We start from the raw sequence: 111643 nt of genomic DNA, 5'->3' as shown, positions 1-111643 counted from the left end.
CGCCGGGACACCCGCGCTCGATGACACCCGCGACACCACCGCCGGACCCCTCGGCGCAATCCGGGCACGCGTGCAGGTGCTCGTCCCCGCCGCCACCCTCACCGGAGAAGACGATGGGCCGTGCGACCTCACCGGCCGGTCCCCGATCGACCCCGCGACGGCCCGCACCCTCGCCGGTGGCACCGGGATGTGGGAGCGCCTCTTCCACGACCCCACCACCGGGGTCACCGTCGCGACCGACTCATACCGTGTCCCGTCGGGGATGCGACGGTTCCTGCAAGCCCGGGACCAGCACTGCCGGTTCCCGGGATGCCGCGTCGCAGCCATCCGCTGCGAAGTCGACCACACCCACGACCACGCCCTCGGCGGCCGCACCGAACTCACCAACTTGGCGCACCTGTGCCAACGGCACCACTCCATGAAGCAGTTCACCGCCTGGAGAGTCCGACAACTCAAGGGTGGCGTCCTCGAATGGACCTCACCCCTCGGCAGGACCTACCGCGAAGACGCCCCCACCCCGGCCGTCGCCTTCACCCCTGCCGCACCACCATCGCCGCCACCCGCACCAGCGGAACCCGCACCCTTCTGACGCCCGCGGCGCGAACAAGCGCGTCCCCGCCGCGCACGCCTCCCGCCAAAGCCCTCAGCCCACGGCCTACTGCCCGCACTCGTCCAATGCCGATGGCCGACTACGTCGCCTCCCTCCGCTCGCGCATCGGCACGGACTTCCTGCTCCTTCCGGGCGTGACCGCCGTCATCCGCGACGGGCAGAACTTACTCCTCGCCCGCCACCGCCACTCCGGACTCTGGAGCCTCATCGGCGGCGTCGAGCCCGGAGAGGAGCCCGCCGAGTCCCTCGCGCGCGAAGTCCTCGAAGCGACGGGCGCCCGTGTCCGCATCCGCGGCATCGTCGGGTCTACGCGGGCGAACCGATGATGGTCACGTACCCCAACGGCGACCAGGTCGGATACGTCACCACCGCTTACGACGGCGAACTCACGAGCGACGCCACACCCGACGGCGACGAACTGCTCGAGATCGCCTGGTTCTCCCGCGACGCGATCCCCACCCTCCCCCGCCGCGACTGCATCGACCGCGTCATCGGCGACGTCCGCGACGATCTGTAGGGTGCCGCCATGACGACCGACATCCGCGACGACCGCACCGTCGTCCTCCTGCACGGCTGGCCGGGACTCCCCTCCGACTACGACGCGGTCATCGCCGACCTGACCGACCTCCGCACCCTCACCCCCGACCTCCTCGGCATGGGGACCGGGTTCGACGGCATCCCGAGCGTCGAGGCATCCACCGCCGAATCGCACGCCGAACGCGTCCTCGGGCAGCTCGACGACGCCGGGATCACGAGCGGCGTCATCATCGCCGGCTACGACATCGGCAGCCGCATCGCCCAAGCCGCCCTCCGCGCAGACCCGAGCCGGTTCCACGGCGCCGTCCTCACCCCGGCCTACCCGGGCGTCGGCGACCGCGCCGCATCCCCCGCCCTCGCCTCCGTGTTCTGGTACCAGCACTTCCACCGCGACCCCGTCGCCACCCAGCTCATCGACGGCGACGAACGCGCCGTCCGCACCTACCTCACCCACACCTGGAACAGTTGGCGAGCGGATGCCGCACCCCCGCCGCACCTCGACGAGATCATCGCCGCCTACGCACGGCCGGGCGCGTTCGCCGCCAGCCTGCAGTGGTACGTCGCCAACCGCGGCTACACCGCCGACACGGCCCCCGTCACCGTTCCGACGACGATGCTGTGGCCCGGCGCCGACCCGCTGTTCTCGACCGACTGGACCGACAGGCTGCCCGACCACTTCACCGACGTCCGCCTCGACGTCATCCCTAGATGCGGGCACTTCATCCCTGTCGAGCGGCCCGACGCCGTCGTCCGCGCCATCCGCTCGCACCTCGACTGACCGCTCAGGTCGCCGCGAGCCGCGCCTTCTCGACCTCGACGTCGAAGTCCGCCGCCGGCCACTGCGGATCGATCCGCTCCAAGACCTCGATCAGCAGCGCCTGCACCGCCAACCGGGCGTACCACTTGTGGTTCGCCGGCACCACCAACCACGGCGCACGATCCGTCGACGTCCGATCGAACACCGCCTGATACGCGTCCATGTACGCCGGCCACAGCTCCCGCTCGTCGACGTCGCCGGGGTTGTACTTCCAGTGCTTGTCCGGCCGCTCGAGCCGCTCCGTCAGACGCGCCTTCTGCTCATCGCCCGAGATGTGCAGCATGACCTTCACGAGGTGCACACCGCGCTCCGCCAGCCGGTCCTCGAAGTCGACGATGGCGCCATACCGTCGCTGGATCTCCTCGGGAGCCGCGAGCTGCCGCACCCGACCGATCAGCACGTCCTCGTAATGCGACCGGTCGAACACCCCGATGTACCCGGGCTCGGGAACCTCCCGCTCGATCCGCCACAGGAAGTCGTGCGCCAGCTCCTCGGGCGTCGGCTTCTTGAACGCCTTCAGATGCACGCCCTGCGGATCCGTCGCCCCGATCACGTGCCGGACGATCCCGCCCTTGCCCGCCGAATCCATCGCCTGCAGCACGAGCAGCACCGACGGCGCATCCGGCTGCGTGCGACTCTGTGCGTACAGCCGCTCCTGCAACTGATCGAACTCGTCCGCCGCGGCGGCGAGATCCGCCTGCCCCGACTTCTTGTCGCCGTCGTACCCGGGCGTCGACGCCGGGTCGACGTCGGCGAGGCGGAACCCCGCCCCCACCCGCAACAGCGTCGACGGTGACCCGGTCCAGTGATCGTCAGCACTCATGCGGCACATCCTGCCCTGCCGGAGACCTGAGCGCGACGGTCTTGCGGATGCCGCGGCTACCGCGTCAGCGGGACCTCGATGATCTGGCGTCCCCCGGCCGGCGACGTCAACGCCTGGTCGAGCGCGCCGCGCGTCGTCACCCGGCGGTACTCCCACCCGTACGCGCGGGCGATCTCTTCGACACGTGCCGTCTGCGGCGTGAACTGCACCCGGTCGAACGCCTCGGCACCGGCGATCCCGGCAACCTCCAGACCGTCGAAGATCGTCCCGCCGCCGTCGTTGCCGACGATGACCTGGATCCGCGGCTCCCCCTCGGTCGGAGGATGCAGCAGCGCCCCCACGTCGTGCAGGAACGCCAGGTCGCCCAGCAGCACCCGCGTGACCCCCGGCGTCGCACCGCGCTGCGAGGCGGCCGCGATCCCGAGCCCTGTCGCGACCGTGCCGTCGATGCCGGCGAGCCCGCGGTTCGCGTGCACCGGCACCTTCTTGCCGCCGAGGATCTCGTCCGCCACCCGGACCAGCCGCGACGACCCGAATAGCAGCCGGTCGTGCGGCCACGTGGCCCGCCACACGGCATCCACCAGAACCGCCCGATCGACGGGCGCGCGGATCGCGCCGAGCTCGGCCGAGATCGCCCCCAACCGCTCGGCCGGCACCGCCGACGACAGCGCATCGGCATCGGGCGCGGCGGGACTGAGGTCGACGATCTGCTCCCGCGACGCCCTCATCCACGCTCCGAGCCACTCCCGGTCCGCGGCCGCCGACGGAGCGGTCACGCCGTCCACGGCGACCGTCGTGCCGTTGAGGTTCAGCTGCTCGCCCGGACCGCGCACCGCGAGCACCTCGACGTCCGCGCGACTCAGCAGCCGGGCGACCTCGCGGCTCAGCGTCGGGTGCCCGAACACGACCGCCCGTTCGACGCGGCCGCCGAGCTCGGGGTCGGACAGCAGCCGCCGGTACCCGTGCACGAGATGCCGACCGAACCGCGCGCCGCTCACGATCTCGGCGATGAGCGGGTACCCGCCCTCGTGCGCCAACTGCTCGGCATCCGTCCCCGCATCGGCGCCCGCGACGACGACCGTCCGCGGCCCCGCCGCGAGCACGACCGGCTCCGCACCGGCGACCTGGAGCGCCGCGCCGACGCCCCCGCCGCCCTGGTAGTGCGCGCCCCACTCCGTTTCGGCGGTCTCGTCGGCGGCGTCCGCAGGGTCGGATGCCGCGACGACACCGGTCGACGACGGCAGCCACTCCGGCAGCGCACCGGCGAGCGGCTCGCGGAACGGGACGTTGAGGTGCACGGGCCCGGCGACGCGGGATCCGGCGCCCACCGCGGCATCCCACCCCTCGTCGGCGGCGGCGCGGAACGGCGCCACCTCGTCGCCGTCGATCGCGTCCGCGAGCGCCTCGGCGACCGGCAGGTCGGATTCGAGTCGGACGAAGCCCGAGAACATCCCCGGCTGGCGCGTGGCCTGGTTCGCGCCGACCCCGCGCAGCTCGGGCGGGCGGTCCGCGGTCAGCAGCAGCAGCGGCACACCGGAGTGGTGCGCTTCGAGCACGGCGGGGAGGAGGTTCGCGACCGCGGTGCCGGACGTGCAGATCACGGCCGCCGGCATCCGGTCCTCGCGTCCGATGCCGAGCGCGGTGAACCCGGCGACGCGCTCATCGATGCGCACGTGCAGCCGGATGAGGCCGCGCGACTCGAGTTCGGCCGCGACCAGCGCGAGGGCCTGCGACCGGGAGCCCGGCGAGAGGACGACGTGGCGCAGCCCGCGATCGATCAACCGGCCGAGCAGCGCCGCCGCAGCGTCGGTCGCGGGCGCGCGGCCGGATCCGTCGCGCGTCATGTCAGGAACGCGACCCGCGCGACTGCTCGTCGGAGTCGTCGTCCGCCGGCGGGTCGACGGGGCGCTCGCGCGGGTCGGGCGCCTCGGAGTCGAGGGCGGCGAGCTCCTCCTCGAGGCGGCGGATGCGCTCGTCCTGATCGCTCGTGGTGTTGAGGCGACCGAGGAAGTCGGGGTCGTCGTCGGGGGCGCGGAAGACCACCCGGTTCGACGACGCGCGCGAGCGACCGATGACGAACCAGAGGATGCCGCCCACGACCGGCAGCAGGATCACGATGAGCAGCCAGATCGGCTTGCTGACCCCGCGGTGACGGGTCGGGGACTGCACGGCGCAATCGACGATGCTGTAGACCCAGAACGCGGCCAGCAGCAGCGCCAGAACGAGGTACACGCGCGCCATTCCTCCATCCTAGGCGCGCGCCCGCGGCCCGAGGCGGCCGGGGCGAACCCCCGGGTGCACGGCCGTAGAATGGCGGTATGCGCGCCCGGTCAGCCTTCGTCTACGCGCTGCTGCGGCTGCTCGCCTTCTTCGTCCCGTTCGGGATCATGATGCTCTTCCCGGTGCTGCGCGAGCAGTACTGGCTCGCGGCGATCTTCGCGGCCCTGATCGGACTGAGCCTCTCGATGCTCTTCCTGCGTCGCCCTCTCGACGAGGTCTCGACCGGCATCGCCGAGACCCGCGCGGCGCGCAAGCGTGCCGCGGACGAATCCGTCGAGGACCCCGCGGACTGACGCTCAGGCGACGTACGCCCAGAGGATGAACGCGCTCCACGCGAGCGACGCGAGCGAGCTGAGCTGCAGCGCGACGATGAGCTCCCGCGGGGTGCGGTACGTCCAGACGATGAGCGTCGCCGACAGCGTCGCGAGCAGCACGATGAGCGACAGCCACGCCACCGGGTAGAAGACCGCCAGCACCGGCACGATGGCGAACGGCACGAGCATGAACACGGTGTAGAGCACCTGCGACGCGCGCTTGCCGATGAGCACGGTCAGCGTGCGCTTGCCGGCGACGCGGTCCTGATCGATGTCGCGCAGGTTGTTCGTCACGAGCACACCGCACGCGAGGGCGCCGACGGCGATCGAGGGCACCCAGGACTCCTGCGGCACGGACCCCGCCTGCACGAACGTCGTCCCGATGACCGCGACGGGGCCGAAGAAGACGAAGACGAACAGCTCGCCGAGGCCGAAGTAGCCGTACGGACGCTTGCCGCCGGTGTAGAACCACGCCGCGACGATGCAGACCGCGCCCACGGCGAGCAGCCACCAGAACTGCGTGCGGATGACGATCGCGAGGCCCGTGACGGCCGCGATCCCGAAGAAGAGGAGAGCCGCGATCAGGACGGCGCGGGGCGCGACGCGTCCCGAGGCGGTGAGGCGGGTCGGGCCGACCCGGTGGTCGTCGGTGCCGCGGACGCCGTCGCTGTAGTCGTTCGCGAAGTTGACCGCGATCTGCAGCGACACGGCCACCACGAGGCAGCTCAGCGCGAGCACCCAGTGGAACCCGGCGCCGACGGCGATCGCCGCACCCGTGCCGACGAGGATCGGGCTGATCGCGAGCGGCAGGGTGCGCAGTCGCGCGGCGCCGATCCAGTCGCGCGCCGTCACCGGGGCGGGCTTCGGCGGGGCGGACGAGACGCGCGCCTTCGCCGGGTTGCCGCGCGAACCGGAGCGCTTCGCGGCGGGCTTACGGGAGGTCTTTCGGGATGCGGCCACGAGCAAGGATCCTATTCGTCCTCCGCCAGCAGCCGTCGGAGCAGCGCCCGGTCGGGCTTGCCGCTCGTCGTCAACGGCACGGCGTCGAGCACGAGCAGCTCGCGCGGTCGCGCCGGCGCACCGATCGCCGCGGCGACGACGCGGCGCGCCTCGTCGAGCACGTCGGGCTCGGTCCGGTCGGCGAGCGCCGCCCGCGAGAGGACGACGACGGATGCCGCGCCCCAGCGCTCGTCCGTCGTCGGCACGATCACGGCGCCCTCGAGCCCCGGCACGGTGCGCACGGCCTGCTCGACCCGGTCGAGCGAAACGTTCACCCCGCCGGAGACGATGACGTTGTCGCGGCGCCCCGTCACCCGCAGCACGCCGTCCTCGACGGACCCGGTGTCGCCCGTGCGGTACCAGCGGGTCCCGTCCGCGTCGCGCACGAACACCTCGGCGGTGAGCTCGGGCTCGCCGAGGTAGCCGTCGGCGAGCGTCGGGCCGCTCAGCTGCACCTCGCCGTCTGCGATCCGCATGCGCACGCCCTCGAGCGGCCGCCCGTCGTAGACGCAGCCGCCGCTCGTCTCGGTCGACCCGTAGGTGCGGACGACCCGGGCGCCGAGGGCCGCGGCCCGTTCGGAGAGCGCGGGCGGTAGGGCCTGCCCGCCGACGAGCACGGCCTCGAACGAGGCGAACGCGCGGGCGACCGCGGCATCCCTCTCCCCCGCCTCGACCAGCGTCTGCACCTGCGCCGGCACGAGTGACGTGTACGTCGGGATGCGGCGCCCGCCCTCGCTCGCGGCCATCGCCGATGCGGCGGCGGTGAAGGTCTGCGCCGTGAACGAGCCTGCGAGGATCGCCGGGTCGCGCCCGGCGACGAGCGCGCGGACCATGACCTGCACGCCGGCGACGTAGGTCGCGGGCAGGGCGAGCAGCCAGGCGCCGCTGCCGATCCGCTCGGCGGTCGCGAGCGCCGACGAGGTCAGCGCCGACCGGCTGAGCGCGACCGACTTGGGGTAGCCCGTCGATCCGCTCGTCGTGACGACCACCGCGGTTCCGGCGGGCACCTCGTCCGGCAGGTCCGACGCGGCACCGAGCGCGACCGCGGGCCCCGCACCGAGCACCGCGGAGCGCAGCGCCCGCAGCACGTCGCGGGGATCGGCGGAGTCGAGCGGGCGCAGCTGCATCGTGGGACTCAGAAGTGGTACGGGTACGGCGACCAGTCCGGGTCGCGCTTCTCGAGGAACGCGTCGCGGCCCTCGACGGCCTCGTCGGTGCCGTAGGCGAGCCGCGTCGCCTCACCGGCGAACACCTGCTGGCCGACCATCCCGTCGTCGATCGCGTTGAACGCGAACTTCAGCATGCGGATCGCCGTGGGCGACTTGCCGAGGATCGTCCGGGCCATCGAGATCGCCTCGCGCTCGAGGTCCGCGTGCGGCACGACGCGGTTGACGGCGCCCATCTCGTACGCGCGCTGCGCCGAGTACTCCTCGGCGAGGAAGAACACCTCGCGCGCGACCTTCTGGCCCACCTGACGCGCCATGTACGCCGAGCCGTAGCCCGCGTCGAACGACCCGACATCCGCATCGGTCTGCTTGAAACGCCCGTGCTCGGCGCTGGCGATCGAGAGGTCGCAGACGATGTGCAGCGAGTGCCCGCCGCCGGCCGCCCAGCCGGGGATGACGGCGATGACGACCTTCGGCATGAACCGGATGAGGCGCTGCACCTCGAGGATGTGCAGGCGTCCCGCCCGCGCGGGGTCGTGGACCGCCCTCTCGTCATCTGAGTACTTGTAGCCGTCGCGACCGCGGATGCGCTGGTCGCCGCCGGAGCAGAACGCCCACCCGCCGTCCTTCGGGCTCGGACCGTTGCCGGTCAGCAGCACGACGCCGATCCTCGGGTCCTGCCGCGCCGTGTCGAGCGCGCGGTACAGCTCGTCGACGGTGTGCGGGCGGAAGGCGTTGCGCACCTCCGGCCGGTCGAACGCGATGCGCGCGATCCGCCCGTCCGTCGAGACGTGCGCGGTGATGTCGGTGTAGGCCTCGGCGCCGGGCGCCGCGGTCCACTCCGCCGGGTCGAAGAGCTCGGAGACGGTCACCCGGCCAGCCTACGCGCGGGGCCGAGCCGAGCGGATGCCGCGCAGCGTCACACGCGCCGTCGCGAGGAGCCCCACACCCCTACCCTGGAGCGGTGATGTCCCGTGCCCTCCCCGCCCTCGCCGCCGCCGTGCTGGCGCTCACCCTGTCCGCCTGCGCGCCCGCCGCGCCGAAGGCCGATCCCGGCTCGCCGTCGCCGACGCCGTCCACCGCGACGTGCACCGCCGACTCCGGGGTGACCGTCATCGTCGATGGCGGGAACCTGCCGGGCGCGGACGAGGTCGCGCTCGACACGTGCGTGCCGGCCGACGAGCCGATCGCCGCGACCGACGCCCTCGCCGCCGCCGGGGTCGAGCTCGAGGGGACGACCGAGTACGGTGACGCCATCGTCTGCCGCGTGAACGGCCTGCCCGCAGCCGACGAGCCCGTCGGATCGACCGAGGACCCCGACTACGTCGAGTCCTGCGAGAGCATGCCCGCCGGCTTCGCGTACTGGGGTCTGTGGGTGCGCCCGTCCGCCGACGCGGAGTGGGGCTTCGCGCAGGAGGGCATCGCGACCCTGCAGCTCTCCCCTGGCGAGAGCCTCGAACTGCTCTTCTCGCTCGACGGCGAACCGGCGGCGCCGACGCCGTGACCGTCCGACCCGGACCGCTGCGGGCCGCGACCGCCGTCGCGGCCGGGTTCGTCGTGGTCCGGGTGCTGTACCGCGTCCTGTTCGGCGGTGCCGACGGCGGCGGGACGCTCCTCCTCGACCTGCCGTCCTGGCGCCTGCCCGCGCCGTTCGCGCATGTCGAGGTGCTCGGCCCGGTGACCGCCGGCGGGATCGCGGAGGCCGCGGCATCCGCTCTGACCATCGCGGTGCCGCTCCTGATCGTCGGCGCGCTCGTCGCGGTGCTCGACGTGCCGCGACTTCTCGCGCGCGGCGCACGTCGCGGCCCGGTGCAGGGCCTCGCCCGCGCCCTCGCGCTCGCGTGGGCGACGCTCCCGGCGCTGGCCGACGCGGTGCGCGCCGCGCGACGGGCCGCGCGCCTTCGCGGCGAGCGCGCCGGCGTGCGGCTGCTCGCCCCGGTGCTCGAGCGCACCCTGCAGCGCGCCGTCGCCCTCGGAACCGCGCTCGAACTGCGCGGGTACGCCGGCTCGGGAGCGGTCGCGCAGGCCGACCCCGTCGTGCGCCTCGACGGCGCCGCGTGGGGCTTCGGCGATCGGACGGTCGCGGCCGTCGACCGGCTCGACCTGACCGCCGGCACGCTCACCCTCGTCGTCGGTCCCACGGGCGCCGGCAAGAGCACCCTCCTGCGCGGACTCGCCGGTCTGCACACGACGACCGACGGCGGATGGAGCGCCGGGATGATCGACGTGGTCGGGATGCCGCGCGCCGCGCGGCTGCCGAGGGACACCGCCCGGTCCGTCGGGGTCGTGCTGCAGGACCCGCGTCAGGGGTTCGCCGCCGAGCGCGTCCGCGACGAGATCGGACTGGCGCTCGACCTGCGCGGCGCGGCGACCCCCGAGATCGATGCGCGGGTCGCCGAGGTCGCGGAGCGCGTCGGGGTGACGGCGCTCCTCGACCGCCGCGTGCGCGAGCTGTCGGCCGGCGAGGTGACCCTCGTCGCGATCGCGGCCGCGGTCGTCGACGCCCCGGCACTGCTGCTCGTCGACGAGCCGCTCGCGGATCTCGACACCGCCGCCCGCGCCCGGGTCGTCGCGCTGCTCACGGATCTCGTTCGCCGGTCGGGCGTGTGCGTCGTCGTCGCCGAGCACCGCGCGGACGAGTTCACCGGCGTCGCGGACGGCGTCGTCGGCGTCGGGCGGCGGGAGGAGGCGCCGCTGCCGCGTCCGGGCGCGCGACAGGTCGGCGCGACCGTCCTCGAGGCGCACGGGGTGACCGTCCGCCACGGCGCGCGGGTCGCGGTCGACGGCGCGGACCTCCGCGTCGCGGCGGGCGAAATCGTCGCCGTGCAGGGACCGAACGGCGCGGGCAAGTCGAGCCTCCTCACGGCGCTCGCCCTCGGCGCGCCGGGAGTCCGGGCGACCGGCCGCGTCGCGCTCGTGCCCGACGCCTCGGACGACCTCTTCGTCCGCGACACGGTCGAGGCCGAGTGCCGTCACGCCGACCGTCGGGCCCGCACGACCGGCACCGCCGCCGTGTTCTTCGACCTGCTCGGGATGCCCGCGGACTCGCCCGCGGCGACGGCGCTGAGCCGGCGGCATCCGCTCGATCTGTCCGCCGGACAGCGACGGTGTCTCGCGATCGCGATCCAGTGCGCCCGGCGACCCGCGGCCCTGCTCGTCGACGAGCCGACGCGCGGCCTCGACCCCGCCGCCCGCACGCTCGTCGCCGCGGCGCTGGTGCGGACAGCCTGTTCGGGCGCCGCGGTCGTGTTCGCGACGCACGACGCGGAACTCGCGGGCGTGCTGGCCGACCGCGCGGTGCGGATCGACGGCGGCGTGCTGCGTCCGGGCGGCCTGCCGTCGGATTCGGAGATCGCCGCGGGATTCGGATCGAACATGCCCCCGGCATCCGCATCCCGCGACGTCGTCCGAATCCGCGAACGATCGGATGCCGCGCCCGCCCGCGCGCGCTCGCGCGGCCTCGTCCTCCTCGCCGCCAACCTGCTCGCGGCCGGTGCGTTCGCGTGGCCGCTCGTGGCCGCCGCGCTGCCGTCGCAGGCGCAGGCCGCGGCGCCCGTCATCGCCCTCGCGCTCGCCCCTCTCGCGGTCGTGCTCGTCGCGACGGCGGTCGACGCGTCGATCCGGTCGGCCCACACGCTCGCGCTGCTGGCGACGCTCGCCGCGATCGGCGGCGCGATCCGGCTCGCGTCGACCGGGGTCGGCGGCGTCGAGGCGCTGTTCGTCCTGCTGATCCTCGCCGGCCGCGCCTACGGCGCACGGTTCGGGATGCTGCTGGGCGCCGCGTCGCTGCTGCTGTCGTCGCTCGTGTGGGGCGGGGTCGGGCCGTGGCTGCCGTTCCAGATGTTCGCGTGCGGATGGGTGGCGGCGGGCGCCGCTCTCCTGCCGGCGCGGGTGCGGGGGCGCGGCGAAGTCGTCATGCTGGCGGGGTACGGGGTGATCGCGTCGTACCTGTTCGGCCTGGTCATGAACCTCTGGTTCTGGCCGTTCGCCGTCGGGGCGGGGACGTCGATCTCCTACATCCCCGGCGCGCCGCTGACCGAGAACCTCGCGAGCTTCCTGCTCTACTCGCTCGTCACCTCGACGGCCGGCTGGGACACCGTGCGGGCCGTCACGACCGTCTTCGGCCTCGCTCTCGTGGGCCGTCCGCTGCTCCGTTCACTGCGGCGGGCCAAGCCGATGTCGCGCCCGGTCGCGCCCTCCCGGGCGCCCGGACCCGTCGCCGTCGTGCGAAGCTTGTAGGGCGGCTCTCACCCCCGACGAGCGCCGCGGAGGGACCCCCGCATGAAGATCACGAGATCCTCCGATTGGCGGGACGCTCTTCCGTTCGAGACGCCCGTCCTCGCCGCCGACGCGGTGCCCGGCGAACCGACCCGCTGCGTGAGCTGCCCCGCCGGCAGCGAGCCGCGCGAGCGCACCGAACTGTGGGTCGTCAAGCACCGGCATCCGAACAATCACGCCGGCTTCGTGCGGTATTACTGCGCCGAGCACGCCCCGAAGACCGCCCCGCCGCCCCCGCCGTCGGTCGCCCGGCCCGGCAAGCCGCGCGGCACCGCCCCGAAGCCGCGCCCCGAGCGCACCGTCGCCCCGAAGCGCCCCGCGGCCTCCCTCGACGTCGTGCGCGCGATGTGCCCGGACTGCTTCGTCGAGGTCTCCGCGACCGGCGTCTGCGGGATGTGCGGCCAGCAGGTCGCCTGAGGCCGGGTCAGGGCTCGTCGGGCGCGGTGTTCGACAGCCACCACTCCTCGAGGTCGTCGACCGCCGCGAGCGACAGCAGACCCTCCTCGCCCTCGGCGGCGACGGAGAGGCTCCGGAACAGCAGGACGTCGGCGCCGTCGACGGTCAGTCGGAGGTGCGGCTCGTCGCCGTCGTACAGCTCCCATCGGCGACGGTCGTCGTCCGTCGATGCGACGACGTCGTCGCACGCGGCGATCAGGCCCACGAACGGTGCGGCAGCGGCATCCGCCGCCGAGGGGAACCGCCAGGTCGACGCAGCATAGGCGAACTCCGCGCCGGTCGCCATGTCGACCCGCACTCGGGCCGAGGTCTGGCGGAGCGCTCCCGCCGCGAACATGTCGTCAAACGGCGCCGACAACGCCGGGGAGTCTCCGATCACGGGCGAGCAGACTGTCGTCGCGCCCTCCGAGGTCCCCTCCGGAGCACACGCTCCCTCGGCTCGCTCGTATCCCGCCAGGTTCCACTCCATCGACGCCACCTCATCGACGCCCGGCAGCCCGTCCGTCGAGTTCGCGACCGGGAGATCGACGCTGCGTTCACGCGTGCACGACGCGGGCTCGGCGGGCGGGCGGTCGACCGTCCGCGTCGGCGTCGGCGACGTCCCGGATTCGAGCTCCGCCGTCGAGACGCACCCGGTGAGAGTGAGGACGGCGACGGCGGCGAGGACGGACAGGCCCCGTATTGGCTGCATGGTCAGCCCCGAGGCTCGCGGCTCAACGCTGCGGCAGCCTGCGCCTGCCACCACTCCTCGGCCGCATTCACGCTCGCTTCGGGGAGCAGCGACGATTCCGTGGCCGTCAGCCCCGCATCCTCGCCCTCCGTGGTGACCGGCCGCGCGCTGCGGACGACGAAGACATCCCGGCCCTCGACCGACGCCACGACCGCGGGTTCGGTCCCCTCGAAGACCCGCACTCGGCCGTCGCCGGCCTGCGACCCTTCGCACGCGGCGAGCGCGTCGAGGATCGGCGCTGCCCGAGCGTCTGCCGGCGTCGCGAACCGCCGCGCCTGCATCCCGAGGACCAAGTGCTCCCCATCGGCCGTGCGCCCTTCGACGTAGCCCGCGATCTGGCGCTCCGCCTCGGCGGCGAACATGTACTCGACGGGAGCGCTGGAGACGGCCCGCGACACGTCGTCGAGGGGGCATCCGGCGCGGTGCAGGTCTCGACGGTGCCGACCGGCTGCGTGGAGACCGGCGCGCAGGCGCCTTCGCCCCTCACGAGGTCGTCGCCGCCCGCGAGCCACCCCGCCATCGGGTCCGCCGGCTCGATCACACCGAGCACCTCGTCGAGGTTGATGAGCATCGTCGTGTCGCCGGCCCATTCCGCGCACCGCGGCGGCTCGGTAACTTCCTTCGCCGCCGCGGCGGGTGTCCGCTCGGCGGTGGGCGTCGGGGTCTGCTCCGACTCGAGGCTCGCCGTCGAGACGCACCCGGTGAGAGCGACCGAGGCGAGCAGCACGAACGCGAGGCGAAGGGGACGCATCCTCGCAGTATGCCGTGTCCGACCCCTCGCCTACCGTCGGCACGGTGACGGAACCGGTGCGGTGGTGGTGGCAGCGCCGCCAATTCTCGCGCGGCGTCGACGTGCCCTACCCGGTCGGCACGTATCGATCGGCGTGGGCCGCCTACCCCGAGCTCGTGCGGCAGTACCACCCCGACCTCAACGAGGGGATCTCGCTGTCGCAGATCCCGCCCGCTGCCGACGTGCTGCTGTGCTGGGAGTGCACGGCCGGCCACCGGTTCGCGGCGACACCCACCGAGCAGCGCGAGCGGCCAGGACGCGTCCGGCGACGGTCGGCCTGGTGCCCGGAGTGCTCGGCCCTCGCGGCGCCGCGACCGGTGAAGGCGGTAGCGAAGCGTGCGACGCCGACCGTCTGCGAGAAGACCCCCGACCTGCCCGTCGGCGAGCCGTTCGTCAGCGCGTGCGCGCCGCGACCCGCATCCGCTGCCGAAGGGCGACTGCGGCTGCAGCTCAGCGAAGCCCTGCTCTTCACCGAGGGGATGACGGCGGTGCGCGTCGGGCGGCCGTTCTTCCGGCACCGCGAGGTGTGGCCCGACATCCTGCTGCCCGAACTGCGAGTCGCGATCGAGTACGACACCCCGGGGCGGCACGGGCTCGAGCACGTGGGGAAGCGGGAGGCATCCGATCGGCGCAAGGATGCGCTGCTGCGCGCCGCAGGCTGGGAGGTCGTGCGGGTCCGCACCGGCGGGCTCGAGCCGCTGGGTCCGAACGATGTCGTCCTGCGGACCGCCGGCGCCACGACGGTGCCCGCGATCCTCGACGCGCTGCGGGGAATCCGCGGCGACCTCGTCGTGGACGCGTACCGGCGGTGAGTCAGATCGGCTCCTCCCAGCCGATCACCCGCGCGTTGCCGAGCGGCACCGCGCCCGGCGCGAGCACGTGCGGGATGCCGTGGAACCACGCCCCGCTCACACCGCGCCGCACCATCTCCTCGAGCCAGGCCCGGTTGCCCGCGGGGATCTCGGTCGCCGTGACGAACGATGGCGGGTGGAACGGCGCCACCTCCGACGCGTCGATCGGATCCCCCGTCGCCGTGACCGTCCGGTCGAGAACGACGGTGCCCGCGGGCAGGTCGTCGACCGGAATCGCCCAGAACTCCGCGCGCGGAGGCTCCTTGCCGCGGATCTCCCGCCACGCCCGCCAGATCGCGTGCGGGTGCACCGGGCTGAGGAAGACGACCTCCGCCCACGTGCGCGCGAGTCCCGGGATCTCCGTCTCCTTCAGCCGCTGTCGCTCCGGCGTGTCCTCGTACTTCGCCATCGCTCGCGCGTAGCCGGCCGGGTCGATCGATGCCAGATCGGATGCCGGGACGAGCGCAGCACCGACGAGGTCGACGCGCTGGTGGAAGACGAGGTTCATGAGGCGGGTCGTACGCCGTCGAAGGGCGACAGAGTGATCCATTGGCCGTGGTCGAAGCTCAGGTACAGGCGAAGAGGCGCGTCCTGGAGCATCGGGTCCCCCTCCGCATAGACCGGCGACGCGCAGTTGTCCGCGGTCGAGGCGACCCGGAGCTCGGACGCGTCGGTGAGGTCGCCCTTGATGACGGTCAGCCCCGACACGAGGTACGCGTTGGCGGGGTATCCGTAGACAGCGCTGGTTCCGTCCGGCCGGATGGACTCGACCTCGACGACAAGGTCAGCGGCTTCGAGCCGGTCCTCGTCGGACGCGTAGGTCCCCCACGACACGCAGGTGACCGACTGTTCAGCGCTCGGCGCGCACCCCACGACGCCAGCCGCGAGTGCAACAAGCCCGACGATCCCCACCGAACGCTTCATCCCGACCCCCTCACCCGAGAGTGTCGCACCTGCGGCATCCGTCTCAGGCGAGCGCGACCGCCGTCCACGACACCGGGGGAAGCGTGATCGTCAACGTGCCGCCGTCGAGGACGGCGGACTCGTTGGCACGCGGCGCGACACGCTCCCGGTCGTCGAGCGTGTTCTTCGCGTAGACGTCGTCGTCCGAGAGCGTGTGCGTCTCGGCGATCGAGGTGGCGCCCAGGCCCGACACGTCGACGGTGACCTCGATCGACTCGGTCGTGCTGCGGTTGACGAGGAAGACCGCGCTCCGGCCCGTCGCGTCGTCGTGCGTGGCGACGGCGTCGACGAGCGGCACCTCGCCGAACACGGCGGTCTCGTACGACGGCGCGTCGACGAGCACGCGCATCGCCTCGCCCTGCGCGAGGCGCGACGTGAGCGAGAAGGGGAAGAACGTCGTCTGGCGCCAGGCCGGTCCGCCGGGCTCGGTCATGATCGGCGCGATGACGTTCACGAGCTGCGCGAGCGACGCGCTCGCGACACGGTCGGCGTGCTTGAGCAGCGAGATCATGAGGCTGCCGAACACCACGGCATCCACCACCGAGTAGACGTCCTCGAGCAGGCGCGGCGCGACCGGCCAGTTGTCGATGCCGTCGATCTTCTCGACGTTCTCCCACCGCGAGAGATACCAGACGTTCCACTCGTCGAACGAGATGTCGATCTTCTTCGACGACCGCTTGACGGCCGCGACGTGGTCGGCGGTCGCGACGACCGTCTCGATGAAGCGGTCCATGTCGACCGCCGAGGCGAGGAAGCTGCCGATGTCGCCGTCCTTCTCCTCGTAGTACGCGTGGCACGAGATCAGGTCGACGTCGTCGTACGTGTGGGTGAGGACGACCCGCTCCCATTCGCCGAACGTCGGCATCGTCGCACCCGACGAGCCGCAGACGACGAGCTGGATCGACGGGTCGAGCTGCCGCATCCCCTTCGCGGTGCGGGACGCGAGCTTGCCGTAGTCCTCCGCCGAGCGGTGACCCAGCTGCCAGGGGCCGTCCATCTCGTTGCCGAGGCACCACATGCGCACGTCGAAAGGCTCGGTCGCGCCGTTCGCGACGCGACGGTCGCTGAGAGCCGTCCCCGAGCGGATGTTGCAGTACTCGAGCAGGTCGATCGCCTCGAGCGTGCCGCGCGTGCCGAGGTTGACCGCCATCATCAGGTCGCTGCCGACCTTGTCGAGCCACGACGAGAATTCGTGCAGGCCGACCTCGTTGGTCTCGGTCGAGTGCCAGGCCAGGTCGAGGCGGCGCGGGCGCTCGGCGACGGGACCGACCGAGTCCTCCCAGCGGAAGCCCGACACGAAGTTGCCGCCCGGGTAGCGGATCGTGTCGACCCCGAGCTCCTTGACGAGGTCGATGACGTCGGTGCGGAACCCCTCGGCATCCGCCGTCTCATGACCCGGCTCGAAGATGCCGTCGTAGATGTGCCGGCCGAGGTGCTCGACGAAGCCGCCGAAAATCTTGCGGCGGACCTCTCCGATGGGGGCTGCGGCGTCGACGATGAGGCGTGCAGAGGTCATGGCGGGCTTCCTTGTCCGAAACGGTAAACGTTGTAATTCATGATGGCGAGAGGGATGCCGGTCGTCAAGGTCTCGGTCGAGCGTCAGCGCGCCGGCGCGGACTCCCGCACGCGCAGCTCGAAGGGTGCCGACACCACGCGCGCCTCGCCCGCGGCATCCCCCACCCGGCCCAGCAGCGTGTCGACCGCGGTCTGCGCGATCCACCGTCGACCCGGGTCGATCGTCGTGAGCGACGGAATCGCGTACGCCGCCTCGTCGAGGTCGTCGAACCCCACGACGGCCACCTCGTCGGGCACGCGTCGCCCCGCCTCCTGCAGCGCGCGGATCGCACCGAGCGCGAGGGTGTCGCTCAGCCCGAACACCGCGTCGAAGTCCACGCCGCGCGCGAGCAGGTCGCGGACGGCGTCGGCGCCGCCCGCCCGGTCCCAGAACCGGGTCTCGACGATCAGGTCCGGATCGTGCGCGACGCCCGCGTCGGCGAGAGCCGCGCGGTGGCCCTGCAGCCGCAGCCCTGCCGCGCCGTCGTCGTCGTGCGCGCCGAGCACGGCGATGCGCTGACGGCCCGCGGTCAGAAGATGCGCCGTCGCCGCCTGCGCCGCCTCGGTATTGCGCATCGTCACGTGGTCGACGGGCGCGTCGTACACCCGCTCGCCGAGCAGCACCGTCGGGTACGTCCGCGGGCGGTCGGCGAGGTCGGATGCCTCCAACCCCAGCGGACTGAGGATGAGGCCGTCGGTCAGCCCGAGCCGGGGACTGCGCAGCAGCTCGCGTTCCCGGTCGCGCTCTCCGCCGGTCTGCTCGACGAGCACGACGACGCCGCGCTCCTCGGCGCGGGCGATGACCATCCCCGCGAGCTCGGCGAAGTAGCTGAACGAGAGATCCGGCACGGCGAGGGCGATGACGCCCGTCCGTCCGCTGCGGAGGCTCCGGGCGGTCAGGTTGGGGGTGTACCCGAGCTCCGCGATCGCCCGCTGCACCTTCTCCCGCGTCGACGCCCGCACATGAGGGTGGCCGTTGATGACGTTCGACACCGTCTTGATCGAGACGCCGGCCAGCCGCGCCACGTCGTGCACCGTCGGTGTCATCCGCCCTCCCGCGCGTCACTGTACAGCGGAGCGCAACCCCTGCGTGGCCGGCGGTCGCGGTCCCTAGGCTGACGCCATGACCTCGACAGCCAAGAGCGCGGCCCACGACGCCAAGAACAGCCGGGCGGTCCACGTCCTCGCCCGGGCGGGCTTCGCCGCGAGCGGGATCGTCCACATCCTCATCGGCGTGATCGCCATCTCGATCGCCCTCGGCGGCGCCGGCGGACAGGAGGCCGACCAGTCGGGCGCCCTCGCGCAGCTCGCCGCAGCCCCCGGCGGCGTCTTCCTGCTGTGGGCCGTGACGATCGGGCTGGCCGCCCTCGGGCTGTGGCATCTGCTGAGCGCCGTCCTCGACCGCAGCGCCGACTCCGGCAAGGACCGCGCCGTGCACATCGTCAAGAACGGCGCGAAGGGGCTCGTCTACCTCGCCCTCGCCGTCACGGCGGGCACGTTCGCCGTCGGCGGGTCGTCGAGCTCGTCGGGCTCGACGACCTCGCTCACCGCGAGCCTGCTCTCGACGCCCGGCGGTGTGTTCCTCGTCGTCGCCATCGGGATCGTGCTGATCGCCATCGCGGGGTACCTCGTGGTCAAGGGCGTCACGCGACGCTTCGAGCGCGACCTGAGCGTGCCGGGCGGGACCGCGGGCCGCGGCGTGCGGATCCTCGGCACCGTCGGCTACATCGCCCGCGGCGTCGCGATGGCGGGTGTCGGCGTCCTGTTCCTCTTCGCCGCGGCGACCAACGACCCCGAGAAGTCCAGTGGACTCGACGGAGCCCTGCGCACGATCGCCGACCTCCCCGCCGGCAAGATCCTGCTCGTCCTCGTGGGCGCCGGCTGGATCGCGTACGGCGTCTACGCCTTCTTCCGCGCCCGCTACACGCGCCTGTGAGGCCCGCTCACCGGGCGCCCGTCAGACCGAGAAGTACTTCGCCTCGGGGTGGTGGAACACGAAGGCATCCGTCGACTGCTCGGGATGCAGCTGCAGTTCCTCGCTGAGCTCGACCCCCATCCGTTCGGGATGCAGCAGCTCGACGACCTTCCGCCGGTCCTCCATGTCGGGGCACGCCGGGTACCCCAGCGAGAAACGCGCGCCGCGGTACTCGAGCTTGAACAGCCCGGCCGTGTCGGCGGGATCCTCGCCGGCGAAGCCGAGCTCGGCACGGATGCGGGCGTGCCAGAACTCGGCGAGCGCCTCGGTCAGCTGCATCACGAGCCCGTTGAGCTCGTAGTAGTCGCGGTACCGGTCCTCGGCGAACAGCTTCGCGGTGACCTGATCGATCCGGGCTCCCGCCGTCACGAGCTGCACGGGCAGCACGTCGACCTGCCCCGACTCGCGGGAGCGCACGAAGTCCGCGAGGCAGAGGTGCCGGTCGCGCCGCTGGCGCGGGAACGAGAACCGCAGCCGCTCAGTGCCGACCTCGCCCCCAGACCCGCCGTCGGGGGCGAGCAACCCCGGCACCCCGAGGCGACCGGCGGCATCCGCGCCGTGGTGCAGCACGACGACGTCGTCGCCCTCGCTGACGACGGGGAAGTAGCCGTAGGCGACCGACGCGTCGAGCATGCCCTCGGCGAGGATGCGGTCGAGCCAGTACCGCAGCCGCGGCCGCCCCTCGGTCTCGACGAGCTGCTCGTACGTGAGGCCGTCGTCGCCGCGCCCGGGCTTCAGCCCCCACTGCCCCATGAACGTCGCGCGTTCGTCGAGGAAGGCGGCGTAGTCGGCGAGCGCGACACCGCGCACGATCCGGGTGCCCCAGAACGGCGGCGCCGGCACGGGGTTGTCGGATGCCACGTCCGACCGCCCGGGCATCGCCTCGGGCTCGGTCAGGGTGAGCTTCGACCCCGCGGAGTGGATGCGCTTCTTCAGCGGCGGGAGGCCGACGGATGCCGGGTCCGCCCCGCGGGCGATCTTCACGAGGGGCTCCATGAGCGCGAGGCCCTCGAAGGCGTCCTTCGCGTAGCGGACCTCGCCCGGGAAGATCCCGGCGAGGTCGTCCTCGACGTAGGCGCGGGTCAGCGCCGCGCCGCCGAGGATCACGGGCCAGCGGCCGGCGAGCCCGCGCGAGGCGAGCTCCTCGAGGTTCTCCTTCATGACGACCGTGGACTTCACGAGCAGGCCGCTCATGCCGATGACGTCGGCGTCGTGCTCCTCGGCGGCGGCGATGATGTCGGCGATGGGCTGCTTGATGCCGAGGTTCACGACGGTGTAGCCGTTGTTGGTCAGGATGATGTCGACGAGGTTCTTGCCGATGTCGTGCACGTCGCCGCGGACGGTCGCGAGCACGATCGTGCCCTTGCCCGACGCGTCGGTGCGCTCCATGTGGGGTTCGAGCAGCGCGACGGCGGTCTTCATCACCTCGGCGGACTGCAGGACGAACGGCAGCTGCATCTGGCCGGCGCCGAACCGCTCGCCGACGACCTTCATTCCCTCGAGCAGGTGGTCGTTGATGATGTCGAGCGGGGCGATGCCGCCCTCGCGCGCGAGGTCGAGGTCGGCCTCGAGGCCCTTCAGCTCTCCGTCGATGATGCGACGCTCGAGCCGCTCCCCCACGGGCAGGGCGGCGAGCTCGGCGGCGCGCTGATCGCGCAGGGCGGCGGTGTCGACCCCGGCGAACATGTCGAGCATGACGGCGAGCGGGTCGTAGGTGACGTTCCCCTCGGCATCCGTCTCGCGCCGGTCCCACACGAGGTCGAGCGCGACCTTCCGCTGCTCCTCGGGGATCGAGGCGAGCGGGACGATCTTGGCCGCATCGACGATCGCCGACGTGAGACCCGCCTGCGTCGCCTCGTGCAGGAAGACCGAGTTGAGCACCGACCGCGCCGCCGGGTTGAGCCCGAACGACACGTTCGAGACGCCGAGGGTCGTGTTGATGCCGGGGTACTTCTCGACGAGTCCGCGGATCGCCTCGATCGTCTCGATCGCGTCGCGCCGCGTCTCCTCCTGACCGGTCGCGATCGGGAACGTGAGGCAGTCCACGACGATGTCCGAGACCCGCATCCCCCACTCGCCGACCAGCTCGTCGACGAGCCGCGACGCGATGCGCAGCTTGTCGACGGCTGTGCGCGCCTGCCCCTGCTCGTCGATCGTGAGGGCGATGACGGCGCTGCCGTGCTCCTTCACGAGCGGCATGATCCGCCCGAACCGGCTGGTGGGCCCGTCGCCGTCCTCGTAGTTCACCGAGTTCACGACCGGACGCCCGCCGATCAGTTCGAGACCCGCCTGCAGGACAGCGGGCTCGGTGGAGTCGATGACGAGCGGAAGAGTGGATGCCGAGGCGAACCGCGACACGATCTCGCGCACGTCCGCGACCCCGTCGCGACCGACGTAGTCGACGCAGACGTCGAGCAGGTGCGCGCCGACGCGGATCTGGTTCCGCGCGATCTCGACGCAGTCGTCCCACCGCCCCTCGAGCATCGCCTCGCGGAAGGCCTTCGACCCGTTCGCGTTCGTGCGCTCCCCGATCGCGAGGTAGGCGGTGTCCTGGTCGAACGGCACGTGCTGGTACAGCGACGCGACCCCCGGCTCGGTCACGGGCGACCGCGGTGCGGGCGCGGCGACCGGGCGCAGGCGCTCGACGACGGCGGCCATGTGCTCGGGGGTCGTGCCGCAGCATCCGCCGACCAGTCCCAGCCCGAACTCGCGGACGAACTGCTCGTGCGCCGTCGCGAGCTCGTCCGGGGTGAGCGGGTAGTGCGCCCCGTCGGCGGTCAGCACCGGGAGTCCGGCGTTCGGCATGCACACGACCGGCACCGTCGCGTGCTTCGACAGGTGCCGCAGGTGCTCGCTCATCTCGGTGGGACCGGTCGCGCAGTTGAGACCGATCGCGTCGACACCGAGGGGCTCGAGCGCCGTGAGCGCCGCACCGATCTCCGACCCCATGAGCATCGTGCCGGTCGTCTCGACCGTCACCTCGACGAGGATCGGCAGACGGATGCCGCGACTCACGATCGCCTGCTTGCAACCGTTGACGGCGGCCTTGGTCTGCAGGAGGTCCTGCGACGTCTCGATCAGCAGCGCGTCGGCGCCCCCGTCGATGAGGCCCTCCGCCTGCAGCGCGAAGGTCTGCTTGAGGTGGTCGTAGGTCGTGTGACCGAGGCTCGGGAGCTTCGTGCCGGGGCCCAGGGATCCGAGCACCCAGCGGAGGCGGCCGTCGCGCGCCTCGGCGGCGTCGACGCGTTCCCGCGCGATGCGCGCCCCGGCGGCGGCGAGCTCGTGGATGCGGTCGTCGATGCCGTAGTCCGACAGGTTCGACCAGTTCGCCCCGAACGTGTTGGTCTCGATGGCGTCGATCCCGGTGGCGAGGTACTCGTCGTGGATGGCGGCGATCATGTCGGGGCGCGAGACGTTGAGGATCTCGTTGCACCCCTCGAGCTGCCGGTAGTCCTCGAGCGTCGGGTCGTGCCGCTGCAGCATCGTGCCCATCGCGCCGTCGGCGATCACGACCCGCTCGGCGAGCGCGTCCAGCAGCGCCTGCGCCCGGGCGGGGCGCGGGACGGACTCGACGTCGAGCGGGTGACGGAGGGCGAGGGGGCTGCTCACCCGCGCGAGTCTACTTCCGGCGCGGCATCGCGGACCCGCCCGCCGACCACGGGCGTCACGACCGCGACGAGGGCCAGGATGGGGGCATGCACCTGCCTCCGCTGGCCGACCTGCGCGCGAGCGCGCGGGTGGTCGCCCTCCCGCTCCACACCCGCTTCCGCGGCATCGACGTCCGCGAGGCGCTGCTGCTCGAGGGACCGGAGGGGTGGGCCGAGTTCTCGCCCTTCGTCGAGTACGACGACCGCGAGTCGGCGGCGTGGCTCGAGGCCGCGATCGAGTACGGCTGGGAGCGCACGCCCGCGGCGGTGCGCGACACGGTCCCGGTGAACGCGACGGTGCCGGCGGTGGCCGCGGCATCCGTCCCCGAGGTGCTCGCCCGGTTCGACGGATGCCGTACCGCGAAGGTCAAGGTCGCCGAGCCCGGGCAGACCCTTGCCGACGACGTGGCGCGCGTGCGGGAGGTGCGCGCCGCGATGGGACCCGAGGGCCGCATCCGCATCGACGCCAACGGCGCGTGGAACGTCGACGAGGCCGAGCACGCCGTGCACGCCCTCGCCGGCTTCGACCTCGAGTACGTCGAGCAGCCGTGCGCGACGGTGCCCGAGCTCGCCGAGCTGCGCACCCGCATCCGCTGGATGGACATCCCGATCGCCGCCGACGAGAGCGTGCGCAAAGCGGACGACCCGGTCGCCGTCGCCCGCGCGGGCGCGGCGGACCTCCTCGTGATCAAGGTGCAGCCCCTCGGCGGCGTGCGTCGTGCGCTCGAGATCGTCGCCGAGGCGGGGCTGCCGGCCGTCGTCTCGAGCGCCCTCGACACCTCGGTGGGCCTGGCGATGGGCACGGCCCTCGCCGCGGCCCTGCCCGACCTCGCCTTCGACTGCGGGCTGGGCACCGCGTCGCTGCTCGCCGCCGACGTCGCGGCGGAGCCGCTGCGGCCGCGGTCCGGCGCGCTGCCGGTCGGTCGCGTCACCCCCGACGCCGCGCTGCTCGACGGCCACGCCGCGGAGCCCGAGCGGCTGGACTGGTGGCTCGCTCGCCTCGAGCGCTGCCACGCGATCCTCGCCGAGTAGGCGTCAGGCCTCGCCGACCAGCAGCGGCACGAGCTGCTCGAGGCGCGACTGCATCGCCCGGTTCGCCTGGCGCTCCGACAGCCGCTCGAGGGCCGCCTGCACGCTGCACTGCTCCGACACGTCCAGCAGCAGCGAGGCCGCGTCGGCCACCGGCATCCGCAGCGGCAGTCCGTGGCGCTCGCTCACGTCGCGGACGATCGTCTCGATGCGGCCCAGCATCTGCGCCCGCCACGCCAGGAACGCCTCCGCCAGTCGCGGGTCGCGGAGCGCCTGCGCCCGCACCTCGCTGAGCAGCTGCGGCTCCATGCGTTCCGCAAGCGACATGTCGGCGATCTGCCGGACGAGATCGAGCGGACTGTCGGTGCCGGAGAGCCGCCGGACGCGCACCGACACCTCGTCGAGCTTGTCCTCCGAGAGCCGCGTGATGAGGGCGAGGAAGAGTTCGTCCTTGGACTCGAAGTTCGAGTAGAACGCGCCGCGGGTGAACCCCGCGCGCTCGCAGATCATCTCGACGGATGCCGCGTCGAGCCCGACCTCGGCGAACACCTCGTGCGCCGCCTCGAGCAGGCGCGCTCGCGTGTTCTCTCGACTTCGCGTCATCTCACACCCATCCCTCAGGCTCGGCACCGGCATGCGGGTCTACGATACACATGTGTATCGGATACAGCGCTGTATCGAACCCGTCCGACTCTGACCAGGAGCGCCCGTGTCCACCATCCTCTTCACCCTCGGCCGATGGGCCTACCGCCACTCGTGGCGCGTGCTCATCGCGTGGCTCGTCCTGCTCGGGATCGTCGGCGGCGGCGTCGCCCTCTTCGCCAAGAGCACCGACAACTCCTTCTCGATCCCGGGCACCGAGGCGCAGCAGGGTCTCGAGCTGCTGAACCGCACGTTCCCGCAGGCGAGCGGCGCGAGCGCGCAGCTCATCGTCGTCGCACCCGAGGGCGAGACCGTCGAGGACCAGCCGCTCCGGGGAGAGATCGACGACCTGGTGACGACGCTCGGCGACATCGACGGTGTCACTTCGGCGACCTCGCCGTTCGACGAGATGGTCGACGGCCTCGTCTCCGACGACGCCCGCGCGGCGCTCATCCAGATGCAGTTCGACGGTCAGGCGACCGAGGTGTCCGACGCGACGATCGCCGCGGTCGAGAAGGCCGCGGCCGACTTCCACGACCAGCTGCCCGCCGGGGCGCAGTCGGCGCTCGGCGGCGACCTGTTCGCGGCGTCCATCCCCGCCCTCTCGATCGTCGAGGTGATCGGTGTGCTCGTCGCGCTCTTCGTCCTCATCGTGACGTTCCGCTCGTTCGCCGTCGCCTGGTTCCCGCTCGTCAGCGCGCTCATCGGCGTCGCCCTCGCGATCGCTCTCATCTTCGTGTCGACCGCGGTCACGACGATCTCGTCGACCACCCCCATGCTCGCCGTGATGCTGGGGCTCGCAGTGGGCATCGACTACGCGCTGTTCATCGTGTCGCGACACCAGGATCAGGTGCGCGCGGGCATGGACCCCGAGGAGTCCGCCGCCCGTGCCGTGGGCACCGCGGGCTCGGCGGTCGTGTTCGCCGGCGTGACGGTCATGATCGCCCTCGTGGGCCTCAGCATCGCCGGCATTCCGTTCCTGTCGACCATGGGCATCGCCGCCGCCGTCGCCGTCGCCGTCGCGGTCACCGTCGCCGTCAGCCTGACGCCCGCCCTGCTCGGTTTCGCGAAGGGGCGCGTCGTCGGCTGGGGCGGACGGATGCTGCAGCGCGGCGTCCCGACGCGACGCCGCAAGAAGGAGGCCGACGAGGCCGAGGCCGAGGCCGAGGCCGACACGACGGATGCCGCGCCCGCGGCCCCCGCCGTCATGCCGCCCAACCGCTGGGTGATGCTCGTGACGCGGCATCCGATCATTGCGACGGTCGCCGTCATCGTCGGACTCGGCGTGATGGCGATCCCGTCCGCGAGCCTGCACCTCGCCCTGCCCAACGCAGGCGTGCAGCCGCCGTCGAGCCAGGCGCGTCAGGCCTACGACCTGAACGCGGAGTACTTCGGCGCGGGGTCGAACGGCCCCCTCGTCATGACCGGGACGATCGTGACCTCCACCGATCCGCTCGGCCTCATGGAAGACCTCAAGAAGGAGGTCGAGGCGATCCCCGGCGTCGAGCGGGTCGCGCTCGCCACGCCGAACGAGACCGCCGACACGGGCCTCATCCAGATCGTGCCGACGACGGCTCCCGACGATCCCGCGACCGCCGACCTCGTGCGCGAACTGCGGTCTCACCACGACGAGTGGGAGAAGGAGTACGGCGTCGACCTCAAGGTGACCGGCTACACCGCCGTCGGCATCGACGTCTCCGATCGTCTGGGCGCGGCCCTGCTGCCCTTCGGGATCTTCGTCGTCGGCCTCTCCTTCATCCTCCTGATGATCGTCTTCCGGTCCATCTGGGTGCCGCTCAAGGCGACCCTGGGCTACCTGCTGTCGATCCTCGCCGCCTTCGGCGCGGTCGCCGCGGTGTTCGAGTGGGGCTGGCTCGCCGACCTCCTCCACGTCACGCGGACGGGCCCCGTCATCAGCTTCATGCCGATCATCCTCATGGGCGTGCTGTTCGGCCTCGCGATGGACTACGAGGTCTTCCTCGTCTCGCGCATGCGGGAGGACTTCGTCCACGCCGCGCGCGCCCGCGGGGGCCGCGCCGACCGCGCGACCGCCGTCGCCGCCGTCCGCTCCGGCTTCACCGCCTCGGCGCGCGTCGTCGTGGCCGCGGCCGTCATCATGTTCGCCGTCTTCGCGGCGTTCGTCCCCGAAGGCGACAGCTCGATCAAACCGATCGCGCTCGGGCTCGCCGTCGGCATCGCCGTCGACGCCTTCCTCGTGCGCATGACCCTCACCCCCGCCGTCATGGCCCTGCTGGGCGAGAAGGCGTGGTGGATGCCGCGCTGGCTCGAACGCCTGCTGCCCAAGGTCGACATCGAGGGCGAGGCGGTCGAGCACGAGCGCAGCCACGCCGACTGGCCCGAGCCGGACTACCGCGGCGCGCTGGCGGCCGACGACCTCGAGGTCCGCGCCGAGACCGCCGACACCGACCTCACGCTGTTCTCCGGCGCGAGCGTCCGGCTCGACGACGGCGGCACGCTCCTCGTGACCGCCGACGACCCGCACGTCTCGCGGGCGTTCCTGCTGACCGTCGCCGGGCGCATCGAGCCGGCGTCCGGGCTCCTCCGGGTCTCCGGGCACCTGCTGCCCGGGCGCGCGCCGTGGGTCCGCGCCCACGTCTCGGTCGCCGACCTCGCCGGCGCCGACGCCCCTCTCAGCGAGCTGCGCAGCGCCCTCGCCGGGCGCGCGCGCTTCGTCGTGATCGCCGGGCTCGACACCCTGACCGGGGCATCCCGCGATCAGGCCGCCGCGCTCCTCCGCGACGCCGCCAACGCGGTCGCCGCGAAGGCCGGTGCGCTGACGATCGTCGCCTCGGCGCGCGACCTCGACGCGGCGCGGGCCCTCCTCGGCGACGCCTACCGGCCGAGGCCCGAGCTCCTGCGCCTCACCGCCCCCACCCTCCGCACGACCGACGCCGACACCCAGGTGATCCCCTCATGACTCTCCCCCTCGAACGCGCACAGACCCGACGGCCCGTCTCGTGGCTCACGCTGCTCGGCGTGCTCCTGCTGCCGGCCGTGATCGGCGGCATCCTCGTCGCGGCGCTCTACAACCCGACCGAGCGGCTCGACGCGATGAACACCGCCATCGTCAACAACGACGAGCCGGTGGAGGTGAACGGGCAGACGACACCCCTCGGGCGCCTCCTGACGGCCGGACTCGTCGAAGGCTCCGACGACCTCGACAGCAACCTGACGTGGACGATCTCCAACGAGGACGACGCCACGGAGGGCCTCGAGGACGGCACGTACGACGCGATCGTCACCATCCCGGAGAACTTTTCGGCCGCCGCCACCTCGACCGCCCCCGGCGGCACGCCCGAGCGCGCGACGATCGAGCTGACGCCCTCCCCCGACGCGCGCATCGTCGACGACGCCATCACCAACCAGGTGACGAGCACCGCGGCATCCGTCCTCGGCGAACAGCTGACCACGACCTACCTCGAGAACGTGTTCCTCGGCTTCACCACCCTGAACGAGCAGCTCGGCAAGGCCGCCGACGGTGCGACCCAGCTCGCCGACGGCGCGACGAGCGCCGCCGACGGTGCCGCGCAGCTCGCCGACGGCGCGACGACCGCGGCCGACGGCGGCTACTCGCTCGCCGACGGCGTGCGGCAGCTGTCGTCCGGCGCGTCCGGCATCGCGTCGGGCGCGGGGGCGCTCTCCACCGGCGCGAGCGGCATCGCCGACGGCGCCCGCGGCCTCGCCGACGGGGCCGGTACCGCGGCGGACGGCATCGACCGGCTCGCGGACGGCGCCGACCAGCTCGCGGACGGCGCGGCGAAGACCTCGACGGGCCTCGACGAGTGGGCCGCCGGTGCGCGGCCGATCGCCTCCGGCACGCAGGAACTCGCCGACGGGCTCACGAAGGCGGCCGAGCAGACCGCGGCCATCCCCGCGGTCCCGAGCGGCATCGTCGACGGGATCAAGGCGCTCACCGCCGACGGCGCGCAGAACCGCGAGGCGGTCACGGCCGCCGTCGAGGCGATCTCGGCCGCCGCCGAGGCCTGCGATCCCGCGGTAGCGGGGGCCGAGTTGTGCGATTCGCTGACGGATGCCGCGGCCCAGGCGACGACGGCGCTCCCCGGCCTGCAGGCCACCGTCGGCGACGCGGAGCAGCTCGCGAAGGACATCGACACCCTCGCGAACTTCGGACCGACCCTGACGCAGGGGCTGCAGACCTCCGCCGCCGCGGCCCAGCAGCTCGCGACCGGGATGGGGCAGCTCGCCGACGGCGCCGATCAGCTCGCCGGCGGGGCGGGCCAACTGTCCACCGGAGCCGCCGGGCTCGCCGACGGGGCAGGGCAAGCCGCGACGGGTGTGCGCCAGCTCGCGGGCGGCGCCGACCAGCTGGCGGGCGGCGCAGACCAGCTCGCTTCGGGCGCGGGGCAGCTGTCGACCGGGGCTCAGGCCCTCGCCAGCGGCGCGGGGACCGCCGCCGACGGAACGGACCAGCTCGCCGACGGCGTCGGCGCGCTGGCGACCGGGGCCGGCGAGCTGTCGACCGGCGTCGGCAAGCTCGCCGACGGCACCGGTGACCTCGCCGGCGGCCTCGACCAGGCAGTCGACGGTGTGCCCTCGTACACCGATGCGCAGGCGAAGGACCTCGCCGCGGTCGTGGCCGAGCCCGTCGTCGCCGACGGCACCGGCACGTCGCTGTTCGGGGCCTCGGCCGTCCCGCTCCTCGCGACGCTCGCCCTCTGGTTCGGCGGCCTCGCGTCCTTCGTCGTGCTGCAGGCGATCCCGCGCACGGCGCTCTCGTCGCGGCGGTCGTCCGCGGCCCTGGCGCTCCGCGCGCTCGCTCCGGGCGCCGCGGTCGGCGCGCTGCAGGGCCTGCTCGTCGCGGGTGTCGTCCAGCTCGCCGCCGGGTACGAGCTCGGCGCGTGGGCGCTGTTCGCGGCGATGTGCGTGCTCGCCGGTGTCGCGTTCGCCGCGGTGAACCACGCGCTGGTCGCCCTCCTCGGCGGCATCGGGCGCTGGGTCTCGGTGCTCGTGGGTGTCCTTGCGGTTGCGACGGGCATCGTCTCCACCGTTCCGGGCACGCTCCTCGACGTGGCCGGGCTCCTGCCGACGGCCCCCGCCTACACGGCGATGCTGGCCGCATTGACGGATGCCGGGGGCGGCGCCCCCGCCGCGATCGCCCTCGTCGTCTGGACGGTGCTCGCGATCGCCGCGAGCGTGCTGGCCGTCACGCGGCACCGCTCCACGTCCGCCCGCGCGGTGCTCGCCCAGCCCGCCTGAGCGGCGCCGCCGGCCCGCGCGCCTGCCACTGCCACTGCCACTGCGACTGCGAGCCTCCTCGCTCACATCCGCCGAATCACCAACCGGCTGCCGAATCACCACCGGATTGCGGGCAGGCCGGTGGTGATTCGGCGCTCGAGTGGTGATTCGGCGCACAGGCCGGCTCGAGCGCGCGGAGCGCGGGCGCGGGGCGCGGGCGCGGGCGCGGGGCGCGGGACGACCGCGCGGGTCAGTGGGCGAGGCGGATGCCGGTGGTCATCGTCAGCTCGACGCCACCGGGGACCTCGGCCGAGGCCAGGGCGACCGTGATGGCCTCGACCTCGGCGAGCGAGGTCAGGTGCGTGCCGCCGCACGGCAGCTCGACGGCGCCTTCGGGCAGCTCGCAGCGCCACGTGCGCCGACCGGCGAGGGTGCGATCCTCGCGATGGACGCCGATGGCTCCGGGCGTCTCGGCCCAGCCGGCGAGCGTCGCGTTCGCGCGCTCCTCGACGGCGCGCAGGTCGTCGAGCGCAGCGGGGTCGAAGCCCTTCCGGCGCAGCGACTTGCCGATGCGGTAGACGTCGGTCGAGCCGTACGCCGTGATGCGGGACGTCTGGATCGCGAGCATGTCGAACGCGGGGTGACCCGCGGCATCCGTCGGAACCTCCTTCGTCCACGCATCCGCGAGGGCGGCGTCGAGGGCGAGGGATGCCAGGTGGCAGGCGGTGTGCCCGGCGGACAGCGCAGCGCGCAGCTCGGGATCGACGTACGCCTCTACGCTCTCGCCGACGGCGGGGGCAGGCGCGTCGACGACGTGGACGACGACGAACGTCCAGCCCTCGGCGCCCATGCGCACCGGGAGGTCCGAACCGATGACGAGGTCGCCCTCGCGGACTCCCCCGGTCAGGGCGGTGACGACGGGAAACTCGCCGGACGAGCTTCGCAGCACGCCGACGTCGGCGGGCTGATCGGGCCAGGCGGTGTCGACGGGGTGGAACGGAGTGCGATCGAGGACGATGCCCGTCCGCCCGTCGGCGAGTAGCACCGCGTGCACGACGGTCGCCGTTCCGGTGACGTCCCCGTCGGGGTAGGTCACGACGGTGGCGGGGATCTGCGTCACGAGGCTCAGCTGGACAGGCCGCTGTAGGAGTGCAGGCCCTTGAAGAACTGGTTCACGATCGTGAAGTTGAACAGCACCGACGTGAAGCCCACGATCGACAGCCACGCCGACCGGGTGCCGCGCCAGCCGCGCGTCGCGCGGGCGTGGATGTACCCGGCGTAGACGACCCAGATCACGAAGGTCCAGACCTCCTTCGTGTCGAAGCCCCAGTAGCGGCCCCACGCGTCATTGGCCCAGATGGCGCCGGCGATGAGGGTGAAGGTCCAGAGCACGAACCCGATGATCGCGAAGCGGTAGGCGAGGGATTCGAGGACGTCGGCGCTCGGCAGGGTGCGCAGGAACGGCAGGCGGGTGCGGGGCGCGGCATCCGACCCCACCGCGGCCAGCGCGAGGCGCTCGCGGCGCGACTGCAGCAACTGCACGACCGAGAGCGCGAACGCGATCGCGAAGAACGCCGACGCCAGCGACGCGACGAAGACGTGGATGACGAGCCAGACGCTCTTGAGCGGGTCGGACAGCGGCACGACCTCGACGTAGTACGCGAGGGCGGCGCCGCCGAGGAGGACGACGATGAGGCCGTTGATGAACGCGCCGAGGAAGCGCAGGTCGTACCTGACGAGCACCGTGAGGAAGACGGCGACGACGAGGAGCGTGCCGGTAAGGGCGAACTCGTAGTTGTTCGACCACGGCACCCGGCCCGCCGCGATGCCGCGCGTCACGTCGGCGCCGAGGTGGAACAGCCACGCGATCGTGGTGAGCACGACACCCAGTCGCGCGAACAGGTAGCGTCCGCGCTGCGACGGCGCGGCCTCGAGCGCGATCTTCGCGGCGGCCTCCTCCGCGCGGATCTCGTCGATCGTCTGCCCGCCGCCGGCGGCGACGAGCGTGCGCGCCTGCGTCTTGGCCTTGGCGTCCTGGGCGGCGATCGCGAGCTCGGACCGGCGCGCGAGGTCGACGGTGAAGGCGAGGAAGCCGAGCGTGTAGATCGCGATCGCGGTCCACAACAGCAGGACGGAGATGTCATCGAACGACATGGGGTCCTCCAGAGGAGATGGGTGGTTTCAGTCTACGTTCGCCGGGCTGACCGGGGCGGATGCCGGTTGCTCACCCAACGCGGTGCCGTGGCGGCGGGCGAGGTCGGCGACCGCGACGGCGATGGCCGGGTCCTCGCCGCGGGCCAAGCCCGCGTACTCGATGCGCACCTCGTCGTCGCCGACCGGGGTCGCCTTCACCCACATCCGGCGGCGCGGCACGAACAGCGCCGTGAACAGCCCGAGCATGGCGAGGATCGCGAACACGAGCACCCACGTGGCGCTCGAGTCGTTGTTGATCGACAGCGAGACGTACCGCTTGACCGACTCGGGTGCGCCGGCGCTGCGCTCATCCTCGAAGGTCACCGTGCCGCGGCCGCCGGGCAGGTCGATCGTCTGCCCGGGTGAGAGCTCGAGCGAGGGGGCGTCGGCGTTGCGGCCCGCGATCTCGGTCATGCCGTTGGTGTCGAGCGCGTACACCGAGCGCGGCGTGCCGTCGTCGATGCCGAGGTCACCCTCGTACACGAAGAAGGTCAGCCGCGGGTCGAGGAGGTCGCCGTACGCCGACGTCAGCGCACCGGTGTCGAGCTCGGCGACCGTCGGGTAGAAGAAGCCGACCATGCCGAGCTGCTCGCCGCCCGTGTCGGGGATCTTCACGACGCCCTGCGAGGTCATCGTCGCGCTCTGCGGCAGGAACGGGACCGACTCGCTGAACACGACGTCGCCGGTGCCGTTGCGCACCGTGATCGTCGGCGCGTAGCCGTTGCCCATGAGGTAGACCCGGTCGCCAGCCATCGTGATCGGGTGGTTCACCTCGATCACCTGGTCTTCGGGGTCCTGACCCGGGAAGCGGGTCGTGACGTGGGCGGCGAAGTCGCCCGCCTGCCCCGAGCCGGGCGCGTAGGTCACGTCGAACCGATCGAGGGTGATCGAGTACGGCGTCAGCGCCTCGGTGTCGACGAACCGGCCGGGGTTGAACGACGTGTAGCCGAGGCCGAGCGAGTTGACAAAGCCGTCGCCCTCGGTGATCACGGTCTGCCCCGTGTAGGTGAAGCCGCCGCCGATGCCGACGGACAGGAGCACGCCGACGAGGGCGCCGTGGAAGATCAGGTTGCCCGTCTCGCGCAGGTAGCCGCGCTCGGCCGAGACCGAGGCGACGCCGTTCCGGTCGTAGCGCTCGACGCGGTAGCGGGCCGAGCGCAGCTGCGCCTCGGCGAGGTCGACGGCGTGCGCGGCGTGCCCCGCGGCATCCTTTCCCTCGGGCACCGCGACCGTCGTCTCGCTGTGGTCGGCGAGCCGCGAGAGCCGCACGGGGGTCCGCGGCGGGCGGGCCCGCAGCGCCTTCCAGTGGTGCTTCGTGCGCGGGAGGACGCATCCGATCAGCGAGATGAACAGCAGGATGTAGATCGCCGAGAACCACACCGAAATGTACACGTCGAACAGCTGCAGCGCGTCGAACGTCGGGTACAGATCGGGGTTCGTGGCGCGCCACTGCGTGACGCCGTTCGGGTCGGCGCTGCGCTGGGGCACGAGCGATCCGGGGATTGCGGCGATCGCGAGCAGCAGCAGGAGGACGAGGGCCGTCCGCATGCTCGTCAGTTGACGCCAGCCCCACCGGAGCCACCCGACGAAACCCAGCGCGGGCTGGGTGATGCCGTCGGACTCCTCGCGCCCGCGCACGGCGGGGTCGAGGCGGTCCTCGGTGCGGTCGAGGTGGTCGCCCGGTCGGAGCGGGCCGTCGACGACGTCGGCGCGCGGGTCAGAGGAACGTCGGGACACCGGCCACCACCCCCTGGAACGAGGCCATCAGGGTCGTCCAGATCCCCGTCACCATGAGGAGGCCGAGGAGGACGAGCATCGCACCGCCGATGATGTTGACGACGCGGATGTGGCGGCGGATGAACGCGACCGACCGCGTCGCCCACGACGCACCGAGGGCGAGCAGGACGAAGGGGATGCCGAGGCCCAGCGAGTACGCGACGGCGAGCAGACCCGCGCGCGTCGGATCGGCCTGGCTGTAGGCCATGCTCAGGATCGTCGCGAGGGTCGGGCCGATGCACGGCGCCCAGCCGACGCCCATCGCCACCCCGAGCAGCGGCGCCCCGACGAGTCCGAGGTTCTGCGTGAGCGGCGGACGGTAGGTGCGCTGCGCGAGTCCGAACACTCCCACGAAGATCAGGCCCATGACGATCACCACGGCGCCGAGCACCCGCGTGATGACCTCTTCGTACTGCAGGAAGAGGCGCCCGAGGCTTCCCGCGAACACCCCCATCGACAGGAACACGACGGTGAACCCGGCGATGAACAGCAGCACGCCGACGACGAGTCGGCCGCGTCCGACGGCGGGACGGGCGGGTGCCGCGGTCGCCGTGGCGACGCCGGTGCCGGATGCCGCGGCCCGGGCCACCGGCATCCGTCGTCCCTCCTTCGGGGTCATCGCGCCGCCGAGGAAGCCGAGATAGCCGGGGACGAGCGGGAGGACGCAGGGCGAGAGGAACGAGACCAGACCGGCGAGCGCGGCGATCGGGATCGCGATCCAGAGCGCCCCGTCCGCGACGACCGCGCCGGGGTTCACTGCTCCTCCGCCAGGGTGTCCTCGACGAGGTCGCGGAGGGTCGTGGCATCCGGCAGCTGGCCGAACAGGCGCGCGGCCACGCGCCCCTCGCGGTCGACGACGAGGGTCGTCGGGGCCGCCTGCAGCGAGGTCCAGTCGGCGAACGCGAGCTTCAGGTCGACGTCGCCGCGGGCGAGGATCGACGGGTAGGTGATGCCGTAGGTCTCGTCGAACGACGTGGCCTGCTCGGGGCCGTCGTAGATGTTGACGCCGAGGAACTGGGCGCCGTCGGCCTTCGTGTCCTGGAACGTCTCCTCGAGGACGGGCGCCTCGGCGCGGCAGGGGCCGCAGGCGGCGTACCAGAAGTTCAGCACGACGACGTCGCCCGCGAAGTCGTCGCTCGAGATCGTCGACCCGTCGACGGCGGTCCCCGAGAACGAGAGCGCCTCGCCGCGCTTGTCGGCGGGGATCGTCTCGACCCGCCCGTCGCTGGAGATGAAACCCTGTGTGTTGCCTTCGCGGTAGAGGTTCGCGAGGTCATCGTTCTGCCCCGAGCAGGCGGCGAGGCCCGCGGTGAGCGCGATCGCCGCGACGGCGGCGAGGATGCGGCGCCTCATACGGCCCCCACGTCCACGGCGCCCGTGGTCGGGGCGGGCTCGACGTAGTCGACCTCGCGCCACACGTCGCCCGCGAGCTCGAAGCTCGTGATGCTCGACAGGTCGCACCGGCGTCGGCGCGGGTCGTGCCGCAGCGGCAGGCCCGCGACCGAGAGGTGCGTGATCCAGATCGGCAGCTGGTGCGAGACGATGACGGCGTCGCCCGACGGGGTCCGGTTCCACGCGTCGCGCATCGCGGCCTGCATGCGCTCGACCACGTCGAGGTAGGCCTCGCCCCAGCTGGGGAGGGCGGGGGTGCGCAGGTGCCACCAGTTGAGCGGGTTGCGCAGGGCACGCTGCATCCGCTCGCCCTCGAAGACGTTCGTCGGCTCGAGGACGCGGGCGTCGATGACGGGCGTGAGGCCGAACAGCTCCGCGATCGGCGCCGCGGACTCGCGTGCCCGTTCGAGGGGCGAGGACACGAGCGACTTCACCGGTCGCCCCTGCGCCTTCAGGTGCTCGGCCGCGAAGCGTGCCATGTCGCGGCCGTCGTCGCTCAGATGGAAACCCGGGAGGCGTCCGTACAGCACGCGCTCGGGGTTATGGACCTCCCCGTGGCGCACGAGATGGAGGCGGGCGGCGGGCACCCCTCCAGTCTACGTGCGGCCCTCCTATGCAGGGCCTGAGCGCCGGTCGCGCACGGCGGCGCGGATGCGGACGAACAGGAACCACGCCACCAGCAGGACGACGACGACGATGACGATGTTCTGGAACACCCCCGCGTACTGCTCGACGATGTGCCAGTTCTCGCCGAGGAAGAAGCCTGCGAGCACGAAGATCGAGTTCCAGATGAGGCTGCCCGCCGCGGTGAGGAGGCCGAACTTCCACCAGCGCATCTTCGAGACGCCCGCCGGGATCGAGATGAGGCTGCGGAAGAGGGGCACCATCCGGCCGAAGAACACGGCCGCGGACCCGTGACGGTCGAACCAGGCGACCGTCTTCGTGACGTCCTCGCCCTTCATGAGCGGCATCTTCTCGGCGACGCGCGTGAGGCGCTCGGCGCCGAGCACGCGGCCGAGCCCATACAGGAGGTAGGCGCCGGCGACCGATCCGAACGTGGTCCAGCCGATCGCCTCGGCGAGGGTGAACGAGCCGCGCGACGCGGCGAGACCGGCGACCGGCAGCACCGCTTCGCTCGGGATCGGCGGGAACAGGCTCTCGAGACCGACCGCGATCGCCGCGCCGATCGGACCGATCGTCTCCATCAGCGTCACGAGCCAGTCGGCCAGCGCGGAGAGCCAGGAGCCGCCGCCGGAGCCGGAGGCGGACGCGGCGTGGAACATGTCGGTCATCGGGTGCTCTCTCGCGCTCGGTGATCGGATGCCCGGCCGGGCCCCCTGTGGTGCTCCAGCTTAAGCGGGCGGGCATGGGCGCCGGCTGGGTGCCGCGTAGACTCGTCCCTCGTGAGTGAACGCACCCTCGTCCAGCAGCTGCAGTCCCGTGAAGACGGTCCCGTCTCGGTCTCCGGATGGGTCGAGACCGTCCGTGATCAGAAGAAGGTGCAGTTCGTCATCCTCCGCGACGAAACCGGCGCGGTGCAGCTCGTGAACCCCGCGACCCGTCCGGCCGAGGACGGCACGGAGCAGGATGCCGCGGCCCTGGCGCTCACCGACCTGATCTCGAACCTGTCGACCGGCACCTTCCTGACCGCGACGGGCGAGCTCAAGCACGACGAGCGGGTCAAGCTCGGCGGTGTCGAGATCAAGATCAGCGGACTCGAGATCGCGGCCGCCGCCCTCCCCGAGACGCCGATCGCGGCCGACTCGGGTCTCGACAAGCGCATGGACTGGCGCTTCATCGACCTGCGCCAGCGCCGCAACAACCTGGTGTTCCGGGTGCAGACGACCCTCGAGCACGCGATGCGCTCGTACTGGATCGAGCGCGACTACATCGAGGTCCACTCCCCCAAGCTCATGGCGTCGCCCTCGGAGTCCAACGCCGAGCTGTTCGAGGTTCCCTACTTCGAGGAGAAGACGGCCTACCTCGCGCAGAGCCCGCAGTTCTTCAAGCAGATGGCCCAGGTCGCCGGCTTCGGCAAGATCTTCGAGATCGCCCCCGCGTTCCGCGCCGACCCCTCCTTCACCTCGCGCCACGCGACCGAGTTCACCTCGATCGACGCCGAGATCAGCTGGATCGACTCGCACGAGGACGTCGCGCGCATGCAGGAGGAGCTCCTGCAGACCGCGATCCGCGCCGTCGCCGAGAAGCATGGCGACGAGATCAAGGCCCTTTTCGACATCGACGTGGTCGTCCCCGAGCTGCCGTTCCCCCGCATCCCGCTCGCCGAGGCGCGCGAGATCGTCGCGGCCCGCGGCTACGACATCCCCCGCACCGACGGCGACCTCGACCCCGAGGGCGAGCGTCAGATCGCCGCGCACGTGCAGGAGACCTACGGTCACCAGTTCGTGTTCATCACCGACTACCACCCCGAGATCCGCGCGTTCTACCACATGCGCGACGACGAGACCGGGCTGACGAAGTCGTACGACCTGCTCTTCAACGGCGTCGAGATCACGACCGGCGCGCAGCGCGAGCACCGCGTCGACGTCCTCATCGAGCAGGCGAAGGAGAAGGGTCTCGACCCCGAGCACCTCGACTTCTACCTCGACTTCTTCCGCTTCGGCGCCCCGCCCCACGGCGGCTTCGGCATGGGCCTGGCCCGTGTCCTCATGCTGCTGCTCGGGCAGGACTCGATCCGCGAGGTCACCTACCTCTTCCGCGGACCCACCCGTCTGGCGCCGTAAGGCGAGACCCGCACGTTCGGCAAGCGCTCGGCTTCGGCCGGGCGCTCGTCGTATCGTGGCTGATTCCCCGATGGAAGGATCAGCTGCATGTGGGATGGATGGATGGACTTCGCGATCGCGACCCTCGTCGGGATCGCGGTCGGGATCGTCGTCGCCGTCGTCGCGACGATCGTGCTGGCGATCGTCGCGCGCCGTCGCCGGTGGGCGGGGGTCCTGAGCCGGCAGTCCCGGGCACCGTTCCGGATGCTGCTGCTCGTCGTCGCCCTCTGGGCCGCCGTGCGTGCGGCGTTCCCCGATGACACGTGGCGCGGCATCCTGGATCAGCTCCTCACGATCCTCATCATCGCGGCGAGCGCGTGGCTGCTGGCCTCGCTCGTCGTGGTCGCCACCGACGTCGCGCTCGGCCGCTACCGCATCGATGTGCCCGACAACCGGGTGGCCCGCCGCATCCGCACCCAGACCCTCGTCGTGCGACGCCTCGCCATCGCAATCATCGTCATCATGGGCATCGGGGCGGTCCTTCTGACCTTCGACGCGGTCCGGGCGATCGGGGCGAGTGTGCTCGCGTCGGCAGGGATCGCGTCGATCGTCGCGGGCCTCGCCGCACAGTCCGTCCTCGCGAACGTCTTCGCGGGGCTGCAGATCGTCTTCAGCGATGCGCTGCGTGTCGACGACGTCGTCGTCGCCGACGGCGAGTGGGGGCGCGTGGGCGAGATCACCCTCAGCTACGTCGTGCTCGATCTGTGGGACGACCGCCGCCTCGTCCTGCCGTGCACCTACTTCACGACGACCCCGTTCGAGAACTGGACCCGGAGGGGCTCGGAGCTCCTCGGCGCCGTCGAGATGGACCTCGACTGGAACGTCTCCCCCGACCGGATGCGGGAGCACCTGCAGGAGGTCGTGGCGGCGACCGAGCTCTGGGACGGGCGCACGGCCGTGCTGCAGGTGACCGACGCGGTCGCCGGCTACGTGCGCGTCCGCATCCTCGTGACGGCGAAAGACGCTCCGACGCTCTTCGACCTGCGCTGCCTGGTCCGCGAGGCGATGGTCACCTGGGTGCAGCGCACCCTGCCCGACGCCGTGCCCGTGCAGCGGGTGCGGATGACGGATGCCGCCGGTGCGGCACCGGCCGACGACCCCGCGGCACGCCCCCACGACGGCCTCTTCACCGGCAGCGTCGAGGCCGAGCGCCGCGCGTCGACCTTCACGAACGCGATCCAGATCGTCCGCGAGTCCGACGCGGAGCGCTGAGCGGGCATCCGTTGCCCGGGCGTCACCGTTCGTTCATCCGCCGTGGGCCCGCCATCCATCCGGCGGTCGTAGCTTCCCCTCGTCCCCCCGTGCGCCGCGCTCATCAGCGCGCGCAGGACCACCCGAGAGGAATCGCATGTCCCGTCCCTTCCCGAGCCGCGCGTCCGTCGCCGTCGGCCTCACCACCATCGCCGCGCTGTCGCTGGCGGCCTGCGCCGGCAGCCCCGACGCGGAGAACGCCGCCGGCGAGACGTCGGTGGCCGCCACCGCGACGAGCGTCGCCGACTTCGGCTCGTTCGCCGACCTGGAGGCCGCGGCGAAGGCCGAGGGCAACCTGAACGTCATCGCGCTCCCCCGCGACTGGGCGAACTACGGCGAGATCCTCGACCTCTTCGCCGAGCGCTACCCCGAGATCACGATCAACGAGCAGTCGCCCGACATCTCGAGTGCCGAGGAGATCACCGCCGCCGAGACGAACGAGGGCCTCGACACCGCCCCCGACGTCTTCGACCTCGGCCTCACGGTCGCCCTGCAGAACACCGACCGCTTCGCCCCCTACAAGGTGCAGACGTGGGAGGAGATCCCCGACGCGCTCAAGGAGCCGACGGGTCTGTTCGTGGGCGACTACGGCGGGTACATGTCGGTCGGCTACGACTCGGCGACCTTCGACGCGCCCGCCGACCTCGACGACCTGCTCGGCGACGGGTTCCGCGGCTCGGTCGCCATCAACGGCGACCCCACGCAGGCGGGCGCGGCCTTCGCCGCCGTGGGCCTGGCCACCCTGCAGTCGGGCGGGACGCTCGACGACTTCCAGCCCGGCATCGACTTCTTCAGCGAGCTGAACAAGGCCGGCAACATGCTCAAGCTCGACGTCACGAGCGCCACGGTCGCGAGCGGCGAGACCCCCGTCGTCTTCGACTGGGACTACCTCAACGCCGCGCACAAGGCCGACGTCCCCACCTGGGAGACGGTGGTCTTCGACGGTGTGGGCTACGCCGGGTACTACAACCAGGCCATCAACGTCGACGCCCCGAACCCGGCCGCCGCTCGGCTCTGGCAGGAGTTCCTCTACAGCGACGAGGTGCAGAACCTGTGGCTGAAGGGCGGGGCGCGCCCCGTCCGCATGGAGGCGATGACGGATGCCGGCACGATCGACGCCGAGCTGGCCGCCGCGCTCCCCGAAGCCCCGGCCGAAACCGTCGTGCCGACCGAGGCGCAGTCGACCGACGCGGGCGAGCTGCTGGGCGCGAACTGGGCCGCCGCGGTCCAGTGACCACCACGGCACCGGCGGGGATCCCGGCGACGGGCGTCCCGCACGGCGCACCCGAGGGGTCGGAGCAGCACGCTCCGGCCCCTCGCGGGCGGCGCCGCATCGACTGGTCGTGGCTCGGCCTCGTGCCGTTCGCCGTCTACCTGGCGGCCTTCCTCGTCCTGCCCACCGTCCTCGCCCTCGCGACCGGGTTCGTCGACGGGTCGGGAGCCCTCACGGGGGACAACCTCGCGGCGCTCGTCGATCCGGTCGTCCTCGCCACCTTCGCGAACTCGACCTGGGTGTCCCTCCTGACCGCCCTGATCGGCGCGGTGGTCGGCGCCCTCGTCTGCCTCGCGATGCTGGGGCTCCCCGAGACCGGGATCGTGCGGACGACGGTGGATGCGGCATCCGGGGTCCTCGCGCAGTTCGGCGGCGTGATGCTCGCCTTCGTCCTCATCGCGACCATCGGGACGCAGGGCGTCGTGACCCGCCTGCTCAGCGACCTCTTCGGGCTGCAGATCTTCGCCGGTGGGGCCTGGATCTACGCGCTGCCGGGGCTCATCCCGGCCTACATCATCTTCCAGGTGCCCCTCATGGTCATCACCTTCATGCCGGCGCTGTCGGCGCTCAAACCCCAGTGGCTCGAGGCGCACCTCACCCTCGGCGGCACCCGGCGCGGGTTCTGGCCGCAGATCGGGATGCCGGTCCTCGCCCCGTCCTTCCTCGCCAGCTTCCTGCTGCTGTTCGCGAACGCGTTCTCGTCGTACGCGACGGCGGCCGCCCTCGCCAGCCAGGGGTCGCAGATCGTCCCGCTGCAGATCCGCACCGCCCTCACGAGCGAGACCGTGCTCGGACGCGAGAACCTCGCCGGTGCGCTCGCCCTGGGGATGATCGTCGTGGTCGCCGTCGTCATGGTCGCGTACACCCTCATCCAGCGCCGCGCCGCCCGGTGGCAGTCGTGAGCCGCGCGACCCTCGCCCCGTCGGCGGCGACGCGCTGGGCGATCGGGCTCCTCGTCGGGGCGGTCTTCGCCGTCCCGTTCGTCGCGACGGCCCTGTTCACCCTGACCGCCGCCGACGGCTCGCTCACCCTCGACCGCTGGGCGGCCCTGTTCGACCCGGCGCTCTCGGCGAAGTACCGGCCGGTGTGGACGGGCCTCGTCAACTCGCTCATCCTCGCAGCGGTGACGGTGGCGATCGTCCTGCTGGTGTTCGCGCCGACGATGGTGCTGGTGAACCTGCGGTTCCCGCGCCTGCGCCGCGCCTTCGAGTTCCTCGCCCTGCTTCCCATCACGATCCCCGCGATCGTCCTCGTGGTGGGTCTGGCCCCCATCTACCTGCAGATCGGCCGCACCTTCGGGACGGGCGCGTGGACCCTCGCCTTCGCGTACGGCGTGCTCGTCCTGCCGTTCGCGTACCGCTCGATCCAGGCCGCGATCGACGCCGTCGACCTCGCGACGCTGACCGAGGCCGCCCGCACCCTCGGCGCGGGGTGGGGCACCGTGCTGGTGCGCGTGGTCGCGCCGAACCTGCGGCAGGGGCTGCTCGCGGCATCCCTCATCTCCGTCGCGGTCGTCCTCGGCGAGTTCACCATCGCCTCGCTGCTGAATCGGCAGGTGCTGCAGACCGGGCTCGTCGTCATCAACAAGCAGGATGCCTGGGCCTCTGCGATCTTCACGCTGCTGGCCCTCGCGTTCGCCTTCGTCCTGCTCCTCGTCATCGGCCGCGCGGGACGCGTCGGCACCGGAAGGAAGACCCCGTGACCCTCGAATCCACCCCCACCGCCCGGATCCTCCCCCGCACCGCCGACAACACCCTGCTCGCCGGCGCGAGCGAGGGGACGCGGGTCGAGCTGCGCGGCATCGTGAAGGACTACGGCCCGACCCGCGTGCTGCACGGCGTCGACCTGGACGTCGCTCCCGGCGAGTTCGTGTCGCTGCTGGGGCCGTCCGGATGCGGCAAGACCACCGCCCTGCGTGTCATCGCCGGCCTGGAGGACGCGACCGGCGGGATCGTCGCGTTCGGCGGAACGGACGTCTCACGGACGCCGACGAACAAGCGCGACATCGGGATGGTGTTCCAGGCGTACTCGCTCTTCCCGCACCTGCGCGTCGTCGACAACGTCGCCTTCGGGCTGCGTCGGCGGCGCGTCGACACCGCCACCGCGCGCCGCCGATCGGGCAAGGCGCTCGAGCTCGTCGGCCTCGACCACCTCGCCGACCGCTTCCCGCACCAGCTCTCCGGCGGACAGCAGCAGCGCGTCGCCCTCGCTCGCGCCCTGGTGACCGAGCCGCGGGTGCTCCTCCTCGACGAGCCGCTCTCGGCGCTCGACGCGAAGGTGCGGGTCCAGCTCCGCGACGAGATCCGCCGCATCCAGCTGCGCCTCGGGATCACGACCGTATTCGTCACGCACGACCAGGAGGAAGCGCTCGCGGTCTCGGACCGCATCGCCGTCATGGCAGCGGGGCGCATCGCGCAGATCGGCACCCCCGAGGACCTGTACCTCCGACCCGCCACCCCCGAGGTCGCCGGATTCGTCGGGCTCTCCAGCGCCGTCCCGGGGACCGCCGCGGCCCGAGCGGTCGAGGTGTGGGGCACGTCCGTCCCGATCCTCGGTGACGCTCCCGACGGCCCCGTCGAGGCGCTCATCCGTCCCGAGAACGTGCGCCTGGTGGGCGCGGGCGAGGGCATCGGCGCTGTCGTCGAGGAGAGCACGTTCCTCGGCAGCATCCGCCGCACCCTGGTCCGCACCGACGACGGCGCTCTGGTGCGGCTGCAGCATCCCGCCGACGACCGACTCGAGTACGGCGAACGGGTCCGCATCGCCGTGGCGCCGGTCCCGGTGCCCGCCCGGCCCCGCGGCTGAGGCTCTCAGACCTCGAAGTCGACGGCCATGCGTCCGCCGGCGACGCTGCGGATGTACGCGGCGACCTCCTGATGCGCGGGATGCGTCTGGTACGCCTCGAGCGCGTCGAGGTCGTCGACGTCCATCACGAGCGAGACGTCGGCGTTGGCCTCGGGGACGGCGACGTTGGTCCCCACGCTGAGGGAGCGGATGACGGGCACGGCGGTCTCGAGACCCCGCAGCAGGCGCACCACCTCGGCGGCGTGCTCGGCACGGGTGTCCGCGTCGGCGGCCGCCATCTTCCAGATCACGACGTGGCGGATCATGCGGAGGCCTTCTCGACGAGCGCGGCGCGCAGCCGGTCGGCGGACACGCGCCAGTGGGCGTGCAGGTCGCCGTCGATGAGGACCACGGGGATCTTCTCCCACCATGTCGCGTAGAGGGCCGGGTCCTCGGTGATCGACAACTCCTCGACGTCGATCCGCCCCTCGGGGAGCTCGGCGACGACGGCGTCGACGATCTCGCGGGCGACGTCGCAGAGGTGGCAGTCGGGTTTGGAGATGAGGGTGAGTGCGGTCACGGCATCCATTCTCCCCCGCTCATCCACGCCGCGGACGCAACACGAAGCGCCCCGACGTCCGGCGGACCGGACGGGGGCGCTTGTGTGCGATGCCGCTTACTTCTTGTTGCGGCGCTGGTGGCGAGTCTTGCGAAGCAGCTTGCGGTGCTTCTTCTTCGCCATGCGCTTGCGGCGCTTCTTGATGACTGAACCCACGGTAAACCTCACTAAGTCGGGGTCTGGACGCGCGGTGTCGGCGTCCGGGAACGGCAAGACGGAAAAATGCCTCGGATCAGTCTAGCCGACGTCGGCGATGGGACGTTGCAGAGCGGCTGTGACCGCTGTTTCGGGCACTCGGTAGCTGCGACCGAAGCGCACGGCGGGGAGTTCCCCCGAGTGGACGAGGCGATAGACGGTCATCTTCGAGACGCGCATGAGGTCGGCGACCTCCGCGACCGTGAGAAAGCGCACATCCGAGATGTCCGACATCGTGTCCCCTTTGTGGTTATCAGCCCCCGTGAATCCCTCCACATTAGGGGGTGGGTGAGACGCGTGTAAACCTGTGTGACTCGTGGGGCGGAAGGCGGGTCAGCGGCCCGGCAGTTTGTTGAACACGCTCGTCACGGCATGCTTCGCCGAGGCGGCCGCGCGACCCACGACCTCGGCGGCATGCGCTGCGCCGTCCGGCAGGGCGTGCGCCGCCGGCGCGTCGTCCTCGTCGACCGCGAAGAACGGGAACAGCCAGTCATCCACGGCGTCCAGGGGCGCGGGCGACAGGCTGTAGTAGCGGTGCTGGCCCTCTTCGCGCACGGAGACGAGGGATGCCTCCCGCAGTACCTTCAGGTGCTTCGAGACCGTCGGCTGGCTGACCCCGAGGGCGGAGACGATCTGCGAGACGCTCGTCCCCTTCTCCCCCGACGCCCCTCGTTCACGGAGCAGCTGGAGGATGTCCCGACGGGTCCCGTCGGCGATCACGTCGAAGATGTCCGCCATGGCATTAGGTTAGCCCGCCCGCGTGCAGGAGTACCATGACAACGATCCGAACGAGGAAGGGGCGCGAATGACGGGCCTTGCCGTCGATGAGCGCGCCCCCCGGCGCGGACCGTCGTGGCATCGCCGCGCGTTCTCCGCGATGCGCGATCTCGCGACCGCGTCGCCCTCGCGCTTCGCCGTGCTCATCTTCTCGGCCCTCATCCTCCTCTTCACGGCGATCTTCTCGCTGCCGGTGATGGCCTCGGACGGGCAGGTGACGCCCCTCCCCGACGCCCTGTTCACGGCGGTCTCCACGATCTGCGTCACGGGCCTCGCGACCGTCGACATGGCCACGCACTGGTCGCCCCTCGGTCAGGTGGTGGTCTTCATCGGCGTCAACGTCGGCGCCCTCGGCGTCCTGACCCTCGCCTCGATCCTCGGCCTCGTGATCTCCAAGCGTCTGGGGCTCCGCGCCAAGCTGCTCGCCGCCGGCGACAGCAACCCGATGCGCGCCCACGGCGGACCGGTCAACGAGGGCCAGGCCGTCCGGCTCGGCGAGGTGGGTCAGCTGCTGGCGACCGTCGCCCTGTCGACCCTCGTCATCGAGGCCGCCCTCGCCGTCCTGCTGTACCCCATGCTGCTCGCCAGCGGCATCGACCCCCTGACCGCACTGTGGGAGGCCCCGTACTACGCGGCCATGGCGTTCACGAACACGGGCTTCGCGCCCAACTCCGAGGGCCTGGCGCCGTTCGCGCAGAACTACCTGCTGCTCAGCGTCCTCATGGCGGGCGTCTTCCTCGGCTCGATCGGCTTCCCGGTCATCTACGCCCTCTGGAAGCATCACTGGCACGTCCGTCGATGGTCGATCCACGTCAAGCTGACGCTCATCACGACGGTCGTCCTGTTCTTTGCGGGCGCGATCGCGTTCGTGATCCTGGAGTACGGCAACCCCCAGACCTTCGGGACGATGGATGCCTGGGACACGACGTTCCAGGCCCTGTTCCTGTCCGCGATGACCCGTTCCGGCGGCTTCTCGATCATCGACATCGGCGAGCTGCACGAATCCTCGATCGTCGTCGGGTCGATGCTCATGTTCGTCGGCGGCGGATCCGCCTCGACGGCGGGCGGCATCAAGGTCACGACCCTCGCCGTCCTCGCCCTCGCGGTGTGGTCCGAGGCGAAGGGCCGGCCGAGCGTCTCGGCGTTCGGGCGCCGCATCCCGAGCGACGTCCAGCGCGTCGCCCTCTCGGTCGTCGCGTGGGGCGCGACGACCGTGGCGCTGTCGACCATCACGATCGCGCACCTGACGAAGGCGCCCCTCGACGAGGTCCTCTTCGACGTCGTGTCGGGCTTCGCCACCGTGGGGCTGTCGACCGGGCTGACGCAGGAGCTCCCCGACCCCGCCGTCTTCGTCATGGCGCTGACGATGTTCATGGGCCGCGTTGGTACAGTGACACTCGCCGCGGCGGTGGCCGCGACCAGCCGAACGCAGCACTACGCGCTGCCCGTGGAAAGGCCCATCGTTGGTTGAGCAGTTGCGCAGCGATTCGCCCGTCCTCGTCATCGGACTCGGTCGCTTCGGCGCCGCGTGCGCGGGCGAACTCGACCGCCTCGACCGCGACGTCCTCGCGATCGACGACAACCTCGACCTCGTGCAGAAATGGTCCGAGCGCGTCACGCACGCCGTCCAGGCCGATGCGCGCAACATCGAGGCGCTGAAGCAGATCGGTGCGCAGGACTTCCAGGTCGCCGTCGTGGCCGTGGGGTCCTTGATCGAGGCATCCGTCCTCATCACGGCCAACCTGGTCGACCTGAAGGTTCCGCAGATCTGGGCGAAGGCGGTCTCGCAGTCGCACGGCAAGATCCTCGCCCGCGTCGGCGCCAACCACGTCATCTACCCCGAGCGCGAAGCCGGCGAGCGCGTCGCACACCTCGTCAGCGGGCGCATGCTCGACTTCATCCGTTTCGACGACGACTTCGTCCTCGCCAAGATGTACCCGCCGCGGTTCATTCGGGGCGTCGGCCTCAACGAGTCGGGCGTCCGCTCGAAGTACAACGTGACGGTCGTCGGCGTGAAGAGCCCCGGCAAGCCGTTCCGCTACGCCGAAGCGACGACCGTCGTGACCAACCACGACCTCATCATCGTGTCGGGGACGAACTCCGACATCGAACGCTTCGCCTCGCTCGACCGCTGAGCCCGCTCAGGCGACACCAGGACACATCGATGGCATCATCCGATGACGCCGAGCGGGCGACCCCGCCGCACGACGCGCGGCTCCATGAGGCGCTGCAGTCGATGCGATTCGCCGCCGGCGGGCCGTCCTACGCCGAGATAGCCGCACGGGTCACACGGCTGCGCGCGAGCCGCGTCGGTGGCGCCCGCAGCGTCACGGTCGCTCGTTCGACCGTCTACGACCTCTTCCGGCCCGACCGTACGAGAGTCGACCCCGCCCTCGTCGCCGACGTGATCCTCGCCCTCGGCGGGTCGGAGCACGACGCCGCCCACTGGCGTCGCCACGCCGCGGTCGCGAACGCCCTCCGACACCGACCGGAGCAGGCCGCCGAGGCGCCGGCCCCGCCCGCTGCCGCCCCGGAGACCCCGGAGCCGCCGCCGCACGATCCCACACCATCGCGCAGTCACACCGCGACGCGGCGCGACGCCGACGAGCCACGGACGCTCGATCCGCGCCCGCCACGCACGCTGGCCTCGCGCGTCGGGGTGATGGCGATCATCATCGCCCTCTGCACCCTCGCGAACGTCGTCGGGGGCCAGCTCGTGCTGTGGTCGTCTCTCCCGCTGTTCCTCGACATGGTGGGGACTGCGGTCGCCTCGATCGTCCTCGGCCCCTGGTACGGGGTGCTGGTCGCGATCGCCACCCAGCTGACCGGCGCGGCCTACCATTCGAGCCCGATCGGGCTGCCGTTCACCGCCGTCGGGATCGTCGGTGCGCTGCTGTGGGGGTACGGCACGCGCTCGTGGGGCCTCGGACGGACACCCGTGCGGTTCTTCGTCCTGACGGTGATGGTCGCGCTGGCCAGCACCCTGGTGGCGACACCGATCACCCTCGCCGTCTACGGCGGCTACTCCGCACATGTCGCGACCGTCAACTTCACGGATCAGTTGCTCCACCTCGGCGATGCCCTCTGGACCGCGGTGCTGTCCGCGAACCTGGTCTCCTCGCTCATCGACAAAATGATCTCCGGATTCATCGCGCTCACCGTGGGGTCGTCGCTCATCCACCGGATCGACTCGCATCGCCGAGGGCGCGGCGCCGACGCGCTGCTGTTCGACCCGCCACGCCTGAACGTCCGCGCCTCCGCCTGAGGTCGCCCCGCCCGGCCGCCGCCCGGTCTCAGGCCTCGCGCTGCGCGTTCGCCAGCAGCCGGGCGAGCAGGTCGGCGAGCGTCTGCTGCTCGGCCTCGCTGAGCCCGTCGAGCAGGCGGGCGTCGTGGGCGAGCGCGCGCGGCATCTCCCGCTCGACGACGGCACGACCGGCATCCGTCAACGAGAGCTCGACCGCCCGACCGTCGCGCGTCGACCGCTCCCGGCGCAGGAGTCCGGCGGATTCGAGCCTGCTCGTGAGCTTCGTGGTGGCCGCACCGCTGAGCATCGTCTCGGCGGTGACCTCGCTGGCACGCAGGGGCCGACCGGTGCGGGCCAGCGCGCAGAGGACGTCGAACTCCGATCGCGAGACGCCGCTGTCGGCCAGCAGCCGCTCGATCTGCGCGGTCGCCAACGCGGAGGCGCGGTTGAGCCTGCCCCACACGTCGATCGGCGACGTGTCGATCGCCGGCATCTGCTCCGCCCACGCGGCACGGATGCGGGCGATGAAGTCGGCGCGCTCGGTCACCGCTCCACTGTAGCGAGGCGAACCCTTTATTTCACTGGTGAAGCATCTGTGTATAATCGGAGGAATGACCGCGCTCGGCACCGGAACCCGCCCCACCGTCCCCGCCGCGTCGACACGCGGACCGCGGCTGCTCTCGCAGCCGCCCGCCGTCTGGGCCATCGCCTTCGCCGCGATGGTCGCGTTCATGGGGATCGGCCTCGTCGGTCCGATCCTCCCGACGGTCGCCGCCGCGCTGCATGCGACCCCCGTACAGACCTCGCTGCTGTTCACGAGCTACCTGACGGTGACGGCCTCGGCGATGTTCTTCACGAGCTGGCTGTCCACCCGCATCGGCACCCGCGCGGTCATGATCCTCGGGCTCGCCGTCATCGCCCTCGCCGCGATCGGCTGCGCACTGTCGCCCAGCATCGGCGCCCTCATCGGCTTCCGCGCCGTCTGGGGCCTCGGGAACGCGCTGTTCCTCTCGACGGCGCTCGCCTCGATCGTCTCCGCCTCGGGCGGGCGCAGCGAGCACGCCGTGATCTTCTACGAGGCGGCCCTCGGGATCGGACTGGCGGTCGGCCCGCTGCTGGGCGGCCTGCTGGGCGAGATCGGGTGGTTCGCGCCCTTCTGGGGAACGGCGTCGCTGTTCGCCGTGGGGGTCGCCGCCCTCCTCACCCTCGTCCGCGATCCGGGTCACGCGGCGGAGCGCAGCCGGGTCAGCGCCCCGTTCCGCGCCTTCGCCGACCGCGGCCTGCTCGCGATCAGCGTCGTGGCCTTCCTCTACAACGCCGGCTTCTTCGTGACGCTGTCGTACACGCCCTACGCCCTGGAACTGCCGGCGGTCGGCATCGGCCTCGTCATGATGGGCTTCGGCGTCGGTCTCGCGATCGCGGGCGTCCTCATCGCTCCGCGGCTGACCCGGCGCTTCTCGGTCGTGACCGTGCTGCTCTGGTTCCTCGTCGCGTTCGCCGGGACGCACGTGCTGGCGGCGCTGAGCGCCGGATCCCGGCCGCTGCTCGTGGTTTGCGTCGTGCTGCTCGGCATCGAGATCGGTGCCGTGAACACGATCCTCACCGAGGCCGCGATGGAGGCGACCGCGCTCCCCCGCGCCGTCGCCAGTTCCGCCTACTCCGGCTTCCGGTTCTTCGGCGGCGCGATCGGCGCCCCCGTCGGCACCGCGCTGGCCGTCCTCGGCGTCGGCGCCCCGTACGCCGCTGCGGCCCTGTCGGCGGCCGCCGGCGCCGTGCTCCTGTTCGCGTTCCGGGGGCTCATCGGCCGCGCCGACCACACCGCCCGGCTCACCGAACGGACGACCGCCGAGGACCTGACGCTCGGCGACGCCTGAGCGGATGCCTCAGACGCCGGTCGCGAGCTCGCGGGCGCGGGCCAGTGCGGCATCCGTCGCCTGCGAGAACAGCCCGTCGAGGTTCGCTGTCTGGAGAACGCCGATCGCGCGCTCGGTCGTGCCCTTGGGGCTGGTCACCCGGCGGCGGAGCTCAGCGGGGTCGTCGCCGGTGGCGGCGAGCAGAGCCGTCGCACCGATGAAGGTCTGCTCGGCCATGAGGCGGGCGTCGGCCTCCTCGAAGCCCTTGCCGCGGGCGGCCTCGGTCAGCGCCTCAACGAGCAGGAACACGTAGGCGGGGCCGGATCCCGAGATGGTCGAGAGCGCGTCGATCTGCGCCTCGGGCACCTCGATGACGACGCCGCAGGTCTCGAACAGCGCACGGACGAGCGCGACGTGCTCCGCGGTCGCGGTCGACCCGGCGGCGAGACCGGTGACGGCCTTGCCGACCACGGCCGGCGTGTTCGGCATCGAGCGGATGACGGGGATCTCGGGCCCGACGATCGACTCGAACGTCTCGATCGTGACGCCCGCCGCCAGGCTGACGACGATCGTCCCGGGGCGCAGGGCGCCGGCGATCTCGCGCAGCAGGTCGGGGACCATCGCCGGCTTGACGCCGATGAGGACGATGTCGGCGGATGCCGCGGCATCCGTGTTCGCCGACGGCACCTCCGCGAGCGCCGCACTCGAGACGGCGTCGAGCCCCTCGAGCTCGGCGGCCTTCGCGGCCGTGCGGTTGGTGACCACGACGGACGAGGCCCGGCCCGAGCGGGAGATCCCCTGCGCGATCGCACCCCCCATCGAACCGGCTCCGAGGATGGCGACGGGAGGGAGGTGGTGCGTCATGCCCCCATCCTGTCATCCACCCCCGCGGCTTATCATCGGCTCATGACCCTCCTCGACGGAATCACGTCCCGCATCATCGACACGGACCGGCTGAGCGTCAACATCCTCGAGCGCGCCCGCGACACGGTCGACGCCGCCCCCGAACGCACCGTCGTCCTGCTGCACGGCGCCCTGTCCTCCGCCCTCGTCTGGCAGGAGCTCATGCAGGACCTCCCCGCGGAGTTCCGGGTCGTCGCCGTCGATCTGCGCGGTTTCGGCGGCACCGAGCACATGCCCGTCGACGCCTCCCGCGGGGTCCGCGACCTGAGCGACGACGTGGCGCTCACGCTCACCGAGCTCGGCATCGAGGCGCCGCACCTCGTCGGATGGGACCTCGGCGGAGCGGTCGCCCTGCAGTTCGCGCTCGACCACCCGGTGCGCACGATCCTGCTCGAGTCCCCCGTCTCGCCGTTCGGCCTGGGCGGCACGCGGCTCGACGGGTCGCGTCTGACCGACGACGACGCCGGCTGCGGCGCGGGGACCGCGAACCCCGATTTCGTGCGCCGCTTGACCGCGCGCGAGGCGGGCGCGGAGGCATCCACCTCGCCGCGGAGCGTCTTCCGGGCCTCCTTCGTCGCCGAGGGTTTCGAGACCGAGCACGAAGACCTCTGGGTCGAGGCCATGCTCTCCACCTCCACCGCGACCGGCAACTACCCCGGCGAATCCGTCCCGAGCCCGCACTGGCCCGGCTACGCGCCCGGCCCGTTCGGTGTGCTCAACGCCCTCGCGCCGCAGAACTTCGACGTCTCGGGCATCGTCGACCTGCCCGAGAAGCCGTCGATCCTCTGGATCCGCGGCGTGCTCGACCCGCTCATCTCCGACACGTCCTTCTCGGACCCGGGTCACCTGGGGTCGCTCGGGATCCTCCCTGACTGGCCCGGCGCCGACGTCGCCCCGGCCCAGCCGATGGTGTCGCAGACCCGCGAGGTGCTCCGTCGCTACACGGATGCCGGGGGCATCGCGACCGAGCTGGCCCTGCCCGGCGTGGGGCACACCCCCCACCTCGAGCGGCCGGCCGTGTTCCGTCGTGCGCTGCTCGAACTGACGGGGTACATCGGCTCCCCCGCGTCCCCCGCGCCGCCCACCGAGGCGATCATCCTCAGCTCGTCCGACTGACGAGCGAGCCGGGCCTCAGCGCTTCGCGTCGAAGAAGCCGCGCAGCAGGGTCGCAGCCTCGCCCGCACGGACCCCGCCGAGGACCTCGGCGCGGTGCGGCATCCGCCTGTCGCGCAGCAGGTCGTGGACGGACCCGGCCGCACCCGCCTTCTCGTCCCACGCGCCGAACACGACGCGCGCCACTCGCGTCTGCAGGATCGCACCCGCGCACATGACGCACGGCTCGAGGGTGACGACGAGGGTGCAGTCGTCGAGGTTCCACGATCCGAGGGCGGATGCCGCGGCTCGCAGCGCCACGACCTCCGCGTGAGCGAGGGGGTCGCCGTCGCGTTCGCGGAGGTTGCGTCCCTCCCCGACGACCCGGCCCGCCTGCGTGACGACCGCGCCGACGGGGACGTCGCCGTGGCCCGACGCGAGGGCGGCGAGCTCGAGCGCCCGCACCATCGCCGCGTCGTCGGCGGCGGGGACGGGCAGGCTCACGTCGTCAGCGTAGCCCCGGTAGCCTGGACCCATGCGTGTGCACGTCGCCGACCACCCCCTCATCACCCACAAGCTCACGGTGCTGCGCGACAAGCGCACGACGTCGCCGGTGTTCCGCCAGCTGACGGCCGAGCTCATCACCCTCCTCGCCTACGAGGCGACCCGCGGCGTACGTGTCGAGGAGATCGAGATCGACACGCCCGTCACCCGCACGACCGGGCTCAAGATCAGCGAGCCGCGGCCGCTCGTCGTCCCGATCCTGCGCGCGGGCCTCGGCATGCTCGACGGCATGACGACGCTGCTGCCGACGGCCGAGGTCGGCTTCCTCGGCATGGCGCGCAACGAGGAGACCTTCGAGCCCTACACGTACGCCGAGCGTCTGCCCGACGACCTCAGCGACCGCCAGTGCTTCGTCCTCGACCCGATGCTCGCCACGGGCGGTTCGCTCGGCGCGGCGATCGACTTCCTCTTCGCGCGCGGCGCGCAGGACGTCACGGCGGTCTGCATCCTCGCAGCGCCCGAGGGTCTCGCGGCTATCGAGAAGCAGGTCGGCGACCGCGACGTCACCCTCGTCTTGGGCGCTCTCGACGAGCGCCTGAACGAGAAGGGCTACATCGTCCCCGGTCTCGGCGACGCCGGCGACCGCTTGTACGGCACGGTCTGACACCACACGGCCTATCGCGGGACCGCGACAGCCTCCGCTGGGATGCCGGTGGCTTCGACGAGGCGGGCGAACGCGCTGAGCCGCGCGACGCCGTCGGGGGTGCGCGGCAGGTCGTCGAGCACGCCGGTGCCGTAGACGACGAACGCGGTGTGCATCGCGCGCGAGACCGCGACGTTGATGCGGTTCTGCAGCAGCAGGAACTCGAGCCCGCGTGGCGCATCCCGACCCGACGAGGCGGCGAGCGAGACGATCACGACGGCCGCCTCCTGCCCCTGGAACCGGTCGACCGTGCCCACCCGGACGCCGGAGAACCCGGCGGCGGTGAGGACCTCCTCGACGAGCACCTGCTGCGCGTTGTACGGCGTCACGACGATGACGTCCTCCGGCCCGAGCGGGCGTGAGGTCGCGCCGTCGGTCCACGGGGTGCCGACGATGTCGCGGACGATCCGCAGGACCTCGTCCGCCTCCTCGGGCGACTGCGTCGCGTTGCGGGTGTGCGCGAGCGGCACGGGCACGACCCCGGCGGGGACGCCGTCGAGGCGGCGGAGCGCCGTGTCGGGGTGCGCCTCGAGTTGCCCCTCGTAGGCCAACTGCGACACCGGCTCGGCGACCTCCGGACGCATCCGGCGGGTGCGAGCGAGGAAGTAACCGCGGTCGGCGGGGATCACCGCGTGGTCGTCCATCACCCAGCCGAGCGCTGACGTGTCGACCGGCTCGGGGTGGGTGCCCTGGCTGACCTGCGGCAACTGCTGCGGGTCGCCGAGCAGGAGCAGACGGCGAGCGGAGGCGGCGACGGCGATCGTGGAGGCGAGCGAGAACTGCCCCGCCTCGTCGATCACGAGCAGGTCGAGCGAGCGGCGGCCCACCCGCCCGGTGTGGGTCAGGTCCCACGCCGTACCGCCCACGACGAAGCCGGCGGGCTGCGACCCGATGTAGGCCGCGAGCTGGTTCTTGGCGATCGCGGTGAACCGCTCGGCCCCCGTCGCCGCACCCTTGGGTGCCTTGGCGACCTGGGCCGCATCCAGCCCCGCCTCGACGATGCGATCGAGCATGTGCTCGACGACGTTGTGCGACTGCGCGACGACGCCGACCCGGAACCCGCGCTCGCGGACCAGCCGCGCCACGACGTGCGATCCGACATAGGTCTTGCCCGTGCCGGGCGGACCCTGCACGGCGAGGTAGCCGTCGTCGAGGCCGGCGAGCGCCGCCGCGATGTCGGCGACGTCGTCGCCCGTGCGCGGCAGCGATGTCTCGCGCCGCGGCGGGCGACGCAGCAGGAGGTCGGTGGCGGGATCGGCGGGCAGCGCGGGAGCGGCGGCCAGGACCGCATCCGCCCACTCGTCGATCGCCGCCTGCTGACTGCCGGCGCGCGGCGGTGCGGGCGGTGTCAGGGCGACCGGGAGCTCCTGCCACGTGAAGCCCTGGAAGGCGTTCTCCTCGATCACGACGCCGTCGTCGAGGACGTCGACGACCGACACGGAGCGCGCGGCGTGGATCCACCGCGGGCTGGTCTCGATCGGGAACGGCGCCGGCAGCTCGTAGACGGCGTACGGGTTCTGCCCCACCGTCAGCCGGGTGCCGGGGGCGAACTCGCCGCGGATCTCGACGACCCGGCGGACGGCCGTGAGCCCCTCGGGGCGGTGCCAGTCCGTCAGGACGCGGCACCGGTCGCGGTCGACGACGACGACGTCGCGGGTGTCCTCCCAGACCGACACCGGTTCGCGCAGGCGGAGGAAATGCGTCGCCCAGAAGGTCTTCGCCTCGCGCGGGTAGTAGTCGATGGCCGCCGCGCCCAGGCGCAACGCCTGCGCGGTGGCCTCGTCCTCGGCATCCGCCGCGAACCGCGAGAGCGCCTCGGCGCGCGGCGACGGCTCGTACACGGCCTCGCCCGCCTCCGGCTCGCGCGAGGGCACGAGCTTCGCCTCGCGCGCGCGGTCGACGAGCCAGTCGCGCAGGCGCCGCGTCGACACGCAGTCGTACCGGTTGTAATCGGCGAGGTCGTCGAGGATGCGGCGGGCCGCCGCGTCGTCGCCGGCGTCCTGCAGTGCCCGGGCCTCGACGTAGCGGACGATCGAGTCGTCGCCGCGCTGCACGTCGCTCGTGCGGACCTCGTCGCCCATGTACAGCGGCTCGAGCTTCTTGATCGAGTACGAGCGCGACCCGACCCGCAGCGCGCGGCGCACGATCGGGTAGAGGTCGACGAAGACGCCGTCGCGCAGCAGCCGGTCGATGGCGGCCTCGCCCACACCGTGCCGAGCCGCCATCGCGAGCAGGTGCGTGGGCTCGTAGGGGGCGTAGTGGTAGATGTGCAGGCCCGGGTGGGCCCGCCGGCGGACGGCGACGAACTCGAGGAAGTCCTCGAGCGCCCGCTTCTCGTCGGCGAACGAGTGCGCCCAGAGCGCGGAGTACTGCTCGGTCTCGTCGACCCAGCCGAAGAGGTAGTCGATCCCCCACTGCATCGCCGCCCCTTCGGTGTAGAGCGGATCGCCCTCGAAGTCGAAGAACAGGTCGCCGTGGTCGGGTCGGGGAAGGGCGCCCAGCGCCTTCGGGAAGACGACGTCGAAGGTCGGGATCGCGGGGCCCGTCTGCGCGGGGGCGTCGTCGACGCCGCCGGCGGGGCTCTCGAGCTGCAGCCGCGCCTGGGTGCGCAGCCCCGAGAAGGTGTCCCACGACATCCGCGGCGGAGCCTCGCGGGAGGCGGCGAGCGCGTCGATCGTCGTGACGTCGGCAGCCCGCAGCCGGTCGCGCTGGACCGGCCGCATCCCCGCGACCAGCAGCAGGTCGCGGTGCGCGACGACCTCGAGGTCGCACGTCGCGCACCGTCCGCACGCAAGGACGCGCAGGTCGCCCCGGTCGTCGCCCCACGGGATGGGCGACCCCGTGGACCCCGCAGCGACGTCGCGGTCGGCGATGAGGGCCCGGAGGCGGGCGCGGCGCAGCCCGAACACCGGGAGGAGGTCGCGGACCGCGTGGGTCGACACGGTGCCGTCACCCAGCAGCAGCTGCACCTCATCGGCCCGGGGGACGCCGAGTCGGTCGAGCTGGTCCACGTATGCCGCCAGCTGCATGAGGGCGGTCACCCGGGCGTGCCGGGCGAGCTTCGTGTCCTGCACGATCCACCGGCCGTCGTCGGCACGCACGAGGAAGTCCGCGAATCCGACGAACTCGTCGGTCGAGAACGCCGCCTGGTAGACGACGTGCACGGCGGGATCGGCGAGCGCCGCATCCGTCGCCGCCACCGCCGCGGCGAGGCCCGCGGCATCCGACGACCGCGTCTCGGGGATCTCGACCACCGCCCCGGGGTGCGCGGCACGGTACGCCTCGTACACGCGACGCTCGTGCTGCGTGCCCAGCCGGCCCGCCCGCTCGAGCGTGAGGTCCTCGGGGTCCTCGACCGCCGCGATCCGGCCGAGCTTCGCGTCGATCGCCCGCAGCCAGGCGAACTCGCACTCGGCCGCGGCCTTCAGGTCGCTCGCGCTCCAGACGATCCGGCCGTCGTGTTCGATGTATCGCATGATCCCCTCTCGGAATCGACACTATCCGCGGTCACCGACACGCCTCCCGCACGCGCACAAGCCCCCTGGCGGCCGACGGGCCACCTGACAGACTGGACGCGTGACCCAGGACCTGCCCTTCGAGAACCCGTACCGGCACGGGTACGCGCGCGTCGCGGCGTGCACGGTGCCGGTCGTCATCGCCGACCCCGCCGCGAACGCCGACGCGATCCTGGCGAGCGCGCGCGCCTGCCACGACGACGGCGTCGCGGTCGCCGTCTTCCCCGAGCTGGGCCTCACCGGATACGCGATCGAGGACCTCGTGATGCAGGACGTCGTCCTCGACGCGGTCCTCGTCGCGATCGAGCGGCTCGCCGCGGCATCCGCCGACCTCTCCCCCCTGCTCATCGTCGGCGCGCCCCTGCGGATCGAGAACCGGCTCTACAACTGCGCCGTCGTCATCCACCGGGGCCGGGTGCTCGGCGTCGCCCCCAAGTCCCACCTGCCCACCTACCGCGAGTTCTACGAGTCGCGCTGGTATGCGCGCGGCGATGACGCGCCCGCGACCGTGACCCTGGGGGGCGACGCGGTGCCGGTCGGCACCGACCTGCTGTTCGAGGCGACCGACGTGCCCGGGCTCGTCGTGCACGCGGAGATCTGCGAGGACTTCTGGGTGCCCGTGCCGCCGTCCTCGCACGCGGCCCTCGCCGGGGCGACCGTGCTCGCCAATCTCTCGGGCAGCCCGATCACGATCGCCCGTGCCGAGGACCGCCGCATCCTCGTGCAGTCGCAGTCCTTCCGGTGCCTGGCCGCCTACGTCTACGCCGCCGCCGGACAGGGCGAGTCGACCAACGACGTCTCGTGGGACGGGCAGACGATCATCTACGAGAACGGCACCCTCCTCGCTGAGACCGAGCGCTTCCCCGACGGTCCGCGTCGGGCCATCGCCGACGTCGACCTCGACCGGCTGCGCCAGGACCGGCTGCGCCAGGGCACCTTCGAAGACAACCTGCGCACGACCGGGGCGCAGGTGCGCCGCATCCCCTTCACCGTCGCCCCGTCGGCGTCGGTCGCGGGCCTGCGCCGCCCCCTGGACCGGTTCCCGTTCGTCCCCGACGACCCCGCCCGACTCGACCTCGACTGCTACGAGGCGTTCAACATCCAGGTGTCCGGCCTCGAGCAGCGCCTGCGGGCGATCGGACAGCCGAAGCCCGTCATCGGGGTCTCGGGCGGTCTCGACTCGACGCATGCGCTGCTCGTCACCGCCCGCGCGATGGACCGCATGGGACGCCCCCGCAGCGACATCCTCGCCTTCACGATGCCGGGCTTCGCAACCGGCGACCACACGAAGTCGAACGCGATCGCCCTCGCCGAGGCCATCGGCGCGACGATCGAGACGATCGACATCCGGCCGATGGCGACCGAGCTCCTGGCCGGCCTCGGACACCCCTTCGCGAAGGGCGAGCCGGTGTACGACGTGACGTTCGAGAACGTGCAGGCGGGCGCCCGTACCGACTTCCTGTTCCGCCTCGCGAACCAGCGCGGCGGCATCGTCATCGGCACCTCCGACCTCTCCGAGCTCGCCCTCGGCTGGGCGACCTACGGCGTCGGCGACCACATGGCGCACTACGGCGTCAACGCCGGCGTGCCGAAGACCCTCATCCAGCACCTCATCCGGTGGGTCATCGCGCACAGCGACGAATCCGGTACGACCCTCACCGACCGGGCGAAGGAGGTGCTGCAGGCGGTCCTCGACACCGAGATCAGCCCCGAGCTGGTGCCGGCGGACGCCGACGGCAAGGTGCAGTCGACCGAGAGCACCATCGGACCGTACGCGCTGCACGACTTCACCCTGTTCCACGTGCTGCGCTACGGGTTCCGCCCCTCGAAGATCGTGTTCCTGGCCGAGCAGGCCTGGGCGGACGCGGATGCCGGGGCGTGGCCGCCGGGCTTCCCCGAGGACGAGCGGTACGCCTTCGACCGCGAGACGATCGTGCGCTGGCTGCGGGTGTTCCTGCAGCGCTACTTCGGCTTCGCGCAGTTCAAGCGCAGTGCGGTGCCGAACGCGCCGAAGGTGTCGCCCGCGGGCTCGCTGTCGCCGCGCGGCGACTGGCGGGCGCCGTCCGACGGGAACGCCGCGGCCTGGCTCGCCGAGCTGGATGCCGCCTTCCCCCGCCCTTCGGACTGATCGCCGGATGGGATGATGGATCGGTGAAGCTCCTCGTCGCCGCTCTCGATTCCGAACTCGTCGCCTTCCCCGAGGAGCTCCCCGGCTTCGACCGGCTCGTGACGGGCCCCGGCAAGCTGCAGGCGACGTACGCCCTGACGCGCGCGCTCGACCGGGCCGACTACGACGAGATCGTCGTCGTGGGGACGGCGGGTTCGGTGGATGCCGCCGCCGTCGGCGTGCACGATGTGACCACCGCACTTCAGCACGACGTGTCGGACGTCGACGGCATCGCCGGTCAGCACGTGTCGCTCCCGACGACGGTGTCGATCGCGGGGCGCGAGGGGACGACGATCGCCACGGGCGACCACTTCGTCGACGACGCCGACACGGTCGAGGCGATCCGCTCCCTCGGCGGCACGCTGGTCGACATGGAGGCCTACGCGTACATCTGGGTGGCGCAGCAGTTCGGCGTCCCGATCCGGGTGCTGAAGGCCGTGTCCGACAGCGCGCAGGACGACGCGATCACCGACTGGCGGGAGGCCGTCGCCGCGTGCAGCGTCCAGCTGCGCGAGCGCATCACCGAGCTCTACGGCGTCTGAGCCCGCGGTCGTCAGGCGTCGCGGCGCGCGAAGAGCGAGCGCAGCACGAAGAAGACGATGAGCGCGACGATCGCCACGACGACCAGCTTCGCCGCGAAGAAGACGAGCTTCAGCACGACGTCGACGACGATCCACGCGATGACGATCGCGACGATGACGCCCAGGACCGTCCAGATCATGCCCTTCTTCATGGTTCCAGCCTAGGGGACGTGGCGCTCATCCGGCGGCGGGGCTCAGCGCCTCCTGCCGCACAACGCTGGGTCCTTCCGGTGTCGCCTCGACGACGAGTTGAGCGGGGATCTGGTCCTTCATCGCCTCGACGTGGCTGATGACCCCCACGATCCGCCCGCCGGCGCGCAGCTCGTCGAGCGTGCGCATCGCGAGCTCGAGGGTCTCGGGGTCGAGCGAGCCGAACCCCTCGTCGATGAAGAGGGTGTCGAGCCGGATGCCGCCGGCGCGCGAGGTGACCACCTCGGCGAGTCCCAGCGCGAGGGCGAGGGAGGCGAGGAAGGTCTCCCCGCCCGAGAGCGACTGCGGCGAGCGGAGTCGACCGGTGTGCGCGTCGAGGACCTCGATGGACAGACCGGATGCCGCGCCCCGGGCCTGCTTGGCATCGGAGTGCCGCAGCGTGTACCGGCCCGACGACATCTCGGCGAGCCGGAGGTTCGCGGCGGCGACGATCTCCTCGAGCTCCGCAGCCAGCACGAACGTCTCGAGGTCCATCTTCATCGTGTTGGGCGCGCGGCCCGCGACGGTGTCGGCCAGACGCGTGACCGCCGCGGCATCCTCGGCCTGCGTCGCGACGGCACCGATGGCCGTCTCGATGCGCTGGAGGAGGTCGCGCAGCCCCGTCACGACGCCCGCGGCATCGGCCTCGGCGGCGATGGCGGCGGTGCGCGCCTCGTCGGCCGCCCCGGCCGCATCCGCTGCGGCCTCGACCGCGCCGGGGTCGAGGGTCTCGTCGACGGCGGCGAGCTCGAGCTCGAAGGCGCGTGCCTTCGCGGCAGCGAGGGCCGCGGCGTGCGCGTCGATGCGCTCCGAGACCCGCGCCAGCTCGGCGGCGGGGAGCAGCGCGTCGAGGACGTCGGCCGGGCCGGCGAACGCGGAGTCCGCGAGGCGTTCGTCGCGGTCGCGATCGGCGGCGTCCGCGGCCTCGCGACGCGTCTGCTCGTGGCGGCGGGCCTCGAGCAGGCGACCGGCGAGCCGGCGGTGGTCGTCGTCCGCCGCGATCCGCGCGGCGACGCTGTCGTAGTCGCCCCGGGCCGCGTCGACGGCTCGCCGTGCCGAGGCGAGCGCGCCCTCGGCCGCGGCGATCTCCTCACGGAGTGCGCCGGCGCGCTGGCGCAGCTGCACCGCCTCGCCCTGGGCGGTGGCCTCGAGCTCATCGATCTCGGCGGCGGCCTTCTCGAGACCGTCGAGACGGTCGCGGGCGGCGAGGGCGGCGGTGAGCTCGGCGTCGAGGTCGGCCAGCGCGGTCGCGTGGGCGTCGACACCCCGGTCGCCCGCGGTGGCCGCGGCGGCCGCGATGGCCTCCCGCGCGGCGGCGGCGGCCTGCGCGGCATCCCGCTCCGCTGCTGCAGCCTCGTCGCGGGCGCGCTCGGCGGCGGCGAGGTCGTCGTCGGTGACGTGCGCGAGGTCGTGGGCGGCGGGTCGGGGGTGCGCGGTGGCGCCGCAGACGGCGCACGGCTCGCCGTCGACGAGGGATGCCGCGAGCTCGCCCGCGTACCCGCGCAGGCGGCGGCGGAGCAGCTCGCCCACGTGCGCGGAGGCCGCCGCGGATCGCGCGTTGGCCTCGGCGTAGGCCGCGTCGGCGGCCGCAGCGCTGGGCGTCAGTCGTTCGAGGGACCGTGCCGCGTCGAGGCGGGTCGCGAGCTCGGCCCGCGCCCCGGCGAGGTCGTCGTGCCGGCCCGCGACGGCACGGGTCTCCGCGAGGTCGGTGGCCACGCGCTGGCGGCGCTCGGGCACGGCGGCGAGCGCGGCGTCGAGGGCGTCGAGCGCCGCGTCGACCTCGGCCAGCTCCTCGCGGCGCAGCCGCTGCGTGTCGGCGAGAACCGCGGCATCCCGCTCTTCCTCGGCGGCGGCCTGCGCGCGGGCGATGCGGCCGGTGAGGTCCTCGATGACGGCGGGCAGGTCGTCGTCCGCGGAGCCGCCCGCGGCGACCCACTCCCCCTCGGCCGCACGGCGCGACTCCTGCGCGGCGGACCACTCGCCTGCGGCCCGGACGGCCGATTCGACGGGAGCCCGCAGCGCATCCGCGGCGCGGGCCCGCTCGACCCGGGCGCGGAGGGCGGCGACCTCGGGGGTCTCCGCCTCGCGGGCGGCGAGGTCGTCCCGCGCGGTCTGCAGGTCGGCGAGCCGCCGGGCGACCTCGAGGAGTCGTCGATGTTCGGCGACCGCGGCGTCCGCGCGTGTGGTCGCGAGCGCTCGTTCGTTGCCGCGGGCCTCGACCCGGTACTCGGCCCGGACGAGCGCGCGCTCGACCGCGGACGTCCGCGCGAGCACGTCCGCCTCGGCCGGCGGCTCGCCGCCGTCGGCGGGATGGAGTCCGTGCTCGGTGATCTCGCGCTCGGCGACGTCGAGCAGCGTCCGGACGCGGGTGCTGCTCTCGTCGAGCCGCTTCTGCGCGTCACGGCGGCGCTCCTCGAGCGCCTCCTTGTAGGTCTCGAAGCGCCTCGTACCGAAGAGGGTCCGCAGCAGCTGCTGCCGCTCGGCGTTCGGTGCGAGGAGGAATCGCGAGAACTTGTTCTGCGCGAGCAGGATCACCTGCTGGAACTGCTGCGCGCTGAGCCCGAGCACCTCGTCGAGGGCGATCCCGACCTCGCGCTGCTTCGCCGCGCGCCCCACCCAGGCGCCGTCGACCCACTCCTCGAGCTCGGCTCGCGCGGGCTCGAGGGTGAGGCCGCCGCCGCGTTTGGCGGGACGCTCGTACTCCGGCGCGCGCGTGACACGCCACCGCGTGTCGCTGACGGTGAACTCGAGCCGCACCTCGGTCGGGTCGGTCAGGAAACTGTGGTCGCTGCGCAGCCGGCGGTCGCCGCCGTCGTAGCGGGGCACCGAGCCGTAGAGCGCGAAGCTGACCCCGTCGAGGATGCTGGACTTGCCGGCGCCGGTCCGCCCCGAGATGAGGAAGAGTCCGTCGTCGTCGAACGCGTCGAAGTCGACGCTCTGGCGCTCGCGGAACGGCCCGAAGCCGGTCAGTTCGAGGCGATGCAGCTTCACGCGAGCGCCTCCTGGCGCACCCGCTCGTCGAGCACGTCCTCGAGGATCTCGACCTCGCGCTCGGTCGCCCCCTGACCCTCGCGCACGTGCGAGAGGAAGGTCTCGACGAGCTCGCGGTCGGTGCGCGCCGCGCGCACCCGCTCGACGTAACTCTGCCGGTCGCCCTGTCGCACCACGGCGGGGGCGTGCACGACCTTCGCGCAGAACGGGAAGCGCTGCTGCAGACGACGCAGCGGGTCGGCTTCGGGCAGGTCGTCGGTGTACTCGACGCATACCCAGGCGTCCTCGGCGTCGGCGTGGGCCTCGTCCGCCAGGATGTCGGCGAACGGGCCGCGGAGGGTCACGAGCCGGCGCGGCACGGGCAGCGCCAGCCACTCGACGGTCGAGAGTCCGTCGGCGTCGAGGTCGACGAGCCACGACCCGCGGGGCTTGTCGCCCTCGCCGAAGCTGTAGTGCAGCGGCGCCCCGGCGTAGCGGACGTGATCAGCCAGTCGCTGACGGCCGTGGATGTGCCCCAGTGCCGTGTAGTCGACCCCGTCGAAGGTCGACAGCGGCACCACGTCGAGCCCGCCCTGCTGGATGTCGCGCTCGAGGTGCGGCGTCGGCTCGACGCCCGCGGCGAAGCAGTGCGCGATCGCCACCGAGCGGCCACCCCGCTCGGCGAGGTCGGCGCGGACGAGATCCATCGCCCGGCCGAGAACCGCGGCCTGGGTGCGGACCCCCTCCCACCGGTGCCGCAGCAGCGCGGGCTCGAGGTACGGGATGCCGTAGAAGTGCACCGGCCCGTGGGCGTCGTCGATCGTGAGCGGTGTGCCGACGGCATCCGGATCGGTCAGGACGTGGATGCCGTCGCGCAGCAGCCCCGCCTGGAAACCCAGCCGCGCGGCGGAGTCGTGGTTGCCGCTCGTGACGACGACCCGGGCGCCGGCGTCGGCGATGCCGCGGAGCGCGTCGGAGAGCAGGGTGTAGCACGCGGCGGCGGGGGTCGCGGAGTCGAACACGTCGCCCGCGACGACGACGACGTCGACGTCGTGCGCGCGCACCTGGGCGGTCAGCTCGTCGAGCACTCCGCGGAGCGCATCGAGCGTGGAGTGACCGTGGAAGGTCCGCCCGATGTGCCAGTCGGAGGTGTGCAGGATGCGCATGCTCACACGGTAGATCGGGCCTCGGACATCGCCGTCGAGGCGTGCCGGGACCGCGTCAGTCGGCGCCCGGAACGAGGGTGCCGCGACGTCGCAGCCCGATGAGGTCGACGACCGAGACGAGGGTCGCGATCGCCAGGAAGACGCCGACCGCGGCCATGCCGTAGGCGTACGCGTCGTGGTACACCGCGAGGGAGTCGAGCCCGGCATCCTTCTCGCGGTAGATCGACGCGTAGAACAGCGACAGTCCGATCGCGGTGCCCACCGCCGTCCCGACGCGCTGCCCGAGCTGGCCGACCGAGCCGGCGAGGCCGCCCTCGCGCACGGCGATCTCGGACAGCGTCAGGGTCTGGTTGGGCGACACGACGAGCCCGCCGCCCACTCCGGCGACGAGCAGCGCCGCGGCCATGCCGTAGGCGACGGTCTCGCGGGGCATCGTGTAGGCGACGATCGTCAGCGCGACGACGCTCACGAGCACCGTCACGAGCCCGATCGTCACGAGCTGCCGGCCGAGCCGGTTCACGAGCAGACCGCCGTAGTACGAGCTCGCCGCGCTCGCGACGGCGAATCCGATGGAGACCATGCCGGCGAACACCGGCTCGAGGCCCACCCCGAGCTGCAGGAACAGCGTGCCGAGCAGGAACATGGGCGGGATCGCCGTGAAGTAGGCGACGACCACGAGCGTGCCGTTGCGGAACGACCGGATGCGGAACATCCGGAACGGGATGAGGGGCTGACGACCGGATGCCGCGTACCGCCGCTCCCACCAGAAGAACAGCGCCGCGAACAGGACGAATGCGGTCAGCAGCCACCAGCGGTTCGGGTCGTCGTCGGGCGAGCCGGTCGTGAACAGGAACGGCCACATCAGCGAGACGATCATGAGGCCGAAGATCACGATGCCGACCGGGTCGAGCTGCAGCGGCAGGCCGCTCGCCTGACGGGTCTGCGGGAGGATCCAGATCACCCCGGCGAGCACGAGCAGGCACAGCGGCACGTTGAACCAGAAGATGCCGCGCCAGCCGTCGGTCTCGCCGCCGATCGCGATCATCAGGCCACCGAGCGTGGGGCCGAACGCGGTGGCGATGCCGATCGTCGCCCCGAACAGACCGAACGCGCGGCCGCGCTCCTTGCCGGTGAACAGCTGTTGGATCGTGCCCATGACCTGCGGCATTTGGATGCCCGCCGCGATGCCCTGGACGAGCCGCGCCGCCATGAGCACCTCGATGCTCGGGGCGAGCGCGCAGACGGCGCTCGTCACGGTGAACAGGCTCAGCCCGACAATGAACAGCACCTTGCGGGACCGCTGGTCGCCGAGCCGCCCGAAGGGCACGAGCGCGAGACCGAACGTGAGGATGTAGCCCGAGACCACCAGCTGCAGCTGCGTGGACGTCGCGCCCAGCGACGCCTCGATCGCCGGGAGACCGACGTTGACCTTGCTGAGGTCGAGAATCGTGAACGCCGCCACCGAGACGCAGACCCAGAAGGCCCGCCAGCGCTGCGAGGAGGAGAGGGGGATGCTGGCGGTGGCAGGGGATGTCATGACCGTCCCACGCTACCGGCCCGGCGATGGCTCGAGGCGGGCGCACTCAGGATGCCGCGGCGCGCCCGCCCCCGCCACCAGGGTCACTCGGCGCGACGCTCCGCCTGCTCGTCGGTCAGCACGTCGGGGTCGAGCCCCTGCTGGATCTCGGCGCTCTCGACGAACGGGTCGGCGGCGGCATCCGGCATCGGCGCACCCTCACCGCGACCGCGGTCGGCGGCATCCTGCTGTTCCTTCTCCTCGTTCGTCACCGCGCCTGCGGCGTTGATGGAGGACTCGTCCTCCGACCAGCCGCCGGCCGGGGCGGCCTCGCTCGTCCGGTCGTCCGCGTCGTGTTCCATGGCCGTCTCCTCCGTCATCTGGTGCAGCCATCGTCCGGTGCGGCGGCGTCGCCGTCGACGGGCTTGACCGCGTCGCCGCGGGACGGCTACGAACGAGGAGGACACGGAAAGGGAGCAGGATGTCGGGACACGGGCGCGACACGGCGGGAGGGCCCTTCGTGGTGACCCTCGTCGTCGATCTGCCGATCGCGAAGCCGGATGCCCTCGAGACGATCGCGTTCGCGTGCGACGGTGTCGTCGAGCATGCGCGCACCGCCTACCCGCGCGTCAGCCTGTCGCCGGGGGCATGGGCCGAGGTGCAGATCCCGAAGTTCGGCGATCCGCCGCCTCTCGCAGTCGACGTGTGCTCGGACGAGTCGGGCGAGGTCGCACGGGCCGCGGCCGACCGCCTGAAGGACGCGCTCGAGCGGCTCGGGTGGCGGATCCGCGATCCGCGACCCGGCGAGGCCTGATCGCTCAGGCCGTGCGACGCTCCTGCAGGAGCCTCTCGTGTCCGGGGTTCGCCTCGAACCAGTCGGCGACGTACCAGCAGACCGGGATGACACGGCGGTCGCCGCGTCGCTCGAGGTCGTCGACCGCGCGGCGCACCAGCTCGCCGGCGTAGCCCGACCCTCGGAACGTGGGGATCGTGTAGGCGCGCGTGAGGGCCACGGTGCGGCCGTCGTCGTTGTAATCGAGGACGCTGACGAGGTCTTTGCCGCGGTGCAGGGTGTAGCGCGCGGCATCCTTCTCATCGGTGAAGATCAGGTCGCTCATGCGATCACGCTACGCCGATCCGGCGACGCGCGGACGATGCCCAGCGGATTGAGCAATCTGTCACATTCCGTCATGCGGACGCTGTCGAGGGCGGGCGGTTTGACACATGGCGACGCGCTTCGTCATAATCGGCCACATGACTGACTTCGCACGCACTCTGTCCGCCCGGGAGGCGAACGGAACTGCCGGCATCATGATGCCGCAGCGTGCTGTCATGTGTTGCCGAATGTGTCGCTGACACGGTGATCCCCGCCGGGTCGCGCCGCCGTTTCTGAACACGGCGTCGTCCGACCCCCGAGGCTCCGGTTCCTCCGCCCACAACGCGGATGCCGGTGGTCTCGCACATCGGCCCCAGTGAGGCCATCCGCGCAACACTCCCGAACCCGCGTCCCGCTCCGGGTTCCCCCCTTCGAAGGACATCGCCATGTCGACCTCCGCTCTCCTCTCCGCTCCCACCGCCCCCCGTCACCTCCGCGCCGTGGAGGACATCGCTCCGGCCCGCCCCGCCGCGCCCCGCCCCGCGCCGTCCGCGAGCGGACTGCCCGCCGGAACCGCGCCGCGGGGCTTCGCCCTCTACGTCGGCCTCGACGAGCTGAAGGCCGCCGCCGACGGTGTCAGCCTCTCCGTCATCGTCGACGCGCTCCGCCGCACCATCGCCGAGCTCGCGCCCTCCGCCGAGACGCACGCGACCGTCGCCCTCGCCCCCGTCGGCGCCGGCGGCCGTGACGTCGACGTCGTGCGCCTCGCGCTGCACGAGCCGGCCGCCGTGGCCCGCACGAAGCCCGAGGAACCGCTCGACGAGCACGTCCCCGGTGGCGTCACGATCGACATCTCCCGTCGTCGCGTGCACATCGACGGTGAGACCGCCGCGCTCACGTTCAAGGAGTTCGAGCTGCTGCAGTACCTGGTGCTGCGCGAAGGTCGCACGATCGAGCGCACCGAGCTCGTCTCGTCGCTGTGGAGCCACGCCGACGGCGACGACGCTCCCGGTGAGCGCACGATCGACGTGCACGTGCGCCGCCTGCGCTCGAAGCTCGGCCGCTACGAGGACATCGTCCGCACCGTGCGCGGCATCGGCTACCGGTTCGACCGCCACGCCGACGTCGTCATCCGCTACGGCCACGGCACCCCTTCGCCCGACCGCTTCTGACCACCGCGCCGGGTGCGCTGTCAGCACCCGGACGTAGGGTGTCGGCATGAGGACGGGACTGCGCGAACGGATGCCGCATCCGCCGCCGCCCTCGTCGGCGAAGCCGCTCGAGGCCGAGTACCGACCGAAGGTCCCGACCGATGCGGCGGGCGCGATCCGCTATCAGCAGCGGGGCGCGCACGACCCGTCGCAGACCACAGTCGACGGCGTGATCTGGCGCGCGACGCGGACACCGGAGGGCATCGCCACGGTCGCGATCCGGCCCGGGCTCCGGACGGTGCGTGCGGCGGCGTGGGGTCCTGGCGCGGCGTGGACGCTGGATCAGTTGCCGCGGCTGTGCGGCGCGGGCGACGACCCCGAGGGGTTCGACGCGTCGCGGCATCCGCTCATCGCGGCGACCCACCATAGGCGACCCGACCTGCGGATCGGCGCCACCGACCTCGTCTTCGACGCGCTGGCGAGCAGTGTCTTCGAGCAGAAGGTGACGGGGCTGCAGGCGTTCGGCGCGTGGCGCTGGATCCTGACGCACCACGGCGAGCTCGCCCCCGGGCCGACGCCGCGGCCGATGTACGCGCCCCCGGCGGACTGGCGCATGATCCCGAGCTGGTCGTGGCATCGTGCGGGGCTCGAGCCACCGCAGTCCCGAACGATCGTGGATGCCGCCCGCCGCCGCACCTCGATCGAACGCGCCGCCGTCGCGGCGACCACGGGCGACGAACGCGACCGGGTGTTCAGGAGCCTGCCGGGCGTCGGCGTCTGGACGAGCGCCGAGACCCGCATCCGCGCCTTCGGCGACCCCGACGCCGTGAGCTTCGGGGACTATCACGTCGCCCACCAGGTGGGGTACGCGCTGACCGGATCGCGCGTCGACGACGACGGGATGCGGGAGCTGCTCGAACCGTGGAAGGGCCACCGGCAGCGGGTGATCCGCCTGATCGGTGCGAGCGGCGTCGTGGAGCCGCGGCGCGGTCCGCGCCTCGCGCCGGAGGATCACCGGGCCCGCTGAGGACCCCGCCCGTAGGCTGGGCGCATGACGCAGCGGCAGCGGGGACGACGGTTCTGGGTGATCGGCACGGTGCTGCTGTTCGTCGGCGGCATCCTGTTCGGACTGATCCTGCAGAACGTGTGGATCGGTCTCGTGCTGGCCGCGGCGATCTCGATCGGCTGGCTCATCGCGTACGAGTCGCGCCGCGGGCGCAACGAGGGCATCTACGACCGCGACGACGACGGCGCGCAGCTCTAGTAGTAGACGGCGAGGGGCCCGCGCGGGCCATCCACGACATCGACCGGTGTCTCGAAGATGTCGGTGAGCACGTCGGCGCGGATGATCTCGCCCGGCGTGCCGAAGGCGGCGACCCGGCCGTCCTTCATCGCGCAGACGCGGTCGGCGTAGTGGCCGGCGAAGTTGATGTCGTGCAGGACGACGACGATCGTGCGTCCGAGCTCGGTCGCCGCCCGCTGCAGGTGGCTCATCATCTGCACGGCATGCTGGATGTCGAGGTTGTTGAGCGGCTCGTCGAGCAGGACGTACTCGGTGTCCTGCGCGAGGACCATCGCGACGTACGCCCGTTGGCGCTGTCCGCCCGAGAGCTCATCGAGGTACCTGCCTTCCAGCCCGTGCAAGCCGAGGAAGTCGATCGACCGATCGATGATCTCCTCGTCGACGACCGTGAGGCGACCCTGCGAGTGCGGATAGCGTCCGAAGCCGACGAGCTGACGCACCGTGAGCCGGGTGACGAAATGGTTCTCCTGCCGCAGGATCGCGATGACCTTCGCGAGCTCACGGGACTTCGTGGCGGCGACGTCGTGTCCGCCTACCGAGATCGATCCCTTGTCTGCGGCGAGGAGGCGTCCGACCATCGTGAGGAGCGTCGACTTCCCGGCGCCGTTGGGTCCGATGAGGGCGGTGATGCCACCGGCGGGCAGGTCGAGGGTGACCGGGCCGATCGCGACCTCGGTGCTGTAGCGCTTCTCGACGGCGGTGAGCGAGATCACAGGCGTCCCTTTCGGAGCAGGTGGATGAGGAAGAGCGTGCCGCCGACGATCTCGACGATGATCCCGACCGAGCCGGCGGCGTAGAAGACGTGCTTGAGCACGACGTAGGCGCCGCCGAGCACGACGAAGCCGACGAGTCCGGAGAGGGCGAACATCCGCCGATGGTCGTAGGTGTCGGCCAGCTGATACGTGAGCATCGCGACGAGGAACCCGAAGAACGTCATCGGACCGATGAGCGAGGTCGACACGGCCATCAGAACCGAGACGAGCAGGAGGGCCAGGATCGAGTCGCGCCGCTGGGACGACCCGAGGCTCAGCGCGACCTCGCGCCCCAGGCCGAGGAGGTTGAGTCGCCCGCCACCGAAGGCCAGGAGGCCACCGGCGGTGACGACGAGCGGCAGCGCGATGGGGAGGTAGGTCGCGTCGGCGTTCGCGACGCTGCCGATCAGTCGCGCCGTCAGCAGGTCGAACTCGGTGGGCGTCAGCAACCGTTGCAGGAACGTCGAGAAGGCGGCGAGCGCGCCTCCGAGGATGATGCCCTCGAGGAGCATGATCTGCACGTTGGCATAGCGCCCCGACAGCAGCCATCCATACAGGGCTCCCGAGAAGGCGAGCATGGCCGCGATCTGCAGCAGGTAGGGACCGGGCCCCTGCACGAGGAGCGCACCGGCGGCCCCGAAGAAGAAGATCGCCGCCGTCGAGATCGCGGTGTAGAGGGACTCGAAGCCCATGATCGACGGCGTGACGATGCGGTTCGCGGTCACGGTCTGGAAGGTGATGGTGGCGATCCCCTGGCACACGGCGACGATCGCGATCACGATCACACTCGTGACGCGCAACTGTGCGATGCGCCAGAAGCCGTCGCTGCCCGTGGGGGCAGGGTTGTCCCAGAGCAGGATGCCGGCCGCCACCGCCACGGCGAGGACACAGAGCACCGCGACGGTCACGGCGTAGCGGCGCGCGCGGGTCGCCGTCGGGAAGGCGCCGGAGAGGGCGACGACCTCAGCCACGGCGACGCTGCCTCAGCAGAAGGCCGATGAACACGACGGCGCCGACCATCGCGAGGATCAGCGAGACGGGTACTTCGAAGGGTGCGTTGACGATGCGGGCGAGGATGTCGCAGGCAGTGATCAGTGCGATACCGCCGAGCGCGACCCACGGGACGTTCGACCGCAGATCATCCCCCCGGATCAGCGAGACGACGTTCGGGACGATGAGTCCGAGGAAGGGGAGGTTGCCGACGACGACGGTGACGACGCCGGCGGCGAGGGCGATGAGCACCGTGCCCATCAGAACGATGCGCCGGTAGTCCAGTCCGACGTTGGTCGCGATGTCCTCGCCGAGCCCGGCGATCGTGAAGCGGTCGGCCGCGATGAAGACGGCGATGACGACGACGAGCACGATCCACAGCGGTTCGTACTGCCCCCGGAGGACGGAGGTGAACGAGCCCGTGAACCAGATCGCCATGCTCTGCAGCAGGTTCGTCGACAGCGCGAGGAAGGTCGAGACCGCGCCCACGACAGCGCCGAGCATCATCCCCACGATCGGCACGATGACCGAGGAGGTCAACATGACCCGGCGCAGGAACAGGAAGAAGAGCATGGTCCCGACGAAGGCCATCGCGACCGCGCCGATCATGCGCACCACGAGGGGCGCGTCGGGGACGAGCAGCATGACCAGCAGGAGTCCCAGGCCCGCCCACTCGGTGGTCCCGGTGGTGGTCGGTTCGACGAACCGGTTCTGGGTCAGCAGCTGCATGACCAGTCCGCACATGGCGAGCGCTGCGCCGGCGAGGACGAGGCCGACGGTCCGAGGGATGCGCGTGATCGCGAACATCTCCGCGCCATCCTCCTCGCCGATCACGTCGTAGACGCCGACGAAGAGGGAGAGCGCCACGAGCCCGGCGACGACGACAGCGCCGAGCAGAAGCGGCCCGGTGAACAGGCGCCCGCGCGGGCGCCTGTTCACCGGGTGCTCGAGAGTGAGGGTCACCGGCTCTCGAGCGCGTCGGCGAAGTCCTCGAAGAACTGCGTGTACGTCTCGATGCCCTCGTTCAGGTAGGTGCCCTGCGGCATGTAGACGATGTTGCCCTCGCGAACGGCGGTCACGTTCTGCAGCGCTTCGGATCCGGCGAGGATGTCGGTCGCCGGGGTGTAGGCCTCATCGGTGTTGACGCTGACCGCGGCATCCCGATCCATCACCAGGAACCAGTCGGGGTCTGCGGCGGCGAGCGCTTCGACCGAGATGTCGTCGCCCTGGTGATCGGTCGAGCCGTCGGACTCCAGCGCCGGCGTCAGCCCGAGGATGTCGTAGACGGGTCCGAGCGTGCGACCCGTGGTCGGCGCGGCGTAGTTGATCTCACCTCCGGACGTGATCACACCCATGACGGTCTCGCTGTCGTCGTAGGCGGCCAGGACCCGTTCGATGGCAGCGTCGAAGTCGGCGACGAGGGCGGCGGCCTCCTCCTGCTTGCCGAAGATCTCGCCGAGGGTCGTGACCTGGCGACGCAGCTCCTCGTCGAGGGGCTCACCGTCGCGCGGATCGAGCTCGACGATGGTGGCGTCCGGGACGAGCGTCTCGAAGTCGGCGTAATAGCTCGCGAAGCGCTGCCCGTTGACGATGAGGTCGGGGTCGGCGGCCACCACCGCTTCGAGGTCGGGTTCGTTGTGGTTGCCGAGGTTCGCGACGGCGGGGTCGTCCTTGAACGACAGACCGTCGGGGAAGATGTCGAGCGGCGCCCCGACGACCGGGACCCCCCAGGAGTCGAGCATCGAGATCGTGCGGTTGTCGGTGGCGACGACCCGCTGCGGCGGGGTGGTGACGGTCTGCTCGCCGTGGTTGTCCTCGACGGTGACCGTCTCGGTGTCGGTCTCGGCGGCCGGCTCGGCGTCGGCGGCGGTGCCGGCGCACCCCGCAAGGGCGAGCGCCGCGAGAGCGACGAGCGGAGTGGCGGTCAGGGGACGGATGCTGCGCATGTGACTGCTCCTGTCGTCGACGGAGCGGGCGTGTATGAGCACGCTGGCGCCGTCGGTCGGAAGGGGATCGCCGGCGAGTGCAGGCAGTTTTTAGGTTAGCCTTACCTGTGTGAGCTTCGTCACATCCGCCCCCTCCTTCCGGCTGGAGCGACAGCCGCTCGACCTCCGCTTCCGCCGCGCCGTCCTCGCGGCACGGACGTGGGAGACATCGACGTACGTGCGCGTCCGGCTCGAGGGAGACGACCTGCGCGGTTTCACGTCGCTCGGCAGCGACGATCACATGCGCCTGTTCTTCCCCGCCGAGTCCGCCGTCGACCTCGACGCGATCCGACAGTCACCCAGCCGCGAGTACACACCGCTGGCGTGGGATGCCGAGGCCGGATGGCTCGAGGTCGAGTTCGCCGTGCATGGGGACCAGGGCATCGCGGCGCCGTGGGCGGCATCCGCTCCCCTCGGCTCGACGATCGGTGTGGGCGGACCCCGCGGCTCGATGGTGATCGCGGGCCGTCCCGACGCCTGGTTCCTCGCCGGCGACGAGACCGCCGTGCCCGCGATCCGTCGGTTCGCCGCGCTGATGGACGCGGACGCGGTGGGCCGGATCCTCGTCGAGGTGACGGATGCCGCTCACGAGCTGCCGGTGGCGGCGCCGCGCGGAGTGGACGTCTCGGTCGTACACCGTGGCGACGCGTTCCCGGGTGTGGCCCTCGCCGCCGAACTCGACCGCTTCGCGGAGCAGGATCGCCCCGACGGCGACGTGTTCGGCTCCGTCGCCGCCGAACAGGGGATCGTGAAGTCCGGGCGACGCCTGCTGCTCGAGCGGTGGGGCCTGGCATCCGACCAGGTGGTCGTGAAGGGTTACTGGAAGAGCGGCGAGGCCGAGCACCACGCGCCCCACTGACCCGCTCTAAGCGAGCTCGAAGCCGCTCGCACGGGTCCTCGTTGACGCGACACGCCCGGGCCGCTAACGTAGCAGGGCTGTGCCGACCGGCACGGCGAGAACCCGGAGGACGCCATGACCACGCAGCAGCGTGATCTGCTCCAGCGGAACGAGACCAAGGTCCCGTTCCGCTACGAGCCGTACCCTCCGGCGCGCGCCGTCTGACGCCATCACCGTCCGACGCCCCGCACCGCACAGGTCCGGGGCGTCTTCTCGTGTGTTCCTCTCCACACGAAGGCTCCCGGGCCCTCCACGAAGGAAAGGAACCATGGAGAAGCTCACGAACAGGCTGCTGTCGTGGGCGAGCATCATCGACGACAAGACCGTCGAACAGGCTCGCACCTCGTCACGCATGCCGTTCATCCACCCGCACCTGGCGCTCATGCCGGATGCGCACCTCGGCAAGGGGGCGACCGTCGGCTCGGTCATCCCGACGCTGGGCGCCATCATTCCGGCGGCCGTCGGCGTCGACATCGGATGCGGCATGATCGCCGTCCGCACGCAGTTCACGAAGGCGCAGCTCGTGGAGCGCGACCTCGCGGGCCTGCGGGAGCAGATCGAACGCGCGATCCCGCTGTCGGCCGGCCGCGACAACCGCAAGATCGTCGCCACCGCCGAGCCGCGCGTCGCCGAGCTGGAGGAGCTCGCCGCGAAGAACGGGTTCGACCCGGCATCCTACGCAGGGCACTGGCGGAACCAGCTCGGGTCGCTCGGGTCGGGGAACCACTTCATCGAGATCTCGGTCGACGAGACCGATGCGGTGTGGATGTTCCTCCACTCGGGCTCGCGAGGGGTCGGCAACAAGATCGCCACGTATCACATCGCCGTCGCGCAGCGGCTGGCGACGCAGTGGTGGATCGAGCTGCCCGATCGCGACCTCGCCTACCTCGTGGAGGGGACGGACGAGTTCTGGGAGTACATCCGCCAGCTGCGGTGGGCCCAGCACTTCGCCCTCCTCAACCGGGAGGAGATGATGGACCGGGTCTCGCGGCAGCTCTCCGAGGTGATGGGAGAGGACGTCGTCGAGCACGAGCGGATCAACTGCCACCACAACTTCACCGAGCGCGAGAAGCACTTCGGCAAGGAGGTGTGGGTGTCGCGGAAGGGGGCCATCCAGGCCGACGCCGGTTGGCCCGGACTCATCCCGGGGTCGATGGGGACGGCATCCTACGTCGTCTCCGGACTCGGCAACCCGCTCTCGCTGAACTCCTCCCCGCACGGCGCGGGGCGGGAGTATTCGCGGTCGGCGGCGCGTCGGACCTTCACGCACGCGCAGCTCCGGGAGGCCATGGCAGGCATCGAGTTCCGTGACACGGACGCGTTCATCGACGAGATCCCGCAGGCGTACAAGCCGATCGACCGGGTCATGGCCGACGCGGCCGATCTCGTCGAGATCCGGCACACGCTGAGACAGCTCGTCAACGTGAAGGGCGACTGACCGGCGATCCCTCCGGGCGGCGGCCCCTACATCTCCTCGTGGGTGTCGGGGTCGCCGTCCCACAGCCGGCCGCGCTCGAGGGCCGAGATCGCGGCGACCTCGTCGTCCGTGAGCGAGAACCCGAAGACGTCGGCGTTCTCGACCTGGCGGACGGGATCGGCGGACTTCGGGATCGGGGTGCTGCCGAGCTGCACGTGCCAGCGCAGCACCGCCTGCGTCGGCGTCACCCCGTGGGCGGCGGCGACGTCGAGCACGATCTGCTCGCTCAACAATTCGGAGCGTCGCGCGAGCGGGCTCCAGCTCTCGGTGCGGATGCCCTGCGAGACGTGGAAGGCGCGCAGCGCCGCCTGCGGGAAGTAGGGGTGCAGTTCGACCTGGTTCACGGCAGGGACGACACCCGTCGCGTCGATGATGCGGGCGAGCATCGGCTCGGTGAAGTTCGAGACGCCGACCGATCCGACGCGACCCTCCTTCTGCAGGTCGACCATCGCACGGTAGGTGTCGACGTACTTGTCGACGCTCGGGTTCGGCCAGTGGATCAGGTACAGGTCGATCCGGTCGAGCCCGAGCCGCTCGAGCGACCCCTCGGCGCTGCGGCGGGTCTCGTCGTAGCCGTGGTCCCGGCCGGGGACCTTCGTCGTCACGAGAAGCTCGTCGCGGATGCCGCTGCGCCGGACGGCCTCGCCGACCTCGCGCTCATTCTCGTAATTGACCGCCGAGTCCAGCAGGCGGTACCCGCCCTCGACGGCCGCGACGATCGAGCGGATGCCGTCCTCGCCACGCAGGTTGTACGTGCCGAGGCCGAGCTGGGGGAAGGCGGTGCCGTCGTTCAGGGAAACCGTGGGAATGGTGACCATGCGTTCACGCTACGCCCCGCACGCGCTCCCCCGCTCGCGGCAGCAGTCCGGCCAGGTCGTCGGGCGTGTCGAGGTCCCACCGCAGCCCCGATGTCGCCCGCACCGGCATCGGGCGGCAGCCGAGCGCGAGGTGGCGTGCGAACGAATCGGGACCGTACGCCGACGCCCAGGGCACACCCGCTCGCGCGGTGAGGAGCGTCGTGCCGGTGCCTGCGGCATCCGGTATCACGGCGCGCGGCGCCGCCGACGCCATCGCCAGTGCGGCCGACAGTTCCGCGGAGGCAAGGGCGGCGAGGTCCGCCGGGAGCGCCGCGCGAGGGCGGCGCAGTCCGACGCGGCCGGATGCGGCGGCCAGCGCCGCGTCGATCCCGGTCGCAGCGCGTTCCCGGATGAGCTCGACGCCACCGGGGAGGAGATCCGCGAGGGCCGCATCCGCCGTCACGACCAAGACGCGCGCCACTCCCGCCGCCCGGGTGGCGACGTCGATCGTGTCGAGAGCGAGCGCCCGGGCGATGTCGCCGCGGCGCGCGTCGTCGCCGAGGCGCGACTTCGCCGCGGCAGCCGGCTTGACCGGGATCATCACCGCCCAGCCGCGATCCCTCACGCGAATCTCCGGCGCAGTCGCGGCAGGATGTCGTCGGCGTACCGCTGCAGGAAGGCGCGCTGGTCGGCGCCGGGATCGTGGAAGACCAGGTGCCGGAACCCCATGTCGACGTACTCCGCGATCCGCTCGACGTGCTCGTCCGGGTCGTCGGAGACGATGAATCGCGAGGCCGCGCGATCGATCGGCAGCGCTGCCGCCCGACGCTGCATCTCGCGCGGATCGTGGATGCCCATCTTCTCCTCGGCGGAGAGCGCGAGCGGGGCCCAGAACCGGGTGCGCTCCCGAGCGACGTCGAGATCGGGATGGTACGACACCTTGACCTCAATCATGCGGTCGATCTCGTCGCCCCGCTCCGACTTGGCGTGACCGTCGGCCACGGCCGGCAGCAGCGTGTCCGTGTAGAGGCCGCGGGCCTTGCCGCTCGTCGTGATGAATCCGTCGGCCACCCGCCCCGCCAGGCGCGCCGCGGCGGGACCTGCTGCACCGATGTAGATCGGCACCGGCTGGTCCGGCCGGTCATAGACGGTGGCGTCCTCGACCTTCCAGAACGCCCCGTCGAACGTGACACGCTCACGGTCCCAGAGGTCGCGCATGAGCGCGATCGACTCCTTGAGCCGCTGGAAGCGCTCCGGCGGGTCGGGCCAGTCGAGCCCGAGGGTCACCTCGTTGAGCGCCTCGCCGGTCCCGACGCCCAGCACGATGCGCCCCGGGTTCAGCACCGCGAGGGTCGCGACCGACTGGGCGACGACGGCCGGATGGTAACGGAAGGTCGGCGTGAGGACGGAGGTCCCCATGAGAATGCGGGAGGTCCGGGCGCCGAGCGCACCGAGCCACGGCAGTGCGGCGGGCGCGTGACCGCCGTCGTGCATCCACGGCTGGAAGTGGTCGGAGATGAAGACGCTGTCGAACCCGGCATCCTCCGCCGCGACGGCGAACTCGAGCAGGTCGACCGGCCCGAACTGCTCCGCCGACGCCTTGTACCCGAATCGGATGGGGACGCTCATCGTGCTCCTCCTGTCAGCGCGGACCGCTCGGTCCGCGACACGGCGCTGCGTGCGGCATCCGCCATCGCCGCCGCCAACTCGGCGACCGTCCCCGGCCAGAGGACGCCCACCCCGCCCGACCGGGCGTCGAGATACCAGCTCTCGCAGCCGCCGAGCCACGCCGTGCCGGCCGCGCGTGCGGCGACATCGAGGCTCGCGCGGGCCTCGGCATCCGCGTCGACCCGGACCACGCCGCCGCCCGCCATTGTGCGGCGGATGAAGTCCGCCTGCCGCTCGAGGACGAGCAGCGACGAGGCGTGCGGCAGGGCGGAGTGCGGCCCGTTCATGACGAAGAGGTTGGGGAAGCCCGCGACCATGGTCGAGGCGACGGCGCTCATGCCGCCCGCCCAGTGCTCCGCGAGGGTCACGCCGTTCTCGCCGCGCACGATGCCGGCGTACGGCTGGTGCGTCGTCTCGAACCCGGTGGCCAGGACGATCCGGTCGATCCCGTCGTGCACCGCGCCCGAGGCCCCGGTGAGACGGTTTCCGGCGACGGACGCCAGCGCCGAGGCCTCGAGCGTCACGGCCTCGCCTGCGACGGCGGCGTAGAACGTGTCCGAGAGCACGACGCGCTTGCAGCCGAACGGATACCCGGGCGTCAGCGCGCGTCGCAGGCCGCGATCGGGCACGCTCGCGACCAGGTGCGCGAGTGCCGCACGCCGCGCCCGAGCGGATGCCGCGCCCCGCCCCGACCGTGCCGCGAACCGCTCGCCGTCGCCCGCCGCGAGCCTCTCCCGCTCGCGCGCGATCGCCCCGGGCGCCGAGAACAGCTCGGCGTCGCGCGCGTCGTACCGGCGCCCACCGCGCGGAAGCACCCACGCCGGAGAGCGCTGGAAGAGGACCACCTCGGCGCCCGAGCGGACCAGCTCGGGAACGAGTTGGGCGGCGCTGGACCCCGTCCCGACGACGGCGATGCGGGTGCCGGCGACCGACCCGGTCGCGTCCCAGCGGGCCGTGTGGCCGACTGCTCCGGGAAAAGAGGGCAGACCGGGGACGTCGGGGATGCGGGGCTCGGACAACCGCCCGCAGCCGAGGACCAGCACATCGGCCGAGTCGGGGCCGCCGGCCGAGAAGCCGAGCCGCCAGCGCTCGGCGACGGGGTCCCATTCGGCATCCGTCAGTGCCGTCCCGAAGCGGATCGCGTCCCGCAGACCCTCGCGGTCGACGACCCCCTCGAGGTAGGCGGCGATCTCGGCGCCCGGGGCGAACTCGGCCGACCAGCCGGGGTGGGGGTGACGCTCGAAGCTGTACAGGTGCGCCGGGACATCGCACGCGACGCCCGGATAGACGTTCTCGCGCCACGTCCCGCCGACCCGATCCGCCCGCTCGACCACCACCACGTCGTGGCCGGCCTCGCGCAGCTCGATCGCGGCCGCGATGCCCGCGAAACCCGCGCCGACGACGACGACCTCGGCGTGACCGCTCATGCGGCCGCCTCCGCCGGTGTCCCGTAGGTCGTGGTGCGTTCGCGCAGCCGGCGGCGCAGCGACCCGGCCAAGCGGGAGGCGTCACCGAAGGGCAGCTCAAGCCCCCGCTCGACCCCGGTGTCGGGGCGCATGCGCCCGTCGAGGAGGGTGCCGCCCAGATCGTCGCCGCCGCTGCGCAGCAGCTCCGCGGTGATCGCCCGCCCGTGTCGGGTCCATGGGATCTGGATGTGGCGGATGCCGTCGTTCAGGAGCAGGCGCGCGACGGCGACCATCGCACGGTGCTCATCGAGGTCCGATCGCTCGGCGGTGCGCGTGCCGCCGCCGGGGAGCGGGATCGGCACGAACTCGGTGAACCCGCCGGTCTCGTCGTGCAGGCCCCGGAGTGTCAGCAAGTGGGCCACGCGGTCGGCCGCCGATTCGATGTGGCCGTAGAAGAGGACCGAGCTCGTCCGCATGCCGTGCGCGTGCTCTGCGCGGATGATCTCGAGCCACCGATCGACGTCGAGGTCGCCGGGGGCGATGCGGCGCCGGATGTCGTCGTCCAGGACTTTCACCCCCGTTCCGGGCATCGTGCCCACGCCCGCCGCGCGGAGGGCGGCGATGGCGCGCGGCACACCGATGGTCGTGCGGTCGGCCAGGTCGGCGACATCCTGCGGGCGGAAGGCGTGCAGGTGCAGCGACGGCGCGGCCGCGCGCACGGCGTGCACGAGATCCACGTACAGGCGCGGGTCCTCCCTGGGGTCCAGCCGCCCCTGAATGCAGAGCTCGGTCGCGCCGAGGGACGCGGCATCCCTCGCGATCGCCTCGACGTCGGCGAGCCCGAACGCCCCCGCACCGACGGGTGCGCGGTGCAGGCCGGACGACGCGAGGTTGCGGTTGACGACGATGCTCACGGTGTCGCCGATCGTCGTGCGCCGCAGGTCGTCGGCGGTGCGGATGAGTCGTTCCAGATCATCGCCGGTCGCCGTCAGCAGGTGCTCCCAGTCGGCCGCATCGAGCTCGCGCGGGGTCGTCGCCGCCGTCTCGAGCAGCGCCGTGCCGCGACGACGCCGTGACGTCGCGGCGCGCGCGCGGCCCGCGAGACCCGTCCCCGGCTCGGCGAGCGAGGCGACGGCGGCGTGGAGGGCAGGGTCGATCCAGGCGGCGGGCGCCCGCACGTACTCGGGGTGGGCGGTCAGCCGCTCGACGAGCGTGAAGCCTGCCGCAGCGGTGTGGGCGGCGAGGTCGTCGAGATGCGGCCACGGCCGCTCCGGATTGACGTGATCGGCGGTCAGCGGCGAGACCCCACCCCAGTCGTCGACCCCCGCAGCGAGCAGCGACGCGAGCTCCGCTGGATCGGAGAGGTTCGGCGGCGCCTGGATGCGCATGCCAGGTCCGAGGATGAGTCGCGCGACCGCGATCGCCGCGAGGTAGGCGTCGCGATCGGCATCCGCCGCCGCCGCCATCGCCGTCCGGGGCTTCGCCCGGAAGTTCTGCACGATGACCTCCTGCACGTGCCCGTGACGGGCGTGCGCGTCGCGCAGCGCGAAGAGCGAGGCCGCGCGGTCGGCGAGGGTCTCGCCGATGCCGACCAGGATGCCGGTGGTGAACGGGATGCGGGCTCGCCCCGCATCCTCGATCACGGCGAGACGGAGGGCGGGATCCTTGTCGGGAGAGCCGTGGTGCGCGGCGCCCGGGGTCTCGAACAGGGCGCGCGAGGTCGTCTCCAGCATCATCCCCATCGACGGCGACACCGGGCGGAGCGCCGCGAGCTCGGCGGCGGACATGACCCCCGGGTTCGCGTGCGCGAGGAGCCCGGTCTCACGGGTGACCAGCCGCGCCGCATGGGCGACGTAGTCGACCGTCGAGGCGAAGCCGTGCGCGTCGAGCCACGCCCGCGCCTCGGGCCAGCGGTCCTCGGGCCGGTCGCCGAGGGTGAGCAGGGCCTCCTTGCAGCCCTGCGCCGCGCCCGCGCGCGCGATCCGGAGGATCTGCGCGTCGTCGAGGTAGGCGGGCGCCTTCTTGCGGAGGAGCTGGGCGGGGGTGTCGACGAACGCGCAGTAGTGGCAACGGTCCCGGCAGAGCGTGGTCAGCGGGAGGAAGACCTTGCGCGAGTAGGTCACGACGCCGGGACGGCCCGCGGTGGCCAGGCCCGCGTTGCGGACGGCGGCGGCGCGCGCCAGGAGCATCTCGAGCTCGCACCCGGTCGAGGCCAGCAGGCGCTCGGCCTCGACCGGGTCGGTGAGGATGTCGTCGGTGGGGTGGGACATCGGCGGCCTCAGTCGTGCTGCGGGAAGCCCAGGTTCAGGCCGCCGTGCGACGGGTCGAGCCAGCGCGAGGTCACCGCCTTCTCACGGGTGAAGAACGCGAACCCCTGCGGACCGTACGCCTTCGCGTCGCCGAACAGCGACGCCTTCCAGCCGCCGAACGAGTGGTAGGCCACCGGCACCGGGATCGGGACGTTGACCCCGACCATGCCGACGCTCACCTCGCGCTGGAAGCGGCGGGCGGCACCGCCGTCGTTCGTGAAGATCGCGGTGCCGTTGCCGTACGGGCTCGCCTCGATGAGCGCGAGACCCTCCTCGTACCCCGCGACCCGCACGACCGAGAGAACCGGCCCGAAGATCTCATCGGTGTAGACGGCGGACGAGGTCGGCACCTTGTCGATGAGGGTGGGACCGAGCCAGAAGCCGTCACCGTCGGCATCCGGGACCACGTCGCGGCCATCGACGACGATCTCGGCGCCGTCGGTCTCGGCGATCGCGAGGTAGCCGGCGACCTTGTCACGGTGCTCTCGGGTGATGAGCGGTCCCATGTCGCAGCCACGCGTGCCGTCGCCGGTGCGCAGCGTCGCGACGCGCTCGGCGATCCTCGCGACGAGGGCGTCGGCGATCGGCTCGGTCGCCAGCAGCACCGAGATCGCCATGCAGCGCTCGCCCGCCGACCCGAACCCCGCGTTGACGGCGGCGTCGGCGGCCAGGTCGAGGTCGGCATCCGGAAGCACCAGCATGTGGTTCTTCGCGCCGCCGAGGGCCTGCACGCGCTTGCCCTGCGCACTCGCCCGCTCGTAGATGTAGCGGGCGATCGGGGTGGACCCGACGAACGAGATCGCGCGCACCGTCGGGTGGTCGAGGATCGCGTCGACGGCCTCCTTGTCGCCGTGGACGACGTTGAGGACGCCTGCCGGAAGGCCCGCCTCGACGAGGGCACGCGCGATCCAGTCGGACGCCGACGGATCCTTCTCGCTCGGCTTCAGCACGACCGTGTTGCCCGAGACGAGCGCGATCGGAAGGAACCAGAGCGGCACCATCGCGGGGAAGTTGAAGGGACTGATGACCCCGACGACGCCGACGGGCTGCTTCACCGAGTAGACGTCGACGCCCGTGGAGACGTTCTCGGAGTACTCGCCCTTGAGGAGGTGACCCGCCCCGCAGGCGAACTCGACGACCTCGAGACCGCGGGCGATCTCGCCGAGCGCGTCGGAGAGCACCTTGCCGTGCTCGGCCGTGAGGATCGCGGCGAGCTCGTCCTTGCGCGCGTTCAGGATCTCGCGGAACGAGAACATGACGCCCTGCCGCTTCGCGAGACTCGCGTCGCGCCACGCCGGCAGGGCGGCGGCGGCACGGTCGACCGCGGCGCCCACGTCGGCAGTGCTCGCGAGGCGCACCCGGCCGCTGACGACTCCGGTGGCGGGGTTGTGGATGGGGGCCGTGCGGTCGGACTCGCCGCTCCACGCGGCGCCGTCGACCCAGTGCTCGAGCACGGCGACATCAGGCTGGTCGGTCATGGTTCCTCCGATGGGGTGGGTCAGAGCGCGGCGAATGCCGCATCGTAGATCTCGAGCGCCTGTCGCACCTCGTCGTCGGTGACGACGCAGGGCGGGACGACGTGGATGCGGTTGTCGGCGGTGAAGGGCAACAGGCCCCGGGCCATGAGGTCCTTCTTCAGCGCGCCGATCACGGCGGGAGCGACGGGTGCGCGGGTCACGGGGTCGGCGACCAGTTCCAGAGCCCAGAACACCCCCTCGCCCCGCACCTCCCCGATGATCAGATGCTTCTCGGCGAGAGCGCGCAGCCCCGGCCCGAGGACGGTCTCCCCGATGCGGCGGGCGTTGTCCACGATCCCCTCCTCCCGCATCGCGTCGATCGTCGCGACCACCGATGCCGCCGCAAGGGGATGCCCCGAGTACGTGAGCCCACCGGGGAACACCCGGTCATCGAACGTCGCGGCGATCTCATCCGAGATGATCACGCCGCCGATCGGGACGTACCCGGAGTTCACGCCCTTCGCGAACGTGATCAGGTCCGGGACCACGTCGTGGCCCTCGAACGCGAACCACCGGCCCGTGCGGCCGAAACCGCTCATCACCTCATCCAGGATCAGGACGATGCCGAACTCGTCGGCCAGACGCCGCACCCCCGCGAGGTAGCCGGGCGGGGGGATCATGATGCCCGCCGTCCCCGGCACCGACTCGAGCAGGATCGCCGCGATGGAGCTCGGCCCTTCCGCCTCGATGACCCGACGCAGGTGGTGCAACGCCCGCGCACACTCCTCCTCCGGGGTGGTCGCCCAGAACTCCGACCGGTACAGGTAGGGGCCGAAGAAGTGCACGTGGCCCCGCGCGTACTCGTTCGGGATGCGGCGCCAATCCCCCGTCGCGACGATCGCCGCCCCGGTGTTGCCGTGGTAGCTGCGGTAGCGCGAGAGCACCTTGTCCCGCCCGGTGTGCAACCGCGCCATCCGGATCGCGTTCTCGTTCGCGTCCGCTCCGCCGTTCGTGAAGAACACCTTCGAGAACCCGTCGGGCGCCAGATCCACGATCCGCTTCGCTGCCTCGCCCCGGGCGAGGTTGGCGGTCGAGGGGGCGACGGTGGTCATGATGTCGGCCTGCGCCTTGATCGCGTCGACGACGGCGGGATGCTGGTGCCCGATGTTCACGTTCACGAGCTGGCTCGAGAAGTCCAGCATCCGGTGTCCGGCATGGTCCCAGACGGTCGACCCGGATCCCCCGGCGAGCGGGAACGGGTCGATGAGCGCCTGCGCCGACCACGAGTGGAAGACGTGGGCACGGTCGAGTTCGCGGGTGCGGAGGTCGAGGTCGTCGGAGGTCATCTGAGGTGCTCTCTGTCGGGGGCGGTCCCGGGGCTCGTGCCCCGGGACCGCCGGGATGATGCTCTTACTGTCCGCCCTCGGTGAGGGTCACGTCGATAGGCGTGTACTCCCCCTCGAGGCTGACGCCCTCGTCCTCCAGCTCCGCGATCGCCTTCTCGATGTACTCGTTCGAGAACGCGGATGCCGGCGGTTCCTGCGTGATCAGGTTCATGCCGTCCTGGTTCACCGCGGCGAGGGCGCCGTCGACCGTCTGGTCCCACTTGTCCTGCTCGACGGTGGCGAAAGGCGCGTCGGTCCAGATCAGCTTGTTGACCTCGTTGAGCTGCCACAGCTGGTGGACCGGGCCGACGGGGAAGGCCGCTTCGGCGTTCGAGGCGACGTCCCAGACGAGTGAGGCGGAATCCTCGACGTTGTCACGGGCGTACAGCCAGCCCTTGGCGACCGCTTTCAAGAAGCGCACCGCCGCGTCGGCGTACGCCGGGTCCTCGTCGAGCCGCTTCGTGTCGGCCCAGATCGCGTCCTGCAGCATCGCACCCTCGGTGTCCTCGTAGTAGATGACGTCGAGGTCGTCGAGCGTGTACAGCTTGCCGGTGTCGGGGTTGACCACCTCGAGCACCTGGGCGAGCTCGTTGTACGTCATCGCCTGCGCGGCATCGACGTCGCCGTCGAGCAGGGCGTTCATCGAGAAGTCCTGCGTCGTGATCGACACGGTGGAGGCGTCGAGATCGTCCGCCGCCATCGCGGCGAAGATCTCCCACTCGTTCCCGAAGCCCCACGAGCCGATGCGCTTGCCTTCGAAGTCGGCGACGTCGGTGATGCCGTCGCCCTTCCACGAGACCTGCGTCGTGCCCGAGCGCTGGAAGACCTGCGCGATGTCGGTGAGTTCGACGCCCGTGGACTCGATGGTCCCGAGCACCTTCGGCACCCACGCGACGGCGAAGTCGACGTCGCCGGCGGCCAGTGCGTCCTGCGGCACGATGTCGCCGCCCGAGGGCACGATCTCGACGTTGTCGAAGCCCTCCTCCTCGAAGTACCCCTTCTCCTGTGCGACGTAGTAGCCGGCGAACTGCGCCTGCGGCAGCCACTGCAGCTGCAGCTTGATGTCGGTGATCGGCGTGAAGTCCGCGTCGTCACCGCCGGTGGTGGGGCTGGTGCTCGTGGTGCCCGCGCACGCGGACAGGGCGAGGGCGCCGGCGGTCAGGGTCGTGACGACCGCCAACCGGCGTCGGGTGCTGTGACGCATGGTGTTCCTTTCGGGTGTTCGGGTGGTGCGGGTGGTGCGGTGGGTGGGTGGAGCGGACCGGCCCGACGGGTGTCAGACCGGCCTCCGCCTGGTCACGATGCGTTCGATGAGCACGGTGACGAGGAAGAAGACGAGACCGACGGCGATCGCGGCGCCGACGTAGGTCCAGGCGACGGCGGCGTTCCCGGTCTTGGCGTAACTGGCGATGGCCGTGCCGAGGCCGTCGGTGGGACCGCCGAAGTACTCCGCGACGAGCGCGGAGATGACGGCGACCGAACTGGCGATGCGGATGCCGGTGACGAGGTAGGGCAGCGCGACGGGGAGCGTGAGGCCGCGGAACTGCTGGCCGGGAGTCGCCGCGTAGGCGAGGAAGAGGTCTCGCTGCACGGGGCGGGACTGCCGCAGGCCGCGGAGGACGTTGACGAAGACCGGCACGAAGGCGGCGACCGCGGCGACCACCTGGCGTCCCGTCTGCGCCGAGGCCCCGAGCATCGTGTTCAGCAGCGGGGTGAGCGCGACGATCGGAACGACCGCGACCGCCGCGACGAGGGGCGCGAGCATGCCGTCGACCGGACGCAGCCACGCGGCGAGCGCCGCGAGGGCGACGCCGAGCACCGTACCGGCGACGAGCCCGACGAGCGTGTTGCCCCCGGTGACCAGCGCGTCCTCGGCGACCACGCCGCCGATCCGCAAGGCGGTCTCGGCGACGTCGGCGGGGGCGGGGATCAGCGCGAGCCGCCCGATGTTGACGCCCGAGAGCACCTGCCACAGGACGAGGAGCAGGATGCCGGTGGCCACCGGTGCAGCGATGCGGGCGATCCGCTCGGTCGCGGTCATGATGCCGTCACCGCTCGTTCGCTCGGGCGACGGGCGTGCCGTGGAGCGCTTCGCGCACCTCGGTCACCTTCTCGAAGAACTCCGGCGACTCCCGCAGGAGGTCGGGACGATCGTGCCCGAACGGCACGGCGACGAGATCGGTGATGCGGCCCGGTCGCGGCGACATGACGACGACGCGGTCGGACAGGTAGACGGCTTCGGGGATCGAGTGCGTCACGAAAACGACGGCGGCGCCGGTCTCCCCGGTGATGCGGGTGAGTTCGGTCTGCATCCGTTCGCGCGTCATCTCGTCGAGCGCGCCGAACGGCTCGTCCATGAGGAGGAGCTTCGGCCGCGCGGCGAGGGCGCGAGCGATCGCGACGCGCTGCTGCATACCGCCGGACAGCTCGTCGGGGTACCGCTTGCCGAAGTCGGTGAGGCCGACGAGCTCGGCGAGCTCTGCCGCGCGGGCCCGTCGTTCGGCGCCGCCGACGCCGTGCAGCTCGAGGGGCAGCACGATGTTCTCGAGCACGGTCCGCCACGGCAAGAGCCCGGCCTGTTGGAAGGCGATGCCGTAGTCCTGGTCGAGGCGCGCCTTCTTCGGCGTCTTGCCGAAGACCTCGAGAGAACCCGCCGTGGGCTGATCGAGGTCGGCGATCAGCCGCATGAGCGTCGACTTGCCGCATCCGGACGGACCGATCAGCGACACGAACTCGCCTGCCGCGATCTCGAGGTCGACCCCGGTGAGGGCGTGCACCTCAGCGGTGCGGCGGCCTCCGAAGGTGCGGCCGACGCCGGTGGCGCGGACGGCGATCTCGCTCATGCGGACGTTCCTCTCGGGTGAGGGCGGGGGATCATGCGGATGCCTCCCCGCGGCGGTACCGGCGAAGTCCCGTCGCGAGCAGCGCGACGACCCCGGCGACGAGGAGGCCGAGCAGGACCGCGCCGAAGATGGGACCCCACGGGAGTGCGGGGTCGGCGGAGGCGGATTGCGCGGCCTGCAGCAGCATCCGTCCGAGGCCGCCGCGCATGCCGATGGACACCTCGGCGACGATGGCGCCGACGACGGCGTTCGCCGCGGCGAGACGGGCTGCGGGGATCAGGTACGGCACCGCGGCGGGGAAGCGCAGCCGGCGCAGGGTCTGGCCGTAACCGGCGGCGTAGCTGCGCATGAGGTCGAGATGGATCGCGTCGGGCGACGACAGGCCCTTGAGCGCACCGATCGAGACCGGGAAGAAGGCCAGGTACGAGGCGATCACCGCCACCGACAGCCACTCCGGCCAGGGCAGCCCGGCTCGGTCGATCTGCGACCCGATGCGGGCGACGAGGGGGGCGAAGGCGATGAGCGGCACGGTCTGCGAGACGACGATCCAGGGCAGGAGTCCGCGCTCGACGATGCGCCAGCGCTGCATCAGCAGGGCGAAGCCGACGCCGACGACGACGCCGATGACCCACCCGACGAGGGCGATGCCGAGGGTGAGCAGGCCCGCGCTCGCGACGGTCGCCCAGAGCGGTGGCGTCGCCGCGCCGCTCGTGGGATCGAACAGCCGCGCGATCATGTCGGTGACGTGGGGCATCGCACGGTCGTGGGTGCGCGGCAGGACGCGCACGCCGTCCTCGCTACCGAGGACGAGACCGTCGGCGGGCCCGAGCCACTTGTACGCCTCCCACAGCGCGACGAGGGCGAGGACGCCGACGACGCCCCACCCCCACGCGGCTGCCGTGCGTCGCGTCATGACTTGGCCGCGATGTGGTCGGAGAGCGCGGGGATCACGGTCTCGCCGTAGACCCGCATCGTCTCCTCCTTGTTGTCGTGCTGCAGGTAGCCGGCGAACTGGGTCACCCCGAGCGCCTTCAGCTGCTCGAGCTTGGCGATGTGGTCCTCGGCCGTGCCGAGCAGACAGAACCGGTCGACGATCTCGTCGGGGACGAAGTCGACGTGGTCGTTGTCGCTCTTGCCGTGGCTGTTGTAGTCGTAGCCGGTGCGGCCGGCGATGTAGTCGGTGAGGGCCTGGGGCACATCGCCGTCCGCGCCGTACTTCGCGACGATGTCGGCGACGTGGTTGCCGACCATCCCGCCGAACCAGCGGCACTGGTCGCGCATGTGCTCCCAGTCGTCGCCGATGTACATCGGGGCGGCGACGCAGAACGCGATCGAATCGGGGTCACGGCCGGCGGCCTCGGCGGCATCCCGCACCACCTTGATCATCCAGGCGGCGATGTCGACGTCGGCCAGCTGCAGGATGAACCCGTCCCCGACCTCGCCGGTGAGCTTCAGCGCCATCGGGCCGTAGGCGGCGACCCAGACGTCGAGCTCGGATCCGCGGCTCCACGGGAACTGCAGCGTCGCCCCCTTGTACTCGACGGGCCGGGAGTTGGCGAGTTCTCGGATGACGTGGATCGACTCGCGCAGCTCCCGCATCGTCACCGGCTTGCCGTTGGTCACGCGCACCGCCGAGTCCCCGCGGCCGATGCCGCAGATCGTGCGGTTGCCGTACATTTCGTTGAGCGTCGCGAAGACGGATGCCGTGACGGTCCAGTCGCGGGTGGCGGGGTTCGTGACGAACGGCCCCACGGTGATGCGCTTGGTCGCGTTGAGGATCGCGGAGTGGACGACGTACGGCTCCTCCCAGAGGAGGTGCGAGTCGAAGGTCCAGACGTGGCTGAAGCCGTGCGCCTCGGCGAGCGTCGACAGCTGCACGGTGCGCGAGGCGGGTGGGTTCGTCTGCAGGACGACGCCGAAGTCCATGGGTCCTCTTTCGGGTGTTCGGGTCAGATGAGGTACTGGCTGAGACCGCGCTTGACGAAGCGGCCGTCGCCCTTGCGCCCGAGGTAGGCGCCGTCGTCGACGATGACCTTGCCGCGCGAGAGGACGGTGTCGACGTGCCCGTCGATCTCGAAGCCCTCCCACGCGGAGTGGTCCATGTTCATGTGGTGGGTCTTCTCGTAGCCGATCGAGGTGTGACCGTTGGGGTCGTAGATGACGACGTCTCCGTCGGCACCCGGGGCGATGACGCCCTTCTTGCCGTACATCCCGAACATGCGCGCCGGGGTCGTGCTGGTGAGCTCGACCCAGCGCTCGAGGGTGATCTCGCCCGTGACGACCCCCTGGTACATGAGGTCGATGCGGTGCTCGACCGACCCGATGCCGTTGGGGATCGCCCGGAAGTCGCCCTTGCCGAGCTCCTTCTGGTCCTTCATGCAGAACGGGCAGTGGTCGGTCGAGACCATCTGCAGGTCGTTCGTTCGCAGCGCCTGCCACATGTGGTCCTGGTGCCCCTCGGCGCGGGAGCGGAGCGGCGTCGAGCAGACGTACTTGGCGCCCTCGAACGACCCCCACTCCTCGCTCCTGGCGCCCAGGTGCTCCTCGAGCGACAGGTAGAGGTACTGCGGGCAGGTCTCGCCGAAGACGTTCTGCCCCTTGTCGCGCGCCCAGGCGAGCTGCTCGACGGCCTGCTTCGCGCTCACGTGCACGACGTAGAGCGGTGCACCGGTGATGTTCGACAGCATGATCGCGCGGTGGGTCGCCTCCTCCTCGGCCTGCCACACGCGTGCCTTGCCGTGGAAGTACGGGTCCGTGTTGCCGGCGCGGACGAGCTGTTCGGCGAGGACGTCGATGACCGGGCCGTTCTCGGCGTGCATCATCGTGAGCAGTCCCGTGTCGGCCGAGACCTGCATGGCCTTCAGGATCTGCGCGTCGTCGGCGTAGAAGACCCCGGGGTAGGCCATGAACATCTTGAAGCTCGTGATGCCCTCATCGATCAGGGTGGGGAGCGCGGCGAGCGAGTGCTCGTCCACCCCGCCGATGATCTGGTGGAAGCCGTAGTCCACGGCGCACTCCCCCGCCGCGAGCGCGTGCCAGGCCGCGAGCCCGTCCTCGACCCGCTCGCCCTGCCGCTGCACGGCGAAGTCGACGATCGTGGTCGTTCCGCCCCAGGCTGCTGCCCGGGTGCCGGTCTCGAAGGTGTCGGAGGCGCTCGTCCCGCCGAAGGGCAGCTGCATGTGCGTGTGGGCGTCGATGCCGCCGGGGATCACGTACTTCCCCGTCGCGTCGATGACGGTGTCCACGGATGCCGCGATGTCGTGCCCGAGCAGGGTGGAGCCGGGCGTCAGCACGGCGACGATCGTCTCGCCGTCGACGAGGACGTCGGCGGGGCCGCGTCCGGTCGACGAGACGACGGTGCCGCCGGTGATGAGCGTGGTGGGCATGGGTCCTCCGATGTGCCGTGCGGTTACGGGGCGACGATCTCGGCGTACGAGTCGGGGCGGCGGTCGCGGTAGAACTGCCAGTCGTCGCGCATCTCGCGGACGAGGTCCATGTCGAGGTCGCGGATGAGAATCTCCTCGTCGGTGCCCGAGCCGAGCGCGCCGACGTAGTTGCCGCGCGGGTCGACGATCTGGCTGGTGCCGTAGAAGGTGACCGCCTCGTCGCCGTACTCGTTGTCCTCGCGGCCGACGCGGTTGGGGGCGAGGACGAAGTAGCCGTTGGCGACGGCGGCGGCGGGCTGTTCCACCTCCCACAGGCGGTTCGACAGACCCGGCTTCGTCGCGTTCGGGTTGAAGGCGAGGTGGGCGCCGTTGAGACCGAGCTCGCGCCACGCCTCGGGGAAGTGCCGGTCGTAGCAGATGATGACGCCGACCTTGCCGACCGCGGTGTCGAAGACGGGGTACCCCAGGTTTCCCGGACGGAAGTAGAACTTCTCCCAGAACTTCTCGACGTGCGGGATGTGGTGCTTGCGGTACGAGCCAAGGATCGTGCCGTCGGCATCCACCACCACCGCCGTGTTGTAGTACACGCCGGTCTGCGCCTCTTCGTAGATGGGGAGGACCATGACCATGTTCAGCTCCTTCGCGAGCGCGGCGAAGCGCTGCACGATGGGGCCGTCGACGGGCTCGGCGTAGCGGTAGTACTTCTTCTCCTGCGTGATGCCGAAGTACGGACCGTAGAAGAGCTCCTGGAAGCAGATGACCTGAGCGCCCTGCGCTGCGGCCTCCCGCGCGAACTGCTCGTGCTTGTCGAGCATCGACTCCTTGTCGCCGGTCCACGTCGTCTGCGTGATCGCCGCTCTCACCGTTGCCATCTCGGTCTTCCTTCCCTCGGTTCTGTTACTGTCCTGCTTGAACATTTCTCGACAGTTTCCGGATGTGTCGCGGTCGTTAATCCTCTGGACACCTCCCCGCACGTGAGGACGACGGATGCTGCGCCCCGAGTCGCTCGAGTCCCGCACCCCGCTGGGCATGGCGGGCGAGATCGCGCGTCTCGTGGCCGACGGCTCGCTCGAGCCGGGCGAGCGTCTGCCGACGGTGCGCGAGATGGCGGCGGCCCTAGGTGTCTCGGCGGGCACGATCGCGGCCGCGTGGCGCGCGTTGTCGGATGCCGGGACGATCGTCTCGCGCGGTCGCGCCGGCAGCTTCGTGCGCGCCGAACCGCGCGAGTGGCTGAGCCCGCGCGTGCAGGGCCTCGCCGGGAGCGCACAGCCGGTGCGGCTGGATCTCTCGCACGGCACACCCGACCCGGCGATGCTCCCGGCGCTCGAGAACGCCTTCTCGCACGTGGCGCCCCGCGCCGACACCGGTCGCTACCACGACCTGCCGGTGCTGCCCGAGCTCCACGCGCACATCGCCGAGACGTGGCCGGCGCCGGGCATCGAGACCTTCACCGTCGTCGACGGGGCCCTCGACGGCATCTCGCGGACCCTCGAGCAGGTCGTCCGCTTCGGTGACCGCGTCGCGGTGGAGTCGCCCGGATTCCCGTACTTCTTCGACCTGCTCGATGCCCTCGGCGCCGAGCCGATCCCGCTGGCCCTCGACCGCGACGGCGTGACGCCCGGCTCGCTCTCGCGAGCGCTCGCCCGGAAGCCCACCGCGATCGTGCTGCAGCCGCGGGCGCAGAACCCGACCGGCATCTCGATGACCGTCGAGCGCGCCCGCGTGCTCGCGCAGCTCATCATGAACACCCCCGACGGGCGTCGCGTGACGGTGATCGAGGACGACCACTCCGCCCTCATATCGTCGGCCCCCGATGTGACCCTCGCACGATGGATCCCGGGGCAGGTCGTGCACGTCCGGAGCTTCTCGAAATCCCACGGCCCCGACCTGCGCATCGCCGCCCTGGGCGGCCCGGCGCGCGTGGTCGAGCGTCTCGTGGCGAGGCGGATGCTGGGCCCCGGGTGGACCTCGCGCCTGCTGCAGACCGTGCTGCTGGGCCTGCTCACCGACCCTGGCGCGGTCGCGCGGGTGCGCACCGCACGACTGATCTACCGCGACCGCCTCGACAGCATGGCCTCTGCACTCCGACGGTTCGGCGTGGACGTCGGCGACCCGGACGGCATCAACCTGTGGGTGCCGGTCGTCGACGAGCGCGCCGCCCGGATGCGGCTCGCCGTCTCGGGCATCGCGGTCTCGGCCGGCGCCCCCTACCGCGCGCCGACCGACGAGGCGACCACGCCGCACATCCGGGTCACCGCGGGTGCCCTCACCGCGAACGTGCGCCTGGTCGCCGAGGCGCTGGCCGAGGCGGCGCAGGCCCCGGCGGTGGGCTGAGGGCGGCGTTCGCGCTCAGAGCCCCGCGGCGCCGAGCGCGGCGACGGCGAGCGCGCGGGTGCGGGCGGCATCCGACATCCAGAGCGGTTCGACATGCGCCGCGATGCCGAGGGCGTCGACGGATGCCGCGGCCGCCGCATCCTCTTCGGCGATGAGCCACGCGTCGAGGACGCCGCCGCCGCGCGCGCCGTAGTGGCCGGCGACGCCGGCCGCCGTGCAGGGCACGCCCGCGACGCGCAGGCACACGTCGGCCATGCCGCGGACGGGCGCGTCGCCAATGATCGGCGAGACCCCGACGACCGGCGCGGACGCGGCACGGAGCGCGTCCGCCAGGCCGGGGACGGCGAGGATCGGACCGATCGAGACGATGGGGTTCGAGGGGGCGACGAGAATCGCGTCGGCCGCCGCGATCGCGTCCCGCACGCCGGGCGCGGGGACGGACGCATCGATGCCGGGGTTCTCGAAGCGGACGGGCTCGAGCCTGGCGCGGTGGCGGGTCCACCACTCCTGGAAGTGCATGCGCCCGGCATCCAGCACGACGTGGGTGTCGACCTCGGTGTCGGTCATCGGCAGGAGGGTCGCGCCGAGGTCCCACCGGGCCTGCAGCCGCGCGATCGCCTCGGTCGGGGTGAGGCCCTCGCGCAGCCACGACGTGCGCGCGATGTGCGCGCCGAGATCGAGGTCGCCGAGCAGGAACCACTCCCAGCCGACGTTCCACGCGGCCAGTTCATCGGCGACGCGGCGCGAGTCGCCGGCGCGCCCCCACCCCTGCGCGAGGTCCTTCACGCCGGCGAGCGCGTAGAGCATCGAGTCGACGTCGGGCTGCAGGCGGAGCCCGCTCAGCCACAGGTCGTCGCCGGTGTTGCAGACGACGGCGAGATCGCCGCCCCGAGCCCGGAGCTCGTCGCGGAGGCCGGTGGCGAAGGTCGAGCCGCCGACACCGCCGGCGAGCAGGACGACGCGGGGCGCAGCAGTCGGGGTCACTCCCCCAGGGTACGGTCGCCGTATCCTGGGCCGATGCCCGACACCCCCGCCCCGCTCACTGTCTGGCCGCTCGTCGGCATCGGCGAGATCACGCCCGGCGTGGACCTCGTCGACGAGATCGTCCGGGCCGCGGCCGGCACGCTCGCGGACGGCGACATCCTCGTCGTCACGAGCAAGATCGTCTCCAAGGCCGAGGGCCGCTACCGTCCCGCCGCCGAGCGGGATGCCGCGATCGCTGAGGAGACCGTGCGGATCGTGGCCGAGAACGACGCCGGCACGGTCCGCATCGTCGAGAGCCGCCTCGGCATCGTCGCCGCCGCAGCGGGCGTCGACGCGAGCAACACCCCCGACGGGCTCATCCTGCTGCTGCCCGAAGACCCCGACGCCTCGGGGCGCGCGCTGGCCGCCGGCATCCGCGAACGGACCGGCGCCCGCATCGGCGTGATCGTCTCGGACACCCTGGGCCGCGCGTGGCGCGAAGGCCAGACCGACAGCGCGATCGGCGCGGCCGGAGTGGTCGTCATCGAGGACCTGCGCGGCGCGACGGATGCCTCGGGCCGCCCCCTCGCCGTCACGCTCCCCTGCGTCGCCGACGAGCTCGCCGGCGCGGCCGACCTCGTCAAGCGCAAGTCGAGCGGGATGCCGGTGGCCGTCGTCCGGGGCCGCGGCGACCTCGTCGGCGACCTCGACCTGCCCGGCGCCCGCTCGATCGTGCGGCCCGCCGAGCGGGACCTGTTCGGTGAGGGAACGCGCGAGGCGTACGCCCGCGGCCACGCCGACGGCCTCGCCCAGGCCGGGGGATAACCCGAACGGAGGTCTCCGGACGGCCCCGATGTGGCCCGCGGACCCCGCCCCTAGCGTGGTGACATGACTTCCGACACCTCCGTCCCGCCCCGACGGCTCCGGCCGCTGCGGCGCCTCGGCGCCCTCGCGCAGCTGGCCGCCGTCGCGGTGGCGGGCACCGGCATCCTCACCACCGTCGTCACCCTGGTCAGCACGGGGATCGGCACAGTGCTCGTCCTCGGCATCGGCATCCTCTTCCTCGTCGCGGCGCTGTACCTCGCGTGGGCGGCGTCGTGGCTCGAGCACGAACGCGCCGAGGGCCTGTACCGGCACGGCATCCCGCAGCTGCGGATCCGCACGAGCGGGCAGCCCGGGTTCCGCGGACTGCTCCGCACCCTGTGGCTGCAGTTCGTCGACGGCGGGATGTGGCGCGGCATCGGCAGCCTCGCGATCGCCACCGTCCTCGGGTGGATCGTCATCGGAGCGACCTGGGCGGTCATCGGGTCGGTCGGCCTCGCGTTCTCGCCGCTGACCGGGGATGCGGGCGGCACGCTGCCCCTTACCGGGATCGCCGTCGCGGACGGCTGGGCCGTCGCCGGGGGCGTCGTCGCGGCCCTGGTGAGCCTCGGCATCCTCTTCGGGATCTCCCTCCTCGACGACCTGCTGACCCGGTCGATCCTCGTCCCCTCGCGCGAGGCCGTCCTCGCCGAGCAGGCGCGTGCCGCCGGCGCGCAGCGTGCCGGCGCGGTGCGCGCCAGCGAGGTCGAGCGCACCCGCATCGAACGCGACCTGCACGACGGCGTCCAGCCGCGGCTCGTCTCGGTCGGGATGACCTTGGGGCTCGCGCAGCAGAAGATCGACTCCGACCCGGTCGCCGCGAAGGCGCTGATCGACGAGGCGCACACCTCGACGAAGGCCGCCATCACCGAGCTGCGACAGTTGGCCCGCGGCATCCATGCGTCTGTCCTCGACGACCGGGGACTGGATGCCGCCCTCTCGGCCCTCGCGGCACGGTCGCACGTGCCCGTCGCCCTCGACGTCCGCCTCGACGAGAGGTGCAGCGCCACCTCGGAGGCCGCGGTCTACTTCGTCATCGCCGAGTCCCTCACCAACGCCGCCAAGCACGCCCGCGCCACCGAGGTGCGCGTCGTGGTCCGCAGCCGCGGCGACGCCCAGACCGGCCGCCTCATCTGGGCGCGCGTCGAGGACAACGGCATCGGCGGGGCTCGCGTGCTCCCCGGCGGCGGCCTCGACGGGATCATGAACCGGGTGCTCGCCGCCGGCGGCACCGCGACACTCGACAGCCCGGCCGGTGGGCCGACGTCCCTGGAGGTGACGGTCCCGTGCGCATCCTGATCTGCGAGGACTCCACGCTGCTACGCGAAGGCCTGGTGCGCGTGCTCGAGGACGCCGGTCACACCGTCGTCGCAGCCCTCCCCCACGCCGACGCCCTCGTCGACACGGTGACCGAGACCGGGCCCGAGCTCTGCATCCTCGACGTGCGGCTGCCGCCGACCTTCACCGACGAGGGCATCCGGGCGGCGCTGACGCTGCGGGCGCAGCATCCGACCCTCCCCGTCCTGGTGCTCAGCCAGTACGTGGAGGAGCGCTACGCGAGCGACCTCATCACCGGCCAGAACGCCGCCCTCGGCTACCTGCTGAAGGACCGGGTCGCCGATGTGCGGGACTTCCTCGACTCGATCGATCGGATCGCCGGCGGCGCGACGGTCCTCGACCCAGAGGTGGTGGCGCAACTGCTGACGCGCCGCGCCCGGGACGAGCGGATGTCGCGCCTCACCGATCGCGAACGCTCGGTGCTCGCGCTCATCGCCGAGGGCAAGAGCAACGCCGCGATCGCGGCGGCGCTGTTCGTCTCGGAGGCGAGCGTCGAGAAGTACATCACCTCCCTCTTCCAGAAGCTCGGCCTCGAACAGGACGAGCACGGCAACCGACGGGTGCTCGCGGCGCTCGTCCACCTCGAACACAGCGCACCGCCCGCCCCCGGGCATCCCGATCAGAACGGAACACTCCGATGAGCATCGACCTCACTCCCCCGCCCACCGCGTCGGCACCCACCGGCGCGCAGCCGCCGCAGCCGCAGCCGCCGCGCCCGTCGGCGCAGATCGTCGCCATCATCGCGATGTGCCTGGGCGGCGTGCTGCTGCTCGGCGCACTGGTGTCGGGAATCGGCTCGATCGCCTACGCCGCGTCCGTTCGCGGCACCGGCGGCGGAACCGCCGACACGAGCGGGGTGGACGCCCTCTCGCTCGACGTCTCGGCGGGCCACGTGGTGGTGCAGTACGCCGACGTCGACCAGGCGATCCTCGAGGTCGCCCGCGGCGACGGGAATTGGAGGCTCGAGCGGCGCGGCGCGACCCTCAGCCTCACCAACGACCGTCCCTGGTGGGCGTTCCAGGTCGGGCTCGGCTGGGACGACAACCGGGCCACCCTGACCCTTCCCGCCGCGATGGAGCAGCAGCGGCTCGACGCGGACTTCGACGTCTCGGCGGGCTCGCTCACCGCCGACGGAACCTACGGACGCCTCGAGTTGCACGTCGGCGCGGGTGACGCGGACGTCTCGGGCACCGCCGACGACGTGCGGGTCGACGTCAGCGCCGGCGAGGCGGATGTGCGCGTCGACGGCGCCGCGCGCGCGAACCTCACGATCGGCGCCGGCCAGATCATCGCCGACCTGACGGGCAGCGCGCTCGACGAGATCCGGGCCGACGTCAGCGCCGGCACCCTCGTCGCGACCGTCCCGAACGAGCCGTACGACGTGACCTCCGACGTCTCGGCGGGCTCGTTCGACAACCAGCTCGACACCTCCGACGGCGCCACCCGCACCGTCGACGTGCAGGTCTCCGCCGGCTCCGCCACCTTCCGCCCCGCCGACTGACCCGCTTCGCGCCACGAGCCGACGCGAAGTGCGCTCCACACCCCGTGGAGGCAGCACTTCGCGTCGGCTCGATGCTTCGTAGGTCAGCCGACGCGGTCGGGCTGGCGCGGCTCGCCAGGCATCCGCTCTGCGCGTCGCGACGGGCAGGGGCGCGGCGGTCGTCGTCGTGACGCACGACCTCGGCGAACTCGGGGAGGTCGATGAGGTGGTGACACTGGCGGAGGGCCGGATCGGCGCGTCTGTCATGCGTGGACGGAGGCTCGATAACGTGAGTAGCGTTGAGGGGTGACCAACGCTCCGATCGATGCCACCACCACCTCCGCCTGGGCTGAACTCGAGTCGCTGAAGGCGGGCTTCACCCCGGACCTCCGCGGCTGGTTCGCGTCGGACCCGGAGCGCGTCGCCAAGCTGACGCACGACGTCGCGGATCTGCACGTCGACCTGTCGAAGAACCTCGTGACCGACGAGGTCGTCGCCGCGCTGGTGCGTCTCGCCGAGCAGACCGGTGTCGCCGAGCGGTACGCCGCGATGCTCGCGGGCGAGCACATCAACACGACCGAGGACCGCGCCGTGCTGCACACCGCGCTGCGCCGTCCGGCCGACGCCGTGCCGTCGCTGACGGTCGATGGCCAGGACGTGGACGCCGATGTGCAGGGCGTGCTCGACGCGATGGCGGAGTTCGCCGGACGGGTGCGGTCGGGTGAGTTCACCGGCATCACGGGCAAGAAGGTCGAGACGGTCGTCAACATCGGTATCGGCGGGTCGGACCTCGGCCCGGTGATGATCTCGGCGGCGCTGGAGCCGTATGCGGATGCCGGCATCTCGGCACGCTTCGTCTCGAACATCGACCCGTTCGACATCGCGTCGAAGACGAAGGACCTCGACCCCGAGACGACGCTGTTCATCGTCGCGTCGAAGACGTTCACGACGCTCGAGACGCTGACGAACGCGCGCCTCGCGAGGGACTGGCTGTGGGAGGGCCTCGCGTCGGCGGGGGCGATCGACGGCAGCGACGAGCAGAAGAAGGATGCCGTCGCCCACCATTTCGTCGCGGTGTCGACGGCGCTCGACAAGGTCGCGGAGTTCGGGATCGACACGGCGAACGCGTTCGGCTTCTGGGACTGGGTGGGTGGCCGCTACTCGGTGGATTCGGCGATCGGGCTGTCGCTCGTGATCGAGTTCGGACCCGACACGTTCCGCGAGCTGCTGGCCGGGTTCCACGCCGTGGACGAGCACGTGCGGACGACGCCGCTGGCGCAGAACGTCCCGGTCCTGATGGGGTTGTTGAACGTCTGGTACACGAACTTCCTGGGCGCGCAGTCGCACGCGGTGCTGCCGTACGCGCAGCAGCTGAGCCGGTTCGCCGCGTACCTGCAGCAGCTGACGATGGAGTCGAACGGCAAGTCGGTGCGCTGGGACGGCTCCCCCGTCACGACCGACACCGGCGAGGTGTTCTGGGGTGAGCCGGGGACGAACGGCCAGCACGCGTTCTACCAGCTGATCCACCAGGGCACGCGGCTGATCCCGGCGGACTTCATCGCGTTCGCGAACCCGGCGTACGCGCTGACGGACGGTGATCGTGACGTGCACGGACTGTTCTTGGCGAACTTCCTGGCGCAGACGAAGGCGCTGGCGTTCGGCAAGACGGCCGAGGAGGTCGAGGCCGAGGGCACGACCGGTGCGCTCGTCGCGGCGCGGACGTTCCCGGGCAACCGTCCGACGACGTCGATCTTCGCGCCGTCGCTGACCCCGCGTGTGCTCGGCGAGCTCGTCGCGCTGTACGAGCACATCACCTTCACGCAGGGCGTGATCTGGGGCATCAACTCGTTCGACCAGTGGGGTGTGGAGCTCGGCAAGCAGCTCGCGATGCAGATCGCGCCGGCGATCGAGGGCGACAGCGACGCGTTCGAGTCGCAGGATGCCTCGACCAAGGCGCTGCTGGAGTACTACCGCGACCACCGGGCCTGAGGGGCCTGATGCGCCTCGAGATCGAGGTCGGTGGCTGGGAGCACGACTGTTGCGGCCCTGAGCTCGTCCGGTTCACGAACGTGGAATGGACCGTGATCCCCGTGCCCGACGGTCCATTCCTCGAGACGCATCACGGCTTGGATGAGACGGAGGGCCCCGAGGTCATCGACGTCACCGGCACGATCGTGGAGCTGGAGGCCATCGAGCGAGATGGTTCGCGCACGACGATCGCACGTGTGCCCAGCGGGCGCGCCCTCCGCGGGATGGACGAAGACGACGCGGGTGACGTCATCGAGCTGTACACCGACCGCCTCATCGACGTATCTGACGACGGCTTCATCGTGACCGTAGAGGTGACGGACTGACCCTCGGCTAGAACGGTGGTGGTCCGGGTGGGTCGGTGGTGAAGGTGGGGATGCGGCGTTCGGGCCTCACGAGGTAGACCCGGCCGGCGGGTGAGGTCCATTCGAGTGCGCCGCCGGGTTTTGCTCTGACCTGCCAGTCGGATTGGTGTTTGAGGGTGTGGTGCCCGCGGCACAGCGGGGCGAGGTTGTCGGCGGCGGTGTTCCCGCCGTGGTGCCAGTCGATGGTGTGGTCGAGGTCGCACCGGTCGGCCGGGATTCCGCAGCCGGGTGCCATGCACCGGGCGGCCCGCCAGGTGACCAGCCGTCGCAGGTCGGCCGGTGGGCGGTACTGCTCGCGCCCGACAGAGAGGACGACCCCGGTTTCGGGGTGGGTGAGCACCCGCATCCACCCGGATGCTGCTCCGCACAGTTCGCGGGCGCGGTCGAGGGGGATCGGGCCGACACCGTCGACCTGCGCGGCAGGGCCGTCACCGGTGAGGAGCGTGAGGGCGGGGACGGTGACCGCCACCGTCGGGCGGATACCGCGCGCGGTATCGGGCAACGCGTCGGTTTCGCCGTCGAGGAGGAGGTCCCCGAACACATCGGCGCGCTTCTGATCCAACGTCCGCTCATCGTCGGGTGCGGTCAGGGTTTTCGCGATCGCGGTGAGCCTGCCGGCGATCGCGTGTGCTTCGACTGCGGGCAGGTGCGCGGTGAGCCACGCCATCCCATCCACCCCCGCATCCACCCGCACGTATCGGTGTGCGACGGCGGCGGCGTGCTGTTCGGCGAGGGTCGCTTCCTGCTCGCGGTCGACGATGCGTTTCATCGCGCGCCGGAACGGCCCGGTCGGGAGTTCTTCCGCGAGGCTCAGGACCTCAGACACGAGCCCCGCGGTCACGTCGTCGAGCTGATCCAGACCGTCGACGATGATCGTCGCGTGGGTGTCGGTGATGTCCGCACGGCTCATCGCCTCCCACACCTTCGGGTACCGACGCAGCAGCGCGTGCCCGACACCCATCAACCGTCCCGCGGCGTGCTCGGTGATCCGCAACGCGGCGGCGACCTCGAGCCGCACCGACCGTTCCACGAACGCGACCGGTTCCTCCCGACGGCGCGCGTCGGCGATCGCGTCGTCCCACAACTCGACGATGCACGCGTACCGCTGCGCGGCATGCACGGTCGCCATATCGGCGCACATCACCACCCAGTCCAGGGTCGTCGGGATCCCCTCCGGGACCTCATCGCGACGATCGGCTGAACTGGACATAGTCCCAGACTAGGAGGGGGTTCCGACATCGATTCCGACACCGAGACCACACCGCCGAAGCCCGGCATCCGAACTTCCCCTGTCGCCAGTCACATCACCCCACGGCGAGTTGCGACAGGCGAGCGCCGACGACGCGCGGGCATCCCCTTCCCCTGTCGCGAATCACACCACCCCACGGCGAGTTGTGACAGGCGAGACCCGCCGCCCCGCCTCCGCGCCCCGACCCGATAGCGTGCTGACATGCGCGGACGCAGACTCACGTGGACGATCGGCGGCATCGGCCTGATCGGGTCCGGTGTCGCCGGCATCCTTCTCAGCGCGACCCTCGGCTCTTCGCTCACCGACACGCTGGCATTCCTCGTCGATCTGCTGTGGGCGGCGGCGGTCCTCGTGTTCGCGATCGGATCGTCGGCGCACGACAGCATCACCGCCCGCCGGCCGCTCGGCACGATCACGCTCGCCCTGGTCGCCGTGAGCCCTCTGGCCGTGCGGGTCATCGGCCTCTTCCAGGACCCGATGAACCCGACACCCCTCATCCCGTGGGAGGTCACCACCTTCATGCCGCTCGCGCTCAGCCTCGTCGCCGTGGTGCAGATCGCGCGCGCCGGTGTCGTGCCTCGTCGGTGGCGCTGGACACCGGCGATCGCGCTCGGCGTCCAGGTGGCATCCGTCGCGATCGGCCAACTCCTCATGATGGACCAGGCCTCCGCCATGCAGACGATCGGTCTCGCCTCGGCGCTCGGGATGCTCGGATTCCTCGCCGGAACCGTCGGCCTGGGCATCATCGCCCTCGTCGCGGCCGCGGCGGAGCGACCGGCATCCGTCCCCGTCTTGTCCTCGCCGAACGCGTCGCCGGACCGCTGACCCTGGACAACTCCCAGCCGCAGCGGGACCCTGGTCGCACACCCGGACGAAGAAGACGGCCATGTTCCAGAGCGACGACGCCTACAGCGGCTTCGCGGTCGACGACATCGATGCGGCGCGAGAGTTCTATGCCGACACCCTCGGCCTGGAGGTCGTCACACTCGACAACGGCTTCCTGCAGCTCCACCTGGCGTCGGGAGCCGCTGTGCTCATCTATGCGAAGCCGCACCATGAGCCCGCCGACTTCACGATCCTCAACTTCCCCGTCGACGACGTCGACGCCGCCGTCGACGAGCTCAACACGAAGGGTGTCGAGACCGCGATCTACGACGACATGCCCGCCGACTCGAAGGGCATCATGCGCGAGACGGGCGGCCCGGTGATCGCATGGTTCCGCGACCCGGCCGGCAACGTGCTCGCCGTGCACGAGCGCTGAGGTTCAGGACTCCCAGTACCCCACCGCGCACAGCAGCCGCGTCTCGTCGTCGGCACCCGCGGGCGGTTCGATCGCCGGCGGGAACACACCCCACTGGCGCCATTCGTCGGCGTGGGGCACGACGTGCTCGTTCAACCCCTCGATGAGCTCCGGCGACAGGTGGAACGGGATGCCGAGCCGTTTCGCGATCAGCCACGCCTGGAACGCGCGGTACGTCGCCAGGTGCGCATACCCCTCGTTCGCGGGGTAGTCGCCGTACTGGAAGCGGAACACCGTCCCGGGCTCCAAACCGTCGCGCACCGCAGCGGTCGCGGTGTCGTTCAGCCGGTCGTACGACGCGATCGGGTCGTCGCTGAGCAGATCCGCGTCCCGGAACTCGTCGCCGTCGGCGACCGACTCCCCGGCGAGGACATCGGGGACCCACGCCTCGTCGTACGCGTGCGCGAAGAGGATGTCGCGGAAGGTGGGGTCAGGGGTGGACGTCCACTCCTGCGGCGCCGGCTTCGACAGGTCGGCCGCGTCGATGCGATCGATGACGGAGCGCAACGCGGCATCCGCCTGGAGGAACAGCTCATCGGCTTTCATGGCGACACCGTACGACCGGCCCCCGACACCGTCACGCCCCGTGCACGTGGATGCGCTCGCCCGACGCGCTGAAGATGCTCACCACCTCGGCCGGGCCGTCCGAGCTGGCGCTGATGCTGTGCGGCAGGCGCGTGTCGAACTCCGCCGCCTCGCCCACCCCGATGAGGTGCTCCCGCCCGTCGAGCACGAGCCGGATCGTGCCGCTCAGGACGTAGAACCACTCCACCCCGTCGTGGACCTTCGGCGACGGCGCGGCACCGGAGGCGGGGAAGCGGATCTTGTACGTCTGCACCGGCGAGTGCTCGAGCGTCAGCGGGGCGACCACCCTGCCGTGCCGCCGCTCGGTCGCCCGCCGCACCCGCGGGTCGGCGGGCTCCCCGCGCACGAGGTCGTCGAGACGCAGATCGAGGACCGAGACGAGCGGAAGCAGCAGTTCGAGGGATGCCCGGCGTCGCCCGGACTCCAGCCGAGAGAGCGTGCTCGTCGACATCCCCGCCTTCGACGCGAGGTCGGCCAAGGTCCATCCGCGCTGCTGCCGCGCCGCGCGCAGCCGCGCACCGACCCGGCTGAGATCCATCGCCATGCGGATCAGTTTGCCATATTCGCAAGACCGTTTGCTGAAATCACGGCCACCGACACAGGATGGAGTCATGACAGACATCCGCTACGACGCCGTCATCGTGGGCGGCGGCACCGCCGGCCTCAGCGCCGCCCAGATGCTCGGCCGCGCCCGACGCCGCACCCTCGTGATCGACGCCGGCGCGCCCCGCAACCGTTTCGCCGCGCACATGCACGGCGTCCTCGGTCACGACGGCCGCTCCCCCGCCGACCTCCTCGAGACCGGACGCGCCGAAGCACGCGCCTACGGGGTCGAGTTCCTCGACGGCAACGTCCTGTCGCTCGCCGACGACGGTGACCGGATCACTGTCACCCACGAGCGCGGGGAGGTCTCCGCCCCGGGCGTCGTGCTCACGACGGGTGTCGTCGACGACCTGCCCGAGATCCCCGGGCTCCGCGAGCAGTGGGGGCGCGGCGTCTTCCACTGCCCGTATTGCCACGGCTACGAGGTCGCGGGCCGCCGCCTCGGCGTGCTCGCGACGTCGCCCGCGAGCACGCATCAGATCGAGCTCATCCGGCAGTGGAGCGATGACGTGACGGCGTTCACGGCCGCGATGGGCGAGCTCGACGAGACGGTCGCAGGCCGTTTCTCGGCGCGCGGCATCCGGATCGTCACCTCCCCCGTCACCCGACTGCGCACCGAGGACGACGCGATCGTCGCAGCCGTGACGGCGGACGGGACCGCGCACCCGATCGACGCCTTGCTCACCGCGCCGACGCCCCGGCTGAGCCTCGCCTTCGCCGAGAACCTGGCCCTCGCCGTGTCCGACACCCCGGGCGAGGGGCTCCGTGTCGACATGCGCGGCGCCACCAGCCACCCGCGCGTGTTCGCCGCCGGCAACGTCGTCACGCCGTTCGGCAACGTGCCGCTGTCGATGGGTCAGGGATCGATGGCGGGTGCCGGGCTCAACGCGGCGCTCGTGTCGGAGGATGCGGCGGCCGCGTCACTCGCGCGCGGCTGAGGCCGCCGCCGCGGCGGCACGTGCGAGCCACGCGGGCGGCTCGCCGTAGCGCTGGAACGGCACGAGCCGCCCGGCCGCGGAGTCCTCGACGAGCGTCGCGAGCCGGTCGGCGCGCGTCTGCTCGCGCTTGGCGCTCTGCACCCAGTTCGCGACCGCCCGCCGGTACGACGGTGTCGCGGCGTCCCAGAACGCCTGGGCGGCAGGGTTCGCGGCGAGGGATGCCGCCTGCTCCACCGTCAGCTCGTTGCGCTGCTCGTGCGAGTAGACCCCGGTGAGGTCGGCCGTGCGCTTCCCATAGGCGGCCAGCCCGGCCGGATGCATCCGTCCCTCGGCGTGCAGGCGTTTGACGTGCGCGATGTTGACGGCGCTCCACACCGAGCGAGGTTTCCGCGGCGTCCACCGCTGGATGCGGGCGCCGTCGCCGATGCCGCGGCTGATCGAGTCGATCCACCCGAACCGCAGCGCCTCGGGCACCGCGTCGGCCCACGTCAGCCCCTGACGCGGGTCGCCCTTCTTGTAGAACACCGTCCACACCTCGGGAGCGGTCGCGTGGTTGGCTTCGAGCCAGTCGCCGAACTCCGTCGCCGAGGTGAAGAAGATCGGTTCGGATGCCGGTTCCACCATGGTCGCGAAGCTACCACCGGCATCCGACTCAGCTCAGCGCAGCTGCAGGCTGTTCCAGGCGCCGGGTTCGTCGAGCTCGCCGTAGACGACCGCGGCGCCGCCTGCGGAGACGGATGCCGCGCACACGAGCAGCGACAGCGTCGGATACCCGTGCGGCCGGTTGTCGCGGATGATCGCGCGGTCGTCGGTCGGGGGCAGCGCCGTCGTGCGCTCGAGGGCACCCAGCCAGTCCGCCACCCAGTCGTCGTCCGCGGGCGCGGCGAAGGCGTCGTGCCACGCGACGATGCGCGCGGTCCTCGGGTCGTCGACGTCGTCGTGCGCGATCATGTGCACGCCCGGGGCGAGGTCGACGGTGCGGACGGAGGCACCGTCCCACATCGCGACGCGCGCACGACCGGGGGTCACCGTCAGGAGGTTGAAACCATGGGTCGGCGGGGCGTCCGGCAGTCCGCCCCCGGAGGCGGCGTCGAGCACGATGTGCCCGCGCGAGCCCGTCGCGAGGGTGTCGTCGATGAGGTCGGCGCGGTTGAGGACGACCGCCAGCCGCGCGCCCGCGGGATCGGCCGCGAGCCACGCGCCGCCCGCGCGGGTGTCGCGCACCCCGATGACACCGGGACGGTCCGGCCACCAGGCGCCGAGCGGATCCCACGCGCGCCCTGGGTCCTCGTCGCGCACGGCGAGCAGCCGGATCGCCGCGGCGGGATCCTCCGGGACGTGGACGATGACGGTGCACATCGTTCCGGCCTTTCGCGTCCGACCCCGTGGGAGGATCAGACCATGTTCGTCGTCGTGGGCGTCTCGGGCGGCATCGCCGCGTACAAGACGGTGCAGGTGGTCCGTGCGCTGGTGACCAACGGGCACGAGGTGCACGTTGTTCCCACCGAGGACGCGCTCCGCTTCGTGGGGACCGCCACGTGGGAGGCGATCAGCCGCCATCCTGTCACGACGAGCGTGCACGACGACGTCGCCGAGGTGCGTCACGTCGCCCTCGGCACGCAGGCCGACCTCGTGATCGTCGCGCCGGCGACCGCCAACACGCTCGCGAAGATGGCCGCCGGGATCTCCGACAACCTGCTCGGCGTCACCATCCTCGCGACGACCGCGCCGGTGGTCGTCGCCCCGGCGATGCACACGGCCATGTGGGACCACGCCGCGACGCAGGCGAACATCGCGACCCTCCGCGAGCGCGGCGTGCACGTCGTGGGCCCGGCGGACGGTCCCCTCACGGGCGGCGACAGCGGCCCCGGCCGCATGGTCGAGCCCGACGAGATCGTCGCGGCCGCCCTCGCGGCCGTTGACGAGCAGACGACGGATGCCGGTGCCCCCCACGACCGCGATGACCTCCGCGACCTCGACGGCCTCCGCGCCGTCGTGTCGGCGGGTGGCACGCGCGAGCCGATCGATCCGGTGCGCTACCTCGGCAACCGCTCGAGCGGACGACAGGGCGTGGCCGTGGCGGTCGCGGCGGCCGACCGCGGCGCACGGGCGCACCTCGTCGCGGCGCACGTCGACGACGGCGTGCTCGGCGATGCGGAGCGGCATCCCGGCATCACGATCGAGCGCGCCGGGACGGCGGCGGAGCTCGACACGGCCGTCCGGGCTGCGGCATCCGAGGCGGACGTCGTCGTCATGGCCGCAGCCGTCGCGGACTTCTCGGTGCCCGAGGTCTCGGACGTCAAGATCCGCAAGGAGGACGGCACCATCACCCTCGACCTCGTCGAGACCCCCGACATCCTCGCGGGCCTGGTCGAGCGCCGCCGGCCCGGGCAGACGATCGTGGGCTTCGCCGCCGAGACGGCCGACTCCGACGACGAACTCCGCGAACGCGGCGTCCGCAAGCGGGCGCGGAAGGGCGTCGATCTGCTGACCGTCAACCGCGTCGGCTGGCAGCAGGGCTTCGAGGCCACCGAGAACGCGGCGCTGTTCATCGACGGGACCGACGAGGTCGTCGCGGAGGCGTCGGGATCCAAGCGCGCCGTGGCCGACGCCCTGTGGGACGCCGTGCGTCGACTGCGCTGACGCGCTGGAGGGGTCCGACCGATCCGGGGACCCGGGTGCCGCGTGCCGCCGCACGAGCGACCAGTTGCGTCCCCGGAACCGACGCCGCCGGCGTTCCGGGGACCCGGGATGCCGCGCCCCGGCATCCGACGCGACCAGTTGCGCCCCCGGAACACGCCCCCGCCGCGGCGCCCTCGCGTCAGCCGAGCCCGGCGACCTTCGGCGCGGGCTCGCCGTGCACGTGCACGTGCTCGCCGAGGAAGCCGAACACCGTCTCGTACCAGACGACGGCGTGCTGGGGCTTCAGCACCCAGTGGTTCTCGTCGGGGAAGTACAGGAACCGGTGCACCGTCGTGCCGTCGTCCTCGCCGAAGTGCTCGTTGAGCTCCGACCAGAGGCGCAGGCTCTCGCCGATCGGCACGCGGTAGTCGCGGTCGCCGTGGATTACGAGCAGCGGCGTCGAGATGTCGCGCACGAAGCGATGCGGTGAGTTCTCGATCATTCCCTCGGGCGTGAAGATCTCCTGCCAGTACGACGAGCTGTCGGTCGTGCCGGCGAACTGGTCGAGCGCCCACAGGCTCGCGTGCGTGACGATCGCGCGGAACCGGTCGGTGTGGCCGGCGACCCAGTTCGCCATGTACCCGCCGAACGAGCCGCCCATCGCCGCGGTCTTCGTCTCGTCGATGTCCGCCCGTGCCACGACCTCGTCGGTGATCGACATGAGGTCGGTGTAGGGCTTGGCGCCCCAGCTGTTCCAGCCGCGCGCGATGAACTCGAGGCCGTACCCGGTCGACAGCGCCGGGTCGGGCAGCAAGACGGCGTAGCCGCGGGCGAGGGCGAGCTGCGGGTTCCAGCGCCAGCTCCAGGCGTTCCAGCTGTTCAGCGGTCCGCCGTGGATCCACAGCAGCAGGGGTGCGGGGGATGCCGCATCCGCCCCCTCCGGCAGGAGCAGCCAGCCGCGCACCCGCGCACCGTCCTCGGCCGTCGTCTCGACCTCGGTCATCGTGCCTGCGGGCGTCGGCAGCGGAGCCGGGGTCGCCAGCACGGTCACGGTGCCGTCGGGGTCGATGCGGACCGGATGCGGCGGCACCATCCACGACGAGCGGATCGCCACGAGCGCACCCGTCGCGCGGTCGACCGACACGTTCGAGTACGCGTGGTCGTCGGTCGTCAGCTGCTCGGGAGCGCCGCCGTCGAGCGGCACGCGGAACACCGGCCCGCGCCCGCCTTGATCGGCGGTGACGATGAGCGCGGTGTCGTCGTGCGCCCATGCGATGCTCGTCGGCCAGCGGTCCCAGCCCTCGGCGAGGCGGCGCGGCTCGGAGCCGTCGATGCCGGCGACCCACAGCTCCTGATCGGCCGGGCCGGTCGGGTCCGAGAACGCGGCGCGGCCGTAGGCGATCAGCCGGCCGTCGTGGCTGATCGCGGGCGACTCGAAGTACGTCGAGCGCTCCTCGAACAGCGTCGTGCGCTCGCCCGAGGCGACGTCGATCGAGACGATCGCGAAGCGCTCGGCGCGCCCCTGCGGAAAGCGCATCGCGGCGATGAGCGTGCGCCCGTCGGGGGTGAGCGCGGCGCCGGCGGTGTCGGCCGTGCGGCCGGGCGCGGGCGTCAAGTCGCGCGGGCGCGGAAGGGATGCCGGGTAGGGGGTCGTGGCATCCGGTTCGTCCTCGGCCGTGTCCGAGGCGGCGAAAGACCGGACCGAATCGGAGAGGTCGCCGAGGTCGAGCGAGAGCAGGTGCGGCTCGGCGGGGCCGAGATCGTGGTCCCAGTACCGCACCGGGTAGGTCGTGTGCAGGATCGCCGAGAGCTTGCGCTTCTTGCGCTCGGCGCGCAGCGTCGCGTCGGCCTCGAGCGAGTCGGCCGACGGCAGCAGGTCGGCCGACAGGACGGCGACGGATGCCGCATCCGCGACGGCCGCGATCGCCGACACTCCCCCGGCCAGCCGGGTGATCGCGCGGGCGTCTCCGCCCCCGGCGGGCAGCAGCCAGAGCTGCGCGGACTCGTCGTCGCCGTCGCCTTCGGCGTCGGGGCGGGCGCTCACGAACAGCAGGTCGCCGTCCGCCGTGAACGCGGCGCCCTGCTCGCCCTTCGCCGACCGCGTGAGCCGCCGCGCCGAACCGCCGCCTGTCGCGGGGACCTCCCACAGCGCGCGGTCGTACCCGGTCTTGTCCTTGTTCAGCGTCGCGACGGTCAGGACGGCGCGGGCGCCGTCGGGCGACAGCGCGACGGCGTCGATGCGGGGCAGGGCGATGTAGTCCTCGAGCGAGGCGAAGGGGGTATGCGGCATCCCTCCACGCTAACCGCGCACCCGCCGGGGCGACAGGACCCGGCTCAGCGCAGCAGGTCGGCGGTGGTGACGACCGTCGCGAACTCGCCGTCGAGGTTCGTCGCGGTGACCGCCGCCAGTGCCGCGGCCGGGACGACCGTGCCGTCGGGCGCCGTGCGGTCGAACGAGTGGGTCGCGTCGAGGGCGAAGTACACGTCGTACCCGAGGTTGCCGCCCACGCGCGCCGTGGTCTCGCAGCAGTGGTTCGTCGAGATGCCGGTCACGACGAGCTGTGCGATGTCATTCGCGCGCAGCCACGCGTCGAGGTCGGGCGACCCGTGGAACGAGGAGTTGACGCTCTTCGTGACGAGCAGATCCGGCGTGCCGGTGACCTCGGGCTTGAGGTCGTTGCCCGGCTGCCCGGGCCGCAACGGCGAGGCATCCGACGTCGAATCGTGCCGGACGAACACGACCGGCCACCCCCGCTCGCGCCACCGGGCCAGGAGCGCGGCGATGTTCGCCTCGCACGCCGGATTGTCGCGCTCGCCCCAGTACGCGGTGTCGTCGAACCCGCGCTGCACGTCGACGACGAGGAGGGCGGCACGGTCGAGGGCGATGTCTCGCGGCGGGATCTGCACGCTCCGAGCCTGGCACGCGGCGCTGCCGAGTGGCGGTCAGGGTGCGGCGGGATCCTGCCAGCCCGCGAGCGTCAGAGGCCGGACGGATACGGCGACAGCTAGTCGCGATGAACGTTCACGAACTCGTCGCGCTCCTGCGGCGTCGGAAAGATGATGTCGACGCCGGCCCAGTAGGGGCAGAACGCCCAGGTCACCTTCTTGTCCGTGAAGACGGCGTACCCCTCCTCCGCCACGATCTTCAGGAAGGCCTCGTTGACGGCCTGCGGGGAAATGTAGTCGCTCGCCCAGTAGTACGCCGCTGGGCCTTCCTTATCTGCCGGTGACTCGCGCCAAGGGAAGAAGTTAGCCGGTATCGACTTGAACCAGCCGCCGAAGTCGCCGACGCCGCACCCTTCGGCGATCATCCGGATCTTCCAATGACGCTCTCGCGATAGATCATCGAGGAGCGAGCGGAGAGTCTTGGCTGCGTCGATGTCGAACGCCGCGTCGTGGGGCCCGCGGATATGGAATCGCGCCCAGCGCTCCGGGAACAGGTCGCGGAGAAGACCCGTCGCGGGGGCACCGGGGAACGAGGCCGACCATGTCTCCTCCAGCTTCCGACAACGAGTACTCTGCTCGACATGCCGGAAGGTGCGGTGACGGCCGCGCAGGAGGTCGACGGCGAGACGCGTGTAACCGACGATGTGAGGAGAGAACACACGGACGAGCCTATGAGGCACGATCAGAGATCCGTGCAGTCGGGCGGTACCAGGTCGCGATGAGCATCTGCAGCGATAGGTGGTTCCGACGTCGGACTCATCGCGAGGCGTCTTCCGCCACGCGAAGAGGTCGACGGGCAGCGCCTTGGACCATCCGCCTGACAAGTCGTTGACGCCCTAGGTCTCGACGATGAGGTTCATCGGTTCGCCGCGCGTCTCGCGAAGGTCGAGGAGCAGCGCGTGGAGGTTGTCGGAGGCCTCCAGCTCCGAAGCAGTGTCTCCCGGCCCCCGGACGTGGAATCGCGCCCACCGGTCGGGGAATTGCCAGCGAAGTCCATGCTCGGGCGTTCACCCCCGAAGGTGCGTGACCACCGCTCCTCCGGCTGTTCGCGCTGCGCGCTCCGCTACGGCCGAACGAAGCGGCGATGCTTACCTCGGACGATACTCATCGCGCGGCTCGCGAGGTATGTGGGTCGAAGGAAGTACACGCTCCGACCCTACGAGCGGCGGTCATCGCTCGGCCGGATCGCGCCAGGCGACGGGCTATCGACGCACGCGAGCCGTGGCCGCGCTGGACCGCGAATGCGTGGAGTACCCGCTCTTGCTGCCGGTCACCTTCACCGAGATCTTGTCCCCGACGAGGCCGGAGGTGAGCGTCAGCGACGAGCGAGTCGCTCCCTTGATCCGAACTCCGTCGGCATACCACTGGTACGTGAGCGACGTCCCACGCGTCCAGGCGCCGGGCTGAACGGTCAACGTCTTGCCGCGAGCGGTGACCCCCGCGATCCGCGGGGTCGACGAGGTCAAGGTGCCATAACCGACAATCTTCGCCGCGCTCGTGCGGGACGCAGTGGCGTAGCCCGCCTTCTTCCCTGTCACTGTGACGGTCAGCTTCGCACCACGGTCGGCCGCGACCGGCGTGTAGGTCGACTTCGTGGCCGACGCGATCGGCTTCCCGTTCCGGCGCCATTGATAGGCGACGGTGGCCCCGGACGTCCATCCGGTGATCCTCGCGGTCACGGAGCGGCCGACGGCCGGCGCCGTGGAGAGCGTCGGGGTCGGCGTTACGAGCACTCGCGTGAGGGCTATGTCCAGCGTCGAGATCCGGCGGTTCACGCCGGTCACCTGTGTCGAGTACTTCACTGTGGTGGCCCGGGCAGCGACCTCGACCGTCGTCTTGTGCGCGCCTTCGAGCCACGCCTCGAACCGTCCGGATGAATCCGTGCGCACGGTCACGGTCTCGGTGCGACCCCTCACGGCCACGACGGCCCCCGGAACGGGCCTACCGCTCTCCCGGACGATCCCGCGAAGGGTCGCGTGGTTCGGCTGGTCCGTCTCGTCCGGC

At 71.8% G+C, this 111643-nt stretch carries 108 protein-coding genes (2 of these 108 only partly in view); 44 read left to right on the top strand and 64 right to left on the bottom strand.

Going from position 1 to position 111643, the window contains the following annotated elements:
- From Q9S36_RS12340 to Q9S36_RS12325, 4 genes are all read left to right on the top strand, one after another.
- Window positions 1–589: the final stretch of a DUF222 domain-containing protein gene (locus Q9S36_RS12340; RefSeq protein WP_311285575.1), read on the top strand. The gene continues 827 nt to the left of window position 1, outside the view; 589 of the gene's 1416 nt are visible here — the last part of the coding sequence; its start codon lies beyond the left edge, outside the window; its stop codon occupies window positions 587–589.
- A 92-nt stretch (window positions 590–681) separates the two neighbouring features.
- On the top strand, window positions 682–936 hold the full coding sequence (locus tag Q9S36_RS12335) for an NUDIX domain-containing protein (protein WP_311285390.1): 255 nt from the start codon (window positions 682–684) through the stop codon (window positions 934–936).
- A complete protein-coding gene (locus Q9S36_RS12330) occupies window positions 933–1127 on the top strand; it encodes a hypothetical protein (protein ID WP_311285389.1) in 195 nt (64 codons plus the stop codon). The genes Q9S36_RS12335 and Q9S36_RS12330 overlap by 4 nt, the downstream gene beginning before the upstream one ends.
- Window positions 1128–1136: 9 nt before the next feature.
- Complete coding sequence (locus Q9S36_RS12325) at window positions 1137–1925, top strand: alpha/beta hydrolase (RefSeq protein ID WP_311285388.1); 789 nt, start codon at window positions 1137–1139, stop codon at window positions 1923–1925.
- A 4-nt stretch (window positions 1926–1929) separates the two neighbouring features.
- On the opposite strand, the gene Q9S36_RS12320 is transcribed toward Q9S36_RS12325, so the two are convergent.
- From Q9S36_RS12320 to Q9S36_RS12310, 3 genes are read right to left on the bottom strand one after another with little or no spacing between them, the layout of a single operon-like run.
- A complete protein-coding gene (locus Q9S36_RS12320; protein WP_311285387.1) occupies window positions 1930–2787 on the bottom strand; it encodes a PPK2 family polyphosphate kinase in 858 nt (285 codons plus the stop codon).
- Between the two features lie 56 nt (window positions 2788–2843).
- Window positions 2844–4631, bottom strand: coding sequence for a 2-succinyl-5-enolpyruvyl-6-hydroxy-3-cyclohexene-1-carboxylic-acid synthase (gene menD, locus Q9S36_RS12315; RefSeq protein WP_311285386.1), 1788 nt, complete (start codon window positions 4629–4631; stop codon window positions 2844–2846).
- Window position 4632: 1 nt separating this feature from the next.
- Window positions 4633–5028, bottom strand: a complete 396-nt coding sequence (locus Q9S36_RS12310) for a PLD nuclease N-terminal domain-containing protein (protein WP_253035346.1) — start codon at window positions 5026–5028, stop codon at window positions 4633–4635.
- Window positions 5029–5105: 77 nt separating this feature from the next.
- Between Q9S36_RS12310 and Q9S36_RS12305 the strand changes: the two genes are divergently transcribed.
- Window positions 5106–5360, top strand: coding sequence for a DUF4229 domain-containing protein (locus Q9S36_RS12305; protein WP_311285385.1), 255 nt, complete (start codon window positions 5106–5108; stop codon window positions 5358–5360).
- 3 nt (window positions 5361–5363) lie between these two features.
- Here the strand turns inward: Q9S36_RS12305 and Q9S36_RS12300 are convergent, their stop codons facing one another.
- The 3 genes from Q9S36_RS12300 to Q9S36_RS12290 are packed head-to-tail and all read right to left on the bottom strand — an operon-like array spanning window position 5364 to window position 8418.
- Entirely contained in the window at window positions 5364–6341 is a 978-nt protein-coding gene (locus tag Q9S36_RS12300) for a 1,4-dihydroxy-2-naphthoate polyprenyltransferase (protein WP_217530679.1), read from the bottom strand.
- Between the two features lie 11 nt (window positions 6342–6352).
- Window positions 6353–7507, bottom strand: coding sequence for an AMP-binding protein (locus Q9S36_RS12295; RefSeq protein WP_311285384.1), 1155 nt, complete (start codon window positions 7505–7507; stop codon window positions 6353–6355).
- Window positions 7508–7515: 8 nt separating this feature from the next.
- Window positions 7516–8418 (bottom strand): 1,4-dihydroxy-2-naphthoyl-CoA synthase, encoded by a 903-nt coding sequence (locus tag Q9S36_RS12290; RefSeq protein ID WP_064003929.1) that lies wholly within the window; start codon window positions 8416–8418, stop codon window positions 7516–7518.
- A gap of 95 nt (window positions 8419–8513) precedes the next feature.
- Between Q9S36_RS12290 and Q9S36_RS12285 the strand changes: the two genes are divergently transcribed.
- Genes Q9S36_RS12285 through Q9S36_RS12275 form a run of 3 tightly spaced genes read left to right on the top strand, consistent with a single transcriptional unit; the run spans window position 8514 to window position 12241 of the window.
- Window positions 8514–9050, top strand: coding sequence for a hypothetical protein (locus tag Q9S36_RS12285; RefSeq protein WP_311285574.1), 537 nt, complete (start codon window positions 8514–8516; stop codon window positions 9048–9050).
- Window positions 9047–11785 (top strand): ABC transporter ATP-binding protein, encoded by a 2739-nt coding sequence (locus Q9S36_RS12280; RefSeq protein ID WP_311285383.1) that lies wholly within the window; start codon window positions 9047–9049, stop codon window positions 11783–11785. The genes Q9S36_RS12285 and Q9S36_RS12280 overlap by 4 nt, the downstream gene beginning before the upstream one ends.
- Window positions 11786–11827: 42 nt before the next feature.
- Window positions 11828–12241: a glucose-6-phosphate dehydrogenase gene (locus Q9S36_RS12275; RefSeq protein WP_311285382.1), complete on the top strand. Its 414-nt coding sequence runs from the start codon at window positions 11828–11830 to the stop codon at window positions 12239–12241.
- A 7-nt stretch (window positions 12242–12248) separates the two neighbouring features.
- Here the strand turns inward: Q9S36_RS12275 and Q9S36_RS12270 are convergent, their stop codons facing one another.
- Window positions 12249–12971 carry a hypothetical protein gene (locus tag Q9S36_RS12270; RefSeq protein ID WP_311285381.1) on the bottom strand — a complete coding sequence of 241 codons (723 nt, stop codon included), beginning with the start codon at window positions 12969–12971 and terminating at the stop codon, window positions 12249–12251.
- 2 nt (window positions 12972–12973) lie between these two features.
- Window positions 12974–13408, bottom strand: coding sequence for a hypothetical protein (locus tag Q9S36_RS12265; protein ID WP_311285380.1), 435 nt, complete (start codon window positions 13406–13408; stop codon window positions 12974–12976).
- 397 nt (window positions 13409–13805) lie between these two features.
- Between Q9S36_RS12265 and Q9S36_RS12260 the strand changes: the two genes are divergently transcribed.
- Entirely contained in the window at window positions 13806–14612 is an 807-nt protein-coding gene (locus Q9S36_RS12260) for a zinc-ribbon domain-containing protein (protein ID WP_311285379.1), read from the top strand.
- Between the two features lies 1 nt (window position 14613).
- Here Q9S36_RS12260 and Q9S36_RS12255 read toward each other — a convergent pair whose 3' ends face one another.
- The 4 genes from Q9S36_RS12255 to Q9S36_RS12240 all read right to left on the bottom strand — a co-directional run bounded on the left by Q9S36_RS12255 (window position 14614) and on the right by Q9S36_RS12240 (window position 18215).
- Window positions 14614–15159, bottom strand: a complete 546-nt coding sequence (locus tag Q9S36_RS12255) for a hypothetical protein (RefSeq protein ID WP_311285378.1) — start codon at window positions 15157–15159, stop codon at window positions 14614–14616.
- The gene (locus tag Q9S36_RS12250) at window positions 15156–15575 is read right to left on the bottom strand and encodes a hypothetical protein (RefSeq protein ID WP_311285377.1); all 420 of its coding nucleotides are present in this window, start codon (window positions 15573–15575) and stop codon (window positions 15156–15158) included. Before Q9S36_RS12250 ends, Q9S36_RS12255 begins: the two co-directional genes overlap by 4 nt.
- A 43-nt stretch (window positions 15576–15618) precedes the next feature.
- Entirely contained in the window at window positions 15619–17130 is a 1512-nt protein-coding gene (locus tag Q9S36_RS12245) for an alpha-N-arabinofuranosidase (RefSeq protein WP_311285376.1), read from the bottom strand.
- Between the two features lie 83 nt (window positions 17131–17213).
- A complete protein-coding gene (locus Q9S36_RS12240) occupies window positions 17214–18215 on the bottom strand; it encodes a LacI family DNA-binding transcriptional regulator (RefSeq protein WP_311285375.1) in 1002 nt (333 codons plus the stop codon).
- Window positions 18216–18291: 76 nt separating this feature from the next.
- Between Q9S36_RS12240 and Q9S36_RS12235 the strand changes: the two genes are divergently transcribed.
- Window positions 18292–19104: a DUF1206 domain-containing protein gene (locus Q9S36_RS12235; protein ID WP_311285374.1), complete on the top strand. Its 813-nt coding sequence runs from the start codon at window positions 18292–18294 to the stop codon at window positions 19102–19104.
- A 21-nt stretch (window positions 19105–19125) separates the two neighbouring features.
- Here the strand turns inward: Q9S36_RS12235 and metH are convergent, their stop codons facing one another.
- Window positions 19126–22752, bottom strand: coding sequence for a methionine synthase (metH, locus tag Q9S36_RS12230; protein WP_311285373.1), 3627 nt, complete (start codon window positions 22750–22752; stop codon window positions 19126–19128).
- 86 nt (window positions 22753–22838) lie between these two features.
- On the opposite strand from metH, the gene Q9S36_RS12225 reads away from it, so the two are divergent.
- The gene (locus tag Q9S36_RS12225; protein WP_311285372.1) at window positions 22839–23822 is read left to right on the top strand and encodes an o-succinylbenzoate synthase; all 984 of its coding nucleotides are present in this window, start codon (window positions 22839–22841) and stop codon (window positions 23820–23822) included.
- 3 nt (window positions 23823–23825) lie between these two features.
- Here Q9S36_RS12225 and Q9S36_RS12220 read toward each other — a convergent pair whose 3' ends face one another.
- Window positions 23826–24422 (bottom strand): helix-turn-helix domain-containing protein, encoded by a 597-nt coding sequence (locus Q9S36_RS12220; RefSeq protein ID WP_311285371.1) that lies wholly within the window; start codon window positions 24420–24422, stop codon window positions 23826–23828.
- A gap of 106 nt (window positions 24423–24528) precedes the next feature.
- Between Q9S36_RS12220 and Q9S36_RS12215 the strand changes: the two genes are divergently transcribed.
- Entirely contained in the window at window positions 24529–27399 is a 2871-nt protein-coding gene (locus Q9S36_RS12215; protein WP_311285370.1) for an MMPL family transporter, read from the top strand.
- Window positions 27396–29699: a YhgE/Pip domain-containing protein gene (locus Q9S36_RS12210; RefSeq protein WP_311285369.1), complete on the top strand. Its 2304-nt coding sequence runs from the start codon at window positions 27396–27398 to the stop codon at window positions 29697–29699. Before Q9S36_RS12215 ends, Q9S36_RS12210 begins: the two co-directional genes overlap by 4 nt.
- Before the next feature lie 229 nt (window positions 29700–29928).
- Here Q9S36_RS12210 and Q9S36_RS12205 read toward each other — a convergent pair whose 3' ends face one another.
- From Q9S36_RS12205 to Q9S36_RS12175, 7 genes are read right to left on the bottom strand one after another with little or no spacing between them, the layout of a single operon-like run.
- Window positions 29929–30798: a metal-dependent hydrolase gene (locus Q9S36_RS12205; RefSeq protein ID WP_311285368.1), complete on the bottom strand. Its 870-nt coding sequence runs from the start codon at window positions 30796–30798 to the stop codon at window positions 29929–29931.
- A 5-nt stretch (window positions 30799–30803) separates the two neighbouring features.
- Window positions 30804–31832: a c-type cytochrome biogenesis protein CcsB gene (gene ccsB, locus Q9S36_RS12200; RefSeq protein ID WP_253035512.1), complete on the bottom strand. Its 1029-nt coding sequence runs from the start codon at window positions 31830–31832 to the stop codon at window positions 30804–30806.
- 27 nt (window positions 31833–31859) lie between these two features.
- The gene (locus tag Q9S36_RS12195) at window positions 31860–33608 is read right to left on the bottom strand and encodes a cytochrome c biogenesis protein ResB (protein ID WP_311285367.1); all 1749 of its coding nucleotides are present in this window, start codon (window positions 33606–33608) and stop codon (window positions 31860–31862) included.
- Window positions 33589–34404: a cytochrome c biogenesis protein CcdA gene (locus Q9S36_RS12190; protein ID WP_311285366.1), complete on the bottom strand. Its 816-nt coding sequence runs from the start codon at window positions 34402–34404 to the stop codon at window positions 33589–33591. Before Q9S36_RS12190 ends, Q9S36_RS12195 begins: the two co-directional genes overlap by 20 nt.
- Entirely contained in the window at window positions 34401–35000 is a 600-nt protein-coding gene (locus Q9S36_RS12185) for a TlpA disulfide reductase family protein (RefSeq protein WP_311285365.1), read from the bottom strand. The genes Q9S36_RS12190 and Q9S36_RS12185 overlap by 4 nt, the downstream gene beginning before the upstream one ends.
- The gene (locus tag Q9S36_RS12180; RefSeq protein WP_311285364.1) at window positions 34997–35626 is read right to left on the bottom strand and encodes a histidine phosphatase family protein; all 630 of its coding nucleotides are present in this window, start codon (window positions 35624–35626) and stop codon (window positions 34997–34999) included. Before Q9S36_RS12180 ends, Q9S36_RS12185 begins: the two co-directional genes overlap by 4 nt.
- A 24-nt stretch (window positions 35627–35650) precedes the next feature.
- On the bottom strand, window positions 35651–36331 hold the full coding sequence (locus tag Q9S36_RS12175) for a DedA family protein (protein WP_311285363.1): 681 nt from the start codon (window positions 36329–36331) through the stop codon (window positions 35651–35653).
- Between the two features lie 111 nt (window positions 36332–36442).
- On the opposite strand from Q9S36_RS12175, the gene aspS reads away from it, so the two are divergent.
- The 6 genes from aspS to Q9S36_RS12145 all read left to right on the top strand — a co-directional run bounded on the left by aspS (window position 36443) and on the right by Q9S36_RS12145 (window position 43151).
- The gene (gene aspS / locus Q9S36_RS12170; RefSeq protein ID WP_311285362.1) at window positions 36443–37783 is read left to right on the top strand and encodes an aspartate--tRNA(Asn) ligase; all 1341 of its coding nucleotides are present in this window, start codon (window positions 36443–36445) and stop codon (window positions 37781–37783) included.
- Window positions 37784–37870: 87 nt separating this feature from the next.
- Window positions 37871–39034, top strand: a complete 1164-nt coding sequence (locus Q9S36_RS12165) for a mechanosensitive ion channel family protein (RefSeq protein WP_311285361.1) — start codon at window positions 37871–37873, stop codon at window positions 39032–39034.
- A 136-nt stretch (window positions 39035–39170) separates the two neighbouring features.
- The gene (locus tag Q9S36_RS12160; protein WP_311285360.1) at window positions 39171–40307 is read left to right on the top strand and encodes an ABC transporter substrate-binding protein; all 1137 of its coding nucleotides are present in this window, start codon (window positions 39171–39173) and stop codon (window positions 40305–40307) included.
- Window positions 40304–41248, top strand: a complete 945-nt coding sequence (locus Q9S36_RS12155) for an ABC transporter permease (RefSeq protein WP_396653748.1) — start codon at window positions 40304–40306, stop codon at window positions 41246–41248. Before Q9S36_RS12160 ends, Q9S36_RS12155 begins: the two co-directional genes overlap by 4 nt.
- Window positions 41245–42048: an ABC transporter permease subunit gene (locus Q9S36_RS12150; protein WP_253035503.1), complete on the top strand. Its 804-nt coding sequence runs from the start codon at window positions 41245–41247 to the stop codon at window positions 42046–42048. The genes Q9S36_RS12155 and Q9S36_RS12150 overlap by 4 nt, the downstream gene beginning before the upstream one ends.
- Window positions 42045–43151 (top strand): ABC transporter ATP-binding protein, encoded by a 1107-nt coding sequence (locus Q9S36_RS12145; protein WP_311285359.1) that lies wholly within the window; start codon window positions 42045–42047, stop codon window positions 43149–43151. The genes Q9S36_RS12150 and Q9S36_RS12145 overlap by 4 nt, the downstream gene beginning before the upstream one ends.
- Before the next feature lie 5 nt (window positions 43152–43156).
- Here Q9S36_RS12145 and Q9S36_RS12140 read toward each other — a convergent pair whose 3' ends face one another.
- From Q9S36_RS12140 to Q9S36_RS12120, 5 genes are all read right to left on the bottom strand, one after another.
- A complete protein-coding gene (locus Q9S36_RS12140; RefSeq protein ID WP_311285358.1) occupies window positions 43157–43456 on the bottom strand; it encodes a Dabb family protein in 300 nt (99 codons plus the stop codon).
- Window positions 43453–43710: a glutaredoxin family protein gene (locus tag Q9S36_RS12135; protein ID WP_311285357.1), complete on the bottom strand. Its 258-nt coding sequence runs from the start codon at window positions 43708–43710 to the stop codon at window positions 43453–43455. The genes Q9S36_RS12140 and Q9S36_RS12135 overlap by 4 nt, the downstream gene beginning before the upstream one ends.
- Window positions 43711–43806: 96 nt before the next feature.
- Window positions 43807–43905, bottom strand: coding sequence for a 30S ribosomal protein bS22 (locus tag Q9S36_RS12130; protein WP_003792170.1), 99 nt, complete (start codon window positions 43903–43905; stop codon window positions 43807–43809).
- An 81-nt stretch (window positions 43906–43986) separates the two neighbouring features.
- Entirely contained in the window at window positions 43987–44178 is a 192-nt protein-coding gene (locus Q9S36_RS12125) for a helix-turn-helix domain-containing protein (protein ID WP_018186843.1), read from the bottom strand.
- Window positions 44179–44277: 99 nt separating this feature from the next.
- Window positions 44278–44682 (bottom strand): helix-turn-helix transcriptional regulator, encoded by a 405-nt coding sequence (locus tag Q9S36_RS12120; RefSeq protein ID WP_064003902.1) that lies wholly within the window; start codon window positions 44680–44682, stop codon window positions 44278–44280.
- A gap of 67 nt (window positions 44683–44749) precedes the next feature.
- Here Q9S36_RS12120 and Q9S36_RS12115 point away from each other — a divergent pair, with 67 nt between their 5' ends.
- The 3 genes from Q9S36_RS12115 to Q9S36_RS12105 are packed head-to-tail and all read left to right on the top strand — an operon-like array spanning window position 44750 to window position 47986.
- On the top strand, window positions 44750–46192 hold the full coding sequence (locus tag Q9S36_RS12115) for a potassium transporter TrkG (protein WP_311285356.1): 1443 nt from the start codon (window positions 44750–44752) through the stop codon (window positions 46190–46192).
- Window positions 46185–46856: a TrkA family potassium uptake protein gene (locus tag Q9S36_RS12110; protein WP_217530617.1), complete on the top strand. Its 672-nt coding sequence runs from the start codon at window positions 46185–46187 to the stop codon at window positions 46854–46856. The genes Q9S36_RS12115 and Q9S36_RS12110 overlap by 8 nt, the downstream gene beginning before the upstream one ends.
- A 29-nt stretch (window positions 46857–46885) precedes the next feature.
- The gene (locus Q9S36_RS12105) at window positions 46886–47986 is read left to right on the top strand and encodes a hypothetical protein (protein WP_311285355.1); all 1101 of its coding nucleotides are present in this window, start codon (window positions 46886–46888) and stop codon (window positions 47984–47986) included.
- Between the two features lie 28 nt (window positions 47987–48014).
- On the opposite strand, the gene Q9S36_RS12100 is transcribed toward Q9S36_RS12105, so the two are convergent.
- Window positions 48015–48512 carry a MarR family transcriptional regulator gene (locus tag Q9S36_RS12100; RefSeq protein WP_311285354.1) on the bottom strand — a complete coding sequence of 166 codons (498 nt, stop codon included), beginning with the start codon at window positions 48510–48512 and terminating at the stop codon, window positions 48015–48017.
- Between the two features lie 64 nt (window positions 48513–48576).
- On the opposite strand from Q9S36_RS12100, the gene Q9S36_RS12095 reads away from it, so the two are divergent.
- Complete coding sequence (locus Q9S36_RS12095; protein WP_311285353.1) at window positions 48577–49839, top strand: MFS transporter; 1263 nt, start codon at window positions 48577–48579, stop codon at window positions 49837–49839.
- Between the two features lie 9 nt (window positions 49840–49848).
- Here Q9S36_RS12095 and proC read toward each other — a convergent pair whose 3' ends face one another.
- Entirely contained in the window at window positions 49849–50682 is an 834-nt protein-coding gene (gene proC / locus Q9S36_RS12090; protein WP_311285352.1) for a pyrroline-5-carboxylate reductase, read from the bottom strand.
- Window positions 50683–50724: 42 nt separating this feature from the next.
- On the opposite strand from proC, the gene Q9S36_RS12085 reads away from it, so the two are divergent.
- Window positions 50725–51837, top strand: coding sequence for an alpha/beta hydrolase (locus Q9S36_RS12085; protein WP_311285351.1), 1113 nt, complete (start codon window positions 50725–50727; stop codon window positions 51835–51837).
- 15 nt (window positions 51838–51852) lie between these two features.
- Here the strand turns inward: Q9S36_RS12085 and Q9S36_RS12080 are convergent, their stop codons facing one another.
- Window positions 51853–52281, bottom strand: coding sequence for a nucleoside deaminase (locus tag Q9S36_RS12080; RefSeq protein ID WP_311285572.1), 429 nt, complete (start codon window positions 52279–52281; stop codon window positions 51853–51855).
- 67 nt (window positions 52282–52348) lie between these two features.
- Here Q9S36_RS12080 and upp point away from each other — a divergent pair, with 67 nt between their 5' ends.
- A complete protein-coding gene (gene upp, locus Q9S36_RS12075) occupies window positions 52349–52981 on the top strand; it encodes a uracil phosphoribosyltransferase (RefSeq protein WP_217530605.1) in 633 nt (210 codons plus the stop codon).
- An 11-nt stretch (window positions 52982–52992) separates the two neighbouring features.
- On the opposite strand, the gene Q9S36_RS12070 is transcribed toward upp, so the two are convergent.
- On the bottom strand, window positions 52993–56496 hold the full coding sequence (locus Q9S36_RS12070; protein ID WP_311285350.1) for a TM0106 family RecB-like putative nuclease: 3504 nt from the start codon (window positions 56494–56496) through the stop codon (window positions 52993–52995).
- 100 nt (window positions 56497–56596) lie between these two features.
- Between Q9S36_RS12070 and Q9S36_RS12065 the strand changes: the two genes are divergently transcribed.
- Both Q9S36_RS12065 and Q9S36_RS12060 read left to right on the top strand, forming a co-directional pair.
- A complete protein-coding gene (locus Q9S36_RS12065) occupies window positions 56597–58663 on the top strand; it encodes an NAD(+) synthase (protein ID WP_311285349.1) in 2067 nt (688 codons plus the stop codon).
- A gap of 23 nt (window positions 58664–58686) precedes the next feature.
- Window positions 58687–59244: a nucleosidase gene (locus tag Q9S36_RS12060; RefSeq protein ID WP_064003891.1), complete on the top strand. Its 558-nt coding sequence runs from the start codon at window positions 58687–58689 to the stop codon at window positions 59242–59244.
- Window positions 59245–59255: 11 nt separating this feature from the next.
- Here Q9S36_RS12060 and Q9S36_RS12055 read toward each other — a convergent pair whose 3' ends face one another.
- From Q9S36_RS12055 to Q9S36_RS12035, 5 genes are all read right to left on the bottom strand, one after another.
- Window positions 59256–59435: a hypothetical protein gene (locus Q9S36_RS12055; protein ID WP_064003890.1), complete on the bottom strand. Its 180-nt coding sequence runs from the start codon at window positions 59433–59435 to the stop codon at window positions 59256–59258.
- 25 nt (window positions 59436–59460) lie between these two features.
- The gene (locus tag Q9S36_RS12050) at window positions 59461–62463 is read right to left on the bottom strand and encodes an SMC family ATPase (protein ID WP_311285348.1); all 3003 of its coding nucleotides are present in this window, start codon (window positions 62461–62463) and stop codon (window positions 59461–59463) included.
- On the bottom strand, window positions 62460–63608 hold the full coding sequence (locus tag Q9S36_RS12045; RefSeq protein ID WP_311285347.1) for an exonuclease SbcCD subunit D: 1149 nt from the start codon (window positions 63606–63608) through the stop codon (window positions 62460–62462). The genes Q9S36_RS12050 and Q9S36_RS12045 overlap by 4 nt, the downstream gene beginning before the upstream one ends.
- A 55-nt stretch (window positions 63609–63663) precedes the next feature.
- Window positions 63664–65145, bottom strand: coding sequence for an MFS transporter (locus tag Q9S36_RS12040; RefSeq protein ID WP_311285346.1), 1482 nt, complete (start codon window positions 65143–65145; stop codon window positions 63664–63666).
- A gap of 83 nt (window positions 65146–65228) precedes the next feature.
- A complete protein-coding gene (locus tag Q9S36_RS12035; RefSeq protein ID WP_311285345.1) occupies window positions 65229–65486 on the bottom strand; it encodes a hypothetical protein in 258 nt (85 codons plus the stop codon).
- A gap of 119 nt (window positions 65487–65605) precedes the next feature.
- Here Q9S36_RS12035 and Q9S36_RS12030 point away from each other — a divergent pair, with 119 nt between their 5' ends.
- On the top strand, window positions 65606–65938 hold the full coding sequence (locus Q9S36_RS12030; RefSeq protein ID WP_311285344.1) for a hypothetical protein: 333 nt from the start codon (window positions 65606–65608) through the stop codon (window positions 65936–65938).
- 4 nt (window positions 65939–65942) lie between these two features.
- Here Q9S36_RS12030 and Q9S36_RS12025 read toward each other — a convergent pair whose 3' ends face one another.
- Window positions 65943–66242, bottom strand: coding sequence for a GNAT family N-acetyltransferase (locus Q9S36_RS12025; protein ID WP_311285343.1), 300 nt, complete (start codon window positions 66240–66242; stop codon window positions 65943–65945).
- A gap of 424 nt (window positions 66243–66666) precedes the next feature.
- Between Q9S36_RS12025 and Q9S36_RS12020 the strand changes: the two genes are divergently transcribed.
- From Q9S36_RS12020 to Q9S36_RS12010, 3 genes are all read left to right on the top strand, one after another.
- A complete protein-coding gene (locus tag Q9S36_RS12020; RefSeq protein WP_217529269.1) occupies window positions 66667–67392 on the top strand; it encodes a winged helix-turn-helix domain-containing protein in 726 nt (241 codons plus the stop codon).
- A 70-nt stretch (window positions 67393–67462) separates the two neighbouring features.
- Window positions 67463–68398 (top strand): DNA-3-methyladenine glycosylase 2 family protein, encoded by a 936-nt coding sequence (locus Q9S36_RS12015; RefSeq protein WP_311285571.1) that lies wholly within the window; start codon window positions 67463–67465, stop codon window positions 68396–68398.
- Between the two features lie 24 nt (window positions 68399–68422).
- On the top strand, window positions 68423–68635 hold the full coding sequence (locus Q9S36_RS12010) for a hypothetical protein (RefSeq protein WP_311285342.1): 213 nt from the start codon (window positions 68423–68425) through the stop codon (window positions 68633–68635).
- On the opposite strand, the gene Q9S36_RS12005 is transcribed toward Q9S36_RS12010, so the two are convergent.
- From Q9S36_RS12005 to Q9S36_RS11990, 4 genes are read right to left on the bottom strand one after another with little or no spacing between them, the layout of a single operon-like run.
- Window positions 68632–69387, bottom strand: coding sequence for an ATP-binding cassette domain-containing protein (locus tag Q9S36_RS12005; protein WP_311285341.1), 756 nt, complete (start codon window positions 69385–69387; stop codon window positions 68632–68634). The genes Q9S36_RS12010 and Q9S36_RS12005 overlap by 4 nt on opposite strands.
- Window positions 69384–70397, bottom strand: coding sequence for an iron chelate uptake ABC transporter family permease subunit (locus Q9S36_RS12000; protein WP_311285340.1), 1014 nt, complete (start codon window positions 70395–70397; stop codon window positions 69384–69386). The genes Q9S36_RS12005 and Q9S36_RS12000 overlap by 4 nt, the downstream gene beginning before the upstream one ends.
- Entirely contained in the window at window positions 70390–71379 is a 990-nt protein-coding gene (locus Q9S36_RS11995; RefSeq protein WP_311285339.1) for an iron chelate uptake ABC transporter family permease subunit, read from the bottom strand. Before Q9S36_RS11995 ends, Q9S36_RS12000 begins: the two co-directional genes overlap by 8 nt.
- The gene (locus Q9S36_RS11990) at window positions 71376–72362 is read right to left on the bottom strand and encodes an ABC transporter substrate-binding protein (protein WP_311285338.1); all 987 of its coding nucleotides are present in this window, start codon (window positions 72360–72362) and stop codon (window positions 71376–71378) included. Before Q9S36_RS11990 ends, Q9S36_RS11995 begins: the two co-directional genes overlap by 4 nt.
- Window positions 72363–72471: 109 nt before the next feature.
- Between Q9S36_RS11990 and Q9S36_RS11985 the strand changes: the two genes are divergently transcribed.
- Window positions 72472–73260, top strand: coding sequence for a siderophore-interacting protein (locus tag Q9S36_RS11985; protein ID WP_311285337.1), 789 nt, complete (start codon window positions 72472–72474; stop codon window positions 73258–73260).
- 307 nt (window positions 73261–73567) lie between these two features.
- Window positions 73568–74737, top strand: a complete 1170-nt coding sequence (locus Q9S36_RS11980; protein ID WP_311285336.1) for an RtcB family protein — start codon at window positions 73568–73570, stop codon at window positions 74735–74737.
- Window positions 74738–74763: 26 nt separating this feature from the next.
- Here Q9S36_RS11980 and Q9S36_RS11975 read toward each other — a convergent pair whose 3' ends face one another.
- The 14 genes from Q9S36_RS11975 to Q9S36_RS11910 form a co-directional block, all read right to left on the bottom strand.
- The gene (locus Q9S36_RS11975) at window positions 74764–75594 is read right to left on the bottom strand and encodes an aldo/keto reductase (protein ID WP_311285335.1); all 831 of its coding nucleotides are present in this window, start codon (window positions 75592–75594) and stop codon (window positions 74764–74766) included.
- A gap of 4 nt (window positions 75595–75598) precedes the next feature.
- Complete coding sequence (gene cofC, locus Q9S36_RS11970; RefSeq protein ID WP_311285334.1) at window positions 75599–76198, bottom strand: 2-phospho-L-lactate guanylyltransferase; 600 nt, start codon at window positions 76196–76198, stop codon at window positions 75599–75601.
- Complete coding sequence (gene fgd / locus Q9S36_RS11965) at window positions 76195–77202, bottom strand: glucose-6-phosphate dehydrogenase (coenzyme-F420) (protein WP_311285333.1); 1008 nt, start codon at window positions 77200–77202, stop codon at window positions 76195–76197. The genes cofC and fgd overlap by 4 nt, the downstream gene beginning before the upstream one ends.
- The gene (locus Q9S36_RS11960) at window positions 77199–78668 is read right to left on the bottom strand and encodes an NAD(P)/FAD-dependent oxidoreductase (protein WP_311285332.1); all 1470 of its coding nucleotides are present in this window, start codon (window positions 78666–78668) and stop codon (window positions 77199–77201) included. Before Q9S36_RS11960 ends, fgd begins: the two co-directional genes overlap by 4 nt.
- A complete protein-coding gene (gene cofG / locus Q9S36_RS11955; RefSeq protein WP_311285331.1) occupies window positions 78665–80917 on the bottom strand; it encodes a 7,8-didemethyl-8-hydroxy-5-deazariboflavin synthase CofG in 2253 nt (750 codons plus the stop codon). The genes Q9S36_RS11960 and cofG overlap by 4 nt, the downstream gene beginning before the upstream one ends.
- Before the next feature lie 8 nt (window positions 80918–80925).
- The gene (locus tag Q9S36_RS11950; protein ID WP_311285330.1) at window positions 80926–82434 is read right to left on the bottom strand and encodes a CoA-acylating methylmalonate-semialdehyde dehydrogenase; all 1509 of its coding nucleotides are present in this window, start codon (window positions 82432–82434) and stop codon (window positions 80926–80928) included.
- A 20-nt stretch (window positions 82435–82454) separates the two neighbouring features.
- Window positions 82455–83759 (bottom strand): aspartate aminotransferase family protein, encoded by a 1305-nt coding sequence (locus Q9S36_RS11945; protein WP_311285329.1) that lies wholly within the window; start codon window positions 83757–83759, stop codon window positions 82455–82457.
- 64 nt (window positions 83760–83823) lie between these two features.
- Window positions 83824–85002, bottom strand: a complete 1179-nt coding sequence (locus Q9S36_RS11940) for an ABC transporter substrate-binding protein (RefSeq protein ID WP_311285328.1) — start codon at window positions 85000–85002, stop codon at window positions 83824–83826.
- 72 nt (window positions 85003–85074) lie between these two features.
- Window positions 85075–85839, bottom strand: coding sequence for an ABC transporter permease subunit (locus Q9S36_RS11935; protein ID WP_311285327.1), 765 nt, complete (start codon window positions 85837–85839; stop codon window positions 85075–85077).
- A gap of 7 nt (window positions 85840–85846) precedes the next feature.
- Window positions 85847–86641, bottom strand: coding sequence for an ABC transporter ATP-binding protein (locus Q9S36_RS11930; RefSeq protein ID WP_253036021.1), 795 nt, complete (start codon window positions 86639–86641; stop codon window positions 85847–85849).
- 31 nt (window positions 86642–86672) lie between these two features.
- Window positions 86673–87554 carry an ABC transporter permease subunit gene (locus tag Q9S36_RS11925; RefSeq protein WP_311285326.1) on the bottom strand — a complete coding sequence of 294 codons (882 nt, stop codon included), beginning with the start codon at window positions 87552–87554 and terminating at the stop codon, window positions 86673–86675.
- Entirely contained in the window at window positions 87551–88567 is a 1017-nt protein-coding gene (locus Q9S36_RS11920) for a TIGR03842 family LLM class F420-dependent oxidoreductase (RefSeq protein WP_311285325.1), read from the bottom strand. The genes Q9S36_RS11925 and Q9S36_RS11920 overlap by 4 nt, the downstream gene beginning before the upstream one ends.
- Before the next feature lie 23 nt (window positions 88568–88590).
- Window positions 88591–90027, bottom strand: coding sequence for a dihydropyrimidinase (hydA, locus tag Q9S36_RS11915; protein WP_311285324.1), 1437 nt, complete (start codon window positions 90025–90027; stop codon window positions 88591–88593).
- Window positions 90028–90050: 23 nt separating this feature from the next.
- Entirely contained in the window at window positions 90051–90899 is an 849-nt protein-coding gene (locus Q9S36_RS11910) for a nitrilase-related carbon-nitrogen hydrolase (protein WP_253036025.1), read from the bottom strand.
- Between the two features lie 115 nt (window positions 90900–91014).
- Between Q9S36_RS11910 and Q9S36_RS11905 the strand changes: the two genes are divergently transcribed.
- A complete protein-coding gene (locus tag Q9S36_RS11905; protein WP_311285323.1) occupies window positions 91015–92361 on the top strand; it encodes an aminotransferase class I/II-fold pyridoxal phosphate-dependent enzyme in 1347 nt (448 codons plus the stop codon).
- A 15-nt stretch (window positions 92362–92376) separates the two neighbouring features.
- Here Q9S36_RS11905 and cofD read toward each other — a convergent pair whose 3' ends face one another.
- Window positions 92377–93345 carry a 2-phospho-L-lactate transferase gene (cofD, locus tag Q9S36_RS11900; RefSeq protein WP_311285322.1) on the bottom strand — a complete coding sequence of 323 codons (969 nt, stop codon included), beginning with the start codon at window positions 93343–93345 and terminating at the stop codon, window positions 92377–92379.
- Between the two features lie 33 nt (window positions 93346–93378).
- Between cofD and cofE the strand changes: the two genes are divergently transcribed.
- The 6 genes from cofE (at window position 93379) to Q9S36_RS11870 (ending at window position 99357) form a co-directional block, all read left to right on the top strand.
- The gene (cofE, locus tag Q9S36_RS11895; RefSeq protein WP_311285321.1) at window positions 93379–94149 is read left to right on the top strand and encodes a coenzyme F420-0:L-glutamate ligase; all 771 of its coding nucleotides are present in this window, start codon (window positions 93379–93381) and stop codon (window positions 94147–94149) included.
- A gap of 63 nt (window positions 94150–94212) precedes the next feature.
- Window positions 94213–95484: a histidine kinase gene (locus Q9S36_RS11890; protein WP_311285320.1), complete on the top strand. Its 1272-nt coding sequence runs from the start codon at window positions 94213–94215 to the stop codon at window positions 95482–95484.
- Window positions 95472–96164: a response regulator transcription factor gene (locus tag Q9S36_RS11885; protein WP_311285319.1), complete on the top strand. Its 693-nt coding sequence runs from the start codon at window positions 95472–95474 to the stop codon at window positions 96162–96164. Before Q9S36_RS11890 ends, Q9S36_RS11885 begins: the two co-directional genes overlap by 13 nt.
- On the top strand, window positions 96161–97024 hold the full coding sequence (locus Q9S36_RS11880) for a hypothetical protein (protein WP_311285318.1): 864 nt from the start codon (window positions 96161–96163) through the stop codon (window positions 97022–97024). The genes Q9S36_RS11885 and Q9S36_RS11880 overlap by 4 nt, the downstream gene beginning before the upstream one ends.
- Window positions 97025–97309: 285 nt before the next feature.
- Window positions 97310–98992 (top strand): glucose-6-phosphate isomerase, encoded by a 1683-nt coding sequence (pgi, locus tag Q9S36_RS11875; protein WP_217529290.1) that lies wholly within the window; start codon window positions 97310–97312, stop codon window positions 98990–98992.
- A gap of 8 nt (window positions 98993–99000) precedes the next feature.
- Window positions 99001–99357, top strand: a complete 357-nt coding sequence (locus Q9S36_RS11870) for a hypothetical protein (protein WP_311285317.1) — start codon at window positions 99001–99003, stop codon at window positions 99355–99357.
- Between the two features lie 7 nt (window positions 99358–99364).
- Here Q9S36_RS11870 and Q9S36_RS11865 read toward each other — a convergent pair whose 3' ends face one another.
- Window positions 99365–100606 carry a DUF222 domain-containing protein gene (locus tag Q9S36_RS11865; RefSeq protein WP_311285316.1) on the bottom strand — a complete coding sequence of 414 codons (1242 nt, stop codon included), beginning with the start codon at window positions 100604–100606 and terminating at the stop codon, window positions 99365–99367.
- A 240-nt stretch (window positions 100607–100846) separates the two neighbouring features.
- On the opposite strand from Q9S36_RS11865, the gene Q9S36_RS11860 reads away from it, so the two are divergent.
- Window positions 100847–101470, top strand: a complete 624-nt coding sequence (locus tag Q9S36_RS11860) for a hypothetical protein (protein ID WP_311285315.1) — start codon at window positions 100847–100849, stop codon at window positions 101468–101470.
- Between the two features lie 61 nt (window positions 101471–101531).
- The gene (locus tag Q9S36_RS11855) at window positions 101532–101906 is read left to right on the top strand and encodes a VOC family protein (protein ID WP_311285314.1); all 375 of its coding nucleotides are present in this window, start codon (window positions 101532–101534) and stop codon (window positions 101904–101906) included.
- Between the two features lie 3 nt (window positions 101907–101909).
- On the opposite strand, the gene Q9S36_RS11850 is transcribed toward Q9S36_RS11855, so the two are convergent.
- Window positions 101910–102491, bottom strand: coding sequence for a hypothetical protein (locus Q9S36_RS11850; protein ID WP_311285313.1), 582 nt, complete (start codon window positions 102489–102491; stop codon window positions 101910–101912).
- 31 nt (window positions 102492–102522) lie between these two features.
- Window positions 102523–103074, bottom strand: coding sequence for an XRE family transcriptional regulator (locus Q9S36_RS11845; protein ID WP_311285312.1), 552 nt, complete (start codon window positions 103072–103074; stop codon window positions 102523–102525).
- A gap of 67 nt (window positions 103075–103141) precedes the next feature.
- On the opposite strand from Q9S36_RS11845, the gene Q9S36_RS11840 reads away from it, so the two are divergent.
- The gene (locus Q9S36_RS11840) at window positions 103142–104071 is read left to right on the top strand and encodes an NAD(P)/FAD-dependent oxidoreductase (protein ID WP_311285311.1); all 930 of its coding nucleotides are present in this window, start codon (window positions 103142–103144) and stop codon (window positions 104069–104071) included.
- On the opposite strand, the gene Q9S36_RS11835 is transcribed toward Q9S36_RS11840, so the two are convergent.
- Together Q9S36_RS11835 and Q9S36_RS11830 are read right to left on the bottom strand one after the other, a co-directional pair.
- Window positions 104054–104695 carry a YdeI/OmpD-associated family protein gene (locus tag Q9S36_RS11835; protein ID WP_311285310.1) on the bottom strand — a complete coding sequence of 214 codons (642 nt, stop codon included), beginning with the start codon at window positions 104693–104695 and terminating at the stop codon, window positions 104054–104056. The genes Q9S36_RS11840 and Q9S36_RS11835 overlap by 18 nt on opposite strands.
- Before the next feature lie 33 nt (window positions 104696–104728).
- Window positions 104729–105430 (bottom strand): NRDE family protein, encoded by a 702-nt coding sequence (locus Q9S36_RS11830; RefSeq protein WP_311285309.1) that lies wholly within the window; start codon window positions 105428–105430, stop codon window positions 104729–104731.
- Between the two features lie 42 nt (window positions 105431–105472).
- Here Q9S36_RS11830 and coaBC point away from each other — a divergent pair, with 42 nt between their 5' ends.
- On the top strand, window positions 105473–106714 hold the full coding sequence (coaBC, locus tag Q9S36_RS11825; RefSeq protein ID WP_311285308.1) for a bifunctional phosphopantothenoylcysteine decarboxylase/phosphopantothenate--cysteine ligase CoaBC: 1242 nt from the start codon (window positions 105473–105475) through the stop codon (window positions 106712–106714).
- A 178-nt stretch (window positions 106715–106892) separates the two neighbouring features.
- Here coaBC and Q9S36_RS11820 read toward each other — a convergent pair whose 3' ends face one another.
- From Q9S36_RS11820 to Q9S36_RS11805, 4 genes are all read right to left on the bottom strand, one after another.
- Window positions 106893–108983, bottom strand: a complete 2091-nt coding sequence (locus Q9S36_RS11820; protein WP_311285307.1) for an alpha/beta fold hydrolase — start codon at window positions 108981–108983, stop codon at window positions 106893–106895.
- A gap of 44 nt (window positions 108984–109027) precedes the next feature.
- Window positions 109028–109600 (bottom strand): cysteine hydrolase family protein, encoded by a 573-nt coding sequence (locus tag Q9S36_RS11815; RefSeq protein WP_311285306.1) that lies wholly within the window; start codon window positions 109598–109600, stop codon window positions 109028–109030.
- 98 nt (window positions 109601–109698) lie between these two features.
- Complete coding sequence (locus tag Q9S36_RS11810; protein WP_311285305.1) at window positions 109699–110298, bottom strand: hypothetical protein; 600 nt, start codon at window positions 110296–110298, stop codon at window positions 109699–109701.
- Between the two features lie 543 nt (window positions 110299–110841).
- Window positions 110842–111643: the 3' portion of a carboxypeptidase regulatory-like domain-containing protein gene (locus Q9S36_RS11805; protein WP_311285304.1), read on the bottom strand. It continues 2273 nt past the right edge of the window; the window shows 802 of its 3075 coding nt (coding positions 2274–3075); the start codon falls outside the window, past its right edge; its stop codon occupies window positions 110842–110844.

The sequence above is a fragment of the Microbacterium sp. ARD31 genome, from assembly GCF_031844425.1.
Note: the sequence above shows the minus strand (reverse complement) of the source record. Positions and strands in the feature narration are given on the sequence as shown.

What these genes read in the sequence shown, in the direction of transcription:
- Q9S36_RS12335 (WP_311285390.1), top strand. Translation starts at nt 682, where the DNA reads ATGGCCGACTACGTCGCCTCCCTCCGCTCGCGCATCGGCACGGACTTC.
- Q9S36_RS12330 (WP_311285389.1), top strand. Translation starts at nt 933, where the DNA reads ATGATGGTCACGTACCCCAACGGCGACCAGGTCGGATACGTCACCACC.
- Q9S36_RS12325 (WP_311285388.1), top strand. Translation starts at nt 1,137, where the DNA reads ATGACGACCGACATCCGCGACGACCGCACCGTCGTCCTCCTGCACGGC.
- Q9S36_RS12320 (WP_311285387.1), bottom strand. Translation starts at nt 2,787, where the DNA reads ATGAGTGCTGACGATCACTGGACCGGGTCACCGTCGACGCTGTTGCGG.
- menD (WP_311285386.1), bottom strand. Translation starts at nt 4,631, where the DNA reads ATGACGCGCGACGGATCCGGCCGCGCGCCCGCGACCGACGCTGCGGCG.
- Q9S36_RS12310 (WP_253035346.1), bottom strand. Translation starts at nt 5,028, where the DNA reads ATGGCGCGCGTGTACCTCGTTCTGGCGCTGCTGCTGGCCGCGTTCTGG.
- Q9S36_RS12305 (WP_311285385.1), top strand. Translation starts at nt 5,106, where the DNA reads ATGCGCGCCCGGTCAGCCTTCGTCTACGCGCTGCTGCGGCTGCTCGCC.
- Q9S36_RS12295 (WP_311285384.1), bottom strand. Translation starts at nt 7,507, where the DNA reads ATGCAGCTGCGCCCGCTCGACTCCGCCGATCCCCGCGACGTGCTGCGG.
- Q9S36_RS12285 (WP_311285574.1), top strand. Translation starts at nt 8,514, where the DNA reads ATGTCCCGTGCCCTCCCCGCCCTCGCCGCCGCCGTGCTGGCGCTCACC.
- Q9S36_RS12275 (WP_311285382.1), top strand. Translation starts at nt 11,828, where the DNA reads ATGAAGATCACGAGATCCTCCGATTGGCGGGACGCTCTTCCGTTCGAG.
- Q9S36_RS12270 (WP_311285381.1), bottom strand. Translation starts at nt 12,971, where the DNA reads ATGCAGCCAATACGGGGCCTGTCCGTCCTCGCCGCCGTCGCCGTCCTC.
- Q9S36_RS12255 (WP_311285378.1), bottom strand. Translation starts at nt 15,159, where the DNA reads ATGAACCTCGTCTTCCACCAGCGCGTCGACCTCGTCGGTGCTGCGCTC.
- Q9S36_RS12250 (WP_311285377.1), bottom strand. Translation starts at nt 15,575, where the DNA reads ATGAAGCGTTCGGTGGGGATCGTCGGGCTTGTTGCACTCGCGGCTGGC.
- Q9S36_RS12245 (WP_311285376.1), bottom strand. Translation starts at nt 17,130, where the DNA reads ATGACCTCTGCACGCCTCATCGTCGACGCCGCAGCCCCCATCGGAGAG.
- Q9S36_RS12240 (WP_311285375.1), bottom strand. Translation starts at nt 18,215, where the DNA reads ATGACACCGACGGTGCACGACGTGGCGCGGCTGGCCGGCGTCTCGATC.
- Q9S36_RS12235 (WP_311285374.1), top strand. Translation starts at nt 18,292, where the DNA reads ATGACCTCGACAGCCAAGAGCGCGGCCCACGACGCCAAGAACAGCCGG.
- Q9S36_RS12225 (WP_311285372.1), top strand. Translation starts at nt 22,839, where the DNA reads ATGCACCTGCCTCCGCTGGCCGACCTGCGCGCGAGCGCGCGGGTGGTC.
- Q9S36_RS12220 (WP_311285371.1), bottom strand. Translation starts at nt 24,422, where the DNA reads ATGACGCGAAGTCGAGAGAACACGCGAGCGCGCCTGCTCGAGGCGGCG.
- Q9S36_RS12210 (WP_311285369.1), top strand. Translation starts at nt 27,396, where the DNA reads ATGACTCTCCCCCTCGAACGCGCACAGACCCGACGGCCCGTCTCGTGG.
- ccsB (WP_253035512.1), bottom strand. Translation starts at nt 31,832, where the DNA reads ATGTCGTTCGATGACATCTCCGTCCTGCTGTTGTGGACCGCGATCGCG.
- Q9S36_RS12185 (WP_311285365.1), bottom strand. Translation starts at nt 35,000, where the DNA reads ATGAGGCGCCGCATCCTCGCCGCCGTCGCGGCGATCGCGCTCACCGCG.
- Q9S36_RS12175 (WP_311285363.1), bottom strand. Translation starts at nt 36,331, where the DNA reads ATGACCGACATGTTCCACGCCGCGTCCGCCTCCGGCTCCGGCGGCGGC.
- Q9S36_RS12165 (WP_311285361.1), top strand. Translation starts at nt 37,871, where the DNA reads ATGTGGGATGGATGGATGGACTTCGCGATCGCGACCCTCGTCGGGATC.
- Q9S36_RS12160 (WP_311285360.1), top strand. Translation starts at nt 39,171, where the DNA reads ATGTCCCGTCCCTTCCCGAGCCGCGCGTCCGTCGCCGTCGGCCTCACC.
- Q9S36_RS12140 (WP_311285358.1), bottom strand. Translation starts at nt 43,456, where the DNA reads ATGATCCGCCACGTCGTGATCTGGAAGATGGCGGCCGCCGACGCGGAC.
- Q9S36_RS12125 (WP_018186843.1), bottom strand. Translation starts at nt 44,178, where the DNA reads ATGTCGGACATCTCGGATGTGCGCTTTCTCACGGTCGCGGAGGTCGCC.
- Q9S36_RS12120 (WP_064003902.1), bottom strand. Translation starts at nt 44,682, where the DNA reads ATGGCGGACATCTTCGACGTGATCGCCGACGGGACCCGTCGGGACATC.
- Q9S36_RS12115 (WP_311285356.1), top strand. Translation starts at nt 44,750, where the DNA reads ATGACGGGCCTTGCCGTCGATGAGCGCGCCCCCCGGCGCGGACCGTCG.
- Q9S36_RS12105 (WP_311285355.1), top strand. Translation starts at nt 46,886, where the DNA reads ATGGCATCATCCGATGACGCCGAGCGGGCGACCCCGCCGCACGACGCG.
- Q9S36_RS12095 (WP_311285353.1), top strand. Translation starts at nt 48,577, where the DNA reads ATGACCGCGCTCGGCACCGGAACCCGCCCCACCGTCCCCGCCGCGTCG.
- proC (WP_311285352.1), bottom strand. Translation starts at nt 50,682, where the DNA reads ATGACGCACCACCTCCCTCCCGTCGCCATCCTCGGAGCCGGTTCGATG.
- Q9S36_RS12085 (WP_311285351.1), top strand. Translation starts at nt 50,725, where the DNA reads ATGACCCTCCTCGACGGAATCACGTCCCGCATCATCGACACGGACCGG.
- Q9S36_RS12080 (WP_311285572.1), bottom strand. Translation starts at nt 52,281, where the DNA reads ATGGTGCGGGCGCTCGAGCTCGCCGCCCTCGCGTCGGGCCACGGCGAC.
- upp (WP_217530605.1), top strand. Translation starts at nt 52,349, where the DNA reads ATGCGTGTGCACGTCGCCGACCACCCCCTCATCACCCACAAGCTCACG.
- Q9S36_RS12070 (WP_311285350.1), bottom strand. Translation starts at nt 56,496, where the DNA reads ATGCGATACATCGAACACGACGGCCGGATCGTCTGGAGCGCGAGCGAC.
- Q9S36_RS12055 (WP_064003890.1), bottom strand. Translation starts at nt 59,435, where the DNA reads ATGAAGAAGGGCATGATCTGGACGGTCCTGGGCGTCATCGTCGCGATC.
- Q9S36_RS12045 (WP_311285347.1), bottom strand. Translation starts at nt 63,608, where the DNA reads ATGCGCATCCTGCACACCTCCGACTGGCACATCGGGCGGACCTTCCAC.
- Q9S36_RS12040 (WP_311285346.1), bottom strand. Translation starts at nt 65,145, where the DNA reads ATGACATCCCCTGCCACCGCCAGCATCCCCCTCTCCTCCTCGCAGCGC.
- Q9S36_RS12035 (WP_311285345.1), bottom strand. Translation starts at nt 65,486, where the DNA reads ATGGAACACGACGCGGACGACCGGACGAGCGAGGCCGCCCCGGCCGGC.
- Q9S36_RS12030 (WP_311285344.1), top strand. Translation starts at nt 65,606, where the DNA reads ATGTCGGGACACGGGCGCGACACGGCGGGAGGGCCCTTCGTGGTGACC.
- Q9S36_RS12025 (WP_311285343.1), bottom strand. Translation starts at nt 66,242, where the DNA reads ATGAGCGACCTGATCTTCACCGATGAGAAGGATGCCGCGCGCTACACC.
- Q9S36_RS12020 (WP_217529269.1), top strand. Translation starts at nt 66,667, where the DNA reads ATGTCGACCTCCGCTCTCCTCTCCGCTCCCACCGCCCCCCGTCACCTC.
- Q9S36_RS12015 (WP_311285571.1), top strand. Translation starts at nt 67,463, where the DNA reads ATGCCGCATCCGCCGCCGCCCTCGTCGGCGAAGCCGCTCGAGGCCGAG.
- Q9S36_RS12010 (WP_311285342.1), top strand. Translation starts at nt 68,423, where the DNA reads ATGACGCAGCGGCAGCGGGGACGACGGTTCTGGGTGATCGGCACGGTG.
- Q9S36_RS11990 (WP_311285338.1), bottom strand. Translation starts at nt 72,362, where the DNA reads ATGCGCAGCATCCGTCCCCTGACCGCCACTCCGCTCGTCGCTCTCGCG.
- Q9S36_RS11980 (WP_311285336.1), top strand. Translation starts at nt 73,568, where the DNA reads ATGGAGAAGCTCACGAACAGGCTGCTGTCGTGGGCGAGCATCATCGAC.
- Q9S36_RS11975 (WP_311285335.1), bottom strand. Translation starts at nt 75,594, where the DNA reads ATGGTCACCATTCCCACGGTTTCCCTGAACGACGGCACCGCCTTCCCC.
- fgd (WP_311285333.1), bottom strand. Translation starts at nt 77,202, where the DNA reads ATGAGCGTCCCCATCCGATTCGGGTACAAGGCGTCGGCGGAGCAGTTC.
- Q9S36_RS11960 (WP_311285332.1), bottom strand. Translation starts at nt 78,668, where the DNA reads ATGAGCGGTCACGCCGAGGTCGTCGTCGTCGGCGCGGGTTTCGCGGGC.
- cofG (WP_311285331.1), bottom strand. Translation starts at nt 80,917, where the DNA reads ATGTCCCACCCCACCGACGACATCCTCACCGACCCGGTCGAGGCCGAG.
- Q9S36_RS11950 (WP_311285330.1), bottom strand. Translation starts at nt 82,434, where the DNA reads ATGACCGACCAGCCTGATGTCGCCGTGCTCGAGCACTGGGTCGACGGC.
- Q9S36_RS11945 (WP_311285329.1), bottom strand. Translation starts at nt 83,759, where the DNA reads ATGACCTCCGACGACCTCGACCTCCGCACCCGCGAACTCGACCGTGCC.
- Q9S36_RS11940 (WP_311285328.1), bottom strand. Translation starts at nt 85,002, where the DNA reads ATGCGTCACAGCACCCGACGCCGGTTGGCGGTCGTCACGACCCTGACC.
- Q9S36_RS11935 (WP_311285327.1), bottom strand. Translation starts at nt 85,839, where the DNA reads ATGACCGCGACCGAGCGGATCGCCCGCATCGCTGCACCGGTGGCCACC.
- Q9S36_RS11930 (WP_253036021.1), bottom strand. Translation starts at nt 86,641, where the DNA reads ATGAGCGAGATCGCCGTCCGCGCCACCGGCGTCGGCCGCACCTTCGGA.
- Q9S36_RS11925 (WP_311285326.1), bottom strand. Translation starts at nt 87,554, where the DNA reads ATGACGCGACGCACGGCAGCCGCGTGGGGGTGGGGCGTCGTCGGCGTC.
- Q9S36_RS11920 (WP_311285325.1), bottom strand. Translation starts at nt 88,567, where the DNA reads ATGGACTTCGGCGTCGTCCTGCAGACGAACCCACCCGCCTCGCGCACC.
- hydA (WP_311285324.1), bottom strand. Translation starts at nt 90,027, where the DNA reads ATGCCCACCACGCTCATCACCGGCGGCACCGTCGTCTCGTCGACCGGA.
- Q9S36_RS11910 (WP_253036025.1), bottom strand. Translation starts at nt 90,899, where the DNA reads ATGGCAACGGTGAGAGCGGCGATCACGCAGACGACGTGGACCGGCGAC.
- Q9S36_RS11905 (WP_311285323.1), top strand. Translation starts at nt 91,015, where the DNA reads ATGCTGCGCCCCGAGTCGCTCGAGTCCCGCACCCCGCTGGGCATGGCG.
- cofE (WP_311285321.1), top strand. Translation starts at nt 93,379, where the DNA reads ATGCCCGACACCCCCGCCCCGCTCACTGTCTGGCCGCTCGTCGGCATC.
- Q9S36_RS11890 (WP_311285320.1), top strand. Translation starts at nt 94,213, where the DNA reads ATGACTTCCGACACCTCCGTCCCGCCCCGACGGCTCCGGCCGCTGCGG.
- Q9S36_RS11880 (WP_311285318.1), top strand. Translation starts at nt 96,161, where the DNA reads ATGAGCATCGACCTCACTCCCCCGCCCACCGCGTCGGCACCCACCGGC.
- Q9S36_RS11870 (WP_311285317.1), top strand. Translation starts at nt 99,001, where the DNA reads ATGCGCCTCGAGATCGAGGTCGGTGGCTGGGAGCACGACTGTTGCGGC.
- Q9S36_RS11865 (WP_311285316.1), bottom strand. Translation starts at nt 100,606, where the DNA reads ATGTCCAGTTCAGCCGATCGTCGCGATGAGGTCCCGGAGGGGATCCCG.
- Q9S36_RS11860 (WP_311285315.1), top strand. Translation starts at nt 100,847, where the DNA reads ATGCGCGGACGCAGACTCACGTGGACGATCGGCGGCATCGGCCTGATC.
- Q9S36_RS11855 (WP_311285314.1), top strand. Translation starts at nt 101,532, where the DNA reads ATGTTCCAGAGCGACGACGCCTACAGCGGCTTCGCGGTCGACGACATC.
- Q9S36_RS11850 (WP_311285313.1), bottom strand. Translation starts at nt 102,491, where the DNA reads ATGAAAGCCGATGAGCTGTTCCTCCAGGCGGATGCCGCGTTGCGCTCC.
- Q9S36_RS11845 (WP_311285312.1), bottom strand. Translation starts at nt 103,074, where the DNA reads ATGGCGATGGATCTCAGCCGGGTCGGTGCGCGGCTGCGCGCGGCGCGG.
- Q9S36_RS11840 (WP_311285311.1), top strand. Translation starts at nt 103,142, where the DNA reads ATGACAGACATCCGCTACGACGCCGTCATCGTGGGCGGCGGCACCGCC.
- Q9S36_RS11835 (WP_311285310.1), bottom strand. Translation starts at nt 104,695, where the DNA reads ATGGTGGAACCGGCATCCGAACCGATCTTCTTCACCTCGGCGACGGAG.
- Q9S36_RS11830 (WP_311285309.1), bottom strand. Translation starts at nt 105,430, where the DNA reads ATGTGCACCGTCATCGTCCACGTCCCGGAGGATCCCGCCGCGGCGATC.
- coaBC (WP_311285308.1), top strand. Translation starts at nt 105,473, where the DNA reads ATGTTCGTCGTCGTGGGCGTCTCGGGCGGCATCGCCGCGTACAAGACG.
- Q9S36_RS11820 (WP_311285307.1), bottom strand. Translation starts at nt 108,983, where the DNA reads ATGCCGCATACCCCCTTCGCCTCGCTCGAGGACTACATCGCCCTGCCC.